We start from the raw sequence: 115,343 nt of genomic DNA, 5'->3' as shown, positions 1-115,343 counted from the left end.
TCGGAAAAGCCCCATGAGCAAGGTCTATACGATTGCCGTACTGGTCGGCAGCTTGAGAAAAGAGTCGATCAACCGCAAGGTCGCCCTGGCATTGGCGCAATTGGCGCCGGCCAACCTCAAGCTCAGCATCGTCGAAATCGGCGAGTTGCCGCTCTACAACGAAGACCTTGATGGTGCCACGCCGCCTGCGGCCTACACCTCGTTCCGCCAGCAGTTGGCGGCGTCCGATGCGGTGCTGTTCGTTACCCCTGAATACAATCGCTCGGTACCTGCGGCCTTGAAGAATGCCATTGACGTAGGCTCACGCCCCTACGGCCAGAGTGCCTGGAGTGGCAAGCCGGGGGCGATCATCAGTGTGTCGCCGGGGGCCATTGGCGGGTTTGGCGCCAACCACCATTTGCGTCAGTCCCTGGTGTTTCTGGATGTGCCCTGCATGCAGCAACCGGAAGCCTACCTGGGTGGCGCAGGCAGTGCGTTCGATGAGTCAGGCAAGCTGTCGGAAAAAACCAAGCCGTTCCTGCAAGCGTTCATCGATGCCTATGGCAAATGGGTGGCGAAGCAGAAGGGCTGACGGATCAACCAGACCCAGTCCTGGTGGCTGGGTCTGTTGCATAGGGTCAGGCTGCTTGATTGGCCATCGCCAGTCGATATTGCCGTGTGCGCCGGGCGGCGAACCATTGGTCTTGAATCAGCGCCAGCAGCGGTGCGACGCGCGGGTTGGGCTGGCGGCCCTGGCTCAACCGGCGTAGTTGATAGCGCACCACCGCCATGGTCGCCAGGGATGCCAGCGCCTTGCGTTTCCAGCCAATCGGGCGCAATTGCGGGTGACTGTCGCGGCCCTCTCGCCACTGCTTGATCAGTTGCGGCTCCAGGCTCAAGGCCGTGGCAATGCCGGCCATGGCGATGCCACTGTTCAGGACCTGTCGCACCACCGGCAAACGGCGAATCCCTCCCGTGACCATCACCGGCATGTTGGCCTGTTTTGCTAGCTCAGTGGCCATCTCCAGGAAATACGCCTCTCGGGCGAGGGTTCGGCCATCGCGTGCCTCACCTTGCATTGCAGGTGCCTCGTAACTGCCACCGGATAGCTCAAGTAAATCGATAGGTAGGGTGTTGAGCATGGTCACAACGCCGTGCGCATCGTCGGCATCAAACCCGCCGCGCTGGAAGTCCGCCGAGTTGAGTTTTACCGCCACGCAAAAACCAGGGCTGACCACTGCCCGGACGGCCTTGATCACTTCGACCAGCAGGCGGGCACGGTTTTCCAGCGAGCCGCCCCAGCGATCATTGCGCCGGTTGCTCAAGGGGGAGAGGAACTGGCTGAGCAGGTAACCGTGGGCCCCATGGATCTGTACGCCGCTGAACCCGGCTTTTTCGGCCAGGCGTGCGCTAGTGGCAAAGCGCGTGATGACGTCCTGGATATCGTCTTCGGTCATCGCCCTGGGTTTGGCGAACATCTTCGAGAAACCGCCCAGGTCCAGGGGCACCGCCGACGGCGCCAAGGCTTGCTGGCCCAGATTGGCCATGGTCTGGCGCCCTGGGTGGTTGAGTTGCACCCAGAAGTGCATGCCCTTGGCCCGGCCAATCGCTGCCCACTCGCGGAAGCTGTCCAGGTGTTGTTCGTCTTCCAGGGCTACGCCGCCGGGGCCGGTCATGGCGTGACGGTCGACCATCACATTGCCGGTCAGCAACAAGCCCGGCTCACCGTCCGCCCAGGCCTTGTACAACTGCTTCAACGCGGGGGAGGGTGCTTGGTTGGCATCGGCCATGTTCTCCTCCATCGCGGCCTTGGCGATACGGTTGGCGATGACTTGGCCGTTGGGCAGTTGCAAGGGTTCGAAGGGTGACATGAGTTGACTCCTGAGCGAGGGAGGCCTCAGGCTAAGATTAAAGTTAACTTTAATGTCAAGCGGGATCGAGTGATGAATATTGGCGAGCTGGCAAAACAAAGTGGCCTGGCGGCATCGCGTATCCGTTTTTATGAGGCGCAAGGGCTGATCAGCCAGGTGGGGCGCCAGGCCAACGGCTATCGGCGCTATGCCCCCGAGGCACTGCAGATGCTGCAATTGATCCAGAGCGCGCAGCAGGCTGGATTTACCCTGCAGGAACTCAAGGCGATGATGCCTGTTGCGGGGGAGCACAAGCGGGAGGAACTGATTGAAGGATTGGAGCGCAAGGTGCAGCAGATCGAGGCGATGCAAGTGCAGTTGGCGCACAGCAAGGCACAGTTGCTAGGCGTGATCGAGACGGTTCGGGCGCAACCCGAAGGCGTGCCTTGTTCCATGGGGCAGGAGCGGGTGCTGGCGTCACTGGAGAGCCCTGTAGGAGCGAGCTTGCTCGCGAAGAACTCAAGAGCAACGCGTTAATCCAGAAAGCATGCGTTATCGTTGACGATCTTCGCGAGCAAGCTCGCTCCTACATCCTACAGAAGGTATCTAGCGCCGCCGAAACAGCGGCAATGGCTCATCTGTAGCGGCCTGGTATGTCACCGAGAAATCCTTGAGGCTTTCCAGCGCTTCGTACGGGTCTTTGTCGGCGCGCAAGGCGTAGGCATCGAAACCGCAGCGGTGCAGGTAGAACAACTGGTCGCGCAGTACATCGCCAATCGCCCGCAACTCGCCCTTGTAACCATAACGGTCACGCAGCAGGCGCGCGTTGGAGTAGTTGCGCCCGTCGGTGAAGGCCGGGAAGTTCAGGGCGATGACCTGGAAGTGTTGCACGTCATCACCGATTTCTTCGGCTTCTTCATCGGCGTCCAGCCACACACCCAGGCCGCCATCGCGGGCCTTGAGGGCGTGGCCATGCTCACGCCACAGGGCCAATGGCACGATCAGGTCGTCGCAGTTGGAGACACCATCGAACGCCGCATCCTTGGGCAGCAGGTGCCAGGTTTCGTCGACGACTTCGTTGTTCTTAATGATTCGCTGCATAGACGCGCTCCTTGAACAGGTCAATGCCGATGCGCTGGTAGGTGTCGATGAAACGCTCATCTTCGGTGCGCTGTTCGACGTAGACGTCAATCAGCTTGCCGATCACGTCAGGCATGGCTTCCTGGGCGAAGGATGGGCCGAGGATCTTGCCCAGGCTCGCATCGCGGCTGGCGCTGCCACCCAGGGACACTTGGTAGAATTCTTCGCCTTTCTTGTCCACCCCGAGGATGCCGATATGGCCGACGTGGTGGTGACCACAGGCGTTCATGCAGCCAGAGATGTTCAAGTCCAGCTCGCCGATGTCGAACAGGTAGTCCAGGTCGTCGAAGCGGCGCTGGATCGATTCGGCAATCGGAATCGACTTGGCGTTGGCCAGGGAGCAGAAGTCGCCGCCCGGGCAGCAGATGATATCGGTCAACAGACCGATGTTCGGCGTAGCGAAACCGCCTTCGCGCAGTTCGCCCCACAGGGTGAACAGTTGGCTCTGCTCAACGTCCGCGAGGATGATGTTCTGCTCGTGGGAGGTGCGCAGTTGGCCAAAGCTGTAGCGCTCGGCCAGGTCGGCGACGGCGTCCAGTTGCTTGTCGGTGATATCGCCCGGTGCAACACCGGTAGGCTTGAGCGACAGGGTCACCGCCACATAGCCCGGCTGCTTGTGCGCCAGGGTGTTGCGGGTGCGCCAGCGGGCAAAGCCTGGGTGCTGCTGGTCGAGTGCGGTCAGTTCGGCGTCCTGGTTGCCCAGGGCCTTGTAGTCCGGGTCGACAAAGTGCTTGGCCACGCGATGCACTTCGGCCTCGGTCAGGGTGGTCTGGCCGCCGCGCAGGTGTTCCATCTCGGCGTCGACCTTTTGGGCAAACACCTCGGGGGTGAGGGCCTTGACCAGGATCTTGATGCGCGCCTTGTACTTGTTGTCACGACGGCCATAGCGGTTGTACACACGCAGGATGGCGTCGAGATAGCTCAACAGGTCTTGCCACGGCAGGAATTCATTGATGAAGGCGCCGACCACCGGCGTACGGCCTAGGCCGCCACCGACCAGCACGCGAAAGCCCAGTTCGCCAGCGGCGTTGTACACCGGTTCCAGGCCGATGTCGTGGACTTCGATCGCGGCGCGGTCGGAAGTCGAGCCATTGATGGCGATCTTGAACTTACGCGGCAGGTAGGCAAATTCTGGGTGGAACGTCGTCCACTGACGAACGATCTCGCACCACGGGCGCGGGTCGATCACTTCATCGGCGGCTACGCCGGCGAACTGGTCGGTGGTCACGTTGCGCAGGCAGTTACCGCTGGTCTGAATGGCGTGCATCTGCACGGTGGCCAATTCAGCCAGGATGTCCGGCACGTCTTCCAGGGCCGGCCAGTTGAACTGCACGTTCTGGCGGGTGCTGATGTGGGCATAGCCCTTGTCGAAGTCTCGGGCGATCTTGGCCATCATGCGTGTCTGGCGCGCAGTCAGTTGGCCGTAAGGCACGGCGACCCGCAGCATCGGCGCAAAGCGCTGAACATAAAGGCCATTTTGCAAGCGCAGAGGGCGGAACTCTTCTTCGCTCAGTTCACCTGCCAGATAGCGTCGGGTCTGATCACGGAACTGCTTGACGCGGTCCTCGATGATGCGCTGATCGTATTCGTCGTATACGTACATATAGGTCCTGTTCTCGGCAAATCTGCGCGCACGGCCGCGCACTCCCAACGGAGCCGGCGCACGATACCAGCTTGCGTTTATGCGCAAAAGTGATGTTTTAGTATATGCAAAGAACCAAATCGACTAATGAGAACAGTTATCGCGATACCCACACTTGTCATGCGGGAAAGCATGATCTTTACTGTGGTCGAGTCTTAGTGCAATCACCTATAAAACCGACAAGAGGCGATGCGATGAGCAATCCAACCAAAGCCCGTAAACCTGACAGTACCGTGGACGCCTGGGCGATTCTGTTTCTGATTATCCTGGTGGTTTCAGCCGCTGTGTTCTGGGTCAGCCACCAATAGAGGGAACTGATCGCACAAAACTGTCCGACCTGCTGATAAATAGCCAAGATCAAAAGGCTTATTGCCACTATTATGATCTGTCAATTCTCAGGGTTCGGGCAGAAATGTCGAAGGTTATCTGCGGGTGCTTGTGGTGGGTGGGGATGATGTTCGGGGCGATGGCCCATGCCACGTCAGTGGTGTTTCTCAACCCAGGTATGTCCACTGAAACCTTCTGGGTCAGTTATGCGCAATTCATGCAGGCCGCGGCCAAGGACCTCGGCCTGGATTTGCGTGTGCGCTATTCCGAGCGTGACCCGCAAAATACCCTGCAGCAGGCTCGTGAAGCGCTGCAAGGCCCACAGTCCCCGGATTACCTGGTGCTGGTCAACGAGCAGTACATCGCCCCGCAGATCCTGCGGATGGCCCAGGGCAGCCAGGTCAAGTTGCTGATTGTCAATAACGCCCTGACACCCGATCAGGTGCAACTGCTGGACGCTGGCAAGTACCCCAATTGGATGGGCAGCATCACCGCCAATGATGAGGAGGGCGGTTACCTGATGCTCAAGGAGTTGTTGCGCCAGCACGGGCCTGTCCCGGCCGGCACGACCCTGGACTTGCTGGCGTTTTCCGGTGCCAAGAACACGCCGACCGCACAGGCGCGCGAGCAGGGACTGCAGCGCGCCTTGCGCGAACACCCTGAAGTTCATTTGCGCCAGTTGGTCTATGGCGAATGGAACCGCCAGCGCGCCTTTGATCAAGCAACCTTGATGTTCAAGCGTTACCCGCAGGCCACGCTGGTCTGGTCGGCCAATGATGAAATGGCCCTGGGGGCCATGCAGGCCTTGAATGGCAGCGGGCGCACGCCCGGCAAGGAGGTTTTGTTCAGCGCGATCAACAGTTCTCCTGACGTCCTGCAAGCGCGCCTGCAGGGACGAATCAGTGCGCTGGTGGCCGGGCATTTCACCGTCGGTGGCTGGGCCATGGTGCTGCTGCACGACGACGCCAGGGGCGTGGGCATCCAAGACCCTGGCGAGCGCGAGCGGCAGGTGAAGTTGTTCCAACTGATTGACGAGCCCCAGGCCCAGCGCTTGCTGGACAAGCGTGGTCATGAGGGCGATGGCGTGAATTTTCGTGAACTCTCGGCCCAGGGCAAGCCTGCGGCCTACCAATATCCCTTCAGCCTGCAGATGCTGTTGAAATAATCGGGCCTATACCCCGGCCATAAGCAGTACGAGCTTGACGATGGCAAAGAGTGTCAGGGCAAATACGGCGGTAAACACAATCCCCAGCACCACAAAATGGCTGGGCTTGCCATGGGTAAAGTCCCTCGTGCGGTTCTTGCCGCTCTGCACACCAAAAGCGGCAGCCATCACGCTATGAAGCATCTGCCAGAAGGTCGGTGGTTTATTGTCCGGTGTGTCCATGAGTCCTCCTGCGAGGGCTGGTAGAAGTTACTGCTCCCCACAGGATAGACGTAGTTACCACGGTTAGCCTTGGCCCTTGTGATGTGCTGGTGCTCCTTTTCCTGGAGCCGCATCATGACCGACTCGCCCGCGTTGCCGGCAACGCCCAGTGTCCATCGACCGTTATTGACCAGCGCCATGCCGAAATGGTTGGTCGATAGCACGGCCGCACGCCGAATGGCGCTCAAACACGCCGATACCCCTTTACCGCCGGCCTATTGGCACGCAACACCTGAGCAACGCCAGCAGTTGCATGCCTGTTTTATCGCAAGTTTCACCGCGCAGACCGCCCTTGACCAGACCCTGTCTGGCTTGCAAAGCATCGACGCGTTTGCCCGGCCGCTACTGGTCAAGGCGCTCAAGGACCAGTATGAGGTAACCCTGGCCCCCCAGGTTGCCACATGGTTAAGCCTGAGAAAGTCCCTGCAGGTGAGTGATCTCAATATCGAGGCGCAAACCTACGATTTTTTGAAGCTGGAGCTATTGCAGGCGGCGCTGCACAACTTCGAGGAGGGCGAATGCGAGGAAGGGGCCTTTCACTCATCGTCGGGCTTGCGCTGGCAAACGTCATCGCCTGGCAGCGCGGCCGACTCCTTACTACCGGTGCGCTTGGGTAGCCTTAAGGTCCATCAGTTTTTAAGGCTGTGCCGCAGCCTGGATCTGGGCGGTCAGTTCCAAACCTACCTCAAGGGGTTTTTTACCACCCACGAAACCACCCTGCGCGAGCAATTCATCGCCAGCCAAAAGGCCGCGATGCGTGCGGCGGCTGAGTTGGCCCTATTGTGCGAGGACATTACCCAGGCTGACTACAACATGGTGCTGTCGGTGATCGCTGGCGAACGCTCGCCGCAGATGGGCGGGCAACCGGTGTGGATCTGCGACCTCGGCCTGATGAAGCTGCGCATGACCGGCTGCGTGCTGTTTCTGGCCTTCGATGATGAGCATATCGATTCGCCGATCCTGTACATCCCCCAGGACCCTTACCAGCCTCTAAAACGCTACACCCATCGCGCCCCACTGCTGACGGCCTTGAAGCAACGCTTGAGCACACCGGGCTTGGCCTCGACCCGGGTGGATCGCCCCACGGACTACCAGGTTTTTTTCAGTCAGTTTGTCGACTATGCCGATCGCTCGCACTACTTCAGCCAATTCACCCTGGATGCGCCGGACGCCACCTTGCGCGAGAAAATCGGCTCGAACTTCCCCGGTATAGGCCAGTTTTATGAGCTGATCAGCAAAGTGACCGTTTTCAAGCTTAAGAACTTCCCGCCCTTGCCCCTGGCCCCTCAAGTGCCGAACCCGGCCCCCTATTTGGCGCCTGTGGCGATGGCGTTCAAAAACCAGGCATATGCTAGCGACAAGGTCGATCTGTGGACCTACCTATATGAGCAGCACCGGGACAAGAGCCTCGCTGATGCTGCTGCCCACGCCGTGCCCACTGCGGATGTCGATGCCAGGGTGCGCACACGAAAGCTGGCCCTACTGCTTAATGTCGGGATGTTCGGCCTGGGTGCTATCGCGGGGTTTGTGCCGGTACTGGGCGAACTCATGATGGCGGTGATGGCCGAGCAACTGTTGACGGAGGTGATCGAGGCCGCGCAGGAGTGGAACGAGGGCGACCGCAGGGCTGCCAGGGCGCACTTGATCGACCTGGCGCAGAACCTTGCGTTGCTTGGCGTGACGGCTGGTGGCGGTAAGGCCCTGAGCAAGTTAAGGCCTGAACCGGTTATCGAAGGCCTAGTCCCGGTGAAGCTGCCGGGTGGGCAGGTTCGCTTATGGAAACCGGACCTGGGCGGGTACCAAAGTGACGTTGCCCTGATGCCCGGCAGCAAGCCCAATGCCTTGGGGCAGTATGAGGTCGATGGCAAGCTCCATGTGCACATCGATAACGTGCTCTATGAAAAGACCTTCGACCCGCAGCTAAACAAATGGCGGATCAAACACCCGCGCAACCCCCGGGCGTACCAGCCAATTCTCGAACACAACCGGGCAGGAGCCTGGCGGCATAGCCATGAGTACCCCTTGGCCTGGAGTCGCCTGACCCTGCTGCGCCGATTGGGACACATTACCGCAGGTTTCTCGGATGAGGCCTTGAGTGTGATCGGCGACGTAAGTGGTGTGCAGGACGACCTGTTGCGCAAAGTGCATCTGGACGGTTTGCCGGTGCCCGCCGTGCTGGCCGATACCCTGGAGCGGTTCAGGGCTGACCGCGACGTTGATGAACTGATCGGGCGGCTGCGCCGTGGTGCAGGCCTGGACAGCCGCCACGAGTACGCCTTGCCCCTCGCCGTGGAAATGCCCGGCTGGCCCCCAGGGCGGGTGCTGGAGGTGTTTGAGCAGCGAGCCGTGGTTGGGCGCAGCGAGCCAGGGCAGGAAGGGCTGGGTGAGGAGCAGGCCCGGCGCCTGCTGGGCACGCCGCGGCGTGGCGACCAGCCTGGCGTGCCCGTGACCGATGAGTGGGTGGGCGGGAGCCTGGAGCCGGAGGGGTGCTCGATTCGCTATGGCAGCCCGTTGTCGGCGGACGATGGCCGCCCAACCCTGAAAATCAGCCGCGCCGATTTGCAGCAAGGCAAGCTCGCCCACGTGGTACTAAATGGCCTGGATGAACAGCAAGTCACCGGCTTGCTGGGCAGCGCCTCCAGCTGGGGGGAGCAGCCCAGGGAGCAGGTGTTCAATGAGCGCCTGGCAGACTACGCGCTACAACGACAGGCGGCGCTGTTCGACGCCCAGCTACACGGTAATGGCGCGCCCGTGACTGACAGCGGGCCACTGCAACGGCGGTTTCCCGGCCTGACCCAGCGCGCTCGTGAGGAACTGCTTGACCGCGCCAGCCCGCAGGAGCTCAGGCGTCTGCAAGACAGCGGGCGTGTCAGCGCGCGCCTGGACCACCAGGCCCGCCTCAGTATGCAACAGGGGCGATTGAGCCGGGCGATCAGCGGCTTGCACCGTGACCGGCTGGCTAACACTGACAGTGACCGGCTTGCCTTGCAGGCCCTGGCGCGCCTGTCCGGATGGCCCCAAGGTGTGCGCCTTGAAATGCGCCAAGGGGGCATTCGCGGCCCCTTGCTGGACAGCATTGGCGATGAGCACGCCGTAGTGCGCCGATACCTGGTCAAGAGCGGCGAGTGCTTCCAGGCCCACGATGCCAGTGGCCGCGCACTCAATAGCGTGCCCGCCGATGGACGCAATCTGTTCCAGTCGATCCTGGACGCCTTGCCCGATGAGGCGCGTCGGGCGCTAGTGCCGACCGGCCAGGGCGGGGACTTGCAGCAGGCGTTGGCGACCTACGCCAGGGAGCACCGCGAGATCATCGCCCACGACATCCTCAAGTTGCGCACGTCACGCGCGCGGCCGGCGTTACGCTTGCCGAGCGGGCGCCTGGGGTATGAGTTGTCGGGGCGGGGAGCGCTTTTCGCCACGGATGACACCTTGATCGCCCATGCGCGCAGCGTGTATCCAAACATGAGCGAAACCGAGGCACAGGCGCTGGTAATGGCCCGCCGGCTGGACGGTGAAAGTGACTCGCAAATCTGGCGGCTATTTGCCAACCGCCAGCACGAATTGACGGCATTGCGCACGACCCTTGAACAATGGGCGGGGGAGGATGAGAGGCGCCTGCGTTCGGTTGAAGATATTATCGACTGTTGGCGCCAAGGCTTTGATCGGGACAGGGCGGCCCATGGCAGCCTGAGTTTGCGGGTAGAGGAGGCATTGCCCGAGTGGCAGGCCGATTTTTCCCATGTGCTAACCCTGAACCTGTCAGGGCGCGCATTGCTGGCCCAGGAAACCACTGCTTTGCTCCAGCCGTTTCCCAACGTGCAGCATCTGCAGTTGTATGTGCGCCCCGAGCACCTGGGTGCAGTAACAGAGCGCTTGGCGAGCGCGCCCGGAGTCACCCAACTATCGTTCACCGGCCCTTCGCTCACGTATTCGGCGCAAGTACTGCGCCCGCTTGAGCGCATGGCCGGGCTCAGGCAGTTATCCCTGGCAGGCAACCTGCAAACCCTGGACGTCAGCGGGTTGACCGCGTTGCGTCGTTTAACGGTATCCGGGACGCTGGAAACCTGGCCGCAAGGAAGCCTGGCACTTGAGCACCTGGAGTTTCTCGATATAGCCCAGACCCCGTTGCGCTCAGTACCCGATGAAATGTTTATCGGGCACCAGCGCTTGTGGCGAGGCCTGCAAATGAATTGGTCAGCCTATGAACCTCAGGAGTTCATGAAGGTTTATGAGCACCTGCATGACAATCCGGCCCATCTGATTGAAGAGCGGCGGCTGGTAAAGAGCTACTGCGAAGGTGTCTTGGGCAGTCTGCAACCCGGAGCGCCGGCCTTTATCGAACGGGTCTTGGCCCATTTCAGCGCGCGGGGGCTGACCTCCCGCCAGCGTCTGGAGAGGGTCAACAGCATACGCGAGGAACACCGCCGGTTGGTCGATGAGCTGGAGCAATGGTCAGATCGTGACTCTGGCGTTGGCCGGGTTGAGGTCGAGCGGCAGATCGCTTCCGAAGCGCTGCTTGATTGCTGGCGCCAAGGCCTGGAGCCGCGCATTGTCGACGACAGTCAGGTGTCAGCTGCGGCAACCGTACTGGACCTGTCAGACGCCGACCTGATTGATTTGCCCAAATTGCCAGCCACCGGGTTTACCCATGTTCGCAGTTTGAACCTCAGTGACATAGGTGTGCCGCTGGAAGGCATCAATACCTGGCTTGGCCACTTCCCCCGGCTGGATACGCTGAGCCTTGCCCGCAATAATCTGACTGAGCTTCCCTCGGTGCTGGTTGACCACCCATCCCTGCGCCACCTGGACCTCTCCCATAACTGGCTGGTTGTCACCCCTGTGATCCAGGCGCAGTTGAGCCGGTTGACCGGGCTTGTATCGTTGCGGTTGCCGTACAACCCCCTCAGTGGCCTGGATATAAGCGGCCTGCGCGGGCTACAGATCCTGGACCTGAGTCACAGTGCGATTAGCGACTGGCCGCAGGGCGTGCTTGAACTGCCGGCCTTGCACAGCCTGGATTTGAGTCACTGCGCCATCACCTCGATCCCCGAAGCAGCGCTGCAAGGGCATGACCTGCTGCTGGCCAATACCCGCTTGCGCGGCTGCCGCTTAAGTGCGCAGGCACGTGCCGATGCTCGGTTATTTGCCCGGCGCTACGCCCGTGACTACCCAGCAAGCCCGCAGGAAAGCCCCTTGGGCATCCCTCGCGAACTGTTGGCCCAAGGCTTGACGGGGGGCGATCCGGAGTACTTTGCCGAGGACGTGCTGCGCCGCCCCGACTTGCTGGTTGCGCTGCCCACGACGGCCGCCGACCTGGCGCCATCAGCGCGCATGCAACGCTTGGATCCGGAGCTGGACGCCACGCTGGCGGCGCTGCGCATCGAAGAACTGCGCGCCATCGGCCTTGATGCCACGCAGATCGACGCGCGGCTGCAAGAATGGGAAACCCAGTATGGGCAATGGGTAGCGCTGCTCAATGAGTGGATGGATGTCCATGGCTACCTGGACGGCAGTTGGGTCAGCGCGCTGGACCGCCGGCGTGCGGCCGATCGCTTATTGGAAAGTTGGCGTTTTACCCTGCGCGCCACGCCGCTCACGGTTGAGGCTAATGGGGCTGAGCGCCTGGACTTTTCCGGCTTGTCCCTGGGAGCCTTGCCGAGGCTGCCCGGGGACTTTGCGCACGTCAGCGAGCTGAACCTGAATCGCGTCAAACTCACGGCCCAGGGCTCCAACGACTTCCTGCGGGCCTTCAGTCATGTGCGCAGCTTGACGCTCAGCAACAACGGCTTGCGCGCCTTGCCTGAGGCTCTTGGTGAGTTTCGCCGATTGCGGCGGCTGGACCTGGGTAGGAATGAATTGCAGAACACCGACCCGCTACAGGATTATCTGGCGCAAATGCATGAACTGGAATGGCTGGATCTGGGCGAGAATCTCATGGGCGAGTTGGAGTTAAGTGGTTTGGCCCGGCTCGACACCCTGTATCTGCAACAGAACATGTTGGACGAATGGCCCATGACGGTGCTCGAATTACCACGCCTTCGGACCCTGGATTTGCGTGACAACTGGATCGAGACCCTGCCGGATGCGGTATTCGAGCCGCAACATCGTCCATTGATGGCGGATACCAACTTATCGGGCAACCGCCTTGATCAGCAAAGCTGTGAGAATTTGCAGGTCTACCTGGGCCAGACCGGCAATGGCCTGGGGTTTTCCGCCGAGCAGCTTGAGTTCATGGTCCTGGAGTACCGGGAACGCGATGAGCTGGGGTTTTCCGACACCTCTGACTACTCGCTGGATCATCCGGAAATCGAAACACCCCATATGCAGAAGGCCCAGTGGTTTGTCGGGGTGGAGCCACACTCGGCAAAACATCGAATCTGGGACGAGCTCAATGCACAGGAGGGCAGCCGCGACTTTTTCTTCAGCCTTTCACAGTTGCGCCATACCGAGGACTTCCTTGAGGCTCCTGCCGAACTGACGCAGCGCGTGTGGGCGGTGCTGGAAGCAATCAGCCAAAACCCGGCCATGCGGCGTGACCTGTTTGCCAGGGCGACGGCGCTGGTGCCCGATATCACCTGTGGTGATGGCAGGATCCTGCTGTTCAATGAGCTTGAAACCCGTGTGCTGGAGTTCGATGCGCTGAGGCTGGCCGAGCAGGGGCAGAACGGGGCTCAACTGTTGAAGTTTGCCCGCAGCATGATCCGGCTGGAGGCGTTAGAGGGCATCGCCCAAACGACTATCGAAAGGCGTCCGGACATCGACCCGGTAGAAATTCGCCTGGCTTTGCGCATTGGCCTGGCGCAGCGCCTGGAGCTGCCCAGGCAGCCCACTGGCATGCTGTTCGGCGAATTGTCGGAGGTTTCCCAGGCCGACCTTGACCATGCGTACGCCACGATTGTGGACAGTGAAAACACGTCGGATTTCGAGGAGAGGCTGGTGGGGCTTGAGTATTGGTGCAATTACCTGAAGAAAAAATACGCCACTGACTTCTCATCCCTGGCCCGCGAGTTGGAACAGAAGACCGCTGCGCTGGATGAGCGCTATCCCGACGGTGGCGCGGACTACCTGCGCGACTACGCCGTGTTGGGGGCCTGGAGCAAGGAGCAGCGTACCGCCCTCGCGATCCGCCTTACCCGGCAGGAACGAACAGCGCTGAACATATAAGGGACAATCCGGCTCCTGGGGGAGCCGGGTTGTCGGCGATAGCAACCCTCAGTTGTCGTAACCCAGGTTCGGCGCCAGCCAGCGTTCGGTCACGGCCAGGTCCTGGCCTTTACGTGCGGTGTAGCTCGTTACCTGGTCCTTGTCGATCTTGCCCACGGCAAAGTACTGCGCCTGCGGGTGGGCGAAGTACCAGCCGCTGACCGCCGCTGCCGGGAACATCGCGTAGTGTTCGGTGAGGAACACACCGCTACGTCCGGCCTGCATTTCGCGGGCCTCAGGGTCCAGCAACTGGAACAACTGGGCTTTTTCGGTATGGTCCGGGCACGCCGGGTAGCCGGGGGCAGGGCGGATACCGCTGTACTGCTCCTTGATCAGCGCCTCGTTGTCCAGTTCTTCGTCCTTGGCATAGCCCCAGTGATCTTTACGCACCTGCTGGTGCAGCCACTCGGCGCAAGCCTCGGCCAGGCGGTCGGCCAGGGCCTTGACCATGATCGAGTTGTAGTCGTCGCCCGCGTCCTGGTAGGCCTTGGCTACTTCCTCGGCGCCGATGCCGGCGGTGGTGATGAACCCACCGATGTAATCGGTCACGCCGCTGTCCTTGGGCGCAACAAAGTCGGCCAGGGAGAAGTTCGGCTTGCCGTCGGTCTTGATGATCTGCTGGCGCAGGTGATGCAGCTTGGCAATCGGCTGGCCGTCGTCGCCGTAGACTTCCAGGTCATCGTCCTGCACCTGGTTGGTCGGCCAGAAGCCAAACACGGCACGGGCGCTGATGAGCTTTTCGTCGATCAGCTTCTTGAGCATTTCCTGTGCATCGGCGTACAGCGCGGTCGCCGCTTCACCGACCACTTCATCGGTGAGGATGCGTGGGAATTTGCCGGCCAGGTCCCAGGAGATGAAAAACGGTGTCCAGTCGATGTATTCGGCCAGTACCTTGAGATCGATATTGTCCAGCACCTTGGCCCCGGTAAACGTTGGCTTGACCGGGGTGTAGGTGCTCCAGTCGAACTGTGGCTTCTTGGCGATGGCCGCCGGGTAGCTCAGGCGTTCGGTGCGTGCGCTGCGGTTCGAGGTGCGCTCACGCACGTCGATGTATTCCAGGCGGGTTTTCTCGACGAAACCGGCCTTGAGCTCCTTGGACAGCAACTGGGTGGCCACGCCCACCGCGCGCGAGGCGTCGGTTACGTAGATCACCGCATCGTTGCTGTACTTGGGTTCGATTTTTACTGCGGTGTGCGCCTTGGAGGTGGTCGCGCCACCGATCATCAGCGGCAGGTGGAAGTCCTGGCGCTGCATCTCGCGGGCCACGTGCACCATTTCATCCAGGGACGGTGTGATCAGGCCGGACAGGCCGATGATGTCGCACTTCTGCTCCTTGGCCACCTGCAAAATCTTCTCGGCCGGCACCATCACACCCAGGTCGACAATGTCGTAGCCGTTGCAACCCAGCACCACGCCGACAATGTTCTTGCCGATGTCGTGTACGTCACCTTTGACGGTGGCCATGAGGATCTTGCCCTTGGCTTCTGGCTTGTCGCCTTTTTCCAGTTCGATGAACGGGATCAGGTGGGCCACGGCCTGCTTCATCACACGGGCAGATTTCACCACCTGGGGCAGGAACATTTTGCCGGCACCAAACAGGTCGCCGACGATGTTCATGCCGGACATCAACGGACCTTCGATCACCTCGATCGGGCGCGCGAACGACTGCCGGGATTCTTCGGTGTCTTCCACGATATGGGTGGTGATGCCCTTGACCAGTGCATGCTCCAGGCGTTTGTTGACTTCCCAGCCACGCCATTCCTCGGTCTCGGCTTCCTTGACGCTGCCATCGCCCTTGTACTTGTCGGCGATGGCGAGCAGGGCGTCGGTGCCTTCCGGGGTACGGTTGAGCACCACGTCTTCCACCGCGTCGCGCAGTTCGGCGGGGATCTGGTCGTAGATCTCCAGTTGGCCGGCGTTGACGATACCCATGGTCAAGCCATTGCGGATCGCATACAGCAGGAACACCGAGTGGATCGCCTCGCGCACCGGGTTGTTGCCGCGGAACGAGAACGACACGTTGGACACGCCGCCCGAGGTCAGCGCATACGGCAGCTCATCGCGGATGTAGGCGCAGGCGTTGATAAAGTCGACGGCGTAGTTGTTGTGTTCTTCAATACCGGTGGCCACGGCAAAGATGTTCGGGTCGAAGATAATGTCTTGGGGCGGGAAGCCCACTTCATTGACCAGGATGTCGTAGGAGCGTTTGCAGATCTCTTTCTTGCGCGCCTCGGTGTCGGCCTGGCCGGCTTCGTCGAACGCCATCACCACCACCGCTGCGCCGTAGCGCTTGCACAGCTTGGCGTGATGGATGAACTGCTCGACGCCTTCCTTCATGCTGATGGAGTTGACGATGCCCTTGCCCTGGATGCATTTGAGGCCAGCCTCGATCACTTCCCACTTGGAAGAGTCGATCATGATCGGCACACGGGAGATATCCGGCTCGCCGGCAATCAGATTGAGGAAGGTCACCATGGCCTTCTTCGAATCGAGCATGCCCTCGTCCATGTTGATATCGATCACCTGGGCGCCGGCTTCCACCTGCTGCAGGGCGACTTCCAGGGCTTCGGTGTAGTTGTCCTCGCGGATCAGGCGGGCGAACTTGGCTGAACCGGTGATATTCGTGCGCTCGCCGACGTTGACGAACAGCGACTGGCGATCGATGGTAAACGGCTCCAGGCCCGACAGGCGGCAGGCCTTGGGAATGTCCGGGATCGGGCGCGGCGCATAGCCAGCCACGGCCTTGGCGATGGCCTCGATATGCCCCGGCGTGGTGCCGCAGCAGCCGCCGACGATATTGAGGAAGCCGCTCTGGGCGAACTCCTCGATGACCTTGGCGGTTTGCGCTGGCAGCTCGTCGTACTCGCCGAACTCGTTGGGCAGGCCGGCGTTGGGGTGTGCCGATACATAGGTGTCAGCCTTGTTCGACAACTCTTCCAGGTATGGACGCAGCTCACTGGCGCCCAGGGCGCAGTTCAAACCGACGGAAATCGGCTTGGCGTGGCTGATGGAGTTCCAGAACGCCTCGGTGGTCTGGCCCGACAGGGTGCGGCCGGAGGCGTCGGTGATGGTCCCGGAAATCATGATCGGCAGTTCGACACCCAGTTCTTCGTACACGCCCTGCACGGCGAAGATCGCGGCCTTGGCGTTGAGGGTGTCGAAGATGGTTTCGATGAGGATCATGTCCGCACCGCCTTCGATCAGGCCTTTGGTGGCCTCGGTGTAGTTCTCCACCAGTTCATCGAAGGTGACGTTGCGGTAGCCGGGGTTGTTCACGTCTGGCGACAGCGAGCAGGTGCGGCTGGTGGGGCCGAGGACGCCGGCGACAAAGCGTGGTTTGTCCGGGGTTTCGAGGGTCTTGGCGTCGGCGACCCGACGGGCCAGGCGCGCGCCTTCCAGGTTCAGCTCATAGGCCAGCGCCTCCATGCCATAGTCGGCCTGGGACACCTGGGTGGCGTTGAATGTGTTGGTTTCGAGGATGTCGGCACCGGCATCCAGGTACGCCTTCTCGATCCCGCCGATCACATCCGGGCGGGTGAGGATCAACAGGTCGTTGTTGCCCTTGACGTCGCTCGGCCAGTCGGCGAAGCGTTTGCCGCGGTAGTCCTCTTCCTCCAGCTTATAGCTCTGGATCATCGTGCCCATGCCACCATCGAGGATCAGGATGCGTTCCTTGAGGGCTTGCTGGAGGGCTTGCAGGCGAGTGCTACGATCGGACATGGGGCTACTCTAATCAGGCATTACGGAGGGCGTGGATCATAGCAAACCTGTGCGCTTTTAGAGCATGTCAGGGTTTTGCATGAATATCGCTCATGTTGATAGCGTGTCGACATCGGTAGAATCGCGGCAATTTTAGCGTACGCATTGAATCGGGACCGGATACATGTCACTTCGCATCATCACCAGTGCCGCCTTGGCGTTGGTCGCCTGCATCGCACAGGCCAACGGACCCGCCCCGGCGATTTCCTATACCCGTGACATTCAGCCGATCTTCACCGAGAAATGCGTGGCTTGCCATGCCTGCTACGACTCCGCCTGCCAGCTCAACCTGGGCAGTGGCGAAGGTGCGGCACGTGGCGCGAGCAAAATCCCCGTGTACAACGGCGAGCGTAGCCAGGCTTCGCAGCCGACCCGACTGTTTTATGACGCCTTTGGCAAGACGGCCTGGCAGCGCCAGGGGTTTGGCTCGGTGCTGGACGCCCAGGGCACCCAGGCCGGGCTGATGGCGCGCATGTTGGAATTGGGCCATAAAACGCCGCTGGCGCCCAATGCCAAGCTGCCTGATGAGATCGTGTTGGGCCTGAACCGCGAGAACATGTGCCCGTTACCCGGTGAGTTCGAGGCCTACGCTGGCGCGCACCCCAAAGAAGGCATGCCGCTGGCCGTCACCGGCCTGACCGACCAGCAGTACCAGACCCTGCAACGCTGGCTGGCGTCCGGCGCGCCAATTGACGAGCAAGGCCTGGCGCCCAGCGCCCAGGAAGCCTTACAGGTACAGCAATGGGAAAACCTGCTGAACCAGCCCGGCGCGCGGGAAAGCCTGGTGGCGCGCTGGCTGTACGAGCATCTGTTCCTGGCCCATATCTATTTTGAAGGCGGCGAGCCGGGGCATTATTTCCAGTGGGTACGCTCGCGTACGCCCAGTGGCCAGCCGATCGACCTGATCAATACCCGGCGTCCCAATGACGATCCGGGCACCCAGGTGTACTACCGCTTGTGGCCGGTACAAGGGGTGATCGTGCACAAGACCCACATCACCTATCCGTTCAGCGCGGCGAAGATGGCGCGGATCAAGTCGCTGTTCTACAGCGGCGACTGGCAAGCCGTGGCATTACCGGGCTATGGGCCTGGCCGCCGGGCCAACCCGTTCGAAACCTTCGAGGCAATCCCGGCCAAGGCGCGCTACCAGTTCATGCTGGATAACGCCGAATACTTCGTGCGCACCTTTATCCGTGGGCCGGTGTGCCGGGGGCAGATTGCCACGGACGTGATCCGCGACAACTTCTGGACCCTGTTCCAGGATCCGGACCACGACTTGTACATCACCGATGCCCGTTATCGCGGCCAGGCCACGCCGTTGCTGGCGATGCCGGGGCAGAACGATGACGTGGGCAGCGTGCTGGGCCTGTGGCTGGCCTACCGCGACAAACGCAATGAGTACGAGGCCCTGCGCCGCGACAACTACGCCGACTTGCCGGCGCCGGGCTGGTCGAGCCTGTGGGAGGGCAATGACAACGCGCTGCTGAGCATTTTCCGCCACTTCGACAGTGCCTCGGTGACCAAGGGCCTGATTGGCGAAGTGCCGCAGACTATGTGGCTATTCGACTACCCACTGCTGGAGCGCACCTATTACCAGTTGGCGGTCAATTTCGATGTGTTTGGCAATGTCTCGCACCAGGCCCAGACGCGCCTGTATTTCGACCTGATCCGCAATGGCGCCGAGCAGAACTTCCTGCGCCTGATGCCTGCGGACTCACGGGATGGTTTCCTTGATGACTGGTACCAGAACAGCGGCAAGGTCAAGCTGTGGCTGGACTATGAAGCCATCGACAACGACAAGCCCACGGGCCTGAAGCTGGATGCACAGGACCCGAAGCGTGACTTTGCCAACCAGTTGCTTGCCCGTTATGGCCATTTGAATGCCAGCCCGGATCCGATCAATCGCTGCATAAGCGCCTATTGCTCACGTCCCGGTATCGACCCGCAACTGCGCGACGCCGAACAGACCCTCAGTCGCCTGACCTCAAGGCCGGCGGCCGGGCTCAAGGTGATCGAGCAATTGCCCGAAGCCACCCTGCTGCGCATCCAGACCCGCAGCGGCAAACGCGAGGTCTACAGCCTGCTGCGCAACCGCGCCCACAGTAACGTGGCATTCATGTTGGGCGAGGCTTATCGCTATCAGCCGGGCCTGGATACCCTGACGATCTACCCAGGCGTGCTCAGCAGCTACCCCAACTTCATCTTCAACGTGCCGGCCGAGGATGTACCGGAGTTCGTCGAAGACATGGAGTTGGCCAGGGACGCCAAGCGTTTTGAGCGGATTGTCGAGCGCTGGGGCATCCGCCGCAGTCACCCGCAGTTCTGGGAGTACTTCCACGATTTGTCGCAGTACCTGCACGAAACCACGCCGGTGGAAGAGGGTGTGCTGGACATGAATCGCTACGAGAACCTGTAGATGCGGATTTGCCTGACAAAAATACTAGGACTTTGTACCGCGCAGGCGATTGGCGTAAACTGCCAGCAAGCCTGTGAGGAGTTCCCATGACTGCCATAACCATTACCGACGCCGCCCACGATTACCTGGCTGATCTGCTGTCCAAGCAGAACACCCCGGGTATCGGCATCCGCGTCTTCATTACCCAGCCTGGCACCCAGTACGCAGAGACGTGCATTGCCTACTGCAAGCCGGGGGAAGAAAAGCCTGAAGACACCGCCCTGGGGCTCAAGAGCTTCACCGCGTACATCGACGCCTTCAGCGAAGCCTTCCTTGACGATGCCGTGGTCGACTACGCCACTGACCGCATGGGTGGCCAATTGACCATCAAGGCCCCTAACGCCAAGGTGCCGAACGTCAATGCCGACAGCCCGGTCAATGAGCGCATCAACTATTACCTGCAAACCGAAATCAACCCGGGCCTGGCCAGCCATGGCGGCCAGGTCAGCCTGATCGACGTGGTGGATGACGGCATCGCCGTGCTCAAGTTCGGTGGTGGCTGCCAGGGCTGCGGCCAGGCTGACGTGACCTTGCGCGAAGGTATCGAGCGCACGTTGCTGGAGCGGATCCCCGAGCTCAAGGGTGTACGTGACGTGACCGACCACACGCAGAAAGAAAACGCCTACTACTAAGGTGTTCGCTGCAAACAAAAAACGGCGCCCGTGAGCGCCGTTTTTTTATGCCAATAAATCATTGCCTTACACAACCTTTCTAACAAAGAAGATCAACTGTGGGAGCGGGCTTGCGTAGTATCAGGGCCGGTAGAGGTGGGCGTGACTTGCGCGATACAGCGAGGATTCGCTGAAGTGATCACTGGCCAACACCCGGCCCACCACGATCAGCGCCGTGCGCCTGAAACCCTTCGCCGCGACCTTTTCGACAATATCCGCCAAGGTGCCAATGGCCCAATCCTGATCCGGCCACGTCGCGCGATGCACCACGGCAATCGGGCAATCCGCGCCATAGTGCGGCAGCAGTTCGGCGACGATTCTCTCCAGATGATTGACCCCCAGGTGCACCGCCATGGTCGTGCCATGGCTGGCCAGGCTGGCGAAGGCTTCACCGGCCGGCATCGTGGTTTTGTCCGCATAACGGGTCAGGATTACGCTTTGGGCGATATCCGGCAGGGTCAGTTCAGTTTCCAGCAGCGCGGCACAGGCTGCCACCGCCGTGACCCCGGGAATGATCTGGAAGGGGATCCCCAGCTCGCGCAAATGGCGGATTTGTTCGCCAATCGCCCCATACAGGCTCGGATCACCGGAATGTACCCGCGCCACGTCCTGGCCTTTCTCATGGGCGACCTTGATCAAGCCAATGATCTGCTCCAGGTTCAGTTCGGCGCTGTTGACCACCTGTTCGGCCCGATGCCCTTCGAGTACGGCAGCCGGCACCAGTGAGCCTGCGTAGAGGATCACCGGGCAACTGCGGATCAGGCGCTGGCCCTTGACGGTGATCAGTTCCGGGTCGCCGGGACCAGCGCCGATGAAGAAAACAGTCATGGAAAAATCCTGTGCAAAAGCGGGCGAGCATGAGTACGGCTCATGATCGAGAGGGGCAATTATCGGACTTTAGCCGGCGCAGGCCAATGCAAACGTGGCCCTGGCGGCTTTTTTGCGGGTGATCAGCAGTCGGGCAGGGGCGTTGGCGAGCTGTTCTGCCAATGCCAAAGCGGCACTTTCGGCGATGCCGTAGCACCCTGTATGGGCGAAAACCACAGCCGACCTGTGGCTCAATCGCCCTTCGTAAGGCAGCAGTTGTTGTGCATCAAAGCACTGCAATGGCAGATTCAAGGCGTTGGCCAGGGCGATCATGCCCGGTTCATCACGCTTGTGGGCAATACTTGCCAATGCGTTTATCTGGCCGGGGTCGATACCGGCCTCGGCCAGAGCGCTGTTGAACAGTTCCAGCAAGGCCTCAACCTCACAGCCACGCTGACAACCCAGGCCGACAGTCAGAATCATGCCGCGTATTGATCGTCACGATTGCGGCGAAACAACCAGGCGCTGATCAGCCCCAAAGCCAGCCAGAACGCGACGTTGGTCAGCTGCGAGGCGATCTTGAATTGGGCTTCCAATGCTTCGGGGGCGAGCATCGAGTGAACTTCCGGCTGTGGCGCACCCATGACATGGGGCACCGCCAGGATCGCCACGCCAAGGATTTTCAGCAGCCAGTTGCGGCCAAACACAATCAACGCAATGCCAGCGGCGGTAGACGCTGCCGTGCCGATCCACCAGATCTGCCGTTGCGCCAGGTCAGCCGCCGCAGTGCCCGGCAGCTCAGGCGGCAAACCGAGGGTGGGAGCCAGAACAAAGGTCGCATAGCCGGCCAGGCCCCAGAGCAAGCCCTGGGCGGTGCGCGTCGGGGCGCGCAGGGTGTACAGGCCGGCCAGCATCAGCGCAAAACCGACGGCGACCACCAGGTTGCCGCCGGTGGTGGACAGCACGCGTTGCCAGCCATTTTCAGGCTCCCACGCTTCGGCGTCGTGGCTATGGGCCGCAGCGCCTGCGGCATGCTCATGCACTTCGGTCGCAGCCGGGGCGTTTTCGAAGGTCTCGGCCTGCAGAATCAGCGGAGCTACCCAGAAACTTTGCAGCAGAGTCAGCAACAGGGCGGCCAGCAGGCCGGTGAACCCTGCGGTTTGCGCAATACGCTTGATCATGGCGGCAGGTCTCAATGGCACGGGAAGGCGGCGCTGTGGCGCGTATCGTGGGCGGCGTTGTGCACGGCCTCGATATGGGAGAACCCGGCGAAATACACCAGGCACGCACCGAGGATCGACGCGCCGATGGCGGCGGTCAGGCGTTGGCTCAAAGTGGCGCTGGTGCTGGCGGTATGTGAGGTGCTGCTGATGATCGACATGGCACGTCCCTTTCGAGTGGCAGGGTGATACGAGCGCATGAAAACCCCGCGAGCCGGGCACGCAGGGTTCTGAACAGCGCCCGCCCACCGCGGGTTTGTTATCTGATTGTTCGGGCCGGTCTCCGGGCTTGCGAGGGGCTCTGGGCCTGAAAGCATCACCTTCCCATGCCGGGGCACAGTGGATCTGACGCTTCGCTCGCTTACCGTTGCGGGGGCAGCACCGGACTGTCATGCAGGCATGAGTCACCGGTTTCCCGTTTCACCCTGTGAAGGGCACCTGAAACAAGATGTGTAGGAGAGCATGGGCGCGGGACGGCCGTCAATCTGTACCTGTGGCGAGAAGGTCAGGCTTGAGCGACCGCTTTTCAATTGACCGGTCCTCATGCACTGCGTAGCCTTGCACGTTCGAGGTTCTTCGGCCCCGGTCGAAGCTAAGAAGGGAACGCGGTCCAAGCCGCGGCTGCCCCCGCAACTGTAAAGGGTTTATCTGACTGCCACGCCACTGCCTGAACCCGGCGGGAAGGCGCAGCCAGCGCCAGCCACCAGGCTGGCAAGCCCCAAGCCAGGAGACCTGCCTCGCAACCGATTTTCCATTTCAACCGGGCGGGGTGATCCGGTGACGAATCCAGCGCCTGCGCGCCGCCGCAGGGCCAGTCGTCCCGTATGCCCGCCCCAAAGGGCATCCGATGAAAACACTGGCCAAACTCCCCGTCACTATCGTCACCGGCTTTCTCGGCTCGGGCAAAACCACCTTGCTGCGCCATATGCTGGATAACGCCCAGGGCCGCCGCATTGCCGTGATCGTCAACGAGTTCGGTGAGCTGGGCATCGACGGCGAGATCCTCAAGCAGTGCTCCATCGGTTGCACGGAAGAAGAAGCCAACGGCCGTGTGTATGAGCTGGCTAACGGCTGCCTATGCTGCACCGTGCAGGAAGAGTTCTTCCCGGTGATGCGTGAACTGGTCGCGCGCCGTGGCGACCTTGACCATATCCTGATCGAAACCTCCGGCCTAGCCCTGCCAAAACCGCTGGTCCAGGCCTTCCAATGGCCGGAAATTCGCAGCGCCTGCACCGTAGACGCCGTGATTACCGTGGTCGACAGCCCGGCCGTGGCCGCCGGCACCTTCGCTGCATTCCCGGATCAGGTCGACGCCCAGCGTAAACTGGATCCCAATCTGGACCACGAATCACCGCTGCACGAACTGTTTGCCGACCAACTGGCCAGCGCCGACTTGGTGATCCTCAACAAAACCGACCTGATCAGCGCCGAAGACCTGGCCCGGGTACGCCTGGAAGTCGCCGAAGAACTGCCGCCAGCGGTGAAGATCGTCGAAGCCAGCAGCGGCCGCCTGCCCCTGGACGTATTGATTGGCCTGGGCGCCGGTTCCGAGGAACATATCGATGGGCGCCACAGTCATCACGATCATCACCACGAAGGTGAAGACGATCACGATCACGATGCTTTTGACTCCATCTCCATCGACCTGCCACAGGCTGACGAAGCGTTGCTGCTCGATGCCTTGACCCAGTTGGTGGTGCAACACGGCATCCTGCGTGTCAAAGGTTTTGCGGCGATCCCGAACAAGCCGATGCGCCTGCTGATCCAGGGCGTGGGCACGCGTTTCGACAAGCACTTCGACCGCGCCTGGAGCGCCGACGAAGCACGCATCACGCGCCTGGTGCTGATCGGCCAGGATCTGGATGCGGCTGGCCTCGAAGCGCAACTGCGCGTTGCGCTCAGCGTTTAACCCATGCATCTGCTCAGGACCCAGCCCGGTGGTTTCATCAGCGATGACAACATCGCCGACCTTGGACAAACCCCCGCCGAGCTGGTGATCCTGTGCAGCGGTGATTCCAGCCTGGCGCTGCTGGCCGAAGCGGCGCAGCAACTGCCCGCCGACTACCCGAGCCTGCGCCTGGCCAACCCGATGCAGGTGCAGAACCACGCCTCGGTGGACCTGTACGTCGACCAAGTGCTGCGCCACGCCAAGGTCATCCTGATTTCCCTGCACGGCGGCATCGGATATTGGCGTTACGGTATCCAGCGCCTGGTGGAGCTGGCCGGGCAAGGCGTGCAGTTGATTCTGGTACCGGGGGACGACCGCCCCGATCCTGAACTCAGCAGCTTGAGTAGCGTCTGCGCCGCAGAACGCGACCGCCTGTGGCACTTTCTGCGCCAGGGCGGGCTGGGTAATGCGCTGGATTTCTATCGCTGCCTGGCCAGTCGCTACTTGGGCCGTGATTACCCGTGGGCCGAGCCGCAAACCCTGCCGCGCACGGCGATTTATCACCCGCACCAGGCCAATGCCCGCCTGAATCACTGGCAGGCAGACTGGAACGCCGAATGGCCGGTGGCGGCGGTGCTGTTCTACCGTTCGCACTTGCAGGCGGCCAATACTGGTTTTATTGATGTTTTCTGCCAGCGCTTGCAGGCGGCGGGTCTTAACCCGCTGCCGATGGCGGTGGCCAGTTTGAAAGAGCCCGGCTGCCTGGCGGTGGTCGAGGATCTGCTGGATGAGGTTCAGGCGGCGGTGATTCTCAACACCACCGGCTTTGCCCAATCCAGCCCCGAAGCCCCCCATTTGCGACCGTTTCGCCGCAATATCCCGGTGATCCAGGCGATCTGCGCCCAGGACAACCAACCCGGCTGGGAAGCCAGCGAACAGGGCCTGGGGCCCCGCGACCTGGCGATGCACATCGCCTTGCCAGAACTGGACGGGCGCATCATCAGCCGTCCGATCAGCTTCAAGGATTTGGCCTGGCGCAGCGAACGCAGTCAGTCGGACGTGGTGTGCTACCGCGCGGCGCCCGAGCGCATGGACTTCGTGGCCGAGCTGGCAGGGCGCTGGGTCGAGCTGGCACGGGTGCCGAATGCAGATAAACGTATCGCACTGATTCTCGCCAATTACCCGACCCGCGACGGGCGCATCGGCAACGGCGTGGGCCTGGACACACCGGCCGCCGCCTTGAATATCCTGCTTGCCCTGCAAGCCGAGGGCTATCCGCTGCCGCAAACGCTACCCGGCAGCGGCACCGCCCTGATCCACGAGCTGCTCGGCGGTGTGACCAACGACCTCGATAGCCTCGACCTGCGCCCTTGCCAGCAAAGCCTGGGCCTGGATGAATACGAGGCGATGTTCATGCGCCTGCCCCAAGCTAATCGCCAGGCCGTGCTGGAACGCTGGGGCACGCCACACAACGACCCGATGTGTCGCGACGGGCGCATGATGATCGCCGGCCTGCGCCTGGGCCTGACCTTTGTCGGCATCCAGCCGGCCCGGGGTTACCAGGTGGATGCCAGCGCGGTCTACCACGACCCGGACCTGGTACCGCCCCACGCTTACCTGGCGTTCTATTTCTGGCTGCGCCACACCTACGGCGCCCATGGCGTGATCCACGTCGGCAAGCATGGCAACCTGGAGTGGTTGCCGGGCAAAGGTGTCGGGCTGTCCGAGAACTGCTGGCCGGATGCGCTACTGGGCCCGTTGCCCAATATCTATCCGTTTATCGTCAACGATCCGGGTGAGGGCGCCCAGGCCAAGCGGCGTACCCAGGCGGTGATCATCGACCACCTGATGCCGCCGCTGACCCGCGCCGAAACCTACGGCCCGCTGCGCAACCTGGAGTTGTTGGCGGACGAGTATTACGAAGCGCAGTTGCTCGACCCACGCCGCGCCCTGGAACTGCAGAAGGACATCCTCAAGCTGGTGCGCGAAACCCGCATCGATCAAGAGCTTGAACTGGATAACGATGCCGATGCTGCCGTCTGGCTGCCGCGCCTGGACACCTACCTGTGCGATCTGAAGGAATCGCAGATCCGCGATGGCCTGCATATCTTTGGCGAGTCGCCAGAGGGCCGCTTGCGTATCGACACCTTGCTGGCCCTGCTGCGTATCCCGCGTGGCGACGGGCGCGGTCCGCAATCGAGCCTGCTGCGGGTGTTGGCCAAGGCCTTCGAGCTGGGTTTTGACCCGCTGGACTGTGCCCTGGCAGAACCCTGGACCGGGCGACGCCCCGAGGTGTTGCAGAAGATCGACGGACAGTTGTGGCGCACCGCTGGCGATACCCGTGAACGCCTGGAGCTGTATGCGGCGCGGTTGATCGAACAAGCACTGGAAGGACCGCTCGAACAGCTTGAGGAGCCCGGTTGGGAGGAAGTGAAATCGGTGATCGAAAGCCTGCGCATCGTCGTCGCGCCGCGCCTGGATGCCTGCGGCCCGGCGGAAATGCGCGGTTTGCTGGATGCCCTGGGCGGTCGTTTCGTGCCGGCCGGGCCCAGCGGTGCGCCGAGCCGTGGGCGCCTCGATGTACTGCCGACCGGGCGTAACTTCTTCACCGTGGATGTGCGCAATCTGCCGACCACCACCGCCTGGCGTATCGGCTTCCAGTCCGCACACCTGATGCTTGAGCGACACCTGCAGGACCACGGCGACCATTTGCGCCAACTCGGGCTTTCTGTGTGGGGTACCGCGACCATGCGCACCGGCGGCGACGATATCGCCCAGGCCATGGCGTTGATGGGCGTGCGTCCGGTGTGGGCCACAGGTAGCCAGCGCGTCGATGACTTTGAAATCCTGCCAATCAGCCTGCTGGACCGCCCAAGGGTTGATGTCACGCTGCGGGTGTCCGGTTTCTTTCGCGATGCCTTCGCCAGCCTGATCCGCCTGTTCGATGCTGCGGTGCAGGCGGTTGCGGCGCTGGATGAGCCGGACGACATGAACCCGCTGGCGGCCAAGGTGCGCAGCGAGCGCAAGGCGTTGATTGCGTCTGGCCTGGACGAAGACGCGGCGACCCGGCAGGCCGGCTGGCGCATTTTTGGCGCCAAGCCCGGCGCGTATGGCGCGGGCGTGCAGGGCGCCATTGACGGTCGTTTATGGCAAAGCCGCGAAGACCTGGCCGAGGTCTACCTCAATTGGGGCGGCTACGCCTATGGTGGTTCTGATGAAGGCACCGCCGCCCGCGAACAATTCGCCCGGCGCTTGAGCCAGGTGCAGGCGGTGCTGCAGAACCAGGACAACCGTGAGCACGATCTGCTCGACTCCAATGACTACTATCAATTCCAGGGTGGCATGCTCGCCGCCGTGGAGACCCTGAGCGGCGAAAAGGCCGCCAGCTACCATGGCGATCATAGCCAGCCGGACCTGCCGAAAATCCGCACACTGAAGGAAGAGCTGAACCGGGTGATCCGTTCCCGCGCCGCCAATCCCAAGTGGATCGAAGGGGTCAAGCGCCACGGCTATAAAGGCGCGTTCGAGATGGCGGCGACGGTGGACAATCTGTTCGCCTTTGACGCTACCACCGCGTTGATCGACGATCATCAATATGCATTGCTGGCCGATGCCTACCTGCTCGACCCCGACACTCGGGCGTTTGTGCAGCAGCACAATCCCGATGCCCTGCGTGACATGACCGAGCGCATGCTGGAAGCCCAGCAGCGCGGGATGTGGCAGGAGCCGGGGGCGTACCGCGAGGCATTGGAAAACCTGTTGCTGGATATAGAAGAAGACACCTGATGCTTACCAGAGCGCACGCCTCACGGTAGGAGCGAGCTTGCTCGCGAAAAACGCAAGGGCAACGCGCTCATCCAGAATGCTCGCGTCAACCTTGACTATTTTCGCGAGCAAGCTCGCTCCTACAGGGGCGCTACAGAATTCATCGAGATATCAGTATGACTGACACCCCGCATTTCCCACTGTCCGCCGTGGTCGGCGCCGACGAGCTGAAGCTGGCGCTGTGCCTGACCGCCATCGACCCGAAGATCGGCGGTGTGCTGATCGAAGGCCCGCGCGGCATGGCCAAGTCCACCCTGGCCCGTGGCCTGGCAGACCTGCTGGCCAGCGGGCAGTTTGTCACCTTGCCTTTGGGCGCCACTGAAGAGCGCCTGGTGGGCACCCTCGACCTGGATGCAGCACTTGGCGAAGGCCGGGCGCAGTTTTCCCCCGGTGTATTGGCCAAGGCCGACGGCGGCGTGCTGTATGTCGATGAAGTCAACTTGCTGCCCGACCACTTGGTGGACCTGTTGCTCGACGTCGCCGCCAGCGGCACCAACCTGATCGAGCGCGACGGTATCTCCCACCGGCATGCGGCGCGCTTCGTGCTGATCGGCACCATGAACCCGGAAGAGGGTGAATTGCGCCCGCAACTGCTGGATCGCTTTGGTTTCAATGTGGCGTTGAGCGGGCAGACGTTGCCGGCCGAGCGTGGGCAGATCATCCGTCGGCGCCTGGATTTCGACAGCGATGCCCAGGGTTTCTGTGCGCAGTGGGCTGGACAACAGGCCGCGTTGCGCGAGCGTTGTACCCAGGCTCGCGCGCGACTGGACAGCATCGCCCTGGATGATCAGGCCCTGGCACAGATTACCGAGCGCTGCTTTGCGGCCGGTGTCGATGGCCTGCGCGCCGACCTGGTGTGGCTGCGCGGGGCGCGGGCGCATGCGGCCTGGCGTGGAGCTGCGGCGATCAGTGAGGAGGATATAGACGCGGTAGCCGAGTTTGCCTTGCGTCATCGACGCCAGGAGCATGCACCCCCTGCGAGCCCGCCCGACAGCGCTCAGGCGCCCAAGCCCTCTGAGCCCTCTGAGTCTTCTACTGGACAAGGTCAGTGGGGCGAAATGCCGGCGCCCGTGCAAGCCATGGGCGCCCGGCGTGAAGTACCGGCCTGGCCAAAAAAGCCCTAGGCATTCGCCCCCGGCCTGACGCGGGGGCGGATGCCCGGCCCAAGGCGGGTCGACTGGACAAGGGCAGGCAGGGGCGGGCACGCAATGGCGCCGAGGGCTCGGTCAACTGGCCGGCGACCTTGCTCGGCGGGCGGCCGCAACGTCGGGCAGACCTGGTGTATCGACTGCGCAGTCGTTCGCCCCATGAACTGTGGTTGGTGATTGTCGATGCGTCGGCGTCTACCCGTCGCCATCAAGCCTTGAGTGACGCCAAAGGCGTGCTTGCCCAGGTGTTTGACGATGCTTATCGCCAGCGCGCGCGATTGGCGTTGTTGACGGTGAGCGGGCAAGTGCCGAGCTGGCAGGTACAAGGCTTGAAGGCCGCCAAAGATTTGGGCCGCTGGTTGCAAGCGTTGGGCGCCGGTGGTGGTACACCGCTGCTGGCGGCATTGACCGAGGCCGGGCACTGGCTCAAGGCCCGCCGTCAGCGCTACCCGGCCGAGCAGCAACGGTTGCTGGTGATGACCGATGGCCGGCTCAAGGATATCGGTCCATTACCGCTGCTGGATTGTCCGGGGTTGTTGGTGGATATCGAACGTGGGCCGATCCGGCTGGGGCGGGCTCGGGAGCTGGCTGCCGGGTTGCAGGTCGATTATCGGCATATAGATAGTCTGTAGCGCTGGGGCTACCGCTATCGCAGGCAAGCCCACCCCACAAATATCAACCCGCCCCCGGCACATTCGGCCAAAGATCCGCCACCAGAAACAGCCGCTCCGCTTCCTCCCAGTCCCCGCCGTTCGGAATCATCCGCACCAACAACTGTGCCGGCGCCATCGGGTCAAGGTCGGCCAGCCAGCGCTGCATCTGTTCTTCACTCCAGATTTCCCCGGCAGGGTAATGCGCCGGTGCAAGCCAGGCATGGCGGGGCAGCGGCTGCCAGCGGCCCGCTGGACTGTTGCGGATAAAGTCCAGCCAGTCACGCTGATGCAACCAGCGCCCCCGCAAGTGCTGGGGGTGGGCGCCAAGGGGCGGCCCAGCCTCGCCGGGCCAGGGGTACAGCAAGTAGCCTCCCAGCCACAGATGGGCATCGAACTGTTGGATATCCAGCGCCGCCAGTACCTCGCGACTTTCCGCCCTGGCCGAGATGGGCAGTTGATGGTCAGCCAGATGCGCCAGTTTGCGATCCAGTCGGTCATGGCAGCCAGGGCCCAGCCACTGTGCCGTGTCCTGGCCGCTGCCGTCCTGGGGGCCGAGGTAGAGTTTGATCGCCAGTTCCAGGTGATGCACGCCGTCGCGGTCGCGCAGCAGCATGTCCAGCTCGCCCAGGGTATGCCCGGCCTGGCGGATCGGCAGGTTGGCCGCCAGCAATTGCACGCCTGGGGCGTGTCGTACGGCAAATTGCCAAAGGCGTTCGTAATACAGGCCCAGGCGCCGGGTACGGGCCAGGCTCAGCCAATGCAGCAGGGCGCTGCTGTCCTGGTCCAGTTGCTTGAGCCATTGCTCCAGTGCCGCGGGTTGCTGTACCCAGTCGCTGCCGGCCAGGGGATGACGCTGGGGCCAGGGTGTCTGTTCCAGCATCGGCGGGGCGAGGATCACCCACGCCAGGTCCCGCACCTCGGGATGACGTAATTGACGGGGCAGGTACTGCAAGTCTGGGAACGGATTCATGGTCCGAGCATAGCTGTTTCCTACTTCCGGCGTGATCGTGCCGGGTGTTGAGAACCGTTGTCGTCTGGGCCCTGGGGCGACAAAGGATTTTGTCTAACGCGGCCTTTCGCCCATAATCGTTCTTTTTGCCAGACCCAAACCCCGCAGGAGCCCCATGGAGCAATTTCGCAATATCGGCATCATCGGTCGCCTGGGCAGTACCCAGGTTCTGGACACCGTCCGCCGGCTGAAAAAGTTTCTGCTTGAGCGCCACCTGCATGTGATCCTCGAAGACACCATCGCCGAGATTCTGCCAGGCCACGGCCTGCAGACCTCGTCGCGCAAAATGCTCGGTGAAGTCTGTGACATGGTGATCGTGGTCGGCGGCGACGGCAGCCTGCTCGGCGCAGCCCGGGCCCTGGCGCGGCATAACGTGCCGGTGCTGGGGATCAACCGGGGCAGCCTGGGGTTCCTCACCGATATCCGCCCCGACGACCTGGAAGTCGAAGTGGCCAAGGTGCTGGACGGTCATTACCTGGTGGAAAACCGCTTCCTGCTGCAAGCCGAAGTGCGTCGCCACGGCGAAGCCATCGGCCAGGGTGATGCCCTCAATGACGTGGTGCTGCACCCTGGCAAATCGACGCGGATGATCGAGTTCGAGTTGTACATCGACGGCCAGTTCGTCTGCAGTCAGAAAGCCGACGGCCTGATCGTCGCCACGCCCACCGGTTCCACGGCCTACGCGCTGTCGGCGGGCGGGCCGATCATGCATCCCAAGCTCGATGCCATTGTGATCGTGCCGATGTACCCCCATATGTTGTCGAGCCGGCCGATTGTGGTCGATGGCAACAGTGAGCTGAAAATCGTGGTTTCCAAAGACATGCAGATCTACCCGCAAGTCTCCTGTGACGGGCAGAACCACTTCACCTGCGCCCCCGGTGACACCATCACCGTGAGCAAAAAGGCGCAGAAGCTGCGATTGATCCACCCGCTGGATCACAACTACTACGAAGTGTGCCGCACCAAGCTGGGCTGGGGCAGCCGCTTGGGGGGTGGAGGCGACTGATGCTCGATCCCGCGCGTAGCTACGACCTGATTGGTGACGTGCACGGTTGCGCTCATACCCTTGAGCACCTGCTCGACCAGATGGGTTACCACAAGCAGGGCGGCACCTGGCGCCATCCTTCACGCATGGCGGTGTTCCTCGGCGATATCATCGACCGTGGCCCGCGCATTCGCGAGGCGCTGCATATCGTCCATGACATGGCCGAAGCCGGCCAGGCGCTGTGCATCATGGGCAACCATGAATTCAACGCCCTGGGCTGGAGCACATTGGCGCCGCCTGGCAGTGGCAAGCAGTACGTACGTGAACATTCGCCACGCCACGCGCGGCTGATCCACGAGACTTTGACCCAGTTCGAACACCATCCGGCTGACTGGCACGACTTCCTCGGCTGGTTCTACGACATGCCGTTGTTTGTCGACGCCGGGCGTTTCCGGGTGGTACACGCCTGCTGGGATTCGGGGCTGATCGAACCGCTGCGCGGGCAATTCCCGGACGGCTGTATCGACGAGCACTTCCTGCAGGCCGCAGCGGTACCTGGCAGTTTTGCCTGCAACGCCTTCGACCGCCTGCTGCGCGGCACCGACATGCGCCTGCCGGACGGCCTGACGCTGACCGGCGGCGACGGGCTGACCCGCTCGTTCTTTCGCACCAAATTCTGGGAAGACGATCCGAAAACCTACGGCGATATCGTGTTCCAGCCCGATGCCTTGCCCGACCCTGTGGCGCGTACGCCTTTGTCGTCGAGTGAGAAAAATTCCTTGCTGCGCTATGGCGTCGATGAACCGCTGTTGTTCGTCGGCCACTACTGGCGCAGTGGCAAACCGGCGCCGATTCGCTCGAACCTGGCCTGCCTGGACTACAGCGCAGTGCTGTACGGCAAGCTGGTAGCGTACCGACTGGACCAGGAAACCCGCCTCGATCCGAACAAGTTTGTCTGGGTCGATGTCGAGCGCCCCGAGGTGATTTCATGAGTAGCGTGGCGGTTTTACGTTTGCCGCTGAATGTGGACCTGGGCGGCTTCGTCAAGCTGTTGCAGCGCATGCAGGTGCCCCATCGCGTCAGCGAAGAGGCCGGCGAGCAAGTGCTGTGGGTGCCGGACGCGATCAGCGAGGACGTGCGCAGCCTGTATCAACGCTTTCCTGCCGGCGACCCGGACCAGCAGCTGGATATTCCCCAGGAACAGATGGCCAAGCGTCCCGGTTTCCTCCAGCAATTGCGCCACAGCCCACTGACGGCCGGTGTATTGCTGCTGAGCCTGATCGTCGCTGTGCTGACCCTGCTTGGCGATAACCTGCAAACCATGAGCTGGCTGACTTTCCTGAATTTCCACGTGGCCGGTGAATACCTGTACTTCACCCCCCTGGCCGACAGCCTGGCGGCGGGGCAGTGGTGGCGGTTGGTGACGCCGATGCTGATCCACTTCGGCATCCTGCACCTGGCCATGAACGGCATGTGGTACTGGGAACTGGGGCGGCGCATCGAGTCGCGCCAGGGCAGTATCAACCTGCTGGGCCTGACCCTGCTGTTCAGCCTGGTGTCCAACTACGCGCAATACACTTTTGGCGGGCCTGGCCTGTTCGGTGGTTTGTCTGGCGTGCTGTACGGCCTGCTGGGCCATTGCTGGATCTACCAGATGCTCGCGCCCAACCCGGCGTATCGCCTGCCGCGTGGCGTGCTGGTGATGATGCTGGTGTGGTTGTTGCTTTGCCTGTCGGGGCTGGTCTCGATGATCGGTTTCGGCGAAATCGCCAATGCGGCCCATGTCGGCGGCTTGCTGGTCGGATGCCTGACGGGCTTGCTGGGCGGCTTGTACAGCCGTCACAGGCAGGCCCAGTAAACCTTCTAATTTGTTAAGGAAGAGTCTTATGTCCTCTTTTGCTGAAATGATCGAAAACATCACCCCGGATATCTACCAGAGCCTCAAGCTCGCCGTGGAAATCGGCAAATGGTCCGATGGCCGTAAGCTCACCGCCGAACAGCGCGAGCTGTCCCTGCAGGCGATGATCGCCTGGGAGCTGCAAAACCTGCCGGAAGACCAGCGCACCGGCTATATGGGCCCGCAGGAATGCCAATCGAAGTCGACCCCGGTGGAAAACATCCTGTTCAAGTCGGATGCCATCCATTGATTGAGATTGGCCGTGGTGCAGTCAGCAAGATGTCGGCGCAACTGGGTTCGCCGACCGTTCAATACGCTTTTCGCCTGGGCGATACCGAGGTGCCGGTCAACCCGTTGATCGGCACGCATGTGCGCCTGGAATACCTCGGTGCGATCCACTGCACCCATTGCGGACGAAAGACCAAGACCAGCTTCAGCCAGGGCTATTGCTACCCGTGCATGACCAAGCTGGCCCAGTGCGACCTGTGCATCATGAGCCCCGAGCGCTGCCATTTCGATGCCGGCACCTGCCGCGACCCGGCCTGGGGCGAAAAATTCTGCATGACCGACCACGTGGTGTACCTGGCGAATTCGTCGGGGATCAAGGTCGGCATCACCCGCGCCACCCAGTTGCCCACGCGCTGGCTGGACCAGGGTGCAAGCCAGGCGCTGCCGATCATGCGCGTGGCCACACGCCAGCAATCGGGCTTCGTCGAGGACGTGTTGCGTAGCCAAGTGGCCGACAAGACCAACTGGCGCGCGTTGCTCAAGGGCGACGCGGCGGCGGTGGACCTCAAGCAGGTACGCGACGAGCTGTTCGTCTCCTGCGCCGATGGCCTGCTGCAATTGCAGGAACGCTTTGGCCTGCAGGCCATCCAACCGGTAACCGATATCGAGCCCCTCGAAATCCGCTACCCGGTGGAGCAATATCCGGCCAAGATCGTCAGCTTCAACCTGGACAAGAACCCGATTGCCGAAGGCACGCTGCTGGGGATCAAGGGCCAATACCTGATCTTCGATACCGGCGTTATCAATATTCGTAAATACACGGCTTACCAGCTCGCCGTGCATCAGTAGAAGGATTTCACGCATGCGCACCGAACAACCGAAGATGATTCACCTGAAGGACTATCAGGCGCCCGAGTACCTGATCGACGAGACCCACCTGACCTTCGAGTTGTTCGAGGACCACAGCCTGGTCCACGCGCAGCTGGTGATGCGCCGCAATCCCGAGCGCGGCGCCGGCTTGCCGCCACTGGTACTGGACGGCCAGCAACTGGAGCTGTTGAGCGTGACCCTGGGCGACCGGGAACTGAGCGTCGACGACTACCAGTTGACTGACAGCCACCTGACCTTGCACCCGGCCAGCGACACCTTTACGGTCGATACCAGCGTACGCATCCACCCGCAAACCAACACCGCCCTGGAAGGCCTGTACAAATCCAGCGGCATGTTCTGCACCCAATGCGAGGCCGAGGGCTTTCGCAAGATCACTTATTACCTGGATCGCCCGGACGTGATGAGCACGTTCACCACCACCGTGATCGCCGAGCAGCACAGCTATCCGGTGCTGCTGTCCAACGGCAACCCGATTGCCAGCGGCCCCGGCGAAGACGGCCGGCACTGGGCGACCTGGGAAGACCCGTTCAAGAAACCGGCCTACCTGTTCGCCCTGGTGGCCGGCGACCTGTGGTGCGTCGAAGACACCTTCACCACCATGAGCCAGCGCACCGTCGCGTTGCGCATCTATGTCGAGCCGGAAAACATCGACAAGTGCCAGCACGCCATGAACAGCCTGAAGAAGTCCATGCGCTGGGATGAAGAGGTCTACGGTCGCGAATACGACCTGGATATCTTCATGATCGTGGCCGTGAACGACTTCAACATGGGCGCCATGGAAAACAAGGGCCTGAATATCTTCAACTCCAGCGCGGTGCTGGCCCGCGCCGAGACGGCGACCGACGCCGCGCATCAGCGGGTCGAAGCGATCGTCGCCCACGAGTATTTCCACAACTGGTCGGGCAACCGCGTGACCTGCCGCGACTGGTTCCAACTGTCGCTCAAGGAAGGCTTCACGGTATTCCGGGATTCGCATTTCTCCGCCGACATGAACTCGGCCACCGTCAAGCGGATCCAGGATGTGGCTTACCTGCGTACCCACCAGTTCGCCGAAGACGCAGGACCGATGGCTCACGCCGTGCGCCCTGACAGCTTTATCGAGATTTCCAACTTCTACACCCTGACCGTGTACGAAAAGGGCTCGGAAGTAGTGGGCATGATCCATACCTTGCTCGGCGCCGAAGGTTTCCGCAAAGGCAGTGACCTGTACTTTGAGCGCCACGACGGCCAGGCCGTGACCTGCGATGACTTCATCAAGGCCATGGAAGACGCCAATGGCAGCGACCTGACCCAGTTCAAGCGCTGGTACAGCCAGGCCGGTACGCCACGTCTGGCGGTGAGCGAGTCCTACGATGCCGCAGCCAAGACCTACAGCCTGACCTTCCGCCAGAGCTGCCCGCAAACCCCGGATAACGTGGAAAAGCTGCCGTTCGTGATTCCCGTGGCCCTGGGCCTGCTGGGCGCCAACGGTGCTGACCTGCCGTTGCGCCTGGCCGGTGAAGCGGCTGCGCAGGGTACGTCGCGGGTGGTGTCGGTGACTGAGGCCGAGCAGACGTTTACCTTCGTTGATATCGCTGAGCAGCCGTTGCCGTCGCTGCTGCGTGGCTTCTCGGCACCGGTGAAGCTGAGCTTCCCCTACAGCCGCGACCAACTGATGTTCCTGATGCAGCACGACAGCGACGGTTTCAATCGCTGGGATGCCGGCCAGCAACTGGCGGTGCAGGTGTTGCAGGAACTGATCGGCCAACACCAGCAGGGCAAGCCCCTGGTCCTGGACCCGCGCCTGATCAGCGCGCTGCGCAGCGTGTTGAGCGACGACAGCCTGGACCAGGCCATGGTCGCGGAAATGCTTTCGTTGCCGGGCGAAGCCTACCTGACCGAAATCAGCGAAGTGGCCGACGTCGAAGCCATCCATACCGCCCGCGAGTTTGCGCGCAAGCAGTTGGCCGACAACCTGTTCGAAGGCCTGTGGCTGCGTTACCAGGCCAATCGCGACCTGTCGCGCAAGACGCCTTACGTGGCAACGGCCGAGCACTTTGCACGCCGCGCCTTGCAGAATATTGCGCTGTCCTACGTGATGCTCAGTGGCAAGCCTGAAGTGCTGGCCGCGACCCTGGAGCAGTTCGACGCCTGTGACAACATGACCGAACGCCTGACGGCCCTGGCGGTGCTGGTCAATTCGCCGTTCGACGCCGAGAAGGCCAAGGCCCTGCAAGTGTTTGCCGAGAACTTCAAGGACAACCCGCTGGTCATGGACCAATGGTTCAGCGTCCAGGCCGGCAGTGCGTTGCCAGGCGGCCTTGCGCGGGTCAAAACGCTGATGCAACACCCGGCGTTCACCCTCAAGAACCCGAACAAGGTACGTGCTCTGGTCGGTGCATTCGCCGGGCAGAACCTGATCAACTTCCACGCCGCCGATGGCTCGGGCTATCGCTTCCTGGCTGATCTGGTGATCGAGCTCAATGCCTTCAACCCGCAGATTGCCTCGCGGCAGTTGGCGCCGCTGACTCGCTGGCGCAAATACGATAGCGCCCGCCAGGCGCTGATGAAGGCCGAGCTTGAGCGCATCCGGGGTTCGGGCGAGTTGTCCAGCGATGTGTTCGAGGTGGTCAGCAAAAGCCTCGCATGACGTTTGACTCACCCCTGGCCGCCTACCAGCAGGCCCTGGCCAATGGTTTTGTGGCTGACGATGCGCAACGCCAGGCGGTCGAGGCGTTGCAGGCATGCCATGCGGCGCTGCACCAAAGCGCCGAAACACCGGTCACCGGGGTTTACCTCTGGGGGCCGGTGGGGCGTGGCAAGACCTGGCTGATGGATCAGTTCTATCAGAGCCTGCGGGTGCCTGCGCGGCGCCAGCACTTTCATCACTTCATGGGCTGGGTGCACCAGCGCTCGTTCCAGTTGACCGGCACCCCCGATCCTTTGCAGGCCCTGGCCCGTGAATTGGCCGGGGACGTGCGGGTGCTGTGTTTTGACGAACTGTTCGTCAATGACATCGGTGACGCGATCATTCTGGGGCGCCTGTTCCAGGTGATGTTCGACGAAGGGGTGGTGATGGTCTGCACCTCCAACCAACCGCCGGAGCAGTTGTACACCGGCGGTTTCAACCGTGAGCGCTTCCTGCCGGCCATTGAGGCGATCAAGGCCCATATGCAGGTGGTGCCGGTCGCCGGGAGTGAAGATCACCGCTTGCATCCGGGAACCGCTGAGCAGCGCTACTGGGTGGATGAGCCTCAGGCATTGGCACAGGTCTTTGCGCGCTTGAGCGAGGGGCAAGCCTGCAGCGCTGCGCCGGTTGTCGTGGGTTCGCGCAGTATTGCCACGGTGCAGTCGTGCGAGACGGTGCTGTGGTGCCGTTACGCTGACTTGTGCGAGCAACCGCTGGCGGCCATGGATTTCATGCAGCTGTGTGATCGCTACAGCGCCATATTACTCGGCGAAGTCCCCAGCTTGAGTGCACAGCAGCGTCCCGGACGTATCGCCCGCGGCACCGAAGACGGTGCCCAGCGTGTGGATGCGGGGGATCGTGAGTTACCGCAACTGTCTGTGCACGACGACAGCGTGCGGCGCTTTATCGCCCTGGTCGATGAGTGTTACGACCGTAAAGTACCGTTGTATATCGAGGCCAAGGTGCCCTTGGTGTCGCTTTATACCGAGGGTTACCTAGAGTTTGCGTTCCGCCGGACCCTCAGTCGCTTGCAAGAAATGCAGCTGCAGCGCTTTGGTAGATAATGGCCTTGAGCCATCTTCTGTCGATTGAAAGCGCGATCGCACTTTCCTGCACCAACCTGTCATTAATCTCCTTCATCTATGGCCTACAGCCCGCTTACAATCGAGGTTTTGCGGGGAGGTGATCCCTGCCTATCTGCTATCGAGGAAGGAAATGGAAGCCGCAGAAATACTGGTGCTGCAAGCCAGCTACAGCAACCCCGTACAGGCCGAGGCCATCGGCCTGTTGCTCAATCACTACGCACAAGACCCCATGGGCGGGGGCAAGGCCTTGTCCGCCGATCTGTTGGCGCAACTGCCGGCTGAGTTGGCCAAGCGTCCCCATGCATTCAGCGTGCTGGCCTTTGTCGGCGGTGAGCCGGCCGGGCTGGTGAATTGCTTCGAAGGTTTCTCGACCTTCGCCTGTCGTCCGCTGGTCAACGTGCATGATGTGGTGGTCATGGAGCAATTTCGTGGCTTGGGCCTGAGCCAGAAAATGCTGCAAAAGGTCGAGGAAATCGCCCGTCAGCGCGGTTGCTGCAAGATCACCCTGGAGGTGCTGGAAGGTAATCCAGTGGCACAGGCGTCATACCGCAAGTTTGGTTTTGATGATTCGGTATTCGACCCAGCCCATGGCCGCATGTTGTTCTGGAGCAAGGCGCTCTAATCAATGCTGATGGTTTTCACGCGAAGCATGGGAATCATCGGGCAAAAAAAAGCGCCCGATACAGGGCGCCAAGTTGACCTTCACCATCGGAGCACAATGGTGCCGGGTAGTACTCAGTGCATCAGCTCTTGGGTTGCTCGGTGTCCCGCGCCTGTTCGGCGGATCCGGATTTAGCACCCTTGGTATCGGCGGCCGCAGTTTGCTCGGTGCTGCTGCGGGTCTGCTCCTGGATAAAGCTGAAGTTGTTGAAATGCTCCTTCACGCGATCCGAGCCGCCTTCGGCGAAGGCGGCAACGGAGGTCAGGCCCAGCAGGCCGGCGAGCATCAAGGCTGAAAGTTTCATCGCATGTATTCCCATTAAAAGTGATCGGTATCTGCACCGTCCCTGATCAGATTTATGGGAATAGTCTGTAGGAAACTTATTAAGTGGGAATTAACGTCAAGAACATCCAAAGTTAACGGGACGGTTAACTTTGGATGGCGTGCGGAGGGGGTTACTTCTGCACCACATTCCTTGGGGCGGTGCTGGCCTTGGGCTTGATCAGGCTGAAGTCGATCAAGGCCTTCTGCGGACGCTGGTAGGGATCGCCAATCAACAACGGCCGTGGCTTGAAGCTATCGCTGACCAGGCTGCGACTGCGGTCCAATTCGTCGAAGCTCAGGCCCGCCAGGTCGGCCCAGGTGTGAATCAGCTGCGAGCTACTGTAGGGCCGTTGCACGTCGCCTTGCATATTCCAGTCGTGGGTGGCGCGCCACTTTGGCGACGCCCAGGTCATGAAGGGAATGGTGTACATCGGCGCCGTCGGCTTGCCTTCGTTGCGGCCCAGGGTGTCGTGGCCTGCCGAGTCGAACACATCCTCGCCGTGGTCGGACAGGTAGAGCAGGAACCCATTGGGGTCGGTCTTGGCGTAGTCCTTGATCAGGCTCGACACCACGAAATCGTTGTAGCGCACCGCGTTGTCATAGCTGTTGTAGGTCGGCAGTTGATCATCGTTCACGCCGTCCGGGACGCCCTGACGGTCGGTAAACGTGTCGAAGCTCGGCGGGTAGCGGTACTGATAACTCATGTGGGTGCCCAACAGGTGCACCACGATCAGCTTGCGCTCGGCCTTGTCGGCGAGGGCCTTGGAGAACGGCTCCAGCACATCGCCATCGTACTGGCGGGCGTTCTGGTTGCGGTTGTTATTGAGGTACACCTGCTCGTCGGCCTGTTCGGAGAACGTGGTGAGCATGGTATTGCGCTTGGTCATCGTCTGTTGGTTGGTGATCCAGAAGGTCTTGTAGCCGGCCTGTTTCATCATGCTGACGATGGACGGGGTCTTGAGGTACAGGTCCGGGTGCTCTTCGTCGGCAAAGGTCAGCACCTGTTGCAGCGCCTCGATGGTGTAGGGGCGCGGGGTGATGACGTTGTCGAAGACGTCCAGTTGGTCGCGCAGCTTGTCCAGCTCCGGGGTGGTCTTGCGTGGGTAGCCGTAGAGGCTCATGCGCTGGCGGTTGGTGGACTCGCCGATCACCAGGACCAGGGTCGACGGCTGGCCGGCCATGCTGTCCTTGAAGTTGCTCAGGGGTGGGATCTTGCTGGCGTTGTCGAGCATGCCCTGCATGTTATTCAGTTGCTGGGTGTAGCGACGATAGGCGACGATCATCTGCCACGGTACAGCCGGTTCGACACGGGTTTCGAAACCATCGATGGCCCGCTCCAGGGTGTCGTTGGTGGCGATCTGCTTGACCAGCGGATAACCAACAATCGCCAGCACAATCGCGGTCGCCGCGACCATTGCCCGGCCCCTGGGCAGATAGACCGGGCGCACGCGGGTCCACAGGAAAACGGCCAGGGCGGTGTGGGCAATGAAGGCCAGCACGATCCACCAGGCAAAATATTGGGTGGCGTACTCGCCGGCTTCAGAGATGTTCGACTCGAACATGATGAAGATGACGCTCTGGGAAAATTCCTGCTGGTAAATAAAGAAATAGCCCAGGCTGGCCATGGAACAGGCCCACAACACCACGCCGATCAACGCGGCCAGCAGCCGGGTGCGATGTGGGAAGAGAAGCATGGGCGCCAACCACAATGCGCTCATGAAGAACGCCTGGCGGAAACCACTGAAACCGGAAGTGCCGGTCAGCTGGATCAGCAGTTGGGTAATGCCTGAGAAATACCAGAAAAACAGGAACATCCAGCCAAGGCCGGCCCAATCAAACCCTTTTGCAGACTTCGTGCTGCGTTTGAACATCGCCATGCAGCGCTCCAACCCAATAATTACCACCGCCCATGCGTGAGGCGGCGTTCTGGCGGGGGATTATCGGGAAGGGCGGGTGAAAACTTTGTGAGTTGGATCCGAGGTGGCAATCCTTGCCGGCTCCTGCAAAGGGTCAGCAGGTGATGGCTTGATTCGTGAGCTGGGCCTGCAACTGCGCACGCAGACGTAGCACTTCCTGCTGCAACTGTTCACGTTCGTCTTTCAACTGGCGCAGTTCGTCGCGGCGCACGGTCACGTAAAGGGTCTGTGGCGGGCGTGTCATCTGTGCAGTGCGCATTGCTTACCTCGCAAATAGCCGGTGTATTGCGGTGCCAGAGCGCGTGATTGAAGGCGCATGGCAGGAGTCAGGGGCGATTCTGATTTCTTTTTTGTCTCAATGGAACTTTTTTATTTTTCACGGTCGATGTGACTTTTCCGGGGGTGATGGTGAAAGGATGGCCACTTTTTCTGATGAAACTAGTGCGATTGGCGCCGGACTAATCCCTCATTGCGCTATAAACTGTGTCACACATTTTTTTGATTTGTAGTTAGGAGCATCAACACATGCAACTGGGGATTATCGGACTAGGCCGCATGGGCGGGAATATTGCGCGCCGCTTGATGCTCAATGGGCATACCACCGTGGTCTACGACCGCAATGAAGCATTCGTCAAAGGCTTGAGCGAAGAGGGTGCGACCGGCGTTGCCGACCTCGCTGCCCTGGTTGCCGGCCTGCAAAAACCGCGGGCGATCTGGGTCATGCTGCCGGCGGGCGAGGCGACCGAAACCACGATCAACGACCTCAGCGAACTGATGGAAGCCGGCGATGTGATCATCGACGGCGGCAACACCTTCTATAAAGACGACGTGCGTCGCGGCAAGGCCCTGGCGGAAAAAGGCCTGCACTACGTGGACGTCGGGACGTCCGGTGGCGTCTGGGGCCTGGAGCGTGGCTACTGCATGATGATTGGCGGCGACGCCGAGACCGTCAAGCACTTGGACCCGATCTTCGCCACCCTCGCGCCAGGCCTGGGCGATATCCCACGCACCAAGGACCGTACCGCCACTGATGATCGCGCCGAGCGTGGCTACATCCATGCAGGCCCCGCCGGCTCCGGGCATTTCGTGAAGATGATCCACAACGGCATCGAATACGGAATGATGCAGGCGTTTGCCGAAGGCTTTGACATCCTCAAGACCAAGAACTCGGAAAACCTGCCGCAAGACCAGCGTTTTGACCTGAACGTGGCCGACATTGCCGAAGTCTGGCGTCGTGGCAGCGTGGTTTCCTCCTGGCTGCTGGACCTGACCGCCGATGCCCTGGCGACCGACCCCAAGCTCGACGGTTATTCAGGTTCCGTGGCCGACAGCGGTGAAGGGCGCTGGACCATTGAAGCGGCCATGGAGCAATCGGTGCCGGTGCCGGTGCTGTCCAACTCGTTGTTCGCCCGTTTCCGCTCGCGTCAGCAAAGCACTTACGGTGACAAGTTGCTGTCGGCCATGCGCTTCGGCTTCGGCGGCCATGTGGAGACTTCCAAAAAATGACGGCCAACGGCAAGAAACCCAAGGCCGAACCCGCTCCACCCACTACCTTGTTCCTGTTCGGCGCCCATGGCGACCTGGTCAAGCGCCTGCTGATGCCGGCGCTGTACAACCTCAGTCGCGATGGCCTGTTGGGCGATGGGCTGCGGATTGTCGGGGTGGATCACAACGCTATCAGCGATGCCGACTTCGCCAAGAAACTCGAAGACTTCATCCGCACCGAAGCGGCGAGCAAGGTCAAGGGCAATGCCGAACATGCACTGGACCCACAGTTGTGGGCCCAGTTGGCCAAGGGCATCAGCTACGTGCAGGGGGATTTTCTCGATGACGGCACCTATGCCGATATCGCACAGAAGATCGCCGACAGTGGCACTGGCAATGCGGTGTTCTACCTGGCCACTGCGCCGCGCTTCTTCAGTGAAGTGGTGCAGCGCCTGGGCCGGGCCAACCTGCTGGAGGAAAGCCCCGAGGCTTTCCGCCGCGTGGTGATCGAAAAACCATTCGGCTCCGACCTGGCCACGGCCGAGGCGCTGAACGCCTGCCTGCTCAAGGTCATGAGCGAAAAACAGATCTATCGCATCGACCATTACCTGGGCAAGGAGACGGTGCAGAACATTCTGATCAGCCGTTTCTCCAATGTGCTGTTCGAAGCGTTCTGGAACAACCACTACATCGACCACGTGCAGATCACCGCTGCCGAAACCGTCGGCGTGGAAACCCGGGGCAGTTTCTTCGAAAACACCGGGACCTTGCGCGATATGGTGCCCAATCACCTGTTCCAACTGCTGGCAATGATTGCCATGGAACCGCCGGCGGCCTTTGGCGCCGACGCGGTGCGCGGCGAGAAGGCCAAGGTGATTGGTGCCGTGCGCCCATGGTCGATTGCGGATGCGCGGGCCAACTCGGTGCGTGGCCAATACAGCGCCGGCGAGATCGGTGGCAAGTCACTGCCGGGCTACCGGGAAGAGGCGAATGTCGCACCCGACAGCAGCACCGAGACCTTCGTGGCGCTGAAGGTGATGATCGATAACTGGCGCTGGGTCGGCGTGCCGTTCTACCTGCGTACCGGCAAGCGCATGAGCGTGCGCGACACCGAAATCGTCATCTGCTTCAAGCCGGCGCCCTATGCGCAGTTCCGCGACACCGAAGTCGACGAACTCAAGCCGACATACCTGAAGATCCAGATCCAGCCCAATGAAGGCATGTGGTTCGACCTGCTGGCGAAAAAGCCCGGGCCGACCCTGGACATGGCCAACATCCAGCTAGGGTTTGCCTACAAGGATTTCTTCGAGATGCAGCCTTCCACTGGCTACGAAACATTGATCTATGACTGCCTGACCGGTGACCAGACGTTGTTCCAGCGCGCCGACAACATCGAAAATGGCTGGCGTGCCGTGCAGCCGTTCCTCGATGCCTGGAAGGAGGACGATGGAATTGAGGCCTACAAGGCAGGCGAAGACGGCCCCGCAGCGGCGGATGCATTGCTGGCCCGTGATGGCCGTGCCTGGCATAGCCTGGGATGAGTGAGGCGACGATTCACCCCATCCGATTTTTGTTGAGTGATATGGACGGCACCCTGTTGCTGCCCGATCACAGCCTGAGCCAGCGCACCATTGACGCGGTGCGTGCGTTGCGCGACGCCGGGGTGTTTTTCAGCCTCGCCACCGGGCGGCCGCCCAAGGCCATGCTGCAGCAGATCGAAGCCCTGGGCGTCGATGTGCCAACAGCAGGCTTTAATGGTGGCACCCTGGTCAATCCGGACGGCAGCATCCTGGTGGCTCACCACTTGCCAGCGGAAGCGGCCCTGGTAGCACTGGCGCTGTTTTCCCCGCATCCGGATGTGGAAGTCTGGGTGTTTGCCGATGGCGACTGGCTGTTACGAGACGCCAGCGGTCCCATGGTGCCGCGTGAGCAACACGGCCTGGGGTACGCGCCCGTGGTGGTGGAGAGTTTCGAGCCGTTCCTGGAACGGATCGATAAGATCGTCGCTGCCAGTAACAACACGCAACTGCTGATTGAACTGGAGGCGCAATTGCAGCCCAAGGTCCAGGGGCTGGCGCAGGTGTCGCGTTCGCAGCCGGTCTATCTCGATGTCACGGCAATGCAGGCCAATAAGGGCGATGCCCTGAAAACCCTGGCAGCCCATCTTGGGGTGGCGCTGGAGCAAACGGCGGCTATCGGCGATGGCGGCAATGACCCGGCGATGTTTCATGTCGCCGGGCTGTCGATTGCCATGGGCCAGGCCGAAGAGGCGGTCAAGCGTCAGGCCAATGTGGTCACTGGCAGCAATGTCGAGGACGGCGCGGCCCAGGCGATTGAGCGGTTTATCCTGGCGAGCGCTTGAGCGCTCGCCATCCCTTCACAGCCAGTAACTGACCCCGTACCAGCCCAGCACACCCATCACCACCGTATACGGTAGCGCCATCCAGACCATGCGCCCGTAGGACAGGCGAATCAGCGGTGCAATCGCCGACGTCAATAAGAACAGGAACGCCGCCTGGCCATTGGGCGTCGCCACGCTGGGCAGGTTGGTCCCGGTATTGATCGCAATGGCCAGGGTCTCGAAGTGCTCGCGGCTCATATGGCCGGACACAAACGCCTGCTTGACCTCGGTGATGTAGATCGTCGCCACAAACACGTTATCGCTGATCGCGGACAACAGGCCATTGGCAATAAACAGCATGCCCGGTTGTTGTTCGGCGGGCAGGGCCAGCACCCATTGGATCAATGGGGTGAACAGTTGTTGATCATGAATCACCGCCACCACGGCAAAAAACACCACCAGCAACGCGGTAAAGGGCAGGGCGTCCTTGAAGGCATTGCCGATGCGGTGCTCTTCGGTAATCCCGGTAAAGGCAGTGATCAGCACAATCACCAGCAAGCCGATCAGGCCTACTTCGGCGATATGAAAGGCCAGGCCGGCGATCAGGATCAGCGCCGCCAAGCCCTGGACAATCAGCGCCGCACGCTGGCGTGGCGTGCGCTCGGCATTGTCTTCACGGGCGTAGTTGGCCAGCACCTGGCGTACGTTATCCGGCAGCAGCGTGCCGTAGCCAAACCAGCGCAACTTTTCCAGCAGGACGCAGGTGGCCAGACCGGCGACCAACACGGGCAGGGATACCGGAGCAATCCGCTGGAAGAACTCGCTGAAGTTCCAACCCATCTCATGGCCGATCAGCAGGTTCTGTGGCTCGCCCACCAAGGTGCACACGCCACCCAGGGCTGTGCCGACGGCGCCATGCATCAATAGGCTGCGCAGAAACGCGCGGAACTGCTCAAGGTCGGCGTGGTGCAAGGTGGGCAACTGTTGGTCGTCGCTAAATTCACTGTCCTGGCGCGGATCGTTGCCACTGGCCACGCGGTGATAGACCGAATAGAACCCCACGGCGGCGCTGATAATCACCGCCGTCACAGTCAAGGCATCGAGAAAAGCGGACAGAAAGGCAGACAAAAAGCAGAACATCAGCCCCAACAGCGCCTTGGAGCGCACACCGAGTAACAGGCGCGAAAACAGAAACAGCAGCAAGTCCTTCATAAAGTAGATGCCGGCCACCATAAACATCAGCAGCAGGATCACCGGAAAGTTGTGCAGCAGTTCGTCGTACAGCGCCTGGGGCGTGGTCATGCGCAGCAACAGCGCCTCGACCATCAACAGCCCACCGGGCATCAACGGGTAGCAGTGCAGCGCCATGGCCAGGGTGAAAATGAACTCTGCCACCAGTAGCCACCCGGCCGCCACCGGGCCGAAAACCCACAGTACCAGGGGGTTGATAATCAGGAATGCGAGGATGCTGGCCTTGTACCAACGGGGCGAGTGCCCAAGAAAATTATGGGCGAAGGCCTGGGCCATTGATCCGGACATGGGGTGCTCCTTGGGGCGAGAAGCGCGCAAGGTGCCCGATGTTCACCCAATGTAGGAGCGAGCTTGCTCGCGAAAAACCTGAGGGTGCCGCATACATCCTGGTGCCCTGCGGCATTGTTAAAGTTTTTCGTCGGAAAGCCGCCCGGAGACAAGCTCGCTCCTACAGTAAATGCGTCAGTCAGCGAATAACCGATCAGCACTTACAAAGTTGCAGTAAGCGCGTGAGCTTACTTAGGCATTGCCCAGGACTGTAGTTGATAACCTTCGCCATTGAGTTCGGCGCGGGCTTGCAGCAGCAGGGTTTCCAATTGCTTGGGATCGGAATAAGTGCTGCAAGGAATCTGCTTGCGCCCGATGCGGTTTTCGGTGCGGTCGATAACGGTCAGGCTCAATTCGCCAGTCCCGTCTTGTGGGGCCCAGGCCACGCAGTGAAAGGGCTGGAAAGCACGGTCTGCGATCAAAAGAGCTTCGTTGATACGGAGCGGGGCGTTCATGGGGTCTTCTCTCTAAGTGCCCAATCAAATGATGTGCCGTCGGTTGGGCTTACCGTTCGGCTAGTACCTGTACTGATGCACGATGACGGGGTACGGGTCACATCTTAAAACAAGAAAATTCAACTTTTCGTGATTAACGTCATGTAAGAGGCCCATTTGAAAGCTGAATGAAAGATTGAAGTAGCGCCGTGCAAAGGTGCCTGATCGCCAAATGCTGTATTCAGGGGGGTGTTATCGCAAAACGATACAAGGGGGTGTCAAGATCTTGCTAGGGTTATCAACAGTCGCCTCAAACTGTTGTTTCTAAATAACTTTAATGATTTTGACGCCAAGGAATAGTCATGATTGTTACACCCCCACTGCGTCGTTTACTTGTGGTCGATCCCTGTGATGACTGCCACCAGTTATTACCTGGTTTGCGGGCGGCCGGGTGGGATGTCGACAGCTGTGCCTTGGACGCCCTCGGGGATCGTACCTGTGATGTGGGATTGTTACGGCTGCAGCCCGCTCACTTGCAGCGGCCCGAAGCGGTTAAAGAGCTGATTAGCCGCAGCGGTACTGAATGGATTGCCGTGCTCAGCCCCGAAGTGCTGCGTCTGCAGAAGGTCGGCGACTTTGTCTGTGAATGGTTTTTCGACTTTCACACCTTGCCATTTGATGTGTCGCGGGTCCAGGTCACCCTCGGTCGTGCGTTTGGCATGGCGCGCTTGCGTGGTAAAGGCATTGCCCACGTGGATGAGCCAGAACATGAGCTGCTGGGCGACAGCCGGCCGATCCGCGAGTTGCGCAAGTTGCTGGCTAAACTGGCGCCCACCGAATCGCCGATTCTGATCCGTGGCGACAGTGGCACCGGCAAGGAGTTGGTGGCAAAGACCCTGCACCGGCAATCCCAGCGCCACGCCAAGCCGTTTGTGGCGATCAATTGCGGGGCGATTCCAGAACATTTGATCCAGTCCGAACTGTTCGGTCATGAAAAGGGCGCGTTCACCGGCGCTCATCAGCGCAAGATCGGGCGTATCGAAGCGGCCAACGGCGGCACCTTGTTCCTCGATGAAATCGGCGATCTGCCGATGGAATTGCAAGCCAACCTGCTGCGTTTTCTCCAGGAAAAACACATAGAACGTGTCGGTGGCAGCCAGCCGATCCCGGTGGATGTGCGGGTACTGGCGGCGACCCATATCGATCTGGAGGCGGCGATCGAGAAGGGCACATTTCGCGAAGACTTGTACTACCGCCTGAATGTCTTGCAAGTGACCACCGCCCCCCTGCGTGAACGGCATGGCGATGTGGGCATGTTGGCCAACCATTTCTCCCGTTTCTACAGCCAGGAAACCGGACGTCGCCCGCGTAGCTTCAGCGAGGATGCCCTGGTCGCCATGGGCAAGCATGGATGGCCGGGTAATGTGCGTGAGTTGGCCAACCGGGTACGGCGCGGGTTGGTACTGGCCGAAGGGCGACAAATCGAAGCGATCGACCTGGGGTTGCAAAGCCACCAGGCAATCATATTGCCGATGGCTACACTGGAAGATTACAAGCACCGCGCCGAACGTCAGGCGTTGTGCGATGTGCTGAACCGGCACAGCGACAACCTGAGTGTCGCTGCCCGAGTGCTGGGAGTTTCCCGGCCCACGTTCTACCGGTTGCTGCACAAACACCAGATCCGCTAGGGCGGGTAAAAAAGCCCCGTCGCGACCCTTATCGCGGCGGGGCTTTTCCTTTCCCTAAACCCACCATCCCCTGTAGGAGGTATGGCGTTTAGAAGTAGTACGGGAATTTCAGGCTGAAGGTGAAATCAGGCGCGTCATCGGTCATGCCGATAGCCAGGTTGGGCACGATGGTCAGGTTCTCACTGGCGGCAATGGTCATGCCGACGTTGAAGTAGCCGGCGTTGGCGTCGCTGGAGACAATCGACTGCCAGTCACCGCCATCAGGCTTGAGCTTGCTCTTGCGCTGAATCAGGTCAGATACCGAGAACGACATACTCATGCGCTCGTTCAAGGCAAACGCCACGCCTACGCCAAATTGGAAACTGTCGCCCAGGCGCACCTTGCCACCGACCTTCTGGTTGACGTCACTGCTGATATCGTCAAACGAATCTTCGAAGTTATGAGTGTAGGAAAGGCTGCCGAACAGCACTGCCGGATCGAAGGTCTTGACCAGGGATATCCCAGGGGTTATCGACCAGACACCGTTACCGGTTGGCAGGTTCTCCGGTACAAACAGGTTGTCGTTGGCCGTTGAGCGCACCAGCTTGATCCCGAAGGGTTCCTTGCCGGTGGGGGCCTTGACGCGCACTGAGACCACGGCATCGGGCATCGTCGGTGATTCGTCGAGGAATTTGTAGGCAATCCCGAAGTTGACGTCGCCGATGGTTGGATCACGGCTCACCGACTCTTCTGAGGTCGCTTGCGGGTCACCACCACTGGCCCCACCAGACTGGTAGGTCGACTCGCGGTAGACCACCGGAACGTTAACGTCGAACTGCCAGCGGTTATCAAGGTTGTAGCGGCCCGTCAGGTCCAAGGTCCAGTTATCTGCCTTGATACGGTCCAGGTTGATATTGCCCAGGAAAATCGAGTCCAGCGCGAGAAAACCATTGAGGGTCAATTGACGGGCGTCATAGCGTGCGTAGGTAATGCCGGTTTCAAAACTGAATTTGCCGTTACCGAAGAAACCGCTGGCTTCGTTATACAAGTTGCTGACACTTTGCGCTGGCGCCGAATCATCCTTGAGCGATTGCCCGTAGGAGCTGCCGCCTGTGGCTCCACCCGTACCGCCGCTGGCGGCCACGGTGCTGCCACTTTGCTTGAAGTCGGCTGGCGATTTGGCCAGGCGTTTGGGCGCCGGGGTTGCTGGCTGGTCTTCCACCTGGCGCACCCGTTGTTCCAGGACTGCCAGGGCTTTTTGCTGGACTTCGTAGCGCTGCTTGAGCTCCAGAAGTTCTTGTTTGAGGGTTTCTATGTCCGCGTCTGGTGCTGCGTACAACATACTCGCTGGCAAGAGCGTACTTAAACAGACAACGGCACGTAGTGATAACGATCGATGCATGAAATAAGCCGTCCTTTTCTAATGCGGAAGTGTCGAGGGTCAGCGTAGTTCAATAACCGAGCGTGCGTAGGCCTTTGAGTTGATCCAGGTTGCAGTTCAATGCGCCCGCGTTCAGACCATTGTTGCCTAGCACCACATTGAGCTGCGTCATGTTGTTGACGAAGTTACTGTTGCCTTGCAAAACCGTGCCTTGCAGTACATTGCCGCCACCGATCTGCTGCAGGGCGCTCCCCTGATTGTTATTGGCTTGGATGGCCATCTGCACGCCGCCATTGTTGGCCGAAACACTGACTCGACCGGCCGCACTGTCGGTCGTGAAGGAGCCGCCCGCCATCAACGCATGCCCCGACTGCGCCACGTTGGCCGGTGACAGGCCGTTTTCACTGACATTGATCCCGACGTTGTTATAGGCCGTATTGCCATCGCCGGCGGCGCGTACGGTTTGGGTCACGCCCTGGCCACTGCCCAGGCCGGCGCCACCCACGACAGTGCCGGTGCCAGGGTCGCGATTGGTACCGCTGCCGACTGAGCCGGTGGACTGCACATAGAATTGCGGGGTGATGGTGGCGGAGTCGATGTGCATATTGGCGTTCACCGTACTGGTGTCGCCAGCGGCGTTGGTCCAGGTGGTGCTCATGACAATGCCGAAGCTGACAATTCGCCCTGGCATCACGAAACGGCCGCGCAGTTCAGCCAGTTCCGAGTCTTTCATTTCGATGGGCTTGAACGCTGAGGAAGCATAGGCAGGCATCGAGGCTGCCAGGCACAGGACCGTAAGCCAACGATAAGTGTTCATGTTTTGCTCCTGGAGCTTCCTGCTCCTTATCGCGCTTCTAGAAGAAATCGCTCTGGATAAAACCGAAGTCCATCAGCTCTGCATCGCCCACGGGCCGGAACTCGTTCATTTTGGTCTTGGCGGTCAATGGTGTGGGAGGATCGAGCAGGGCGTTGGTCTTGTCATAGCCCTCACCCAACACGGCAAACACCACACCGTTCCAGCCTTTGACAAAGTCGTCCCGTGCATAGCGTTTATTGCCCAGGACAGGGTCACCGATATAGACCCAGTCTTTTTCGGCACGCTGCATCACGACGAAGTGCTTATAGCCACGGATCTCCACTAACACCACCACAGGGATTTTCACGGTCAGCAGGGTGTCCGGGCCGATTTTGTAGCCCCTGGCACGCATGCCGATGCTTTCGAGGTAGCGTTTCATGTCGAGCATGGAGAAACCCTGGGTACGTACCAGGTCCTGGTCAGCGTTGACCAGCATGCCCTTGATGACGTGTTCTTCATCAACGTCCATCCAATAGGCTTGGCGCAGGATGGTGGCCAGTGCTGCCGCACCACAGCTGAAATCGGTTTTTTGTTCCACCAGGTTAGCGAACCGGCGTTCGCGGATGCTCTCGACCTTCTTGAAAATCACTGCACCGCCGGGCATGGCGGAAATAGCCATTTGCCCTGCCCAGGAAGGGCCAGCAAGCAGTAATAGAAGGGTGAGGGTCGCGAGGCGCATGATCGGATGACCTGTTGGACACGGAAATAAAAAAGGGCCTTGTTGCCAAGGCCCGATTGCATCAGAAGCGTACGCCGCTACCCGCTGCGCAGACGGTGCAGCCGCTGCCGAGGGAGAGAGTGTTGCTCTGCTGGTTGCCAATGCCTGCAGCCACGTTGACGCCGATGTTGCCAGAGGCGTTGTTGGCCGAGTGGTTCAGGCTGGCGTTGTTGACGACATAAGAGGCTTGGCCATTGCCATTGCCGTTGCCGTTGCCGTTGCCATTGCCGTTGCCGTTGCCGTTGCCATTGCCGTTGCCGTTGCCGTTGCCATTGCCATTGCCGTTGCCATTGCCATTACCGAAGCTGTTGCCGTTGTTGCCATTACCGGTAGAGGCAGTATTGAGGAACTCGTTATCCACCGAGGTTTGCACGGTGTTCGAGGCTGCGGCGACGTTGTTGCCGTCTGCAACCACAATCGCCAGGTTGTTTTTCTGCTGGTTGCCTTGACCGGCGGCGACGTTGACACCCACGTTGCCGGAACTGTTGTTGGCCGAGTTGTTCAGCGAGGCATTGTTTTGCACGCCCTTGCTTTCGAAGTCGTTCTGTTTGCTTTGCTGATCGACATCGACCAGGGCGAAAACCAGGTTTGAATCGTCAGCGCTGCTGGTGATTGCTGCGGCGTTATCTTGCTGGTTGCCGGAGCCAGCGGCGACGTTGCCACCCAGGTTGCCGTTGCTGCGGTTCAACGAGTGGTTGGCCGAGGCATTGTTGGTGGTTTTGGTGTCATCGAACTTGTTGTCTTTGCTGATTTGGGTGTCCGTGACGACGGCGGCTACGGTGCCGGTGGGTGCAGGGGTTGGGTACCACTTGTTAGCGTCAGCTTGTACAGCAACAGCCATGAGCGCAGCCAGAGCAAAAACCAGTGGTTTGAGAGCCATTGTAGGTTTCATGGTGTATCTCCTTGCTTCTAATTAGTTGGTTAAGTGTTGGTACGGTCTAACAAACACCTATCAAGTCGTTACTTGATAGTGATACCGAGGGTGTTAGCCATTCGGTTCCCCACCCCTGCACTCTGATTCACCTGTACCACTCCACGGCTGCCGGTGAAGGCCTGGTCGCTGGTAACGACCTGGCGGCTGCCAGTGGTAGAGGAGGACCTTGAGTCTGGTAACAGCGTCGTGTTCTGTTGCGACAAGACGCTGTCATCGATGCTTTGCGGGCCAGGATTGATACTGATCCGCACCGCATTGATCATCTGGTTATTGGCCCCGGCCGACTGGTTGACGCCCAGTACACCGTTGCCATTGCTGAAAGAGGTTCCCTGGATCGCCGTGTTGGCGTTGAGGGAAGGGTCGGCCTTGCCGTCGAGCTTCTGTATGAGCACAGTGCTGGCTTGACCGCCGACTGTGATGCTCCGGCTGTTGATCTGTTGTTGCTGATTGCCGGCGGCCTGGTTGACCGAAATAACGCCGGTGTATTGTTTGCCGGAGTTGTCGATGAGCGCTTCGTGACCGTCGCCGGCCATTGCGCAAGAGCAACTGAACAGTGCAGGGATCAGCCATGAGCGATTCATTACTGAGCCCCCATCATGCTGCCGATGTTGTTCAGGGGGGCCAGGCCACGTTCAATCGTGCCGCTGATCTGGCCACCCAGGCTGTTCCCGCCGCCATGACTCGCAGCTGCGCCAGTGCCCAAGCCAGCCGAATTGGTGCCCAGAGTGTTGCTCAGGCCGGGGAGTTCGCCGTTTGGCAGGATCGTGCGGGTAATGCCGGAACCGCTACTCAGGCCTGCAAAATCGCTATCGCTGAGTTCGCCGGTAGCACGCTGAATCTGACTGCTTGGGTTGGCATTCACTGTGGTTGGATAAGGGTCGGGACCAAAGGCTGGGCGACCAACGTGGAAACCTTGAACATTGCGCCCGGTCACGATGATGCCGTCTCCCGCAAAAGCGCTCACGCTCACACTGGCGCTGAGTACACAGCTGATCAGCAGTAGGCTCAGTGAGCCTGGATTGAGAGTCGCCACGGCAGCATTCCTTGTTTTTTAACGCTGACCCTAAACAGCGTTGCAAGGAAGAGAGCAGAAGCTGTGCCGCTTTTTATATTGGCTGGTTATTCAACAGCTTGGGATTATGTGCGAGGTGCCTGTGGGCAGGGTGTATCAGGCATGAAACAGGATGGCGGCCAATGAGCTGCGCCAGGCTTGGGCCCGGGGTGTTTCAGGGCTGAAACACTTGTGATGACGAAACGATGAACCCGCAGCCACTGGGCTGCTGCGCGGTGAGGGGTGTTTCAAAAGTGGACAAGGCGTTGCGAACGATAGCCGTGCCACCGCAGTACGCGGTAGTCACGGCTCTTGATCAGGTCTTGGGAGTTTTGCGCGGGATTGAATTGAGTACGGTGTTGCCGTCCTGGTTCTGAGTCAGGTAGACCGGCAGCACGTTGGGCAGGGAGGACACCAGATGGGTGACTTCATGGATATCGTAGATCCCGCCAATGCGAATATTCCCGGTGCCCGTATCGGCCAGCATCACCGGTTTGCTCAAGTAACGGTTGATCAGTGGCAAGGCATCCACCAGTGGCAGATTGTCGAGAATCAACTTGCCGGTGCGCCAGGCCAGCGCCGGGTCATGGGGGGAGAAGGCCTGTAATTGCGGTTGCGCGTCCCCCAGGTTGTAACTGGCCTGCATTCCGGGCGTCAGGCTCAGGCCGCTGTGGCTGGCGTCGCTGGTGATTTTTACCGAGCCTTCCAGCAACATCACCCGTACTTGATCGTCATACTTCCAGACGTTGAACTGGGTGCCCGTCACCCGGATTTGCCCCGTGCCGGCGCGCACCACAAACGGGTGTGCGAGGTCATGGCTGACCTTGAAGAACGCTTCACCTTTTTTCAGCGTGGCCCGGCGCTCATCCTTGTAGTTGCTGTAGACCAGCTCGGTGCCCAGGTTCAGCTCAACTTCACTGCCATCAGTCAGCGTCACGTGGCGCAGGCCACTGGTGGCTTCGTAATGCTCATAAGAGCTGGGCAGCCAACCGGCCTCCCAACTGGTGAAGGCGGCCAGTGGCAACGCCACCAGGGAAATGGCGGCGGCGACTGCATAGGTGCGCCAGCGGCTCGGTGGTGTGACCCGCACAACCGGCGGTGGTGCTTCGCTGGTGCGCGGCAAGTGGTCGGCAACATCCCAGATTTCCAGCATGGCGGCATATTCGAAGGCATGCAGAGGGTGCGCATCGTGCCACTGTTCGAAAGCCTGCCGTTCTGCCACGGTGCAATCAAAAGCGTGCAGACGCATACACCAATGCGCGGCGGCATCGGTGACTGCATCATATTCGGCTTCTGAAAGGGGCTGTTCGGTCATTGGTGCTTCCTGATTTCCTACATTCTAACCTTCCCGGCGTGGTGCCGAGAACAGCCATCATGGCGAATGAGCATCAATGTGGAACTAATTCGGGCTGTAAACACCCTAAAAATCTGGATCTGTAAGTCATTCTCTCTAACGGAGTAAGAAAATGCTGAAGAATACCCTCACTGCCATGCTTGCCACTGCCACCTTGTTCGGCGCTGGCGCCGCCTTGGCCGACAAACCTGGGGCCGGCTGGATCACCATCGAGAAAGCCATCGAAACTGCCAAGACCAAGGCTGGTTACATTGAGGTCTACCAGGCCGAAGCTGACGACAATGGTTATTGGGAAGTCAAAGGTCGCAAGGCTGATGGTAGCGTTTATGAAATCCGCATCGACGGCGCCTCGGGCAATGTGTTGCGCGACCAGAAGGACTGATCCCGATTAGATTCCCTGTGACTGATGGGCATCGGGCTCAACTGACGCCTCAGGTTAGTGATAGGCAACGCCACGGAGTCGGCATTATCCAGGATAGTGCCGACTCGCCTGGCCAGGTTGGTCCTGAACATCCCTCTCGCATTACTCAAATTCATCCCCGCGGCGCAAGTATCTGACCCTTGATGTACTCGGTTTCTGGGGCTGCACCAAAATCACTCCAACTGGAGTCGACGGCATCAGGTGGGCATTAAATAAATAACATCGAAGCCGCGTCGGTGGTTGACAGCTCACTTGTCGCGCGTTGTTAATCAATGGGCCGAATCCAGCAGGCTGTTGCCCCCTCCAATAACAATTCTGGAGCTTCAGATGTCAGCCACGCCCATTACCGCTGCGAACACTTCAATTGTCTTCACGCAACTTGTGACGCTGCTCAAGGCCATTTTCATCCGTCACGGCGCTTCGCCGGATGTTGCCAGCGTACTGGCTGACAACTGCGCCCGCGCTGAACAGGACGGAGCGCACAGCCACGGGGTGTTTCGCATACCCGGCTATGTCTCGACTCTGGACAGCGGCTGGGTCAATGGCCAGGCGGTGCCGGTGGTCGAGGATGTGGCCTCGGGGTTCGTGCGTGTGGATGCCGCCAATGGATTTGCCCAGCCGGCGCTGGCGGCGGCCCGCCCGTTATTGGTGGCAAAAGCCCGCAGTGCTGGGATTGCCGTACTGGCGATTCGTAACTCTCACCACTTTGCTGCCTTGTGGCCGGATGTCGAGCCGTTTGCCGAAGAGGGTTTGGTCGCCCTGAGCGTGGTCAATAGCATGACTTGCGTGGTCCCTCATGGCGCCGATCGGCCCTTGTTCGGCACCAATCCCATCGCGTTCGCGGCGCCACGTGCTGACGGGCCACCGATTGTGTTTGATCTGGCCACCAGCGCAATCGCCCATGGCGATGTCCAGATTGCCGCCCGCAAGGGTGAACGTGTTCCACCGGGCACTGGCGTCGACAGCCTGGGCCAGCCGACCCAGGACCCAAAGGCGATCCTCGAAGGCGGGGCGTTGTTGCCATTTGGCGGGCACAAGGGCTCGGCCTTGTCGATGATGGTGGAGTTGCTGGCAGCCGCGCTGACCGGGGGCAACTTCTCGTTCGAATTCGACTGGTCAAACCATCCCGGCGCCAAGACCCCCTGGACAGGCCAGTTGCTGATCGTGATCGACCCCAGCAAAGCCGCCGGGCAAGACTTTGCCGAGCGCAGCCAGGAACTGGTGCGGCAGATGCATGCGGCAGGGCTGCGACGCTTGCCGGGCGACCGGCGTCATCGCACGCGGGCCAAGGCAGAAGTGGAAGGAATTGTTCTGGACGGTGATGAGCTGGCGCGGTTGCGTAAGTTGGCGCAGGGCTGATGGCCGGGGCGGACTGAGCCGCCCCGGCCGTGGAATCGATCAGTGGCGACGGCCAAGCAGCAGGCCAACCACCAGGCCAAAGCCGGCTGAAATCGCCACGGTCTGCCAAGGGTGGCCACCGATGTAGGTTTCGGTGGCATCCACCACCGGCTTGCTGCGCTCACGCACGCTGGACACCGAGTCCAGGGCCTGCTTGAGCTTGATCGCTACCTGTTCACGCAGGGTTTCACCTTCTTCTCCCACCAGCGATGCGCTGCTTTTGAGCAGTTTGTCCGATTCTTCGATCAGGGCCTGGAGTTCGCTGAACGCCTGGTCCTTGATTTGCTCTTCGACAGCTTGGGCAGCGGTTTTACGGGCCATGGAGTAGCTCCTTGCGGGGTAAGTGGGCAGTGAACAATGGAGTCTTCAAGCACGGCAAAAGTTGCAGTTTTTTTTCGTCAGCTGCCGGGGCAATGAAAAATCCGAATTCGGACCTTTCGACCTACAGTGTAAGATGTCACCTATTTGTGCAGCAGGTAATTCCACATGAGCTTCAATCTGGCCAACAAGCCCCTTGCCGAGCGCGCTGCGCTTGAAGATGAAAAGTCCCGCCTGTATGACTTGTGGCAAAGCAACCTGGGCAAGGCCAAGGGCGAGGGCGCCCGGCTGTTTGGCGAGCGTTCCAAGCGCAAGGGCAAATGGGCCGAATGGGTGCGTTCGGAACTGGACAGCATGTCGCCACCAGAATTTGCCAACATGGTGCGCAGTGAAGTCAACCGCCTGATGGCCGCGAAGTAGGAGCAGCCAGCGCATCCATGTGCCAGTGAACTCCAGGCTGTTTACTTGGGTAAGTCCAACGTGCCGCGATCAACAAAACGCATCGTGCCAAACAACCCACCGGCCAGTTTGCCGCGCAGCACATAGGGCAGGTTGTTCAGACTCTGGGTCTGGCTCAGGCCCAGGGTCTGGCGCAACACCGAAAACGCCGAAACGCTGACTGGCACCATCAGTACGGTCTCGGAAAAACGTGGGATAGATCCCTGTTGATCGCTGACCCCAGAGGCCAGCGGCCGGCCATTGACCTCCAGATCCAGGGCTACACCGTTGTAGTCGATCGCTGTTTCGTTGGGGTTCTGCACCCGCAGCTTGACGGCAAAGCGCACTTCCAGGTCCTGGCTTTGCAGGGGTTCGATCCCGACCACATTGATGTTGACCGGGTCGCGATTGGGAAACAGGGCGCAGGCACTCAGGCTGAGCAATATCAGGGACAGGGTCAGGCCGATCAATCTGCGCATAAGGGTTCCTATTTCGTCGGGTCCGGGTCCTGCATCACTTTGAGGGTCGAGGCTTCCGGATCAAATTCATCTTCTTCCAGTTCCATGAACTCTTCAGGCAGGAAGATGTTCAGCAGGATCGCACAGAATGCACCAACGGTAATCGGCGACTCGAAGATGTTATGCAAGGCCTTGGGCAGTTCGCGCAGCACTTCCGGTACCGCCGCCACGCCCAGGCCCATCCCCAGGGAAATGGCCACGATCAGCACATTGCGCCGATGCAGTCCGGCCTCGGCGAGGATCTTGATCCCGGCCACGGCTACGGTGCCGAACATGATCAGGGTCGCGCCACCCAATACCGGCTTGGGCATCAGTTGCAGCACCGCGCCAATCATCGGGAACAGGCCGAGCAACACCAGTAGGCCGGCGATGAAATACGCCACGTAGCGGCTGGCCACGCCGGTCAACTGGATCACGCCGTTGTTCTGGGCGAAGGTCACCATCGGCAGGCTATTGAAGGTGGCGGCCATGACCGAGTTCAGGCCATCAGCCAGCAGGCCGGACTTGATGCGCTTGATGTACAGCGGGCCTTTGACCGGTTGTTGGGAAATCATCGAGTTGGCTGTCAGATCACCGGCTGCTTCCAGCGGGGAAATCAGGAAGATCACTGCCACCGGGATAAACGCCACCCAGTCAAACGAGAAACCGTACTTGAACGGCACCGGCACGCTGACCAGCGGCACCTGAGGCAATGCCGCCAGGTCGACCCGTCCCAGCCACCAGGCCACGATAAAGCCCAGGGTCAGGCCGATGACAATCGAGCCCAGGCGCAGGAACGGGTTATTGAAGCGGTTGAGCACCACGATGGTCAGCAATACCAGGGCTGCCAGCCCCATATTGCTGGCCGCGCCCAAGTCGGCGGCGCCGTAGCCGCCGGCCATGTCGGTGACGGCGACCTTGATCAGCGACAGGCCCATCAAGGTGATGATGGTGCCGGTGACCACCGGGGTAATCAGCTTGCGCAGCTTGCCGATGAACTGACTGAGCACCACTTCGATAAACGCCGCAAAGAAACAAATGCCGAAGATCGTCGAGAGTATTTCATCAGTGCCGCCGCCTCGCGCCTTGACCATGAATCCGGCACTGAGAATCACGCTGATGAACGAAAAGCTGGTGCCTTGCAGGCACAGCAAGCCAGAGCCCACCGGGCCAAAGCGCCGCGCCTGGACAAAGGTGCCCAGGCCGGAGACGAACAGCGCCATGCTGACCAGGTAGGGCACTTCGCTTTCCAGGCCCAATACACCCCCGACGATCAGGGTCGGGGTAATGATCCCGACAAAGCTGGCGAGCACATGCTGCAGGGCGGCAAACATCGCCGCAGTGAAGTGCGGACGGTCTTCCAGACCATAGATCAGGTCCGATTTGTAACGTGGCTGAGGGGCTTGAGCGTCAGACAAAATACGTGCTCGGGTCAGAAAATGGAGGCGCAGGATGCCAGAAAGCGCCCGCTGTCAAAAGTGTGAAAATATATTTCTCCGATCCATGCAAAAAGCCTCAAGCCGGCCGATACCTCTTATAGGCCCACACAACCTTTATAACAGTGGCGCCGAACAGTCATCTAAGCGCGTTGACGCTAAGTGATCGTGTCGTGGCAAGGACGCTCGCAGTCATCCCTCTTTGAGAGCTTTCCTATGTCCCTTCGTAATCTGAACATCGCACCTCGGGCGTTTCTCGGTTTTGCGTTTATTGCGTTGTTAGTGATTGTTCTGGGGGTGTTTGCCGTCAACCGTATGACGCTGATCCGCCAGGCCTCGCTGGACATGGGCACCAACCAGTTGCCCAGTGTCGGTTACCTGGCCAACATCACCGAGAACGTGTTGCGCCTGCGCATTCTGTCATTCCGTGTCTTGGTCAATCGCGATCCGGTCGCCCTGCAAGAGGCTCAGGTGCGCATCGGGGTCTTGGTCGACAAGGCCCGGCAAGCCCAGGCGGGATATGCCGCGACGCCGGCGGGTGCCGAAGAAGCTGCGTTGTACAAGACCTTTGCGGCCACGCTGGACAACTACCTCAAAGCCCAGGCTGAAATGCTTGCGCTGTCCCAGCAGAACAAGGTCGAGGAGATGCGCGCCTTGATCAACAGTCGCATCAAGGACGGCACGGATCAGATGGGCGAACAGCTCAATAAGTTGATTGCAATCAATGCCGCCGATGCCAAGCAGGCCGGTGAAGACGCCGGTCGCAGCTATAACGATGCGATCAGCGGGATAGTTGTGGTGTCGGTAGTCGCGGCGCTGATGACCGTATTGCTCGCCTGGCTGCTGACGCGCAGCATTGTCACGCCGCTGCGCAAGGCCGTGGCGGCCGCGCAAACCATCTCCAGTGGCGACCTGAGCAAGGTCATCGAGGACGACGGCAAGGACGAGCCCGCCCGCCTGATTGGCGCCCTGGCGACCATGCAGGGTAACTTGCGCCAGACCATCCAGCACATCGCCGGTTCAGCCACGCAACTGGCATCGGCCGCCGAAGAACTCAGTGCGGTAACCGAAGAAGCCTCCAAGGGCTTGCAGCAGCAGAACAATGAAATCGACCAGGCCGCCACGGCTGTCAATGAAATGACCGCCGCCGTAGAAGAGGTGGCGCGCAACGCGGTGTCCACCTCCGAGGCATCGGCCCAGTCGAACCAGGCCGCGCGGGAAGGGCGCGACCGGGTGGTGGAAACCGTGGATGCGATCCAGACCATGACCCAGGACGTGCAGAACACCTCGGTGCTGATCGAAGGCCTGGCCACCCAGGGGCGTGATATCGGCAAGGTGCTGGACGTGATTCGGGCGATTGCCGAGCAAACCAACTTGCTGGCCCTCAACGCGGCGATCGAAGCCGCTCGTGCGGGTGAAGCCGGGCGCGGGTTTGCCGTGGTAGCCGATGAAGTACGGGCCCTGGCTCATCGCACCCAGCAGTCGACCCAGGAGATCGAGAAAATGGTCGCCGGGATCCAGAACGGCACCGGGGACGCGGTGCAGTCCATGCAACAGAGCAACCAGCGCACTCAAAGCACTCTGGAAATGGCCCGCGCCGCTGGTGTGGCGCTGGAGCAGATCACCCAGTCCATCAGCCTGATCAACGAACGCAACCTGGTGATCGCCAGTGCGTCCGAAGAACAGGCCCAGGTATCCCGCGAGGTGGACCGTAACCTGGTGAACATCCGCGACCTGGCCACCCAGTCAGCGGCCGGAGCCAACCAGACCAGCGCCGCCAGTCATGAACTGTCGCGCCTGGCGGTGGACTTGAATGGGATGGTCGCGCGCTTCGTGATCTGATCACATCACGGGTGTGGGAGCGGTATTGGGCAAGCGGCGGCGTCCCTAGGGGTTATCCAGGTCATGCCCCAACGACTGGATAAACAACGAAAACAACTCCGGCTGCGACGAGATATCCAGCTTGGCGTACAGGTGCCGCCGATGCACCTTGACCGTGTCCGGCGAGATACTCAGGCGTTCGGCCATGGCCTTGGACGAAAACCCGCGCAATACCAGGCGGGCGATTTCCAGTTCGCGCTCTGACAGCACGCCACTGCCAAAATGACTCAACGCATCGCGTATCTGGCTGGCCATGGCTTCGCCCGCCGGTGCGCGCTGGGTGCTTTGCTGCCAATGCTGCTGCATCAACGGCAGCACCCACGCCGCCAATAGCGTCAGCAGCCCGGTTTCAGTCGCGGTAAATACCCGCTGCATACCCAGTGACAACGACAAGGTGCCCACCCCGGGCAGTTGCAGGATGAATTGCACTTCATCCTCCAGCACGTTGTCATGGAAGTAATTGAGGAAGTATTCACTCTGGCGGAAATGGTCTGGCGCCACTTCTTCCAGGCGATACACGCCGCTGGCATAACCTTCGCGGCAGGCCTGGAAGAACGGGTCGAGCAAGTACAAACCATTGAGATACACCAGCATCGACGCCGGTTTGCTGGTCGGCTGCGCGTCGTACTCTTCCAGCGCCTGGGGTGGGCCGTCCACCGGGTAGAAGATCGCCAGGGCGTTATCGAAGGCCAGGTTCTGGTGCAGCAACAGCACCAGTTGCTTCCAGAAGCGCTCGGTGCCAATTTGCGACACCGTACGGCCCAGGCCCGCATGCATGCCGATTTCCCGAAACAGGCTCATGTGAAGGGTTCCGATGGCTGAAAGATTGGCCAAGGGTTCGGTTTTTACCCGGCCCCGTCAAGGGGAGTACTCCAATAGGGGAATTGGCCGGCGCAGTGGCAACACCTAAATTCCCTGTAGGAGCGAGCTTGCTCGCGAAAAACCTGAGCGCGCTGCGGTTACCCAGTCAGCACGGGTTTGCGTTGACGTCTTTCGCGAGCAAGCTCGCTCCTACAATAAAAAAATTGATCGCCCCTACTTTTTCGTTTCTGCCTCAAACCAAGAATAAACAAGAGGATAACGATATGAGCACAACCCCCGCGCCCGACGGCGTGCTGAAACCTACCTTGAGTGTGTTCGATGTGGTGGCCATTACCGTTTCGGCGGTGACTCCGGCCAGTTCCGTGTTTGTTATCGCCCCGTTTGCAATCCAGCAAGCCGGGAGCGGTGTGTTCCTGGCGTTTGTAATGGCCGGGCTGCTGGCGCTGATGTTCGCCTTTTGCTACGCCGAACTGGGGCGCGCCCATAACAGTGCAGGTGGCGAGTATGTGTACGCCAAGCGCGTGTTTGGCGGCATGGCCGGCTACGCGACCTTCCTCACGGTGCTGGTGATGCTGCTGTTTATCCCGCCGGTCCTGGCCACCGGCGCGGCGACTTACCTCAATAACGCCTTGGGTACGAAGTTCGACTCACAAACCGTGGCCCTGGTGATTGTGGTGTGCAGCTACGCCCTGGGCATTCTCAACATCAAGCTCAATGCATGGATTACCGGCACCTGCCTGCTGTTGGAGGTGGCGGCTTTGCTGGTGATTGTGTTTATCGGTTTCGGTAACCCGGTGCAGCCCGCCAGCGTGCTGTTCCAGCCGCAGATCGTCGAAAACGGCGTGCTGCACCTCGCGCCCTGGGCCCTGGTGATCGGTGCTGTCGGCATCGGCCTGTTCTCGTTCAATGGTTATGGCCCGGCGGTGTTGTTGGCCGAAGACATGAAATGCGGCGGCAAGGGCGTGCACAAGGCAGTGCTGTGGTCCCTGGGCCTGGTGGTGGTGATCGAGTTGGTGCCAATCACCGCGCTGTTGATCGGCGCTCCCTCGCTCAGTGAGATGATCAGCAGCCCGGACCCCATCGGCTATCTGCTGACCAGCCATGGCAACGAAACCCTGTCGCGGCTGGTCAGTGCCGGGATCTTCCTCTCGGTGTTCAATGCGATTGTCGCCATCGTGATCCAGATCGGCCGGGTAGTGTTCAGCAGCGGTCGCGATGCGCTGTGGACACCGACCATCAACAAACTCTTCACCCGTATCCACCCGCGCTGGGATTCGCCATGGCTGGCCACGCTGTTCCTGGCGGTCCCTTCGGCGCTACTCAGTTTCAGCTCCAACCTGGCCGACCTGACGTCCTTCAGTGTGTTGCTGATCATGCTGGTGTACCTGATCGTCGCCTTGAGCGCGCTGATGAGCCGGGTGCTGTTGCGCGACCGCGAGCATCCGTACCGCATGCCCCTGTGGCCGGTACCGGCATTGCTGGCCGTGGCCGGCGCGGGTTATCTGTTGCTCACCTTGTTTATCGCAGCATCCATGCGCGACATCATGATTATCATCGGCCTGCTGGCGTTGTCGGTGGTCCTGTATTGCATCAGCGGCCGGTCGAGTCCGGCGTTTCAGAAACTGTAAGGAGTGATTATGCGCGCACGTCAATTGGGCATTACGTTGGGGCTGGGGATACCCGGCGAATTGAATGCGATTACCGATGTCCCTGGGGTTCGGGTCGGTCACAGCACGGTCAAGGCGCAGATCGATGGCAAGCAGGTGCGCACCGGGGTCACGCTGATCCAGCCGCGGGCCGGTGCTGCTCGCCTGCAGCCGTGTTTTGCCGGGTATCACGTGCTCAATGGCAACGGCGACGCCACCGGCCTTGAGTGGATCGGCGAAGCCGGGCTGTTGACCACGCCCCTGGCGATCACCAATACCCACAGTATCGGTATTGTGCGCGACACCTTGATCGCCCTGGAGCGCGACAGCCTGGCTGACCCGGCGGTGTACTGGTGCATGCCGGTGGTGATGGAAACCTATGACGGCCTGCTCAACGATATCTGGGGCCAGCACATCGGCCCGGAGCATGTGCTCCAAGCCATGGCCAATGCAGAATCGGGCCCGGTGCAGGAAGGCGCGGTGGGTGGCGGCACCGGGATGATTTGCCATGAGTTCAAGGGCGGCATTGGCAGCGCCTCGCGCAAGTTGCCAGGGGAGCAGGGCGGCTGGACCGTTGGCGTGCTGGTGCAGGCCAACCACGGCAAGCGCCAGGAACTGCGAGTCGATGGCTATCCGGTGGGGCGACACCTGATGGAAATTGCCTCGCCGTTTGCCGCTCGTGGCACCCCGGGCATGGGCTCCATTGTGGTGATTATCGCTACCGACGCACCGTTATTGCCCCACCAGTGTCAGCGCCTGGCGCAACGCGCATCCATCGGTATTGCACGCACCGGCGGCGGTACCGAGGATTCCAGTGGCGATCTGTTCCTGGCGTTTGCCACCGGCAACCAGGACCTGCCGGCGGCAGATTACGGGCGCAAGGATTTACCGCTCAGCACGGCACTGAACATGGTCAATAACGATCATATTTCGCCGTTGTTCAGTGCGGCGGCGGAGGCGGTGGAAGAAGCCATCATCAACGCGATCCTCGCAGGGGAGGACATGACCACTGCCGAAGGTGTGCTGGTGCCGGGTTTGGATGGGCGGACGTTGCTCGAAGCGCTGCACCAGACTGGTTGGCAACGACCTTGAAATCGCCAGCGAATCATCGACGTATTAGCAAGCTGTCAATAATAATAAAACAATGGCTGCTTAATATTTACAATGACACGGTGGCACTTTAAAAGTGCACCCCACTCAATATATTGGATCCATTCAATATTGAAATGTGACCTGTCTGGCATTTAACTGTTTAGCATTATTTAATATTTAAATAGCCGGGCTTGCGTCGCGCTGCTCATTACGCAGGATAGAAGACGTATTTCCCAATGTTTGCAGGCATTATTCGTTCTGCGCACTTTCCTGGCAAAAAAAGTGCTGGACGTCTGATTTAAAATTGTGTCAGTTTTCTTTCGCCTTCATAAGAGGCGAGTGATAGGACGCTCTCGCCGGAGAGCGTCGCTATCGGACAAAAACTGTTCCACTTGCAAACAAGGAAGTACGTTTATGTCGAAAGTAAAAGACAAAGCTATTGTCTCGGCAGCTCAAGCAAGTAGTGCCTATTCACAGATCGATAGCTTTAGCCATTTGTATGACCGTGGCGGCAATCTCACGGTCAATGGCAAACCTTCGTTCTCTGTCGACCAGGCAGCGGACCATTTGCTGCGCGAAAACGCGGCCTACCGGGACGTTGACGGCAACGGCAGGATCGATCTTACCTACACCTTCCTGACTTCGGCCTCCTCGGCGACCATGAACAAGCATGGTATCTCCGGGTTCAGCCAGTTCAGCAACCTGCAAAAAGGCCAGGCCGTACTGGCCATGCAATCCTGGGCCGATGTGGCCAATGTCACCTTCACCGAGAAAGCCTCGGGCGGCGACTTCCACATGACCTTCGGCAACTACAGTGCGGGCCAGGATGGCGCCGCGGCTTTTGCCTATCTGCCGGGCACCAATGAGAAGTACAACACAAGTGGCACGGATGGCACTTCCTGGTACCTGATCAACCGAGGCTACACCGATAACATCAACCCTGGCCTGAACAACTACGGACGCCAGACCCTGACTCACGAAATCGGCCACACCCTGGGCCTGGATCACCCTGGCGACTACAACGCCGGGACCGGCAACCCGTCTTACAAAGACGCGGACTACGGCCAGGACACCCGTGGCTACAGCGTCATGAGCTACTGGAGTGAGTTCAACACCAACCAGAACTTCACCAAGGGCGGGGTAGAGGCCTATGCCTCCGGCCCGCTGATCGACGATATTGCGGCAATCCAGAAGCTCTATGGTGCCAACTACAACACCCGTGCCGGTGATACCACCTACGGGTTCAACTCCAACACCGGGCGCGACCACCTCAGCGCCACGTCCAATGCCGACAAGCTGGTGTTCTCGGTGTGGGACGGCGGTGGCAATGACACCCTGGACTTCTCCGGCTTTACCCAGAACCAGAAAATCAACCTCAACGAGACCTCGTTCTCTGACGTGGGCGGCCTGGTGGGTAACGTGTCGATCGCCCAGGGTGTGACCGTGGAAAACGCCTTCGGTGGCTCGGGCAACGACCTGCTGATCGGTAATGCGGCGGCCAACACCCTCAAGGGTGGTGCCGGCAATGACCTGATCTACGGTGGCGGCGGTGCTGACAAACTGTGGGGCGGTGCGGGTTCGGACACCTTTGTGTTCGGTGCCAGTTCCGATTCCAAGCCAGGTGCAGCGGATCAGATCCTCGACTTCACCTCGGGTTCGGACAAGATCGACCTGACCGGTATCACCCAGGGGAGCGGCCTGAATTTCGTCAACGCCTTCACAGGCAGCGCCGGTGATGCCGTGCTGACCTACGCCTCGGGTACCAACCTGGGCACGTTGGCGGTGGACTTCTCTGGGCACGGCGTGGCGGACTTCCTCGTCACCACCGTAGGCCAGGCGGCCTACAGCGACATCGTGGCTTGATCAAGGCTTAACGAAGGGCGGCGCCCTGGCGCTGCTCTTTGCTTGCAACAACCCCGTGAACGGGTAATGGTGATGACTATTTTTCGCAACGCAATCGCCTGGTTGATCCCGGCATTGCTGGTGTCGGCAGGAGCCCACGCAATGGCAAGCAGTCTTGTTTTACCCAGCACCACGCAACTGGCCGGCCATTGGCAGCTGCGACAGCAGGAGCAGGTCTGCGAGCTGGATCTGATTGCCCAGCCCAACGGCCTCAAAGGGGATGTGCAGTGTGCGCAACAGTGGCTGGGAGAAAAACCCCAGACATGGCTGCCCACGCCAGATGGAATACTGCTGATAAATGCCGAGGGGACGGGGATTGCCCATTTGAGCCGGCAGAAAGACGGTGAATATACGGTGACTTCCAAGTCCGGACTCGCCTTGATATTGCAGCGCACACAATAATTGAACAAATGGTTATATCGTTATAACCACTGACCGTAGAGTCATTTATTGAAAGTGACAGTCGTCTATCTGTCACTTTTGATGAACTAAGCATGATTGAAGTAGTTGCCTGCCCCATTATGGCGCGCCGGGCAAACTGCTGTGTGTATTTCAGCCCCGGGGAAGATCAAGCAACATGGCGAAGACCACTCCTGCCGCACCCTTGTTTAAGGCCCTTGGCGCTTATAAAAGTATCCTGATCAGCGTCGGCTGTTTTACGGCGTTGATTAACCTGCTGATGCTGGTGCCGTCCATTTATATGTTGCAAGTCTATGACCGGGTGCTGTCATCACAGAACGAAACCACCCTGGTCATGCTGACCCTGATGGTGGTGGGCTTCTTTGCCTTTATCGGCACCCTGGAAGTGGTGCGCAGCTTTATCGTGATCCGCATCGGCAGCCAGTTGGAGCGACGGTTCAACCTGCAGGTGTACAAGGCTGCTTTCGAGCGCAACCTGCAACGTGGCGAAGGCCACGCCGGGCAATCCCTGGGGGATTTGACCCATATTCGCCAGTTCCTCACGGGGCCTGCGCTGTTTGCCTTCTTTGATGCGCCGTGGTTCCCCATCTACTTGCTGGTGATCTTCCTGTTCAACGTGTGGCTCGGGGTGTTGGCCACGGCGGGTGCAGTGTTGTTGATCGCTTTGGCTTGCCTCAATGAATACCTGACCAAAAAACCGTTGCGCGAAGCCAGCGGTTATTCCCAGCAGTCCACCCAATTGGCCACCAGTCACTTGCACAATGCCGAGACCATCCAGGCCATGGGCATGCTTGGGGCGTTGCGCAGCCGTTGGTTCCAGGTGCATTCACGGTTCCTCGGCTTGCAGAACCAGGCCAGCGACACCGGTTCGGTGATCAGTTCCCTGAGCAAATCCCTGCGCCTGCTCCTGCAATCTTTGGTGCTGGGGCTCGGTGCCTTGTTGGTGATCAAGGGCCAGATGACCGCCGGGATGATGATCGCCGGGACCATTCTGATGGGCCGAGTGCTCAGCCCGATCGACCAGTTGATCGCGGTGTGGAAGCAATGGAGCTCGGCCAAGCTGGCCTACCAGCGCCTGGATGAGCTGTTGCAGGAGTTTCCGCCCGGGGCGCAGGCCATGGCATTGCCGGCGCCCAAGGGGCAGGTGAGTTTCGAGCAGGTCAGCGCCGGGCCTCCGGGGCGGCGGGTGGCGACCTTGCATCAGGTCAGTTTCAACCTGGCGGCCGGCGAAGTACTGGGTGTGCTGGGGGCCTCCGGCTCCGGCAAGTCGACCCTGGCGCGGGTGCTGGTGGGCGTGTGGCCGACCCTGGCCGGCACGGTGCGCCTGGATGGCGCCGACATTCATCGCTGGGACCGCGACGACCTCGGTCCGCACGTCGGTTACTTGCCCCAGGACATCGAACTGTTCAGCGGCAGCATCGCCGATAACATCGCGCGCTTTCGCCAGGCTGACCCCGAGCAGGTGGTGCAGGCTGCCCAGCAAGCCGGTGTGCATGACTTGATCCTGCGCTTGCCCCAGGGCTACGACACGGTCTTGGGCGACGACGGCAGCGGCCTGTCCGGCGGGCAGAAACAACGGGTGGCCCTGGCCCGCGCGCTGTATGGCGGGCCGCGCCTGATCGTGCTCGACGAACCCAATTCCAACCTCGATACCGTGGGCGAGGCCGCTTTGGCCAGCGCCATCATGCAGATGAAAGCCCAGGGCAGCAGCGTGATCCTGGTGACCCACCGCTCTTCGGCGCTGGCCCAGGCCGACAAACTGCTGGTGCTCAACGAGGGCCGCCTGCAAGCGTTCGGCCCGAGCCAGGAGGTGCTGCGAGCGCTGTCCGGGCAACCGGAACAACCCCGTGAAAAGGCCGGCGTCAGCCTCAACCGTCAATACCCTGCGGCAAGGAATCCAGGCCAATGAGCACCGATAACAGCCTGCCAAACGAACAGACCTTTCCCGAGCGCGATGCGCGTTTTTTCTCCCGCCTGGGCTGGCTGATGACGGTGGTCGGTGCCGGCGGGTTCTTCCTCTGGGCCAGCCTGGCGCCCCTGGACCAGGGCATTCCTGTGCAGGGTACGGTGGTGGTGTCCGGCAAACGCAAGGCCGTGCAAACCCTGAGCCCTGGCGTGGTCAGCCGGATCCTGGTGCGCGAAGGCGAGGTGGTCAAGCAAGGCCAGCCGTTGTTTCGCCTCGACCAGACCCAAAGCCAGGCCGATGTGCATTCCCTGCAAGCCCAGTACCGCATGGCCTGGGCCAGTGTTGCCCGCTGGCAGAGCGAGCGCGACAGCTTACCTTCGGTGATGTTTCCCGCCGAACTGAGCGCTAGCCCCGATCCTGCGCTGGCCTTGGTGCTGGAGGGCCAGCGCCAGTTGTTCAGCAGCCGGCGTGAGGCCTTTGCCCGCGAACAGGCCGGGATCCGCGCCAGTATCGAAGGCGCCAGCGCTCAGCTCAATGGTATGCGCCGTGCGCGCACGGACTTGAACGCCCAGGCGCAATCGCTGCGTGATCAACTGAGCAACCTGCAACCGTTGGCCGACAATGGCTACATCCCGCGCAACCGCTTGCTGGAGTACCAGCGCCAACTGTCACAGGTGCAGCAGGACCTGGCGCAGAACACCGGTGAAAGCGGGCGTATCGAGCAAGGCATTCTCGAATCACGCCTCAAGTTGCAACAGCACAGCGAGGAGTATCAAAAGGAAGTCCGCAGCCAGTTGGCCGACGCGCAACTGCGCAGCCTGACCCTGGAGCAACAACTGACATCGGCCGGTTTCGACCTGCAACACAGTGAAATCAACGCCCCAGCCGATGGCATTGCCGTCAACCTCGGCGTACACACCGAAGGTGCCGTGGTGCGGGCCGGGGAAACCCTGCTGGAAATCGTGCCCCAGGGCACGCGCCTGGAAGTGGAGGGGCGCCTGCCGGTGAACCTGGTGGACAAGGTCGGCACTCATCTGCCGGTGGACATTCTGTTCACCGCTTTCAACCAGAGCCGTACGCCACGGGTGCCGGGGGAAGTGAGCCTGATCTCTGCCGACCAGATGCTCGACGAAAAGACCGGGGCGCCGTATTACGTGCTGCGCACCACGGTCAGCGACGACGCCCTGGAAAAACTCCACGGCCTGGTGATCAAGCCCGGCATGCCCGCCGAGATGTTTGTGCGTACCGGCGAGCGCTCGTTGCTCAACTATCTGTTCAAGCCGCTGCTCGATCGTGCCGGCTCGGCGCTGACCGAGGAATGAGCATGAAACCAGTGTTCATCGCCTTGCTGCTCGCGTGCAGCAGCGCCCAGGCCGCCATGGGACCGTTTGATGTGTATGAGCAGGCCCTGCGTAATGATCCGGTATTCCTTGGCGCGATCAAGGAGCGTGACGCCGGCCTGGAAAACCGCACCATTGGCCGCGCCGGCCTGTTGCCCCGGCTGTCCTACAACTACAACAAGGGCCGCAACAACTCCCAGGCCAACCTGCCCGATGGCCGTGGTGGTCACTATCACGACGATCGCAACTACAACAGCTTCGGCTCGACCTTCACCCTGCAACAGCCGCTGTTCGACTACGAAGCCTATGCCAACTACCGCAAGGGCGTGGCCCAGGCGCTGTTTGCCGACGAGACTTTCCGCGACAAGAGCCAGGCGCTGTTGGTGCGGGTACTGACCTATTACACCCAGGCCCTGTTCGCCCAGGACCAGATCGAGATTGCCCGGGCCAAGAAGAAGGCGTTCGAGCAGCAGTTCCAGCAGAACCAGCACCTGTTCCAGCAAGGCGAGGGCACGCGCACCGACATTCTGGAGGCGGAGTCGCGTTATGAGCTGGCCACCGCCGAAGAGATCCAGGCCCTGGATGAGCAGGATGCGTCGCTGCGTGAATTGGGGGCATTGCTCGGTGTGCACAGCGTCGATATCGCCGACCTGGCACCGTTGAATCAGGACTTTGCCGCCTTCACCCTGACACCGGCCAACTATGACAGTTGGCATGAGCTGGCAATCACCAACAACCCGACACTGGCCTCTCAGCGCCAGGCCGTGGAAGTGGCGCGTTATGAAGTGGAGCGCAACCGTGCCGGGCACCTGCCACGGGTGACTGCCTACGCCAGCTCGCGCCAGCAAGAGTCCGACAGCAGTAACACCTACAACCAGCGCTACGACACCAACACCATCGGCATTGAAGTCAGCGTGCCGCTGTATGCCGGTGGCGGTGTCTCGGCGTCCACTCGCCAGGCCGCCCGCTCGATGGAACAGGCCGAGTACGAATTGGAGGGCAAGACCCGCGAAACGCTGATCGAACTGCGCCGCCAGTTCAGCGCTTGTCTGTCTGGTGTGAGCAAGCTGCGCGCCTATCAAAAGGCCCTGGCCTCCGCCGAAGCGCTGGTGGTGTCGACCAAGCAAAGCATCCTTGGCGGCGAGCGCGTCAACCTCGATGCCCTCAACGCCGAACAGCAGCTGTACAGCACCCGTCGCGACCTGGCCCAGGCCCGTTACGACTACCTGATGGCCTGGACCAAATTGCATTACTACGCGGGCAGCCTGCGCGACACCGACCTGGCCAAGGTCGACGAAGCCTTCGGCCCAGCCCAACGCTGACCCTGTAGGGGCCGGTAAGCCGGTGCCTACAGGGGCGTAACAAACACAATAAAAAGAGGAAGGTCACCGTGAACGTAAAGCAACGAGGCTATCACTGCGTGATGCTGTGTGGGCTGGCCTCCCTGGGGACCGCCCAGGCCGCCCCCTATGTGGAAACCGGTAAGTTGGGCGACCCCGCCAGTTGGCGTTCGGCCGAGTTCCAGCGGGACTGGGGCCTGGGGCGTATGCAGGCCGAGCAAGCCTATGCCGCGGGAATCAGCGGTGCCGGGGTCAAGATCGGTGCGCTGGACTCGGGCTTCGATGCCAGCCATCCGGAGGCCTCCCCGGAGCGCTTTCGCCCAGTGACCGCCAGCGGTACTTATGTAGATGGCAACCCGTTCTCCACCACTGGCGCACTGAACCCCAACAACGACTCCCACGGCACCCACGTCACCGGCACCATGGGCGCGGCCCGTGACGGCAACGGCATGCATGGCGTTGCCTACAACGCGCAGATCTATGTGGGCAATACCAACGCCAACGACAGCTTCCTGTTTGGCCCAACACCCGACCCCAAATATTTCAAGGCGGTGTACAGCGCCATGGTCGACTCTGGAGTGCGGGCGATCAACAACAGTTGGGGCAGCCAACCCAAGGATGTCAGCTATCAGACCCTGGCCGGCCTGCACGCCGCCTACGCGCAACACTTCAACCAGGGCACGTGGCTGGATGCCGCCGCCGATGTGGCCCGGGCCGGGGTGATCAATGTGTTCAGCGCCGGTAACAGCGGCTATGCCAACGCCAGCGTGCGTTCGGCCTTGCCGTACTTTGAACCGGAGTTGGAAGGCCACTGGCTGGCGGTGTCGGGGTTGGACCAGGCGAACAACCAGAAATACAACCAGTGTGGCATTGCCAAGTACTGGTGCATTTCCACCCCCGGCGCAAAGATCGACAGCACCATTCCCGGCGGTGGTTACGCCGTGAAGTCCGGCACCTCGATGTCGGCACCCCATGCCACGGGCGCCTTGGCGCTGGTGATGGAACGCTACCCGTACCTGAACAATGAGCAGGCCCTGCAAGTGCTGCTGACCACCGCCACGCAACTGGATGGTTCCGTGACCGAGGCGCCAACCACCAAGGTCGGCTGGGGCGTGCCGGACCTGGATCGGGCGATGCACGGGCCAGGGCAGTTGCTTGGGACGATGGACGTCAATCTGGCGGCCGGGCAGGGCGATGTATGGAGCAATGGCATCTCGGACAAGGCACTGCTGCAGCGTCAGGCCGAAGACAGCGCCGAGCACCTGGCATGGCAGCAGACCTTGAAGGACAAGGGCTGGGAAAATGGCTTGGGTGCCAATGCCAGCCAGCAGGAGCAGACCGACTATGCCGTGGGCATGGCCCGCGATGCGGCGGCCTCCCAGCGCATCTATCAAGGCAGCCTGATCAAGTCCGGCGCCGGGAGCCTGGTGCTCAGTGGCGACAGCACTTACCGCGGCCCGACCACAGTCAATGCCGGCGTGTTGAAGGTCGATGGTTCTCTGGTATCGCAGGTCACGGTCAACAAGGGTGGCACCCTCGGCGGTGCCGGGCGCGTCGGTGCGCTGCTCGCCAACAGCGGCGCTACGGTGGCGCCGGGCAACTCCATCGGTACCTTGAACGTGGCCGGGGATGTGCGTTTCGAGGCAGGCTCCACCTATGCCGTGGAGCTGTCGGACAGCAGCAGTGACCGGATCGTCGCGGGCGGCCAGGCCACCCTCAATGGCGGCACAGTGACCCTGGCCCTGGAAAACAGCCCGACCCTGCTCAGCCAGCCCCAGGCGCAAAGCCTGATTGGCCGCCAGTACACCATCTTGCAGGCGGCGGGCGGGGTTACCGGCAGTTTTGGTGAGGTCTTGCCCAACTACCTGTTCCTGGGGGGCAACCTCGATTACGCGGCCAACGGTGTGCAACTGGCGATTGCCCGTAATGACGCGAGCTTTGCCAGCGTCGCAGCGACCCGCAACCAGCGCGCCGTGGCCACCGCTGCCGAGCAGTTGGGGGCCGGCAACCCGGTGTATGAAAGCGTGCTGAGTGCCGACTCTACGGTGGTTGCCCGCCAGGCCTTCCAGCAGTTGTCCGGTGAGATCTACCCGGCGGTTGGCGCGATGTTGATCAATGACAGCCGCCATGTGCGCGATGCGGTCGGTGAGCGCCTGCGCCATGTGCCGGCCACGGGCGAAAGCAACCTCTGGATCAAGGCCCTCGGTGCCTGGGGCAAGGCCGACAGCCGTAGCGAATATGCCGGTTACACCCGTTCGATCGGCGGGATGCTGCTCGGGGTTGATGGCCAGTTGGACGAACAGACCCGCGTGGGCGTGATGGCCGGTTACAGCAACAGCTCGCTGAACATGGGCGATGGCACGCACTCGTCGGCCGATGTCGACAGCTATCACCTGGGTACTTATGCCGGGCGCGAGCTGGGTAACTGGCGCCTCAGTGCAGGCGGCGCCTACAGCTGGCATCGCGGTGATGTGCAGCGCGACCTGCAATACGGCGACGTCAGCGGCAAACAGAAGGCCAAGTTGGATGCGCGCAGCCTCCAGGTATTCACCGAAGCGGCCTACCGCTTGAACCTGCAAGCGCTGGCCCTGGAGCCGTTTGCCAACCTGGCCTATGTGCACCTGGACAGCGAACGTTTCCATGAAAAAGGTGATAGCGCAGCCCTGCAGCGCGGCAGTGATCGTCGTGACGCAACCCTCGGCACCCTGGGCCTGCGCGCCCTCAAAACCCTGGCGCTCAATGACCAGCAGCAACTGGAGCTTTCCGCTTCCCTGGGCTGGCAGCACAGCCTGTCGCCGGTGGAATCCGAGGAGCACCTGGCCTTTGTTGCCGGCGGTCCATCGTTCGCCGTGCGCAGTACACCGTTGCAACGCGATGCCGCGCTGGTGGGGTTGAAGGCCAGCCTGGCGTTGAACGCGGCGACGCGGGTCAACCTCGACTACAGCGGCCAATTGGCTTCCAGGGAGAAGAACCAAGGCGTGGGCTTGAGCCTCGATTGGCAGTTCTGAATCGGCTCCAACAAAAAGAACAACAAACGCAACAAAACTAAGGAAGGTCACCGTGAACGTAAAACAACGAGGGTTTCACTCCGCCATCCCAACAGGCCCGGGCTACCCGCTCAAGGTCCTGAGCTGCGTGCCATACGGCGCGTTGCTGTGTTGCCTGGCCAGCCTGGGTACCGCCCAGGCCGCACCCTACGTGGAAACCGGCAAACTGGGGGATGTCGCCAGTTGGCGCAGCAGTGAATTCAAGGCTGATTGGGGCCTGGGCGCGGTCAACGCCGATGTGGCCTATGCCGCCGGCTATAGCGGCAAGGGCGTGAAGCTGGGGATTTTCGACCAGCCGGTGTATGCCCAGCACCCGGAGTTTTCCAGCCCTGGCAAGGTGCAGGTGCTGGTCACCGAAGGCATCCGCCAATACACCGACCCGTATATCCCGGTGAAGGCCGGTGATGCGTTCCGCTACGACGGCACGCCGTCCCTGGGCTCCAACGGCAAACTGGGTGACCACGGCACCCATGTCGGCGGTATTGCTGCCGGCGACCGTAACGGTGGGCCGATGCATGGCGTGGCGTACAACGCGCAGATCCTCAGCGCCGAGAACGGCGACCCGGGGCCCGAAGACGGGATCATCCTGGGCAACGACGGTGCGGTGTACCAGGCCGGCTGGGACAGCCTGGTGGCCCATGGCGCGCGCATCATCAACAACAGCTGGGGCATCGGCATCGGTGACCAGTTTGCCAAGGGCGGCAAGGATCCGGCGTTCCCGCATTTCAGCCTCAGCGATGCGCAGGCCCAGTTCGACCAGATCAAGCCGTTGCTGGGCACGGCACCCGGTGGCGCCTATACGGGGGCGATCAATGCAGCGCGCAGCGGGGTGCTGACGATCTTTGCCGCAGGTAACGACTACAACCTGAACAACCCCGATGCAATCTCTGGCCTGGCCTATTTTGTGCCGGAGATCGTGCCCAACTGGTTGTCGGTGGCGGCGTTGCAGCGCAACCCGGACACCAGCAGCGCCAACCCTTATGTGATCAGCACCTTCTCATCGCGCTGCGGTTATGCCGCCAGCTTCTGTGTGTCGGCACCGGGTACCGCGATTTACAGCTCGGTGATGGTAGGCACTACGGTCGATAACATGACCTTGGGCTGGAACAATAAAAACGGCACCTCGATGGCCGCCCCCCACGTGGCTGGCGCCGCCGCCGTGTTGATGGAGCGGTTCCCGTATATGAGCGGCGAGCAGATTTCCACGCTGCTCAAGACCACGGCCACCGACCTTGGCGCAGCAGGCATCGACTCGTTGTACGGCTGGGGCATGATCAACCTGGGCAAGGCGGTCAGCGGGCCGGGGATGTTCATCACTGCCGAGGACATTCCGACTGAGTTTCGCATCGACGGCGGCTATGGCAGTGGCCAGTTTGTCGCTGACTTGCCGGGGGTTGGGGCGGTGGTCGATGCAGGCAAACCCACCGAACGTGTGTGCAACGATGTGCACTGCGGGCGGGATGTGTGGAGCAACGACATTTCCGGTCACGGCGGCCTGACCAAGCAAGGCATCGGCACGCTGGTCCTGACCGGCAACAACACCTACAGCGGGCCGACCCTGGTCAATCAAGGGCTGTTGGCGGTCAATGGTTCGCTTACATCGCAGGTTACGGTCAGCAACAGCGGGGTGCTGGGCGGTTCCGGCAGCATCGGCGCGCTGACGGCGAAAAGCGGCGGCACCGTGGCCCCGGGCAATTCCATCGGCACCTTGAACGTGGCTGGCGACGTCAACTTCGATGCAGGTTCCACCTATGCGGTAGAGCTGTCGAACACCAGCAGTGACCGCATCGTCGCCGGCGGCAAGGCGACCCTCAACGGCGGCACCGTGACCCTGGCCCTGGAGAACAGCCCGACACTGCTCAGCCAGCCTGAAGCCCAAAGCCTGATCGGCCGCCAGTACAACATCTTGCAGGCGGCCGGGGGAATTACCGGTAGCTTCGCGCAGGTATTGCCCAACTACCTGTTTGTCGGCGGCAACCTGAACTATGGCGCCAATGGTGTGCAATTGGATGTCGCGCGCACGGCCAACAGCTTCGCCAGCGTGGCAGTGACCGATAACCAACGTGCCGTGGCGGCCGCTGCCGAGCAACTGGGCGCTGGTAACGGTGTCTATGAAAGCCTGCTGCTGGCGCCGAGTGCGGCGTCGGCGCAAGGTGCGTTCCAACAACTGTCGGGGGAAATCTACCCGGCCCTGGAAACCGCGCTGGTCAATGACAACCGCTACCTGCGTGAAGCGGTGGGCGAGCGCCTGCAGCAGGGGGAAATGGGCACCTCGCCACAGACCATCGACACGCGTGGCAACGTCTGGGTCAAGGCCCTCGGCGCCTGGGGTAAAACCGACAGCAGCAGCGACACGGCGGGCTACACCACCTCCATCGGCGGCCTGCTGGCTGGTGTGGACGGTGCGCTGGATGAAGACACGCGCCTGGGACTGGTTGCCGGCTACAGCGACACCTCGCTGAACATGGGCGATGGCACCCACTCGCGGGCATCAGTGGACAGCTACCACTTTGGTGCCTATGCCGGTCACGAAATCGGTGCCTGGCGCCTGAGCGGTGGGGCGACCTACAGCTGGCATCGCGCCGATGTGAAGCGTGAATTGCAATACGGCGAGGTTGCCGGCAAGCAAAAAGCCAAGGTCGATGCCCGCAGCACCCAGGTCTTCACCGAAGCGGCTTACCGTTTGAACCTGCAACCGCTGGCACTGGAGCCGTTCGCCAACCTGGCCTATGTGCACCTGGACAGCGATGGGTTCAGCGAGAAAGGCGACGCCGCAGCGCTCAAGGGCGGCGACGACACGCGCGACCTGGTCCTCAGCACCCTCGGTGTACGGGCCTTGAAGACCTTCAACCTCACCGACCATCAGGCGCTGGACGTTTCCGGCACCCTGGGCTGGCAGCACAACCTCAGCTCCACCGACTCCGAACGTCACCTGGCGTTTGCTTCGGGCGGCACCTCGTTTGCCGTAGAAAGTTCGCCAATGGTGCGCGATGCCGCCTTGGTGGGCGCGCGCGCCAGCCTGGCGCTGAGCAAGGAGGCGCGGCTGAACTTTGACTACAACGGCCTGCTGGCCAGCAAGGAGAAAATCCACGGCGTGGGCTTGAGCCTCGACTGGGCCTTTTAAACGCTGAAGATTGAAACTGTAGGAGCGAGCTTGCTCGCGAAGGACGTCAACGATAACGCGTATTGGCTAGGTAAACCGCTATCGCGGGCAAACCCGCTCCCACACTGACCGCATTCCAACTGTTTTGGCTTTCTCGACAATTCCAACAAAAGAGAGGCAATACCATGGGTGTCTATGACTACAAAAACCTCACGACCGAGGATTCCAAAGCACTGTTCGCCGATGCCATGGCGATCACGTTGTATTCCTACCACAACCTGGATAACGGCTTTGCCGCGGGGTACCAGCAATACGGCTTCGGCCTGGGGTTGCCGGCCACCCTGGTGCAGGCATTGATAGGCAGCGGCACCTCCCAAGGCGTGATCCCGGGTATCCCGTGGAACCCCGACTCGGAAAAGGCTGCCCTGGATGCGGTGCAAAAGGCAGGCTGGACACCCATCAGCGCGAGCACCCTCGACTATGGCGGCAAGGTCGATGCCCGGGGCACGTTCTTTGGCGAGAAAGCCGGCTACACCAGCGCCCAGGTCGAGGTGCTGGGCAAATACGATGACGCCGGCAAACTGCTGGAAATCGGCATCGCCTTTCGTGGGACTTCAGGGCCCAGGGAGAACCTGATCCTTGATTCAATCGGCGATGTGATCAATGACTTGCTGGCCGCTTTCGGCCCTGCGGACTATGCGAAAAACTACGCGGGCCAAGCGTTTGGCGATTTGCTGGGCAAGGTCGCCGCGTATGCCAGCGCCCAAGGCCTGAGTGGCCAGGATGTACTGGTCAGTGGCCATAGCCTGGGTGGCCTGGCGGTCAACAGCATGGCGGACTTGAGCAACAATAGCTGGGCGGGTTTCTACAAGGACGCCAACTACGTAGCCTATGCCTCGCCGACCCAGAGCAGTGGCGACAAGGTGCTGAACATCGGCTATGAGAACGACCCGGTGTATCGGGCGCTCGACGGTTCGTCGTTCAACCTGTCGTCCCTTGGGGTGCACGACCAACCGCACGCATCCAGCGCCGATAACATCGTCAGCTTCAACGACCACTACGCCTCGACGCTGTGGAACATCCTGCCGTTCTCCATTCTCAACCTGCCGACCTGGATCTCCCATTTACCCACCGGTTATGGCGATGGCATGGGGCGCATCCTTGAGTCGAAGTTCTATGACCTGACCACGCGGGACTCGACCATCATTGTCGCCAACCTATCCGACCCGGCCCGGGCCAATACCTGGGTGCAGGATCTCAATCGCAATGCCGAGACCCACAAGGGCAGCACGTTCATCATCGGCAGCGATAACGATGACCTGATCCAGGGTGGCCGGGGCAATGACTATCTGGAAGGCCGTGCAGGCAACGACACCTTCCGCGATGGCGGTGGCTACAACATCCTGCTGGGCGGCAAAGGGTTCAATACCCTGGACTTGCAGCAGTCGCTGAAAAACGTCGAAGTGGCCAACGATGGCGCAGGCACTTTGTATATCCGCGACGGACAAGGCGGCATCAGCATGACCCGCGATATGGGCGCGGTGGTAAGCAAGGAAAGCTACCTGTGGATTCTCAGCAAGGACGTGACCCACAGCGTCACCGACCAAGGTCTGCTGGCGGGCCGGGACCTGACGGCCTACGCCGCATCGCTCAAGGGTGATGCCGGTGCCAATCTGCTCAAGGCGGGCGATGGCGGGAAATGGCTGTTTGGCCTGGACGGCAATGACCACCTGATCGGCGGCAAGGGCAATGATGTGCTGGTGGGCGGTGCGGGCAATGACCTGCTGGAAGCGGGGGGAGGGCGCAATACCTTTCTGTTTGACGGGGACTTTGGCCAGGACCGGATCGTGGGCTACCAGTCGAGCGACAAATTGGTGTTCATGGGTGTCGAGGGCGTGAATGGGCAGTACAACTACCTCGATCATGCCAAGGCGGTGGGTAGCGACACGCTGCTGACGTTCGGGGATAACTCGGTGACGTTGGTGGGCGTAGGGCTTGGCAGTCTGTCGGCGGATGGGATCGTCATCACCTGAGGCAAGGCACTGCCCCTGTGGGAGCCGGCTTGCCGGCGATGGTCGTTAACGAAAACGCTGGGCACCTGGATCACTGCAGTGCCTGGGCGTTTTTCGCTGGCAAGCCAGCTCCTACAGGGAATCTCTTATTTTTCCTCGCGTACGGTGGCTACATCAGCGGCCTTGACGCGTACACGCTTGCCCGCGATATCGGTAAATTCGTAGAAACCATCCGGTGTCTTGGCATTCGGCGTGTCCTTGGTCAGGTACTGGGTACCGTTTTGCAAGGTCACGACGGTTTGCGTCGAGCAGCCGGCCAATACCAGAAAAGTCATTGCAACCAGCGCCAGGCCACAGTTTTTCATGTTCATAACCCTTACCTTCATCCTTCGAAAACCCCGTGCTCAACGGCGGCGGGTAACAAATGTTACGCGGATACACCCCCCATCTGATCGTTTTTATACAAAAAGTTGCGTGCGCCACTGATCTATTACCGATTGCAACACTCGCCATGCAACGGCACTCTGTATGCATAACCAGTGGTTGCCCAAGTGCCTGTCATGTCCAATCCCCTCGAAGAGCCGTTCTACTACCTGCATAACTTCCAGCAAGTGCTCGACTGGCTGGAGCAGCGCTATGCCGATCTGCTGGACGCCGAAGAACAGCGCTTCATGACGCAGTTTGCCCAGTTGCCGCAGCCTTCCCAGGCGTTGCTGGTGCGGATGGTGATGCGCAAGGGCGTGCACTTTCGCGCCAGCAAGCTCAACTATGGGGAAATCGGCGCGGCCGAGGTGGCGGTGCAGCCGCTGTTGGCGCAAGGCTGGGTCAGTGAGCAGGGGCTGTTATCGATTGACGAGCTGTGGGGCCAGTTACAGAAAGCAGAGATCCTGCAGGCGTTCAAGCCCTGGATCGAGCAACCCAAAGGCAAGAAAACCGACTGGTTGGCGCCGTTATCCAGCCAATTCACAGAGCAACGCACCTTCGACCAATGGTGCCCGGCGCTGGACGACCGGCTTTACAGCCTCACGGTGATGGACCTGTGTGACCGCCTGCGCCTGATGTTCTTCGGCAATCTGTACCAGGACTGGTCGGAGTTTGTACTGGCGGACCTGGGGATCTACACCTACGAGAAGGTCGAGTTCTGCGCCGAGTCCCGTGGGTTGCGCCATCGTGACGATGTGTCTGGCCTGCTGTTCCTGCACCAGTGCCAGCAAGCCTTCGAGGCAGGCGCACCACTGGAAGAGGTACTGGCCCAGATTGCCACACTGAACACCGATAACCCTTGGCTGGAAAAACGCCGGGCCAAGCTGTTGTTCCAGGTCGGCCAGCATTGCGAACGCCTCGCCGAACTGGCCCTGGCGCAAACGATCTACCGCGATTGTGCCTATCCCGGCGCTCGCGCACGGCTGATCCGGGTGCTGGAGCGCCAGGAGGATTTTGCCCAGGCGCTGGCCCTGGCACTGCAGGCGCACGCCGCCCCCCACAGCGCGGCCGAGCAGCAGCACCTGTTACGTGTGCTGCCGCGGTTGCGGCGTAAACTGGGCGAGCCGGCGCAGCCCAGGCCCAAACCCCAGGTGATCCAGCGCCTGGACCTGGAACTGCCATTCCCGGAACCGGTGGCTGGCGTGGAGTTTTGCGTGCAGGCGCACTTGGGGGATGAGGAGGGGCCGGTGCACTACGTCGAGAACACCCTGATCAACTCGCTGTTCGGCCTATTGTGCTGGCCGGCGATCTTTGCGCCGTTGCCCGGCTCGTTCTTTCACCCGTTCCAGCGCGGGCCGGTGGATTTACACAGTGAGGACTTCCACCAGCGGCGTGCCGAGCTGTTTGCCGCCTGCCTGGACCAACTGCACGACCAGCGCTACAAAACCACGATCCGCCAGCGCTACGCCGAAAAGTGGGGGATCCAGTCGCCCTTTGTATTCTGGAATGTGTTGAGCGAAGAACTGCTCGACCAGGCCCTCGATTGCCTGCCCGCCGACCACCTGCGGCACTGGTTCGAGCGCCTGTTGCTGGATATCCGCGCCAATCGCGCCGGGATGCCGGACCTGATCCAGTTCTGGCCGGCGCAGAAAACCTACCGCATGATCGAAGTCAAAGGCCCGGGCGACCGCCTGCAAGACAACCAACTGCGCTGGCTGGAGTTCTGTGGCGAGCACCAGATGCCGGTCACTGTGTGTTATGTGCGCTGGGCGGAGCAGGGCGCTTGAGCTACACGGTCGCCGTACGGGCCTTGTGCGAGTTCACCGCCAAGGTCGGGGACCTCGATCTGCGGTTCACGCCGTCGCCCAGTGCCCAGGAAGGCATGCTCGGCCATCGCACCGTGGCGTCACGCCGCAGCGCGCACTATCAGAGCGAAGTCGCGCTGGAAGGGCTCTACCAGCAACTGACCGTGCGTGGTCGTGCCGACGGCTTTGACCCGGATCGCCATGTGCTGGAAGAGGTCAAGACCTACCGTGGCGACCTGGATGCCCAGCCGGCCAACCACCGGCAACTGCACTGGGCCCAGGCCAAGGTGTACGGCTGGCTGATGTGCAGCAAGCTGGGGTTGCCCGAGATAGAACTGGCGCTGGTGTACTTCGATATCGTCAGTGAGCGTGAAACAGTGATCAGCCAGGTTTACCCGGTGGATGAGCTGGAACAATTCTTCAATCAGCAATGCGTGTTGTTTCTCGACTGGGCCGAGCAGCAGGCCCGCCAGCGCCAGGCCCGCGATGCTGCGGCCAAGGCGTTGGCCTTTCCCCACGCAGGCTTTCGCCTCGGCCAGCGCACCCTCGCCGAGTCGGTGTACAAGGCGGTCAGTACCGGGCGATGCCTGATGGCGCAGGCGCCCACGGGGATCGGCAAGACCATTGGCACGGTATTCCCGATGCTCAAGGCCCTGGCGCCGCAGCAGTTGGACAAGCTGTTCTTCCTGACGGCCAAGACCCCCGGCCGCAAACTGGCCCTGGACGCGGTGCAGGTACTGCACGCAAGCGCCGACCTGCCATTGCGTGTGCTGGAACTGGTGGCTCGGGACAAGGCCTGCGAACACCTGGACAAAGCCTGCCACGGCGACTCCTGCCCGCTGGCCAAAGGCTTTTACGATCGTTTGCCAGCCGCGCGCGAAGCGGCGTCCAAGGTCCGCCTGCTGGACCAGCGCAACCTGCGGGAAGTGGCATTGGCCCACGATGTCTGCCCTTATTACCTGAGCCAGGAAATGGCGCGCTGGTGCGACATGGTGGTTGCCGACTACAACTATTACTTCGATTTTGGCGCGCTGCTGTTTGGCCTGGCCCAGCTCAATCAATGGCGGGTCGCGGTGCTGGTGGACGAAGCCCATAACCTGGTGGAACGGGGCCGCGCAATGTACAGCGCCGATCTTGATCAGTTCGCCCTGAAGACCCTGCGCGATACGGCCCCCGAACCGTTGAAAAAGCCCTTGCAGCGGCTCAACCGTGAATGGAATGCGCTGCACAAGGAGCAGGTCGCGGTGTATCAGGCCTATACCCACAAACCGGACAAGCTGCTGCACGCCCTGGCCCTGTGTACCAGCGCCATGGGTGAGTATTTCAACGACCACCCGCACGCGCTCAATGGCGAACTGCAAAGTTTCTACTTCGACGCATTGCAGTTCGCCAAGGTGGCGGAGCTGTTCAACGAACAGTTTATTTTTGATATCAGCCAGCGCGACCCGCTGGCCAAGCGCCGCTTCTCGCGCTTGAGCCTGCGCAATGTGGTGCCGGCCGAATTCATCCGCCCGCGCTTGACGGCGGCCCGCAGCAGCGTGCTGTTTTCTGCGACCCTGAGCCCCCGGCATTACTATGCCGACCTGCTGGGGCTACCGGTAGATACGGCGTGGGTTGACGTGGAATCACCCTTCGAGGCCGCGCAGTTGCAGGTGCGCATCATCGACCGCATCTCCACGCGCTTCGTGCATCGCCAGGCATCCCTGGAGCCTATTGTCGCGTTGATCGCCCAACAGTTTGAGCGTACCCCCGGCAACTACCTGGCATTTTTCAGCAGCTTCGATTACCAGCAGCAAGTCGCGCAATTGCTGGCCCAACTTCACCCCTCGATCCCCACCTGGCATCAATCACGGGGGATGGCCGAGGCCGAGCGCCAGGCCTTCCTCGACCAGTTCACCCAACACAGCCAGGGCGTCGGGTTTGCGGTGCTGGGCGGGGCGTTCGGCGAGGGTATCGACCTACCCGGTACACGCTTGATTGGCGCCTTTATCGCTACCCTGGGCCTGGCGCAAGTCAACCCGGTCAACGAGCAGATGAAGCAGCGCATGGGCGCGATGTTCGGTGCCGGCTATGACTACACCTACCTGTATCCCGGGATCCAGAAGGTGGTGCAGGCGGCCGGCCGGGTGATTCGTACCCAGCAGGACCAGGGTGTGGTGATGCTGATCGATGACCGCTTTGCCGAGCCCAAGGTGCGGCCGCTGCTGCCGCGCTGGTGGTCGGTGACCTGAGGTATTTGCCCCATCAATGATGCTGGTACGAGCCGCGCCGGTGGGGCAGTCTGCAGCAATCCCCTCATGGAGCTGCGTGATGAGTGCTATCGAACAACAGACGATCCAGGTCAACGGCATTCAATTGAGCCTGCATATCGCCGGCCCCGAAAGCGGCCCACCGGTGTGGTTGCTCCATGGCTTTCCCGAGTGCTGGCACTCCTGGCGCCAGCAGATACCCGTGCTGGCCGCTGCCGGGTATCGCGTGTTTGTGCCAGAAATGCGTGGCTATGGGCGCAGCAGCGCGCCTGCCGAGATTGCCGACTACGATTTATTGACCCTGTGCGCGGACATCCAGGGGGCCATGGACCTGTTCGGTCATCAGCGGGTGGCGATGGTCGGCCATGACTGGGGCGCGGTGGTTGCCTGGCACCTGGCCTTGTTGGAACCTGCGCGTATCAGCGCCTTGGTCACCTTGTCGGTGCCGTTCGCCAGTCGCTCCCGCAGGCCGGTGATCGAGATCATGCGTGAGCTGTATGCCGAGCGGTTCAACTACATCCTGTACTTCCAGCAGCCCGGCGTGGCGGAGCAGGAGTTGGAAGCGGATATCGAGCGCACCTTGCGCCTGTTCATGCAGGATCAGGATGTATTCCTGCAACAAAAGCCGGCCACGGACAGCTTGCTGGATGGCGTCGCGCTGCCGGGTGCCTTGCCGGCCTGGTGCAACCAGCACGATCTGGAGATCTATGTGCAAACCTTCGCCAATGGCTTTCGCGGACCGTTGAACTGGTACCGCAACTTCGAGCGCAACTGGCAGCGCACTGAGTTCCTGGCGGGCCGACAGGTGCTGCAACCGACGCTGTTCCTGATCGGCGACCGTGATCCGGTGGGGGTGTTTGAGGCTCACACCCTCAAGCGCATGCCCGAGGTGGTGCCGCAGTTGGAACAGCATGTCCTGGCCAACTGCGGGCACTGGATCCAGGTGGAGCAGGGCGCGCAGGTCAACACGCTGCTGCTGGCATTCCTGCAGCGTTAGCCTTTGGCCTTGGCCAGGAACGGTGCCAGGCGCCGGCCCATTTCCTCATCAAAGGCCTGGAGCCCGCTCAAGGGGCGGACCATCAACGCGGGAAGCCTGAAGAAACGCGGCGACCTTGGGTTTTTCGCGAGCAAGCTCGCTCCTACAAAAATGCGCTGAATACACATCCCTTCTGTAGGAGCTGGCTTGCCAGCGAAGGCGTTCAGCGATAACGCGGGAAGCCTGAAGAAACGCGGCGACCTTGCGTTCTTCGCGAGCAAGCTCGCTCCTACAAAAATGCTCTGAATACACATCCCTTCTGTAGGAGCTGGCTTGCCAGCGAAGGCGTTCAGCGATAACGCGGGAAGCCTGAAGAAACGCGGCGACCTTGCGTTTTTCGCGAGCAAGCTCGCTCCTACAAAAATGCGCTGAATACACATCCCTTCTGTAGGAGCTGGCTTGCCAGCGAAGGCGTTCAACGATAACGCGGGAAGCCTGAAGAAACGCGGCGACCTTGGGTTTTTCGCGAGCAAGCTCGCTCCTACAGGGAGAGTGCGGTATTTACACCACTTCCAGGTACGAGCTGTGGATCGCCCGCGCCAGTTCGCGCACGGTGTCGATAAACTCGGTCAGCCGGCTGTGCAGGCCTTCCTCCAGGATTTCGTCGATGCCGGTATAACGCAGCCGCGCCTCGAACTCGGCAGCCAGGCGCTGGGCGGTACGGCCGTAGCTGCCCGGCAGGTCGGCGAGGATATGACTCAACTCCTCGATACACGCATGCAACGAGCGCGGTACGTCGCTGCGTAGCAGCAGCAACTCCGACACCGAACGTGCGTTCAGCGCATTGGGGTACAGCTCGGTGTAGGCCTCGAATGACGACAAGGCACGGAGCAGGGCGCTCCACTGGTAGTAGCCGCGGGCCGAGAGGTCGCTGACTTCTTCGGACTCTTCGCCAAACATTTCGTAACGCGCATCCAACAGGCGCAGGGTGTTGTCGGCGCGCTCGACAAAGGTGCCCAGGCGGATGAAGCGATAGGCATCGTTGCGCATGATGGTGCCGGACGTGGCCCCACGGAACAGGTGTGAACGCTGCTTGACCCAATCACAGAAGTGGCTGATGCCATGACGCGCCAGGCCGCCAGCGGCGATGCTGCGCATTTCCAGCCAGGTAGCGTTGAGGTTTTCCCACATGTCGGCGGTGATCCGCCCACGCACCGCATGGGCATTACCCCGGGCAGCGCGCAGGCAGTTGTAGATACTGGCCGGGTTTTCTTCGTCGAGGGCGAAGAAGTGCAGCATGCGCTCGGCGTCCAGTTGTTGATGTCGCTCCAGGTAGCTGTCCAGGGTGCCACTGCTGAGCAGCGACATCGCCAGTTCGTCCAGGCCATCACTGCGCCCCGCCTGGGGCATCAGTGACAGCGAATAGCTGACTTCCAGCATGCGCGCCAGGTTTTCCGCGCGCTCCAGGTAACGTGACATCCAATACAGATCTGCGGCGGTTCTACTCAGCATACTCAGCCCTCCACCACCCAGGTGTCCTTGGTTCCGCCGCCTTGCGACGAGTTGACGATCAATGAGCCTTCGCGCAGCGCCACACGGGTCAGCCCTCCCGGCACCAGGCGGGTTTCCTTGCCCGACAGCACAAAGGGCCGCAGGTCGATATGCCGTGGCGCGATGCCGTTTTCGACAAAGGTCGGGCAGGTGGACAGGCTTAGCGTCGGCTGGGCGATATAGGCATGGGGCCGGGCCTTGATGCGTTGACGGAAGTCTTCGATCTCAGCCGCCGAGGCGGCCGGCCCCACCAGCATGCCGTAGCCGCCGGAGCCCTGGGTTTCCTTGACCACCAGCTCAGGCAAGTGCGCCAGTACGTGGGACAGTTCCTCGGGTTTGCGGCACTGGAACGTCGGCACGTTTTGCAACACCGGTTCTTCATCCAGGTAGAAGCGGATCATCTGCGGCACATAGGGGTAGATGGATTTGTCGTCGGCCACGCCAGTACCGATGGCATTGGCCAGCACCACGTTGCCGGCGCAGTAGGCGGCCACCAGGCCAGGAACGCCGAGCATGGATTCGGGGTTGAAGGCCAGCGGGTCGAGGAAGGCGTCGTCGATACGCCGGTAGATCACATCCACGGCTTTCGGGCCGTCAGTGGTACGCATGAACACCTTGAGGTCGTGCACGAACAGGTCGGCACCTTCCACTAGCTCCACCCCCATTTCCCGGGCCAGGAACGCGTGCTCGAAGAACGCGCTGTTAAAGCGCCCTGGGGTCAGCACCACCACATTGGGGTTGTCCAGGCGGCTGGCGCTTTTCAGGGTCTTGAGCAGCAGGTTGGGGTAGTGATCCACCGGCGCGATGCGCTGCTTGGCAAACACTTCCGGGAACAGGCGCATCATCATCTTGCGGTCTTCGAGCATGTAGCTGACGCCGCTGGGCGTGCGCAGATTGTCTTCGAGCACGTAGTAGGTGCCATCGCCGTCGCGCACCAGGTCGACACCGGAGATGTGGGAATAGATATCGCGGTGCAGGTCCAGCCCGATCATGGCCTTCTGATAGCCTTCATTGCCGAGAACCTGATCGGCCGGAATGATCCCGGCCTTGATAATGCGCTGGTCGTGGTAAATGTCGGCGAGGAACATGTTCAGCGCAGTGACGCGCTGGATACAGCCGCGCTCGATGACGCTCCACTCACTGGCGGGGATACTGCGCGGGATGATATCGAAGGGGATCAGGCGCTCGGTGTCTTGCTCGTCACCGTACAGGGTGAAGGTGATCCCGGCACGGTGGAACAGCAGGTCGGCCTCACGGCGGCGCTGGGCCAGCAGTTCCGGTGGCGTATTGGCCAGCCAGCGGGAAAAATCCTGGTAGTGCGCACGGCAGACGCCATTTGCGTCATTCATTTCATCAAAGAAAGATCGAGCCATTCCAATTACCTTGTCAGTGCCGGGTGAAAGGTTGCAGGCACTGCCGCTTTAGAAAACGCATTGTTATGAGCCCGTGGCTTTTGGCGCCAACGGACCGGGTCCTTACTTTCTTTTGGAGTCGGCTCTGAGTCGGGGGGTAACATTTACTCCTGTGTTCACCTGGGCAGGCAGGGTGTTTCAGGAGTAAAGCAATGGCTGTGCCGAAACCGTGTTTGTAGGGATTACACGGTGTATCAGCCCGTTACTGGAGCGGCCTGCGCACGTTCAGTGCGTGATGCGCGCGGTACTTGCTCCAGAACGGTGCAGGCGGTGGGATGGTGCCGGATCCAGGTGGATAACCGCGGAGGGTGATTGCGGTTTCAGGGCCTGAACCTCCAGAACGTCTGCCCGTTGAATTGCGCGGGGATGAAGCGTTGCCGTTCAGCAGGCGCGGCGTCATTGCGGATCAGGCTATGGATATCACTGAGCAAGGCATCGGCCTGGGCGAAATAACCATGGCCGAGCATGTCCACATCAAAATCCGGGACGGCCACGGTGTCGATATTTGCCGTGATTGTGTACGGACTGTAGTAGCCGGCGCGCGGTGAGTCGTGGAACTTGGCTGACATATGCACGGCCTTGTCGGCATCCGAGGCATACAGGGTGACCCGTTCGGCATGGGCGCTGTACAGGGCGGACAAATCAAGGAACAGGTCGCGATCAACATCGGGGGCGGCCAGGAAGATCTGCCCGAACTGCACGGCCGCACTGGTCTGTGCATTGCCGGCAATTCGCTGCAACGCCCGTAGCAGGCCGCGATTGCCCATGCTGTGGGCGATGATATGAACCTTGTCGGCGCCGCACTCGCGGGAAAACTTCACCAGGAACTCGGTGATCGCTGCCTCGCTGGCTTCGATGCTGGCTTCGTCGATGGTATAGGCCAGGGCTGAACCCCGGGAGGGCCAGCTGAAAAAGGCCGTCGCACCGCTGACATTGAGGTCAACCCCCAATTGCGCGGCGCGGATTGCGGCCTGCTCGAAGCTGGTGTTATAGCCATGCAAAAACACCAGGGCATGGGGCGTCTCGCCGTTTTCCCGTGCGGCCTCCATTTCATCGCGCAGTTCGCTAAAGAACGTGTCTTGATCCCGAGGGTCTGCGCATTGCAGGCGCAAACGGTCGTCGCGCAAATCAAAGCGGCGCATACGCTGCCAGAGGCTGGAGCCGGTCTCGCCGAAGCGGTGGGCCTCTGGGACATGCACCAGTGCTCTGCCGTAAGTCACCGTTGGGTGACGCTGGCCACTGAAACCATCGCCCAGTGGCTGACGATTGGTGCCGAACCAGACGGGGTAGACCAGGTCTGCGGCGCTGCGCTGCTGTTGCAAATCTTTGAGGGAAAGTGGCCTGTTGGCCTGGATGGGGTGTTCCAACTCACTGAGCAGGGCGCGGACCTGGCGTTCGATATCGGCGCGGTCGCAAGCCTCCTGTAACAGGCGTTGTTCGATTTGACGGGACAGGTCCAAGGCTCGGGCACGGTTGCCAAAATGCACAGCGGTTTGGAGGTCTGCGAGCAGATCTTCCAGGGGCATAGCGGGGGAGGTGTCAGGCATCAGGGGCGGGCTCGGAAGAGGTGAGTTGGCTCAATATCGCGGCGTGACAATGTTCAGTGAAAGAGTCCGCTTGGGCTTGAAGGTCCTCAAGATTGATCTGGCGCGAATCAAGCCAGTGGCTCAGCGCTGAAAAACCGGGAGTATTTATTACTTCAGAGACTGTGGGCGGGGTCGTGTCCCTACCCGCGGCAATGGCGCGCCGCACATCCAAGGAGTACCCACGCATGGCATCAATCAGGTCCTGCCCTAGTCCGGCAGCTACGCAGTACGTAATGCTGGCAATTCGGTGAAGTGGCAATTCCTTCAGGTCCGCGGGTGTCCCTCGCTGGGAAAGATAATTCGCCAGGTTGCTATGGGAGCCCGCTCGGATGTAAGGATTGGGTAGCTGTTCGTGTAGAACCAGAGCCCGTCGTTCCTGGGCGATTGCTGACTTAAAATCACCTTGCTTTTGAGCCAGGTTGGCGAGTGCGGTCAGCGCCCTGGCACGCATATCCGGGACATTATGGAAATGCTTGCTACATTCCTCCAGCTCATCACGTGCCTCATCCAGATGGTTCGGTAGCTCCATCAGAATGTAGGCCCTGTCGAACCGAGTTGTCGTGATGTATTCCGGCGATCGGGATATCGAACGTTCTATTTCCAGAACCTTATCCACTTTTTTCAGGGCGCCAGCCCAATCGCGCTTGTCAGCGTCGATACGAAGGGCGATGTTCAACGCACCGATGATCGCTCGCGCCAGCAACTCAGCGTTGGGTGCCTCAGGCACTGGTTGACCTGCCTCATGGCGGTTCCACCACTGCGTTACGATTTCAAGCCGTTCGGCCACCTGGGGCTCGGCGCGTTCGATGTAACCCTGGCGTACATCCAGATGCAGCATTTGTAACTCATTGATCATCAGGTTGACGATGGGGCGGGCGCCGCGTTTTTCTGCTTCGGTGCTTTCAACATAACATTCACGTGCATCGTCAAATTTGCCCAGCGTGGAGTACACGATTGCTCTGTTGCAACACACCACGGCGAGTCGTCCCCAGGCCTCCTGAGTATCGCCTTCATCGTCCTCAGTGGCAGCTCGGGCAAGGGACACAGCCTGAAGATAGGCCTGTAAGCTGGCATCCAATTGACCGGCAGACACCAGGACATCAGCCAGGCAGTTCAAAAAGAACAAGCGCTGCTGATCTTCAAGTACTGTTTCAGCGGCGGTTTGCAGATGTGGAATCAACGCATTAACCATGACAGGGTCACGGGTACTGGTGACAAGACTGCTGACGAAACCCTCCATCTGGTCCCACGCCTGGGCTTGTACACAATAGATAAGTGCCTGGCTGCCAGCTTGGAGCGCCGACGCCATATCCTTATGACGCATGGCCAGAAAATAGCTTTTGAGCAAGTGCGCGTAAGCCAGCCGGATCACATTTTCGTCCAGCCCACCACGCTCATCGGCAGACAGCTCCATCCACAGCTGAATACGTTCGCGAACCAGCTCATGACAGGTCAGGCGTGGGTTGTCGTCGACGGGATCTCGTCTGCTTTCATTGACTAGGCCTACGCTGACCAGAGTGCGAAGCAATGCTGCTATCTCTTCGCCCGGAGTTGATTCTTTAGCCAGCTTGAATTCGGCAGTGACCATCTTCAACAACACTAGGGTAACGGGGTCGTTTGCCAGGGAAACCACCCATAGCAACTGACGTCGTTCAACGCTCAAGTGCTGGATAAACTGGTCCAGCGATACAGCCAACGCATTATCAAGGTAACTGCGCTCCTGCTGGTTGTTGGGCGTGGTGGCGAAGAGATCTGGCAGGCTGGCGAAATTCCCGGTGTGCTCCAGGGTTTCCAAGGCTTCCAGTAACTGCTCATGCAGCGCCGGATCGGCAGCCAGTCGCGTCAGGCGATCCATCAGTAATGGATGAAAACGGCTGGCGTTGAGCAGACGCATGGCCAATGAACTGACGGTTTCGTCGCTGCTGCTGGCCATCTGGCTAAGGACCGGATGGGCACGCAGATACAGCGCTGCTTCTTTTGCTGGCAATGGCCCCAGCAGTACCGCAAACGCACCGTCGCCGTCCAGCGCGCGAAGGGGCAGGCGCGAGGTGATCAACACCCGTGAGCGCGAGCCCTGCAGTTCGCTGCAAAGGGTGCGCAGGCATGCGTCCCACGCGGGATCCTGAGAGGCCCACAAGGTCTGCCCATTCACAGTCTCGCCGGCTGGCTTGAGGTTGCTCTCGAAGTTGTCGAAGACCAGCAGGATCGCCTCTTGCTGCAGCGCCCGGATCAAATTTCGGATCAGCCGCGTGACCCGTTGGGGCCCGGTGAACTCGGGAGTGGCCTCGCGATAAATGCTGTCGGCCAGATGGGCTCTCACATGCTCGTGGTAGACACCTAGTTCACCGTCCAGCTTGCAGTGGATATCCAGCAGGGTGGCCTCAAATGCCAGGGCGGTGGGTTTGGCCTGGTAGAGCAGGGCCCAGTCGAAACGATCGGTCCACAAGTCCAGCGCTTCGGCCACCAGGGCGGTTTTGCCCATGCCACCCAATCCCGTGATAACGGCGACAGGTTTGACCTCGTTACCCGTACGCGAACCGATAAAATCGGCGCCCAGGCCTGCCAGTTCCCATGTGCGGCCGACAAAGTGTTCATGACTGACACTGGTCAGTTCGCCAATGGCATGCAAGAGTCGATTCTGCGCCTGGATGTCGGGACTGGGGCCCTTTACCAGCGTCAGGCCAGGCTGTTCGACGCCATACAATACCGCTGTGGCGTGGTCACAGGAGGCGAACCGTGGCGCGTTGTTGCTATTACGATTGGCCAGTTCTTTACGGGCCTGATTGAGTGCTGCTGCTGCGTCCTTTGGCGTGGAGTCGGCAAGCAGGGCCCGGTAGAAACGGATTGCCAGCTCCCGTGCATAGTCGTCATTCACGGCAAAGCGCATGGCCACGACCGAAGGAATACCGCCATTAAGCAGCGCATACGCAGTGCCTGCGGCGCCCGATGGCTCGTTATCATGGGGCTTGATCGGCCGGTCATTACCCTGGGCGATACTGAAGAAGTCACGCCAGCCACGGGGTTGCAGGCTGTCCCCGGACTGGCATGCCCCGAGAAACACCAGCCTGGGCAGGAAGCCCCCAGCCTCATTGAACACGCGTACCAATTCGTCACCGCTGATGCTGTCCTTGGTACCACCGGGGCTGGCGAGTTCCAACTGGTTAAGCCGGCCGTGCCCGCTCCAGTGAACTATATGGTAGCCGGCATGTTGCTGGATCTGGTCGAACAGCCGTTGGCGGGTTACGCCATGGGTCAGGAAATGCACGATGACGCGTCGGTTGGGGTAGATCTCTTTCTTGAATAGCCGCAGCAGCTCGCGCCTTTCCAGCCGTGCACTCAATGGGTGTGAACCACGGGATTCGGCGAAGACAAACAGCACGCGCAGTGCTTCATCGGGTCTCAGGGGGACCGGTGAGGAGGGCTTGTGTGCGAGGGTGTGGGTGACCCGCACCAGTAGATTATGCTCACCCAGGGTCTTCGATAGGGCGTCGGGCCGGGCGATTTCCCAGGCGACGCGGGCCATCGTGGCGGCCAGGCTGTCTTGTTCCCCGGTCACCGCCGGCAAGTGCACGCACAGTGTGCGTTGATGATGCCCCTGCTGTAGCTTTTCGAAAATCTGCGGGCCCAACAAATGTTGGGCAATAGCGACACCAATGTCAGCAATCGCCAGGGATTGCTCGCTTGCCGCAACGTACTGATCCAGGTAGTCACGCAGGTCGAACAGGCCACGCTTTAGGCTTGCCCCCAACTGGCGCAGATCCGCCTGGTGGTACGCCACTTGGGCCCCACGCTCGTTCTGGAGATGGAAGTCGATGACGTCTTTTGTAGGCGTCGTGGTGATGAACAAATTAAATTGACTGGACAAACCGATCATCCGTGAAGAGCCTTAAGCGTAATTGCAACATGATGGCACAGCTGACGCAGGCATCGTAGTGCAAATCCCCCATCATCCATCTGACAACGGCGGCAGCCGGCGCTTGACCGGGGTTTTCTTGACAATGGCGGTGTTGGTTTCGGCATAGGCGTTGAGGCGGTCAAGCAAGGTATCCAACTGATCCATGGTGCGCACATGCAGGCGTGCGATAAAGCAGTCGTCGCCGGTCACCTTGTCGCATTCGGTAAATTGCGCGATTGCCTGGATCTGCCGCTCCACCTCCTGCAATTGGCCGGGCAGGGGACGGATACGCACGATGGCTTGCAGCAGGTAGCCAAAGTGTTTCGGGTCGATATCCACGGTGTAGCCCTTGAGGACGCCGCGCTCTTCCAGGCGTCGCAGGCGCTCGCCAACGCTGGGCGAGGACAGGCCGGTAATGCCTGCCAGGGTCTTTAGCGAACAGCGTGAGTCGTCCATCAAGGCTGCAATCAGTTGTTGGTCGATCAGGTCAATCATCGCGGTCTCCAAAAGAAAATTGGCCAACTTGCCTAATAAGAATAGGTGATCACGCGCTTTTGCCTTTTTGAAGGGCTGGAGGCGGATTAACGCAGATTGCCATAATCAAGCCTCATCCGAGGAGCTTGTTCATGGACAAATTGATGCGTCGCGGTTCGTGGGAAATGGTCGGTGCGATGCTGATCTCTGGCACGATCGGCTGGTTTGTATTGGTCTCTGGCGTGCCGGTGATCGAGGTGGTGTTCTGGCGCTGTGTGATGGGTGCCTTGACCCTGCTGCTGGTGTGCTGGCTGCTGGGCTATCTGCGCGTTGAACTGTTGAGTTACTCGACACTCGGCTGGGCCATGCTCAGCGGTGTGGCCATCGTCGGGAACTGGCTGTTGTTGTTTGCTTCCTATGACAAGGCCTCCATCGCCATCAGTACGGCGGTCTACAACGTTCAACCGTTTATGCTGGTGATGCTCGCGGCAGTGTTTCTCGGCGAAAAAATCACCCTGCAAAAGCTGACGTGGCTCAGCCTGGCGTTTGTAGGAATGCTGGCCATTGTCACCGCGCATGGCGAACAACCCGGCAGTGGTGGGGATTACCGGGTGGGTGTGGCGCTGGCATTGGGGGCGGCGTTTTTGTATGCCATCGCGGCGCTGATCATCAAGCGCTTGAAGGCCGTGCCACCGCACCTGATGGCCCTGATTCAAGTGAGTACCGGCGCGGTGCTGCTGGCGCCGCTGGTCTCGTGGCAGAGTCTATCGGCCCCCGTTGAGGCTTGGGCCGCGCTGTTGACGTTGGGTGTGGTGCATACCGGCTTGATGTACGTGTTGCTTTACGGCGCGATCCAAAAGCTGCCGACGGCGATGACCGGGGCGCTGTCGTTCATCTATCCCATTGCCGCGATTCTGGTTGACTGGGTTGCCTACGGGCATCGCCTGGGCTGGGTGCAGTGGCTGGGCGTGGCGGCGATTCTGCTGGCGGCGGCGGGGTTGCAGCGTGGCTGGTGGTGGCGCATGAAGCACAGCAGAGTCCAACGGTTGTGGAACAAACGCTTGCGTTAATGCCGCAACGCTTTTGGCTGAACAAGCAATCCTGTACAGCAGGTCAAACAAACCCTGCTGCGCGGGATCGCCCTATCGCCCATCAAGAAAGATAACTAGTGGGCGCCGCGAGGAATGGTCTTGAGTAGATCGGCAGGGCTGATATGCCCCACGACCTGCTGCACGCCACTGCCCGGTAACGGCAAGTCAAGGATATGCCCCTTGATCTTACCCACCACATGCATTTCACAAGGCTTGCAGTCGAACTTCAACGTCAGCACTTCATCACCGTGGATCAGTTGCATCGGTGCGACCTTGGTCCGCACGCCGGTCACGCCCTTGGCCTGCTTGGGGCACAGGTTGAAGGAGAAGCGCAGGCAGTGCTTGGTGATCATCACCGGCACTTCACCGGTTTCTTCGTGGGCCTCGTAGGCCGCGTCGATCAACTTCACGCCATGACGATGATAGAAGTCGCGTGCCTTCTGGTTATAGACGTTGGCCAGGAACGACAGGTGCGACTCCGGATACACCGGCGGCGGTGTGGTTTCAGCTTTGCGGCCACCACGGGGATGAGCCTCGACACGGGCGATGGTTAACGCCTCGATCACGTCACGGCGCAGGGCCTTGAGTTGCGAGTTAGGGATGAAGTACGCCTGCGGTGCGTCCAGTTCAATCGCCGTGGCGTGATACTGGGTGGTGCCCAGTTGGCCAAGCAGGTCACGCAAGGTGTCCAGCGCCTGCTCCGGCTTGTTGGCCACGCCGAACGGGCCGGGCAGGGTGGTGCTGGCACTCACGCCTTCTTCGCTGGTGGCGGTCAGTTGTAGTTGATCTTCACGCAGGCTGGCCTGCCAGGACACGCCGATCCGCCGCTCGGCCGACGTCTTGAGCAACGCTTGCTGCCAGTTATGGTCCAGGTTGCGATTGAGCGGGTGGTTCGCACGCAGTTGGTGCAGGCCCGCCGGCATCTCGTTGGGCTCGACGCGGTAGCGGTAGCGTTTCTCACCGTCTTCCTCGAACTCACCCTTGGGCTCGGCGATATTGGCCCGGAAACCCACGACTTCACGCTTGATCAGCACGTTGAGACCATCACCGTTGGACAGCGGCTCATGGGTGATCACCTGCAAGTCGCGCTTGCCGGCCTTTTCCACCATGCCTACCGGCAGGCCGGTAAAGGTCGGGGTGTCGAAGGCGCCGATATCGATCTTGCGGTCACTGACAAAGTAGTCGGTGCTGCCACGGTGGAAGGTTTTTTCCGGGTCCGGCAGGAAGAAATGCGCGGTACGGCCGCTGGAAGCGCGAGCGAGGTCCGGGCGGTCTTCGAGGATCTCGTCCAGGCGCTGGCGGTAATAGGCGGTGATGTTTTTCACATAACCCATGTCCTTGTAGCGGCCCTCGATCTTGAACGAGCGCACGCCTGCATCCACCAGGGCGCGCAGGTTGGCGCTCTGGTTGTTGTCTTTCATCGACAGCAGGTGCTTTTCAAAGGCCACGACCCGGCCCTGGTCATCCTTGAGGGTGTAGGGCAGGCGGCAGGCCTGGGAGCAGTCGCCACGGTTGGCGCTACGGCCATTCTGCGCATGGGAAATATTGCACTGGCCGGAAAACGCCACGCATAACGCGCCATGGATGAAGAACTCGATGGCGGCCTCGGTCTCATCGGCAATCGCACGGATTTCCTGCAGGTTCAGCTCGCGGGCCAGTACCAGTTGGGAGAACCCGGCCTGATCGAGGAACTTGGCCCGGGCCAGGGTGCGGATGTCAGTCTGGGTACTGGCATGCAGTTCGATGGGCGGGATATCCAGCTCCATCACCCCCAGGTCCTGGACGATCAGCGCATCGACGCCGGCATCGTATAACTGGTGGATCAGCTTGCGCGCCGGCTCCAGTTCGTCATCGTGCAGGATGGTGTTGATGGTGGTGAACACCCGGGCGTGGTAACGACGGGCGAACTCCACCAGTTGGGCGATCTCGCTCACGTCGTTGCAGGCGTTGTGGCGCGCACCGAAGCTTGGGCCGCCGATATACACGGCGTCGGCGCCGTGCAGGATAGCCTCGCGCGCGATGGCGACATCGCGGGCAGGGCTGAGCAATTCCAGATGATGCTTGGGCAAGGACATAGTTTTTTAGTCAGGCTTGTCACGGTTGAGGGGCGCATTGTAGCCGTGATTCGCCTGAAATAGTGCGCTGGACTTAGCCCATGGCTGCCATTGCCGTGACTTCTACTCGCATCCCCTCAACCGCCAGCGAAGCCACGCCAACGGCTGCACGCACCGGCCAGGGTTTGGCGAAGAAACGTTTGTACACCTCGTTGAAGGCGGTACGGTCGGCCATATCGGTCAGGTAAATGGTCAAGTGCATTACCCGGTCGATGGAACTGCCAGCGCGCTCAAGGGCGACCTTGAGTGCTTGCAGGGTACATTCGCTTTGCGAGGTGATATCGCCCAGCTCCAGGCTGCCGTCGGCGCGGGTGGGGATTTGCGTGGAGACGAGAATCCCGTTGAAACCGATGACATCGGAGGAGATGGAGTCCGGGTCGAGGTCGGGGGTAAAGCGCAGATCGTGATTGGCCATGAGGAACCCTGATTGAATTAAATGCACGCTATTAAGTAAGTTGTTTTCTGTTTTTTCAAGAAAGAGTTTCTGGTAGACGTTCATTGACGGTGGTTGACGTCACGGTAAGACTCGACTGCAACTAACACCGCCGAGAACAATCGGCATCACCATCGAGATGATCGTCGACTGTGTGCCAGGCGTTCGGATGGTTGGCCAGGTGATGCCCAATCTTGCCATCGGGCACTCAGCAGAAGAGCCCCGTCTGTCGCCTCAGATCTATCCGTAGGACTGACTGAGACAAATCTTATTTTATGGTGCCTGCCTCATAAATACTATTGCACTCCCAGCCAGCATGCGCTCAATTTTTACGGTGTGTAAAGTGTCAAAGTTTACTGTTGCTATAGTGTTCAGCTATTTGTTTTCTGATTATTTATTCGCTTCGACAAAACAAAACTTCCCTATTGGATCGGCGGAGGGCAGCCAGCACCAGGGTGTTGAGCGTGACACTTCAGGTTATATGGAAAGTCTGGTAAGGCGTGCTCATGAATTGATTGGTACGCCTTATCAGTGGGGTGGCATCTCAGAGAGTAAGGGGTTCGACTGCAGCGGATTACTTTTTTATCTGTTTCGCAGTGAAGTGGGAATTAAGATCCCCCGAACAACATCCTCGATGCTCAACTCTACGGCCACAACGGTTTTTCGTGATGATTTGAAAACCGGAGATGCCATTTTTTTCCAGCACAATGGTGGTAGCCGAATGAGGCATGTGGGGATTTATATTGGTGATGATCGGTTTATTCATGCCCCTAGAAAAGGCAAAAGTGTCCGTATCGATTCATTGAGTAATCAATACTGGAGTAAGAGTTATTTTTCCGCGAAGCGTTTTTACTGAATCATAATAATCCCCGAATAAATATTCGCATGTGTTCTGATTGTTTTTAATGTTTGGTAACCCCTCCCCAAAGCTCGCTTGCGAGCTTTTTATATTGGCTTGTTCCAATCCTTTCTGTGGCTTCATCCCGCGTCACTCTACTCACGTCCAGTTAATGAGTCAGTGTGTGCTGCGTCTGTCTCTTATCCATTGACTGAGGCATTCAGGGTTACACGCGGCTATCACCTGTTCGGCAAGTGCTATTTTATGTATGGCAAGCTGTGACAGTCGACTGACATCAGGTGAGTCAATATCAGTGTTGGATAACAGGTCTGCTTGGATAAGAACGGCAAAGGCTGCCTTGACCTCGCTGACGGCCACGGTGAACGACTCGGGTTTGTTTTGTAGTTGTGTAAAAAGCTCACGTGCTTCTATGAGGTCGGGATGTATCGTCGATCGGGTACATCCAGCAAGACCCAAGCCCCAGACGATGATAAATGGTAAGCAGGCGTTCTTAATCATGACACGGTCTGCCGACTATCATTTACCGCGCTCTTTGTTCGGACCTTTTATCCACGCCAGATCTTTCAAACACGCCCAAGGGGAGGGCGGATCGATTTCTGCCATAAAGTGTTGTACAAGTTCAATATCAGGTGGGGAATCCAGGCAGTCATACAACAGCGTAGGGTTTGTTTTGTGGGATATGGGCTGGAGCAGTGATGCAGAGGTGGTTTTAATATTCGATGCCAGCGCCTTGTTTGCAATCAGCACATCAAAATAGTCGATAAGGCTATGACTCATCAGCCGAAGGTCTTCGGAGCTTTGCAAGGCGAGGACCCTGTAGTAACCCAGTCTGTTCAAGTATTTTTCAATCTGGACCAGCCTCGGCAAGCTGGAGTCTGCGACGAGTATTTTCAATTGTTTATTGGGCATGGCGATTACCTTGTTCGAAGCTGTCGTCGCTGCCCGTTACGGGCAGCGGAACAGTTGCTCAGTCGGACAATTTCGAGGCCAATGACTGAACGCGAAACAGATCGCCTTTGACGATCTTAGTGACGCCAGTGCCGTACTCCGGATCAGCCTTGTAGAGGAAAGACAGAATTTTGTGCTTACTCTTGTCGTCGGCACTGGCCAGTGAGTTGCCGAAGCTTTCGATCAGATCCTGGCGTTCTTTGTGGCTGAATGAGCGATACAGATCGCCCGCTTGCTTGAAGTTCTGCTCACGCTGGATTTTGACCTGCTGGGTACTGCCCGACAGGGGCAGCATGCTGTAACGAGCCTGGGTAGACTCTTCACGCGGCAACAATCGACTTGGCTGGTAGTTGATGCCTGTCGTGGTGCTGGCTACGTTCATCGCCCCGTCCTGGTTGCCATTGTTGATGACATTTTTCGGCGTGTTGATTGGCAGTAACAGTGCATTGGCACCCAGGCGATACATCTGGGTATCGGCGTAGGAAAACAGCCGGCCCTGTAGAAGGCGATCTTCCGATGGCTCGATGCCCGGAATCAGATTGGAGGGGGCCATCGCGACTTGCTCGGTTTCTTGGAACACGTTGGCAGGATTGCGGTTCAGGACCATCTGCCCAACTTTGCGAAGTGCTACGTCCGGCCAGACCTTCGTGGCGTCAAGGGGATCGAACTCAAAGTTGCCCAGCTCTTGCGGCTTGAGTACCTGAACATACAAGTCCCATTTCGGGAAATCACCCTTGCTGATATGGCTGACCAGATCTTGGGTCATATGGCTGTAATCTGCTCCTTGCGCCCGAGCGACATCTTTGGGTGTGAAATTACGGGTGCCCTGCAGACTCTTCCAGTGGAACTTGACGTAATGCACTTCATCCTTGTCATTGACGAACTTGTAGGCGTGAACGCCATTGCCATTCATTTCCCGATAACTGGCCGGGATGCCTGCGTTGGAATACAACTCTGTCAATGTTCGGGTGGCTTCAGGTACATGGGAGAAGAAGTCGAAACGACGGGAGTCATCGTCAAGATTGGTGCGCGGGTCGGGTTTGAATGCATGGACCATGTCAGGAAACTTGATCGCATCGCGGATGAAAAAAGTCGGGAAATTATTGCCTACCAAATCCCAGTTACCGTCGGCGGTGTAGAACTTGGTGGCAAAACCGCGAGGGTCGCGCAGGGTTTCCGGGGAGTGGTTGCCGTGGACCACGGATGAGAACCGCACGAATACCGGAGTGACCGTGCCTGAGGTAAACAGCTTGGCCTTGGTCAGCAATCCGAGGCTGTCGGTGGCGGTAAACACCCCATGGGCACCGGTGCCACGGGCATGTACTACGCGCTCGGGGATGCGTTCGCGATCGAAGCGTTGCAGTTTCTGGATCAGGTTTACGTCTTGCAGCAACACCGGACCATTGGCCCCGGCGGTTTGTGAATTCTGGTTGTCTGCGACGGCAGCACCATTGTCTCGGGTCAGTTCCGCAGCCTGGACCGAGAATGATAATGCGCTGGTGGCGAAGAGGCTGCACACCAACTGTCGAGGGGTGAGTGCATTAAGGCGAATGAGGGCCTTCATTGGGAGTTCCTGGCTGATTATGTGAAAGCGGCCATCCGAGCGATAGGTCTACCCGGATCAGAGGCTGGGCGCGCTATTTGAGGTGAGCGTTACCTTTTTAGGCTCACTCAGAACCCTGCACTGCCAATGTAGGACTTGTCTCAAATTCGAATAATCTAGGTTTTATTGTTGCGCGATCAATGTAGGTGTAACTGTTAATGCCGAACTAAGGCATCCGCGAATGAAGAACGGCATTTGACTGCAATAATTACAGTAATGCTTGTAGGACTATTCTGGGTTTTGGGACATGTCTCATATCGACAACGGTCAGTGAAGTTCAACATTCAGCCTATCCCCAGGCCTATTTCCTAAATGGACGGGCCTTGGATAATTAGGACGTGCCGGCTCTCCGGCGCGGTGACCAATCTGACGAATGAAGGCATCACAGTGAACACAAACGCAGTGAACGTCGCCGTAGTGGACGGCAAAACGATTACCGAATCGGTGGAGCTTCGCACCACCAAACAAGGCGACCCGGTTCGCATCAAGGCGGTCAAGGATGGTAAGTACATCCTCGCCGAAGGCACTGATAAACCAGTGGCTCCCGAGAACCTGACCATCAAGCGTGTGGGCAATGACCTGCATGTAGCCACTGAAGGGACTGATCCCGACCAGCCACAACTGATCATTGAGGGCTTCTACGAAAGCCACGGTCAATTGGTTGGTGTGGCTGAAGACGGCGCCTACTACGAGTACATTTCCTCCGACGCGGAAGACGATCACGCCGCGGCATTCCTCGCCGATGGCGTTTCTTCGCCCCAGGTACTACTTCAACGCCAACCATAACCAGACGCGTGGCGGCAATTATGATTCTGCCTACCTCGGCTTGAACGCAGGCTTTAACCTGGGTGATTGGCGCTTGCGTCACAACGGTTCTCTGACGTGGCAGGGCCAGACCGGTCAGGACTATCAAAGCCTGAACACCTATGCTCAGCACGATGTCACCGCGCTTAAAAGCCAACTCACGCTGGGCGAGTCCAACACCAGCGGCGAGATTTTCGATACGGTGGGCTTTAGTGGCCTGCAGCTGAATACCGACGACCGCATGTTCCCCGAATCCCAGCGCGGCTATGCGCCGGTGATTCGTGGCATTGCCCGCACGTCTGCGCGCGTGTCCGTCCGCCAGAACGGCAACCTGTTGTACGAAACCATGGTGGCGCCGGGGGCGTTTGCGATCAACGACTTGTATTCGACGGGTTACGGCGGCGACTTGAGTGTCACGGTCACCGAAGCGGATGGCAGTACCCAAAGCTTTACCGTGCCTTACGCCCCGGTCAGCCAATTGCTGCGCCCAGGCACCCTGCGTTACAGCATGACGGCAGGGGAGACCCGAAACACTTTTGCGAGCCGCCAGGTTCGGTTGATGCAAGGCACCGTTCAATATGGCCTGAGCAACCTGTTCACCGGTTATGGCGGCATGCAAGCCAGCACCGACTATGGGGCTGCGCTGGCCGGGCTGGCAGTGGGCACTTCGTTTGGTTCGATGGCGCTTGACGTGACCCAGGCGCAGACGCGGCTGGCAACCGGCTCGGTCAATGGGCAAAGCGTTCGCCTGTCCTACAGCAAAGACATCACCCGCACCGGCACCCACTTCACCGTGGCCACTTACCGTTTTTCAACCAGCGGCTTCATGGACCTCAATACCGCCGTCCAGACGCTGGCTGCCCAGGAGGGCCAATACAGTGCCGTAGGTATCGCACACCCGCGCAGCCGCCTGTCATTGACGGCCAACCAGGACCTTGGCGACTGGGGCCAACTGGCCATCAGTGGCTTTACCCAGGATTACTGGACCCAGAGCGGCAGCGATGTGCAATACCAATTCAGCTACAACAAACAGCTGGGCAAGGTCAGCTATAACCTCAGCGCCAATCGCAGCCGGGTTGACGGAGGCGCCTTGCAGAACAACCTGTTGCTTACCATCAGCATGCCGCTGGATTTCGGCTCACCGGGCAATTCGCCGCAACTGTCCACGATGTTTGGTCGTAACACCGATGGCCGCTACAGCGAACAAGCGAGCCTCAGCGGCAGTGCCGGCGCAGACCGCCAGTACACCTACGGCGTGACTGCCGGCCATGACGGTGCCAGCGCCACCTCGACAGGTTCGGTGAATGGCCAGTACACCGGCAGCGATGCAGTGGTGGGGGCGTCCTACAGCCAGGGCGGTGGCTATAACAGCCTGTCATTAAGTGCCAATGGCTCGGTTGTGGCGCACCCGGGCGGCATCACGTTTACCCCGAATGCCGGTGAGACCATGGCGATTCTCAGCGCGCCTGGCGCGGAAGGCGCCAAGGTGGTCGGCTACCCGGGGATCAAGCTCGATGATCGTGGTAACGCCGTGGTCACCTATTTACGGCCGTATGAGCTCAATGAGCTAGCCATCGACCCACTGGGAATTTCGCAAAACATTGAGCTGAGTGAAACCAGCCAGCAAATCGCTCCACGGGCCGGCGCCGTCGTGATGGTCAAGTACGGCACACAACATGGCCAGGCGTGGTTGCTCACGGTGCGTCTGGAGGACGGCTCGCTGTTGCCCTTTGGCGCCACGGTGAGTGACGCTGCCGGTGGTTCGGTGGGTACGGTCGGGCAAGGTGGCCAGCTGTATGCACGGGTCAAGGAGGGCACATCACAGCTGTTGATCAATTGGGGGGCCGAGGCCGGCCAACAGTGTGTCGTCACGTTGCCAGCAAAGGTGGCTGATGATCCTGAATTGCATCCCACGGCGGTGCTGTGCACGCCGTCCGTCAAAATCGCGAAGGTAGCCCCATGAACACAAACAGAGCCCTGCGTGTTATCGCTGTTGGAATCGCTTTAGGGGGCAGCACAATGACCGTACACGCGGCTGGCACGTGCTATGTCCGAAATGCATTGGTCACGCCGGTCATGGCATTGAGGGTACAGAGCATCACCATCGGCCGTGATGTGCCAGTAGGTGCGGTGGTGTATCGACAGAAAATGGCTATCAACAACTTCATTGTGTGCTACGCGACAGGTGGTTCCAGCTACGCCAAGTACGACCGGAGCATCAGCTATAGCAACACACCTGCATTGAGTTTGTGGGCCACTGGGGAGATGGCAGGTAAGGTCTACGAAACAGGCGTGAGCGGTTTGGGCGTGTTAATCAAAGGCGATCACGGAATCGCGCCTTATAGCAATTCCGCAATCTACGGTGTGCGCCAGGATAGCGGTGGCCTGAACGCGGCAAATACGCTTGAACTGCAGCTCATCAAGACCGCGCCAACCGTTGCTGCAGGCACAGTCCAGGGTGCGTCTTTGCCGATAGCGCAATATGTTGCCAGTGTTGGCGGCGGTATGACTGCCGCCACGTTTCCTATTGCCAATGTGAGCATCACCGGCGCGTTGTCGATCGTTGCCCGAACTTGCCAGACCCCAAACGTCAACGTGCCCATGGGCACACATACGGTGGCTGAGTTCAATGGCGTCGGCACGGGCACGGCCTGGACCAATTTTACCCTGGCACTCAACAACTGCCCGGCGTTCAACGGCGTCTACAGCAGCAGTGACGGCAGCGGGACGGCGAACAGCATCAAGTACCGTCTCGACCCGACTGCGGGGGTTGATGCCACCCAGCCAAATGTCTTGAAACTCAACCGTGGCACGCCTGAGGCCACGGGCGTGGGTATCCAGATTGCAGACAACCTGGGCACGCCGCTGGCTCTGCAAACGCTGTTGCCCAGCGGTATCGTACCCACGGCAGTCGAGGGCGCCAGCTACAGCATTGCGTTGAAGGCGCGCTACCTGCAAACCGCAGCGACCGTCAGGGGTGGGCCGGCCAATGCGGCCATGACCTTTACCATTGACTACCAATAAACCTTGGCGGGAAATCTCTTCTGTGGCAGTAGGGTTGTCGTTTGAGGAGAGAAACCCAGGCAGTCTAATCTTTGATTTAACATAATATACATTATGCGTAGTATCATATATCCCCACACCAGGCGTACCCCTGGAAAATCACGGACCATCCCCCTCGTATTTTTCCCCAGGCCAATGGCAACTCTTCCAATGCTCATCTTTACTCGTCCCAACGGATGTCGGGGCCCGGGAGGTTTTGCATGAAGCTATTTGCCGTCGTGTTGCTCAGCGCCGCGTTGCTCAGCGGTTGCGATGTCAGTTTCAACAAGAGCACGCCCAAGGTCACGGCGTCCGACCCTGGTACGCAGCTACAGCAGCAACAGATATTCGATGCGGCATTGGCGTTTCTGGTTTTGCTTGATGCTGGTAAAGCTGACATGACCTGGTCCGTGGTCAGCCCGACGTTCCAGGCGAAAATCCCCGAGCCTGTCTGGGTCAATGGGCTCAAGGCCTTGCGTATTGGATTTGGCTCATTCAACAAGCGAGAACCCCTGGGCTTTGGTTTTACCGATCAGATGCCTGACGCCCCTGCGGGACACTATGCTGTCATCGAGTTTGCCTCGACGTTTGCCACGACCTCCGTCAAGGAGAAAGTGATTTTGCGTGATGATGACGAACGCTGGGGAGTCGTCGGATATTTCGTGCATAAAAGCGTTACTTTTGGTGGTGATGACAAGAAGGCACCCTAGCCCTTCATTTATTACCATTGAATATAACTAAACTAAATGATTGTTTAGTTTAGTTATATTCAATGTTGCCGAGCCGCCAGTAAATCGCAGCCACCCTGCCCCTATCGATTTAGCTGATTCACGCTATCGTCACGCATGCTTTCAGCCTCAGGCCACAGGCCTCGTAACATAACAACCATAGTCAGTCGCCACTGTCGTGGCGTTGGAGGTTGTCATGCGTTACCTGATTGTTGCCTTATTAAGCGTGTTCAGCACTTTGGCCTTGGCTCAGGGAGAAAGCCCCTCAAGTCCGGCTGTCCAGGCCTACGACTACTCCCAGAACCTGGATATCGCCAAGGTTGTGCAGATCAGCACCGACCCTTCTACCGAGTGTGGCCCGGTCAAAAGCCATATGGTCTACCTCGACAGCCAGGGCGTGAGCCATGGGTTGGACTACGTGCGCCTGAGTGATGCATGCCTGCAAGGCTGATTTGAAAAGTCACAGGTCAAACCGATCAATCGCCCGCCGCCGCTCGTTGTCATCACGCACATCGTAGCTGGCGGTGGTCTGGATATTAGTGTGGTGTGCCAGTTTCTGGGCGATCGACAGATCATGTTCCTCGATTACCCGGGTGATAAACGAGCGCCGGAAATCGTGGGGCATGATCTTCACTCCCACCTGTTCGCCGCGCTGGCGGGCGATGTAGTAAATCGCATGCTTGGTAATACGTTCGCGGGTGATATGGCTGCCCCGGCGGATGCGGTTGAATAGAAAGTTATCGTCCTGCTCTCCTTCCTTTAAGTGCTCACGGCGAAACTCCAGCCACGCCTGCAACTTGGCAAACGCCCAGGCCGGTGCGTACTTGACCAACTCTTTATTGCCCTTGCCGATCACCCGCAGGCTGCGCTCTTGAAAATTCACCTGGGCCAGGTCGAGGTTGACTGACTCCGACTTGCGCATTCCCGAGCCGTAGAGGATCCCGATCACTGCCGCATCCCGCAGGCCCTGCGGTCGGGGATCGGCGGCGCAGACGTCCATCAGTTCGCGGATCAAGGTGCGACGCAGGTTGCGTCCCTGGCTCAAGCGCGTGCCGGCGCTGGCCTTGACCGAACGCATTTTCAGCAAGTGTTCCTGGCTGATCAGGCTGATGCGCCAGGCTTCGTTCATCACCCCGCGCACGGCGTTGACGTACAGCGATGAGGTGTTGGGCGCGTACCCGTCTTCGCGCAATACGGCGACCAGCGCCATCACGTGTTCGGGCTGCAACAGATGCCAGTCGATATCTTCCAGATTGATCTCTTCGAAACCCAGGCGGTCGGCGGCATCCTGCAGCACGTAGCGCATGGTCAATTGGCTGGAAGGCGCCAGGCGTGAGAGATAAAGGGTCAGCGGGTTGCGGGAAATCTCAGTCAAAACAGATCGGCCTTGAGATTAAATAGTGATACTAAGCCTATGTTTAGTATCGATATTTAGTGGTTTGGCGAGCGTCGAGTCTAACGCAGGTCGGCGCTGCATACCAAACCAGGGCTCATCCTGCGCAGGCGCCTGCGGCCCTGCAACATTGCAAAATGCGGATTGAAAACCCGATTAATTCGCGGTGATCGCGCACTAAAACACTTACAGATAAGGATTACAGCGCAAACAGTTATCGTTTGTCTGTCTTCTTAATTGTCTAGCTGAACACTAGCTGTCTGCCCAACAAATAAACGAGTTTTTCATCCGCCTTTCATATTCGCTGGACAAATTTGCGCTTAACCTTGGCCCTAATACTTGAGGGTATGCCGCGTTTTGCTGACTAACCCGTTGATAATGCTTTACCTTTGGCGGTCATGGGCTTTACTGAGGATGGCTTTGTCATCGGCTGTTTTTTATTGCAGTGCCCGCACTTTCATCTGCTGTTTGTTGTCATCTCTACGCGCCAAGTTGCTCTAACCCGAGGTCATGAATCTTTGAAACCCTACCCTATTCATTGCGTGTCGATCGTTATCCCGGTCTACAACGAAGAACAGAGCCTGCCCGAGTTGCTGCGGCGCACCCGTGCTGCGTGCGAGCAGTTGGCCTATGAGTACGAAATCATCCTGGTGGACGACGGCAGCCGCGACAGTTCCGCGCAACTGCTGGAAGACGCGGCAAGCGAGCCCGGCAGCCACGTGGTCGCGGTGATCCTTAACCGCAACTACGGTCAGCACGCGGCAATCATGGCGGGCTTTGAGCAATGCCGGGGCGAGGTGGTGATTACCCTCGACGCCGATCTGCAAAACCCGCCGGAAGAAATTCCGCGCCTGGTCGAGCAAGCAGCCCTGGGCTACGACGTGGTTGCCACGGTGCGTAACAATCGCCAGGACTCGGCCTTTCGCCGCTGGCCTTCGCGCCTGATCAACCTGGCGGTGCAGCGCTCCACCGGCGTGGCCATGACTGACTATGGCTGCATGCTGCGTGCTTACCGGCGCACCATCGTCGACGCCATGCTCGCCTGCCGTGAACGCAGCACCTTTATCCCGATCCTGGCCAACGGCTTTGCGCGTCATACCACGGAGATCCTGGTACACCACGCCGAGCGCGAACATGGCGAATCCAAATACAGCGCCATGCGCCTGATCAGCCTGATGTTCGACCTGCTGACCTGCATGACCACCACGCCCTTGCGCCTGCTGTCCATCGTCGGTTTCAGCCTGGCGGCTTTGGGCATGCTGTTTGCGTTTGCCCTGATCGTCATGCGCCTGGTCTTCGGTGCCGATTGGGCCGGTGACGGCCTGTTCGTACTGTTTGCCGTGTTGTTTGTGTTTACCGGCGGCCAGTTCATCGGCATGGGCCTGTTGGGTGAATACCTGGGACGCATGTACAGCGATGTACGTGCCCGCCCACGTTTCTTTATTGAAAAGGTGCTGCGCAACGAGCCGGCAGCACCTGCACCGGTGGTCATCGTCGATGGCCTGCCCTCCTCCCCGTCTTCCACTTCCTCTTCCAGTCAGGTTTCGTCATGAGTTCAAAAGCTGTTGTCTTCGCTTACCACGACATTGGCTGTGCGGGCATTGAAGCCCTGCTCAATGCGGGTTACGAAATTGCTGCCGTGTTTACCCATGCTGATGATCCGAAGGAGAACACCTTCTACGGCTCGGTCGCTCAACTGTGCGCCCGCCACGGCATCCCGGTACACGCGCCAGAAGACGCCAACCACCCGCTGTGGGTCGAGCGTGTCGCCAAGCTGAACCCGGACTTCATCTTCTCCTTCTACTACCGCAATCTGCTGGGCGAGGCGCTGCTGGCTACCGCGCGCCAGGGCGCCTTCAACCTGCACGGTTCGCTGCTGCCTAAATACCGTGGTCGTGCCCCGGCCAACTGGGTGTTGGTCAACGGTGAAACCGAAACCGGCGTGACCCTGCACCGTATGGTCAAGCGTGCCGATGCCGGCGCGATCCTCGCCCAGCAAACAGTCATGATTGAGCGCAGCGACACCGGCCTGACGCTCCACGCCAAACTGCGTGAAGCGGCGACTCAGCTGTTGCGCGATGCGTTGCCGCAACTGGCCCAGGGCAAATTGAGCGAAACCGCCCAGGACGAAAGCCAGGCCACCTGCTTTGGCCGCCGCACACCGGCTGACGGCAAGCTCGTCTGGCAAAAGCCCGCAGAGCAACTGTTCAACCTGGTACGCGCGGTTACCCAGCCGTACCCCGGCGCTTTCTGTGCGGTGGGCGAGCACAAGCTGATCGTGTGGCAAGCCGAAGTGGTCAAGGGCAACGAAGGCCAGGCGCCAGGCCGAGTGATCAGCGTCAACCCGCTGCGCATTGCCTGTGGTGAAGACTCCCTGGTCATCAACTTCGGCCAGCGCAATGACAATGGCCTGTACCTGACCGGGCCGGCCCTGGCCGACGAGTTGGGCCTGGTGGACGGTTCGATCCTGCGCGGCGCCGAGTCGGGCGGTAAACCGCGCCGCACCCGGGTGCTGATCCTGGGCGTCAACGGCTTTATCGGTAACCACTTGTCCGAGCGCTTGTTGCGTGATGATCGCTACGAAGTCTATGGCCTGGATATTGGCTCCGACGCCATCGACCGCCTGCGCAGCCATCCCAACTTCCATTATGTGGAAGGTGACATCAGCATTCACTCCGAGTGGATCGAGTACCACATCAAGAAATGCGACGTGGTCCTGCCGCTGGTGGCCATCGCCACGCCAATTGAATACACCCGTAACCCGTTGCGCGTGTTCGAGCTGGACTTCGAAGAAAACCTCAAGTTGGTGCGCTACTGCGTCAAGTACAACAAGCGCGTGATTTTCCCTTCGACTTCCGAAGTCTACGGCATGTGCCAGGACCAGAACTTCGACGAAGACACTTCCAACCTGGTGGTCGGCCCGATCAACAAGCAGCGCTGGATCTATTCGGTGTCCAAGCAACTGCTGGACCGGGTGATCTGGGCCTACGGTGCCAAGGGCCTGAATTTCACCCTGTTCCGCCCGTTCAACTGGATGGGCCCGCGCCTGGACCGCCTGGACTCGGCGCGTATCGGCAGCTCCCGTGCGATTACTCAGTTGATCCTCAACCTGGTGGAAGGCACGCCGATCCGCCTGTTTGACGGCGGCGAGCAGAAACGCTGCTTCACCGACATTGCCGACGGTATCGAAGCCCTGGCGCGGATTATCGACAACGATAACGACGCGTGTAACGGCCAGATCATCAACATCGGTAACCCGGACAACGAAGCCAGCATCCGTCAGTTGGGCGAAGAGCTGCTGCGCCAGTTCGAGGCTCACCCGTTGCGCGGTAACTTCCCGCCGTTTGCAGGCTTTCGCGAAGTGGAAAGCAAAGCGTTCTACGGCGCGGGCTACCAGGACGTGGCGCACCGCAAACCGAGCATTGCCAACGCCAAGCGCCTGCTGAACTGGGAGCCGAGCGTGGAAATGAGCGAGACCATCGGCAACACCCTGGACTTCTTCCTGCGTGAAGCGATGCTTGAAATCGCCCCGTCCAGCGAAGCAGGCAAATAATGAAGGCAGGTCTGCGCATTGACGTCGACACCTACCGGGGCACCCGCGATGGAGTGCCACGGTTGCTGGAATTGTTGGATGAAGCGGGGATCAAGGCGACGTTTTTCTTCAGTGTCGGGCCGGACAATATGGGCCGCCACTTATGGCGCCTGATCCGTCCGCAGTTCCTGTGGAAAATGCTGCGCTCCAACGCGGCCGGCCTGTATGGCTGGGACATCCTGCTGGCCGGCACCGCCTGGCCGGGCAAACCCATTGGCCGCGACCTGGGGCACCTGATGCGCCAGGCCAAGGCTGCCGGGCACGAAGTGGGCCTGCACGCCTGGGATCACCATGGCTGGCAGGCCAATGCCGGCCGCTGGAGCGATGCACAACTGGTGGAGCAGGTGCGCCGTGGGCTCGACACCCTGAGCGAAATCCTTGGCGAGCCCGTGGACTGTTCCGCTGCCGCCGGCTGGCGTGCCGACGAGCGTGTGGTGCAGGCCAAGCAAGGCTTTGGCTTGCGCTACAACAGCGATTGTCGCGGCACCGGCTTGTTCCGTCCGATCCTCGCCGATGGCAGTGCCGGTACGCCACAGGTCCCGGTGGACTTGCCGACCTTCGACGAAGTGGTTGGGCCACAGGTGACGGCCAAGGACTTCAATGTATTCATTCTTGATCGGTTCACCGAATCGACACTCAACGTCTATACGATCCACGCAGAAGTAGAAGGGATTCTGATGGCCAATGAATTTCGCCAGTTGCTTGCCCAGGCCAGGCAGCGCGGCATCCAATTCCAGCCCCTGGGCAATTTGTTGCCGGCCGACCCGGCGAGCCTGCCCCAGGCGCATCTGACACGCGGCGTACTCAGTGGCCGCGAAGGCTGGCTGGGAGTACAAAAGGCATGATCCGACGTTGGGCGCTACCCCTGCTCCTGCTGGTTTTCGGCCTGTGTTACCTGCTGCCGATGGCCACCCATGGCCTGTGGATCCCGGATGAAAGCCGCTACGCGCAGATCAGCCAGGAAATGCTGCTGACCGGCAAATGGGCGTCACCGCACTTTATGGGCCTGCGTTATTTCGAAAAACCGGCGGCCGGTTATTGGATGATTGCCCTGGGCCAGGCCGTGTTCGGCCAGAACCTGTTCGGTGTGCGCGTGGCCTCGGCGCTGGCCACGGGCTTGAGCATCCTGTTGGTGTACTTCATGGCCCGGCGCCTGTGGAACGATCCACGCAAGAGCCTGGTGAGCGCTGTGCTGTACATGAGTTTTGTCAGTGTGGCGATGTCGGGTGGCTACGCCAACCTCGACCCGCAGTTCAGCTTCTGGGTCAACCTCAGCGGCGTAGCGTTATGGCTGTGTATCGACAGCCGCAGCCGGCGCGCCCGCCTGGGCGCCTGGGCATTGCTGGGCCTGGCCTGCGCCATGGGCTTCATGACCAAGGGATTCCTGGCGTGGCTGCTGCCGGTGTTGATCGCCCTGCCCTACATGGTCTGGCAAAAACGCTTTCGTGAGTTGCTGACCTATGGCGTGGTCGCGGTGGTGGTGGCGATTGTGGTCAGCCTGCCCTGGGCGCTGATGGTGCATGCCCAGGAGCCCGACTACTGGAACTTCTTTTTCTGGCACGAACACATCCAGCGGTTTGCCGGTGAAGATGCCCAGCACGAAGAAGCCTGGTGGTACTACTTGCCGTTGCTGGCCGCGTTCAGTCTGCCGTGGCTGGCGCTGTTGCCCTCTACCCTGAAACAGGCGTGGCAGGAAAAGCGCACGCACAAGACCGGCTTCCTGTTGTTGTGGCTGCTGATGCCCCTGGCGTTTTTCAGCCTGAGCAAGGGCAAGCTGCCGGCTTATATCCTGCCGTGCCTGTTGCCTTTGGCATTGCTGATGGGCCATACCCTGGCGGACACATTGGCCCAGGCCCGTGGCCGGGTGTTGCAAGTCAATGGCGGGCTCAACCTGATTCTCGGGGCGCTGGGGCTGCTGGCAATCGTGTATTTCCAGTTGAAGAAGCCGATTTTTGCCCACCAGCAGGAACTGTTGAGCCTGGTGCTGGTGTTTATCGTGCTGCTGGGCTGGATCATCGCCAACCTGCTGCAGGTAGCACGCCCGTTGCGTTTGTGGGCGGCGCCTGCCCTGGGCAGTTGGTTGCTGGTGGCCCTGGTGCCGGCGGCGTTGCCGCTCTCGGTGGTTTATAACAAGACCCCGGACCGGTTCATTATCGACCACGCCGAAGAGCTGGCAGGCACCACCCGTTTACTGAGTAATGACCTGGGCGCCGCCTCGGCCCTGGCGTGGCGGCTCAAACGCCCGGACGTGACGCTGTACGACGCCCTGGGCGAAGTCAAATATGGCCTTGCCTACCCCGACAGCGTCAATCGCCGGGTCGACACCACGCAAGTCCAGCAGTGGATGAGCGAGGCCCGCAAGCAGGGCTCGGTGGGCGTGGTGATGCGGGTAAAGGGCGAGAGTGAAGTGCGCGAAGTCGAGTTATTGCCAAAAGATGGCAAGCGCTATGAGCAAGGCAACATGGTGATCCTGGTGTTCCCACAGGTGGCGCCTTGATCACCCTGCTGCTGCTCCTGGCCGCGTGCCTGCTGACCTGCATGGGCCAGATCGCGCAAAAGTATGCCGTGGAAGGCTGGCGTGACCAACCTGCGGGCTGGGCCTTTAAACTGCGCTCGCCCTGGCTGTGGCTGGCCCTGTTGTGCCTGGGGCTTGGCCTGCTGGTGTGGCTGCTGGTGCTGCAGCGCCTGGAGGTGGGGATTGCCTACCCGATGCTCAGTCTTAACTTTGTGCTGATCACCCTGGTAGCGCGCTTCGTATTCCATGAACCGGTGGACCGTCGCCACTGGATCGGTGTGGCCCTGGTGATAGCCGGTGTGCTGCTGCTGGGTGGCCAGATATGAGCCGATTGCGTGGTTTCACCCTGGCGTTATCCAGCGTGGCGCTGGTCAGCACGGCCCAACTGGGTATGCGCTGGAGCATGACGCGCCTGCCATTACCTGCCGACTGGCTCACTGCCCTGGCCAGTGCCGCGGTGGATCCGCTGGCGCTGGGCGTGGTGGCCCTGGCGATTCTCGCCTACGGGCTGTCGATGCTCTGCTGGCTCGGCGCACTGCAGCATTTGCCACTGGGCCGCGCCTATTCGTTGCTGAGTATCAGCTACGTCCTGGTGTACCTGCTGGCGGCCAGCCTGCCTGGTTTCCACGAACCCTTTTCACTGTCACGGACCTTGGGGGTGGCCCTGGTCATCCTCGGCGTCCTGACCATCAACTCCCGTCGTATCGGCAACACAAGCCCCAGGAATACCCCATGAAAATCAGCGTATTTGGTAGTGGTTACGTTGGCCTGGTACAGGCCACCGTATTGGCCGAGATCGGTCACGATGTGATCTGCATGGACGTTGATGAAAGCAAGGTGCAACTGTTGCAACAGGGCCATGTGAGCATTTTCGAACCGGGGCTTACCAGCCTGGTCCGGGAAAACCTGGAAAACGGCCGGCTGACCTTTACCACCCAGGAAAAGCTCGCGGTCGAGCACGGTGAAGTGCTGTTTATCGCGGTCGGTACGCCCTCGGACGAGGACGGCTCGGCAGACTTGAAATACGTGCTGTCGGTGGGCGATGCGGTGGCCCGCCATCGTGTCGAGCCGGTGATCCTGGTGGAAAAGTCCACCGTACCGGTCGGCACCGGCGACACCCTGCGCGCCCATATCGACAAGGCCCTGGCCGGGCGCAAGCTGGTGTTCGATATTGTCTCCAACCCCGAATTCCTCAAGGAAGGCTCTGCCGTGGCCGACTGCCGGCGCCCCGACCGGATCATCATCGGCTGTGAGCGCGAAGAGGTGCGCGAAGTGATGCGTGACCTGTACGCGCCGTTCAATCGCAACCACGACCGCATCATTTTTATGGATGTGCGCAGTGCCGAGCTGACCAAGTACGCGGCCAACTGCATGC

Annotated in this window: 92 protein-coding genes and 2 riboswitches (1 of these 94 cut by a window edge); of the genes, 53 read left to right on the top strand and 39 right to left on the bottom strand. The window is 60.3% G+C overall.

Features of this window, described 5'->3' with window-relative positions; all coding sequences use genetic code 11:
* The first annotated feature begins 13 nt into the window (after positions 1-13).
* Positions 14-571, top strand: coding sequence for an NADPH-dependent FMN reductase (locus BFQ03_RS10890; RefSeq protein WP_032861203.1), 558 nt, complete (start codon positions 14-16; stop codon positions 569-571).
* A gap of 46 nt (positions 572-617) precedes the next feature.
* Here BFQ03_RS10890 and BFQ03_RS10885 read toward each other — a convergent pair whose 3' ends face one another.
* A complete protein-coding gene (locus tag BFQ03_RS10885; protein WP_065943061.1) occupies positions 618-1,850 on the bottom strand; it encodes an NADH:flavin oxidoreductase/NADH oxidase family protein in 1,233 nt (410 codons plus the stop codon).
* 72 nt (positions 1,851-1,922) lie between these two features.
* On the opposite strand from BFQ03_RS10885, the gene BFQ03_RS10880 reads away from it, so the two are divergent.
* Positions 1,923-2,366, top strand: a complete 444-nt coding sequence (locus BFQ03_RS10880) for a MerR family transcriptional regulator (RefSeq protein WP_065943060.1) — start codon at positions 1,923-1,925, stop codon at positions 2,364-2,366.
* Between the two features lie 69 nt (positions 2,367-2,435).
* Here the strand turns inward: BFQ03_RS10880 and BFQ03_RS10875 are convergent, their stop codons facing one another.
* Positions 2,436-2,930, bottom strand: coding sequence for a DUF934 domain-containing protein (locus BFQ03_RS10875; RefSeq protein WP_032861201.1), 495 nt, complete (start codon positions 2,928-2,930; stop codon positions 2,436-2,438).
* On the bottom strand, positions 2,914-4,572 hold the full coding sequence (locus BFQ03_RS10870) for a nitrite/sulfite reductase (RefSeq protein WP_065943059.1): 1,659 nt from the start codon (positions 4,570-4,572) through the stop codon (positions 2,914-2,916). The genes BFQ03_RS10875 and BFQ03_RS10870 overlap by 17 nt, the downstream gene beginning before the upstream one ends.
* Positions 4,573-5,023: 451 nt before the next feature.
* Here BFQ03_RS10870 and BFQ03_RS10865 point away from each other — a divergent pair, with 451 nt between their 5' ends.
* Complete coding sequence (locus BFQ03_RS10865) at positions 5,024-6,103, top strand: ABC transporter substrate-binding protein (RefSeq protein ID WP_032861198.1); 1,080 nt, start codon at positions 5,024-5,026, stop codon at positions 6,101-6,103.
* A gap of 6 nt (positions 6,104-6,109) precedes the next feature.
* Here the strand turns inward: BFQ03_RS10865 and BFQ03_RS10860 are convergent, their stop codons facing one another.
* Positions 6,110-6,325 carry a DUF2970 domain-containing protein gene (locus BFQ03_RS10860; protein ID WP_032861196.1) on the bottom strand — a complete coding sequence of 72 codons (216 nt, stop codon included), beginning with the start codon at positions 6,323-6,325 and terminating at the stop codon, positions 6,110-6,112.
* 114 nt (positions 6,326-6,439) lie between these two features.
* Between BFQ03_RS10860 and BFQ03_RS10855 the strand changes: the two genes are divergently transcribed.
* A complete protein-coding gene (locus BFQ03_RS10855) occupies positions 6,440-13,528 on the top strand; it encodes an NEL-type E3 ubiquitin ligase domain-containing protein (protein ID WP_065943058.1) in 7,089 nt (2,362 codons plus the stop codon).
* Positions 13,529-13,576: 48 nt separating this feature from the next.
* Here BFQ03_RS10855 and metH read toward each other — a convergent pair whose 3' ends face one another.
* Positions 13,577-17,287, bottom strand: a complete 3,711-nt coding sequence (gene metH / locus BFQ03_RS10850; RefSeq protein ID WP_065943057.1) for a methionine synthase — start codon at positions 17,285-17,287, stop codon at positions 13,577-13,579.
* Positions 17,288-17,450: 163 nt separating this feature from the next.
* On the opposite strand from metH, the gene BFQ03_RS10845 reads away from it, so the two are divergent.
* Positions 17,451-19,742: a fatty acid cis/trans isomerase gene (locus BFQ03_RS10845; protein WP_032861194.1), complete on the top strand. Its 2,292-nt coding sequence runs from the start codon at positions 17,451-17,453 to the stop codon at positions 19,740-19,742.
* Positions 19,743-19,828: 86 nt separating this feature from the next.
* Complete coding sequence (gene nfuA, locus BFQ03_RS10840; protein ID WP_003190728.1) at positions 19,829-20,413, top strand: Fe-S biogenesis protein NfuA; 585 nt, start codon at positions 19,829-19,831, stop codon at positions 20,411-20,413.
* 120 nt (positions 20,414-20,533) lie between these two features.
* Here nfuA and cobM read toward each other — a convergent pair whose 3' ends face one another.
* From cobM to BFQ03_RS10820, 4 genes are all read right to left on the bottom strand, one after another.
* Positions 20,534-21,280, bottom strand: a complete 747-nt coding sequence (gene cobM / locus BFQ03_RS10835; RefSeq protein WP_065943056.1) for a precorrin-4 C(11)-methyltransferase — start codon at positions 21,278-21,280, stop codon at positions 20,534-20,536.
* A 69-nt stretch (positions 21,281-21,349) separates the two neighbouring features.
* Positions 21,350-21,742 (bottom strand): cobalamin biosynthesis protein, encoded by a 393-nt coding sequence (locus BFQ03_RS10830; protein ID WP_032861192.1) that lies wholly within the window; start codon positions 21,740-21,742, stop codon positions 21,350-21,352.
* Positions 21,739-22,440, bottom strand: a complete 702-nt coding sequence (locus BFQ03_RS10825; RefSeq protein ID WP_032861190.1) for a CbtA family protein — start codon at positions 22,438-22,440, stop codon at positions 21,739-21,741. Before BFQ03_RS10825 ends, BFQ03_RS10830 begins: the two co-directional genes overlap by 4 nt.
* Before the next feature lie 11 nt (positions 22,441-22,451).
* Complete coding sequence (locus BFQ03_RS10820) at positions 22,452-22,640, bottom strand: CbtB domain-containing protein (RefSeq protein ID WP_032861188.1); 189 nt, start codon at positions 22,638-22,640, stop codon at positions 22,452-22,454.
* A gap of 95 nt (positions 22,641-22,735) precedes the next feature.
* Positions 22,736-22,936: riboswitch (cobalamin riboswitch) on the bottom strand.
* A 95-nt stretch (positions 22,937-23,031) separates the two neighbouring features.
* Positions 23,032-23,234, top strand: a riboswitch (cobalamin riboswitch).
* Positions 23,235-23,326: 92 nt separating this feature from the next.
* On the opposite strand from BFQ03_RS10820, the gene cobW reads away from it, so the two are divergent.
* From cobW to BFQ03_RS10800, 4 genes are all read left to right on the top strand, one after another.
* Positions 23,327-24,388, top strand: a complete 1,062-nt coding sequence (gene cobW / locus BFQ03_RS10815; RefSeq protein WP_065943055.1) for a cobalamin biosynthesis protein CobW — start codon at positions 23,327-23,329, stop codon at positions 24,386-24,388.
* A gap of 3 nt (positions 24,389-24,391) precedes the next feature.
* Positions 24,392-28,153 (top strand): cobaltochelatase subunit CobN, encoded by a 3,762-nt coding sequence (cobN, locus tag BFQ03_RS10810; RefSeq protein WP_065943054.1) that lies wholly within the window; start codon positions 24,392-24,394, stop codon positions 28,151-28,153.
* Positions 28,154-28,308: 155 nt separating this feature from the next.
* Positions 28,309-29,316, top strand: coding sequence for a magnesium chelatase ATPase subunit I (locus tag BFQ03_RS10805; protein WP_065943053.1), 1,008 nt, complete (start codon positions 28,309-28,311; stop codon positions 29,314-29,316).
* A gap of 53 nt (positions 29,317-29,369) precedes the next feature.
* Positions 29,370-29,972, top strand: a complete 603-nt coding sequence (locus BFQ03_RS10800) for a vWA domain-containing protein (protein ID WP_032861440.1) — start codon at positions 29,370-29,372, stop codon at positions 29,970-29,972.
* 43 nt (positions 29,973-30,015) lie between these two features.
* On the opposite strand, the gene BFQ03_RS10795 is transcribed toward BFQ03_RS10800, so the two are convergent.
* Positions 30,016-30,963, bottom strand: a complete 948-nt coding sequence (locus BFQ03_RS10795; RefSeq protein ID WP_065943052.1) for a DUF1853 family protein — start codon at positions 30,961-30,963, stop codon at positions 30,016-30,018.
* A 154-nt stretch (positions 30,964-31,117) separates the two neighbouring features.
* Here BFQ03_RS10795 and BFQ03_RS10790 point away from each other — a divergent pair, with 154 nt between their 5' ends.
* The 8 genes from BFQ03_RS10790 to BFQ03_RS10755 all read left to right on the top strand — a co-directional run bounded on the left by BFQ03_RS10790 (position 31,118) and on the right by BFQ03_RS10755 (position 39,378).
* Positions 31,118-32,008: an NAD(+) kinase gene (locus BFQ03_RS10790; RefSeq protein WP_010210870.1), complete on the top strand. Its 891-nt coding sequence runs from the start codon at positions 31,118-31,120 to the stop codon at positions 32,006-32,008.
* Complete coding sequence (locus tag BFQ03_RS10785; protein WP_162237648.1) at positions 32,005-32,979, top strand: metallophosphoesterase; 975 nt, start codon at positions 32,005-32,007, stop codon at positions 32,977-32,979. The genes BFQ03_RS10790 and BFQ03_RS10785 overlap by 4 nt, the downstream gene beginning before the upstream one ends.
* The gene (locus BFQ03_RS10780; protein ID WP_065943051.1) at positions 32,976-33,845 is read left to right on the top strand and encodes a rhomboid family intramembrane serine protease; all 870 of its coding nucleotides are present in this window, start codon (positions 32,976-32,978) and stop codon (positions 33,843-33,845) included. The genes BFQ03_RS10785 and BFQ03_RS10780 overlap by 4 nt, the downstream gene beginning before the upstream one ends.
* A gap of 28 nt (positions 33,846-33,873) precedes the next feature.
* Positions 33,874-34,134 carry a YeaC family protein gene (locus BFQ03_RS10775; protein ID WP_029291449.1) on the top strand — a complete coding sequence of 87 codons (261 nt, stop codon included), beginning with the start codon at positions 33,874-33,876 and terminating at the stop codon, positions 34,132-34,134.
* Positions 34,131-34,961 carry a DUF2797 domain-containing protein gene (locus BFQ03_RS10770; RefSeq protein WP_032861181.1) on the top strand — a complete coding sequence of 277 codons (831 nt, stop codon included), beginning with the start codon at positions 34,131-34,133 and terminating at the stop codon, positions 34,959-34,961. The genes BFQ03_RS10775 and BFQ03_RS10770 overlap by 4 nt, the downstream gene beginning before the upstream one ends.
* Before the next feature lie 13 nt (positions 34,962-34,974).
* Positions 34,975-37,632 carry an aminopeptidase N gene (pepN, locus tag BFQ03_RS10765; protein ID WP_065943050.1) on the top strand — a complete coding sequence of 886 codons (2,658 nt, stop codon included), beginning with the start codon at positions 34,975-34,977 and terminating at the stop codon, positions 37,630-37,632.
* Entirely contained in the window at positions 37,629-38,735 is a 1,107-nt protein-coding gene (zapE, locus tag BFQ03_RS10760) for a cell division protein ZapE (RefSeq protein ID WP_032861177.1), read from the top strand. The genes pepN and zapE overlap by 4 nt, the downstream gene beginning before the upstream one ends.
* Before the next feature lie 151 nt (positions 38,736-38,886).
* A complete protein-coding gene (locus BFQ03_RS10755; RefSeq protein WP_032861175.1) occupies positions 38,887-39,378 on the top strand; it encodes a GNAT family N-acetyltransferase in 492 nt (163 codons plus the stop codon).
* A gap of 121 nt (positions 39,379-39,499) precedes the next feature.
* Here BFQ03_RS10755 and BFQ03_RS10750 read toward each other — a convergent pair whose 3' ends face one another.
* The 3 genes from BFQ03_RS10750 to BFQ03_RS30225 form a co-directional block, all read right to left on the bottom strand.
* Complete coding sequence (locus BFQ03_RS10750) at positions 39,500-39,721, bottom strand: hypothetical protein (protein ID WP_032861173.1); 222 nt, start codon at positions 39,719-39,721, stop codon at positions 39,500-39,502.
* 151 nt (positions 39,722-39,872) lie between these two features.
* Entirely contained in the window at positions 39,873-41,618 is a 1,746-nt protein-coding gene (locus BFQ03_RS10745) for a phosphoethanolamine transferase CptA (protein ID WP_065943049.1), read from the bottom strand.
* A gap of 133 nt (positions 41,619-41,751) precedes the next feature.
* On the bottom strand, positions 41,752-41,916 hold the full coding sequence (locus BFQ03_RS30225) for a DUF6026 family protein (RefSeq protein WP_156356811.1): 165 nt from the start codon (positions 41,914-41,916) through the stop codon (positions 41,752-41,754).
* A 266-nt stretch (positions 41,917-42,182) separates the two neighbouring features.
* Here BFQ03_RS30225 and gnd point away from each other — a divergent pair, with 266 nt between their 5' ends.
* From gnd to BFQ03_RS10730, 3 genes are read left to right on the top strand one after another with little or no spacing between them, the layout of a single operon-like run.
* Positions 42,183-43,163, top strand: coding sequence for a phosphogluconate dehydrogenase (NAD(+)-dependent, decarboxylating) (gene gnd / locus BFQ03_RS10740; protein WP_032861171.1), 981 nt, complete (start codon positions 42,183-42,185; stop codon positions 43,161-43,163).
* Positions 43,160-44,683: a glucose-6-phosphate dehydrogenase gene (gene zwf, locus BFQ03_RS10735; protein ID WP_032861170.1), complete on the top strand. Its 1,524-nt coding sequence runs from the start codon at positions 43,160-43,162 to the stop codon at positions 44,681-44,683. The genes gnd and zwf overlap by 4 nt, the downstream gene beginning before the upstream one ends.
* Positions 44,680-45,504, top strand: coding sequence for a Cof-type HAD-IIB family hydrolase (locus BFQ03_RS10730; protein ID WP_032861169.1), 825 nt, complete (start codon positions 44,680-44,682; stop codon positions 45,502-45,504). The genes zwf and BFQ03_RS10730 overlap by 4 nt, the downstream gene beginning before the upstream one ends.
* Before the next feature lie 15 nt (positions 45,505-45,519).
* Here the strand turns inward: BFQ03_RS10730 and nhaB are convergent, their stop codons facing one another.
* Entirely contained in the window at positions 45,520-47,022 is a 1,503-nt protein-coding gene (gene nhaB, locus BFQ03_RS10725) for a sodium/proton antiporter NhaB (protein WP_032861168.1), read from the bottom strand.
* A 227-nt stretch (positions 47,023-47,249) separates the two neighbouring features.
* Positions 47,250-47,516 (bottom strand): hypothetical protein, encoded by a 267-nt coding sequence (locus tag BFQ03_RS10720; protein WP_032861167.1) that lies wholly within the window; start codon positions 47,514-47,516, stop codon positions 47,250-47,252.
* Positions 47,517-47,857: 341 nt separating this feature from the next.
* Here BFQ03_RS10720 and BFQ03_RS10715 point away from each other — a divergent pair, with 341 nt between their 5' ends.
* Positions 47,858-49,183, top strand: coding sequence for a sigma-54 dependent transcriptional regulator (locus BFQ03_RS10715; protein ID WP_032861166.1), 1,326 nt, complete (start codon positions 47,858-47,860; stop codon positions 49,181-49,183).
* 88 nt (positions 49,184-49,271) lie between these two features.
* Here BFQ03_RS10715 and BFQ03_RS10710 read toward each other — a convergent pair whose 3' ends face one another.
* The 7 genes from BFQ03_RS10710 to BFQ03_RS10680 form a co-directional block, all read right to left on the bottom strand.
* Entirely contained in the window at positions 49,272-50,564 is a 1,293-nt protein-coding gene (locus BFQ03_RS10710) for a hypothetical protein (RefSeq protein WP_032861165.1), read from the bottom strand.
* A gap of 49 nt (positions 50,565-50,613) precedes the next feature.
* Positions 50,614-51,360: a hypothetical protein gene (locus tag BFQ03_RS10705; RefSeq protein WP_032861164.1), complete on the bottom strand. Its 747-nt coding sequence runs from the start codon at positions 51,358-51,360 to the stop codon at positions 50,614-50,616.
* 37 nt (positions 51,361-51,397) lie between these two features.
* Positions 51,398-52,078, bottom strand: a complete 681-nt coding sequence (locus BFQ03_RS10700; protein WP_032861163.1) for a C39 family peptidase — start codon at positions 52,076-52,078, stop codon at positions 51,398-51,400.
* Positions 52,079-52,139: 61 nt separating this feature from the next.
* On the bottom strand, positions 52,140-53,009 hold the full coding sequence (locus BFQ03_RS30220) for a hypothetical protein (protein ID WP_065943048.1): 870 nt from the start codon (positions 53,007-53,009) through the stop codon (positions 52,140-52,142).
* A 68-nt stretch (positions 53,010-53,077) separates the two neighbouring features.
* Positions 53,078-53,632: a hypothetical protein gene (locus BFQ03_RS10690; RefSeq protein ID WP_032861161.1), complete on the bottom strand. Its 555-nt coding sequence runs from the start codon at positions 53,630-53,632 to the stop codon at positions 53,078-53,080.
* Positions 53,632-54,084 (bottom strand): hypothetical protein, encoded by a 453-nt coding sequence (locus BFQ03_RS10685; protein ID WP_032861160.1) that lies wholly within the window; start codon positions 54,082-54,084, stop codon positions 53,632-53,634. The genes BFQ03_RS10690 and BFQ03_RS10685 overlap by 1 nt, the downstream gene beginning before the upstream one ends.
* Positions 54,085-54,418: 334 nt before the next feature.
* Complete coding sequence (locus BFQ03_RS10680) at positions 54,419-55,417, bottom strand: FecR family protein (protein ID WP_032861158.1); 999 nt, start codon at positions 55,415-55,417, stop codon at positions 54,419-54,421.
* 151 nt (positions 55,418-55,568) lie between these two features.
* On the opposite strand from BFQ03_RS10680, the gene BFQ03_RS10675 reads away from it, so the two are divergent.
* Together BFQ03_RS10675 and BFQ03_RS10670 are read left to right on the top strand one after the other, a co-directional pair.
* Complete coding sequence (locus BFQ03_RS10675) at positions 55,569-55,838, top strand: PepSY domain-containing protein (RefSeq protein ID WP_032861157.1); 270 nt, start codon at positions 55,569-55,571, stop codon at positions 55,836-55,838.
* Between the two features lie 366 nt (positions 55,839-56,204).
* The gene (locus tag BFQ03_RS10670) at positions 56,205-57,236 is read left to right on the top strand and encodes an Ldh family oxidoreductase (protein WP_032861156.1); all 1,032 of its coding nucleotides are present in this window, start codon (positions 56,205-56,207) and stop codon (positions 57,234-57,236) included.
* A 39-nt stretch (positions 57,237-57,275) separates the two neighbouring features.
* Here the strand turns inward: BFQ03_RS10670 and BFQ03_RS10665 are convergent, their stop codons facing one another.
* Positions 57,276-57,596, bottom strand: coding sequence for an ElaB/YgaM/YqjD family protein (locus BFQ03_RS10665; protein WP_032861155.1), 321 nt, complete (start codon positions 57,594-57,596; stop codon positions 57,276-57,278).
* A gap of 165 nt (positions 57,597-57,761) precedes the next feature.
* Here BFQ03_RS10665 and BFQ03_RS10660 point away from each other — a divergent pair, with 165 nt between their 5' ends.
* The gene (locus tag BFQ03_RS10660) at positions 57,762-58,013 is read left to right on the top strand and encodes a hypothetical protein (RefSeq protein ID WP_032861154.1); all 252 of its coding nucleotides are present in this window, start codon (positions 57,762-57,764) and stop codon (positions 58,011-58,013) included.
* 41 nt (positions 58,014-58,054) lie between these two features.
* Here the strand turns inward: BFQ03_RS10660 and BFQ03_RS10655 are convergent, their stop codons facing one another.
* On the bottom strand, positions 58,055-58,510 hold the full coding sequence (locus BFQ03_RS10655) for an LEA/WHy family protein (protein ID WP_032861153.1): 456 nt from the start codon (positions 58,508-58,510) through the stop codon (positions 58,055-58,057).
* An 8-nt stretch (positions 58,511-58,518) separates the two neighbouring features.
* A complete protein-coding gene (locus BFQ03_RS10650) occupies positions 58,519-59,946 on the bottom strand; it encodes a nucleobase:cation symporter-2 family protein (protein WP_032861152.1) in 1,428 nt (475 codons plus the stop codon).
* 234 nt (positions 59,947-60,180) lie between these two features.
* Here BFQ03_RS10650 and BFQ03_RS10645 point away from each other — a divergent pair, with 234 nt between their 5' ends.
* Positions 60,181-61,806, top strand: coding sequence for a methyl-accepting chemotaxis protein (locus BFQ03_RS10645; protein WP_032861151.1), 1,626 nt, complete (start codon positions 60,181-60,183; stop codon positions 61,804-61,806).
* 45 nt (positions 61,807-61,851) lie between these two features.
* On the opposite strand, the gene BFQ03_RS10640 is transcribed toward BFQ03_RS10645, so the two are convergent.
* The gene (locus BFQ03_RS10640) at positions 61,852-62,646 is read right to left on the bottom strand and encodes a helix-turn-helix transcriptional regulator (RefSeq protein WP_032861150.1); all 795 of its coding nucleotides are present in this window, start codon (positions 62,644-62,646) and stop codon (positions 61,852-61,854) included.
* 284 nt (positions 62,647-62,930) lie between these two features.
* Here BFQ03_RS10640 and BFQ03_RS10635 point away from each other — a divergent pair, with 284 nt between their 5' ends.
* From BFQ03_RS10635 to BFQ03_RS10590, 10 genes are all read left to right on the top strand, one after another.
* Complete coding sequence (locus tag BFQ03_RS10635) at positions 62,931-64,295, top strand: APC family permease (RefSeq protein WP_032861149.1); 1,365 nt, start codon at positions 62,931-62,933, stop codon at positions 64,293-64,295.
* 9 nt (positions 64,296-64,304) lie between these two features.
* Positions 64,305-65,405, top strand: coding sequence for a DmpA family aminopeptidase (locus tag BFQ03_RS10630; RefSeq protein WP_032861148.1), 1,101 nt, complete (start codon positions 64,305-64,307; stop codon positions 65,403-65,405).
* Positions 65,406-65,819: 414 nt separating this feature from the next.
* Positions 65,820-67,268 carry a serralysin family metalloprotease gene (locus BFQ03_RS10625; protein WP_032861147.1) on the top strand — a complete coding sequence of 483 codons (1,449 nt, stop codon included), beginning with the start codon at positions 65,820-65,822 and terminating at the stop codon, positions 67,266-67,268.
* 72 nt (positions 67,269-67,340) lie between these two features.
* On the top strand, positions 67,341-67,709 hold the full coding sequence (locus tag BFQ03_RS10620; RefSeq protein ID WP_032861439.1) for an AprI/Inh family metalloprotease inhibitor: 369 nt from the start codon (positions 67,341-67,343) through the stop codon (positions 67,707-67,709).
* Positions 67,710-67,884: 175 nt separating this feature from the next.
* Entirely contained in the window at positions 67,885-69,636 is a 1,752-nt protein-coding gene (locus BFQ03_RS10615; protein WP_032861145.1) for a type I secretion system permease/ATPase, read from the top strand.
* Positions 69,633-70,955, top strand: coding sequence for an HlyD family type I secretion periplasmic adaptor subunit (locus BFQ03_RS10610; protein WP_032861144.1), 1,323 nt, complete (start codon positions 69,633-69,635; stop codon positions 70,953-70,955). Before BFQ03_RS10615 ends, BFQ03_RS10610 begins: the two co-directional genes overlap by 4 nt.
* Positions 70,956-70,957: 2 nt before the next feature.
* Positions 70,958-72,295: a TolC family outer membrane protein gene (locus BFQ03_RS10605; protein ID WP_065943047.1), complete on the top strand. Its 1,338-nt coding sequence runs from the start codon at positions 70,958-70,960 to the stop codon at positions 72,293-72,295.
* Between the two features lie 101 nt (positions 72,296-72,396).
* Positions 72,397-75,321, top strand: a complete 2,925-nt coding sequence (locus tag BFQ03_RS10600; protein WP_065943046.1) for an autotransporter serine peptidase EprS — start codon at positions 72,397-72,399, stop codon at positions 75,319-75,321.
* Between the two features lie 52 nt (positions 75,322-75,373).
* Complete coding sequence (locus BFQ03_RS10595) at positions 75,374-78,484, top strand: autotransporter outer membrane beta-barrel domain-containing protein (protein ID WP_083204830.1); 3,111 nt, start codon at positions 75,374-75,376, stop codon at positions 78,482-78,484.
* Between the two features lie 164 nt (positions 78,485-78,648).
* On the top strand, positions 78,649-80,496 hold the full coding sequence (locus tag BFQ03_RS10590) for a polyurethane esterase (protein WP_065943045.1): 1,848 nt from the start codon (positions 78,649-78,651) through the stop codon (positions 80,494-80,496).
* A gap of 125 nt (positions 80,497-80,621) precedes the next feature.
* Here BFQ03_RS10590 and BFQ03_RS10585 read toward each other — a convergent pair whose 3' ends face one another.
* Positions 80,622-80,846 (bottom strand): YgdI/YgdR family lipoprotein, encoded by a 225-nt coding sequence (locus BFQ03_RS10585; RefSeq protein ID WP_032861135.1) that lies wholly within the window; start codon positions 80,844-80,846, stop codon positions 80,622-80,624.
* A gap of 189 nt (positions 80,847-81,035) precedes the next feature.
* On the opposite strand from BFQ03_RS10585, the gene BFQ03_RS10580 reads away from it, so the two are divergent.
* The 3 genes from BFQ03_RS10580 to BFQ03_RS10570 all read left to right on the top strand — a co-directional run bounded on the left by BFQ03_RS10580 (position 81,036) and on the right by BFQ03_RS10570 (position 85,949).
* Entirely contained in the window at positions 81,036-82,685 is a 1,650-nt protein-coding gene (locus BFQ03_RS10580; protein WP_065943044.1) for a VRR-NUC domain-containing protein, read from the top strand.
* Positions 82,682-84,934, top strand: a complete 2,253-nt coding sequence (locus BFQ03_RS10575; RefSeq protein ID WP_065943043.1) for an ATP-dependent DNA helicase — start codon at positions 82,682-82,684, stop codon at positions 84,932-84,934. Before BFQ03_RS10580 ends, BFQ03_RS10575 begins: the two co-directional genes overlap by 4 nt.
* Before the next feature lie 79 nt (positions 84,935-85,013).
* On the top strand, positions 85,014-85,949 hold the full coding sequence (locus BFQ03_RS10570) for an alpha/beta fold hydrolase (protein ID WP_065943042.1): 936 nt from the start codon (positions 85,014-85,016) through the stop codon (positions 85,947-85,949).
* On the opposite strand, the gene BFQ03_RS30605 is transcribed toward BFQ03_RS10570, so the two are convergent.
* From BFQ03_RS30605 to BFQ03_RS10540, 6 genes are all read right to left on the bottom strand, one after another.
* Positions 85,946-86,335, bottom strand: a complete 390-nt coding sequence (locus BFQ03_RS30605; protein WP_239695236.1) for a hypothetical protein — start codon at positions 86,333-86,335, stop codon at positions 85,946-85,948. The genes BFQ03_RS10570 and BFQ03_RS30605 overlap by 4 nt on opposite strands.
* Positions 86,336-86,489: 154 nt before the next feature.
* Entirely contained in the window at positions 86,490-87,440 is a 951-nt protein-coding gene (locus tag BFQ03_RS10560; RefSeq protein ID WP_029299950.1) for an alpha-E domain-containing protein, read from the bottom strand.
* Between the two features lie 2 nt (positions 87,441-87,442).
* Positions 87,443-88,852 carry a circularly permuted type 2 ATP-grasp protein gene (locus tag BFQ03_RS10555; protein WP_032860316.1) on the bottom strand — a complete coding sequence of 470 codons (1,410 nt, stop codon included), beginning with the start codon at positions 88,850-88,852 and terminating at the stop codon, positions 87,443-87,445.
* Between the two features lie 359 nt (positions 88,853-89,211).
* Positions 89,212-90,438: an alpha/beta hydrolase gene (locus BFQ03_RS10550; protein WP_065943040.1), complete on the bottom strand. Its 1,227-nt coding sequence runs from the start codon at positions 90,436-90,438 to the stop codon at positions 89,212-89,214.
* Positions 90,431-94,033: a CHAT domain-containing protein gene (locus BFQ03_RS10545; RefSeq protein ID WP_239695238.1), complete on the bottom strand. Its 3,603-nt coding sequence runs from the start codon at positions 94,031-94,033 to the stop codon at positions 90,431-90,433. The genes BFQ03_RS10550 and BFQ03_RS10545 overlap by 8 nt, the downstream gene beginning before the upstream one ends.
* A gap of 390 nt (positions 94,034-94,423) precedes the next feature.
* Positions 94,424-94,867, bottom strand: coding sequence for an Lrp/AsnC family transcriptional regulator (locus tag BFQ03_RS10540; RefSeq protein ID WP_032860318.1), 444 nt, complete (start codon positions 94,865-94,867; stop codon positions 94,424-94,426).
* Positions 94,868-94,998: 131 nt separating this feature from the next.
* On the opposite strand from BFQ03_RS10540, the gene BFQ03_RS10535 reads away from it, so the two are divergent.
* Complete coding sequence (locus tag BFQ03_RS10535; RefSeq protein ID WP_065943038.1) at positions 94,999-95,916, top strand: DMT family transporter; 918 nt, start codon at positions 94,999-95,001, stop codon at positions 95,914-95,916.
* A gap of 95 nt (positions 95,917-96,011) precedes the next feature.
* Here the strand turns inward: BFQ03_RS10535 and BFQ03_RS10530 are convergent, their stop codons facing one another.
* Both BFQ03_RS10530 and BFQ03_RS10525 read right to left on the bottom strand, forming a co-directional pair.
* Positions 96,012-98,012, bottom strand: coding sequence for a peptidase U32 family protein (locus BFQ03_RS10530; protein WP_065943037.1), 2,001 nt, complete (start codon positions 98,010-98,012; stop codon positions 96,012-96,014).
* Positions 98,013-98,085: 73 nt separating this feature from the next.
* Complete coding sequence (locus BFQ03_RS10525; RefSeq protein WP_065943036.1) at positions 98,086-98,466, bottom strand: RidA family protein; 381 nt, start codon at positions 98,464-98,466, stop codon at positions 98,086-98,088.
* Positions 98,467-98,827: 361 nt separating this feature from the next.
* On the opposite strand from BFQ03_RS10525, the gene BFQ03_RS28970 reads away from it, so the two are divergent.
* Positions 98,828-99,340 carry a C40 family peptidase gene (locus tag BFQ03_RS28970; protein ID WP_239695235.1) on the top strand — a complete coding sequence of 171 codons (513 nt, stop codon included), beginning with the start codon at positions 98,828-98,830 and terminating at the stop codon, positions 99,338-99,340.
* Between the two features lie 159 nt (positions 99,341-99,499).
* Here the strand turns inward: BFQ03_RS28970 and BFQ03_RS10520 are convergent, their stop codons facing one another.
* From BFQ03_RS10520 to BFQ03_RS10510, 3 genes are read right to left on the bottom strand one after another with little or no spacing between them, the layout of a single operon-like run.
* Positions 99,500-99,841 (bottom strand): hypothetical protein, encoded by a 342-nt coding sequence (locus tag BFQ03_RS10520; protein WP_065943035.1) that lies wholly within the window; start codon positions 99,839-99,841, stop codon positions 99,500-99,502.
* 18 nt (positions 99,842-99,859) lie between these two features.
* Positions 99,860-100,252 carry a hypothetical protein gene (locus tag BFQ03_RS10515; RefSeq protein WP_065943034.1) on the bottom strand — a complete coding sequence of 131 codons (393 nt, stop codon included), beginning with the start codon at positions 100,250-100,252 and terminating at the stop codon, positions 99,860-99,862.
* A 58-nt stretch (positions 100,253-100,310) separates the two neighbouring features.
* Positions 100,311-101,855 (bottom strand): catalase, encoded by a 1,545-nt coding sequence (locus BFQ03_RS10510; protein ID WP_065943033.1) that lies wholly within the window; start codon positions 101,853-101,855, stop codon positions 100,311-100,313.
* Positions 101,856-102,281: 426 nt separating this feature from the next.
* On the opposite strand from BFQ03_RS10510, the gene BFQ03_RS10505 reads away from it, so the two are divergent.
* The 5 genes from BFQ03_RS10505 to BFQ03_RS10485 all read left to right on the top strand — a co-directional run bounded on the left by BFQ03_RS10505 (position 102,282) and on the right by BFQ03_RS10485 (position 106,919).
* Positions 102,282-102,680 carry a hypothetical protein gene (locus BFQ03_RS10505; RefSeq protein WP_139115672.1) on the top strand — a complete coding sequence of 133 codons (399 nt, stop codon included), beginning with the start codon at positions 102,282-102,284 and terminating at the stop codon, positions 102,678-102,680.
* Entirely contained in the window at positions 102,637-104,661 is a 2,025-nt protein-coding gene (locus tag BFQ03_RS10500; protein WP_065943031.1) for a fimbria/pilus outer membrane usher protein, read from the top strand. The genes BFQ03_RS10505 and BFQ03_RS10500 overlap by 44 nt, the downstream gene beginning before the upstream one ends.
* A gap of 56 nt (positions 104,662-104,717) precedes the next feature.
* Positions 104,718-105,722: a fimbrial protein gene (locus BFQ03_RS10495; protein ID WP_175403892.1), complete on the top strand. Its 1,005-nt coding sequence runs from the start codon at positions 104,718-104,720 to the stop codon at positions 105,720-105,722.
* A gap of 239 nt (positions 105,723-105,961) precedes the next feature.
* Positions 105,962-106,450, top strand: a complete 489-nt coding sequence (locus BFQ03_RS10490) for a DUF4019 domain-containing protein (RefSeq protein ID WP_065943029.1) — start codon at positions 105,962-105,964, stop codon at positions 106,448-106,450.
* Between the two features lie 214 nt (positions 106,451-106,664).
* Complete coding sequence (locus BFQ03_RS10485) at positions 106,665-106,919, top strand: DUF2790 domain-containing protein (RefSeq protein WP_065943028.1); 255 nt, start codon at positions 106,665-106,667, stop codon at positions 106,917-106,919.
* A gap of 9 nt (positions 106,920-106,928) precedes the next feature.
* Here the strand turns inward: BFQ03_RS10485 and BFQ03_RS10480 are convergent, their stop codons facing one another.
* On the bottom strand, positions 106,929-107,843 hold the full coding sequence (locus BFQ03_RS10480; protein WP_065943027.1) for a site-specific integrase: 915 nt from the start codon (positions 107,841-107,843) through the stop codon (positions 106,929-106,931).
* Positions 107,844-108,379: 536 nt separating this feature from the next.
* Here BFQ03_RS10480 and arnC point away from each other — a divergent pair.
* The 7 genes in view from arnC to BFQ03_RS10445 are tightly spaced (each overlapping or abutting the next) and all read left to right on the top strand, a layout consistent with a single transcriptional unit that may run on beyond the window.
* Positions 108,380-109,414, top strand: coding sequence for an undecaprenyl-phosphate 4-deoxy-4-formamido-L-arabinose transferase (arnC, locus tag BFQ03_RS10475; protein ID WP_065943026.1), 1,035 nt, complete (start codon positions 108,380-108,382; stop codon positions 109,412-109,414).
* On the top strand, positions 109,411-111,414 hold the full coding sequence (gene arnA, locus BFQ03_RS10470) for a bifunctional UDP-4-amino-4-deoxy-L-arabinose formyltransferase/UDP-glucuronic acid oxidase ArnA (RefSeq protein ID WP_065943025.1): 2,004 nt from the start codon (positions 109,411-109,413) through the stop codon (positions 111,412-111,414). The genes arnC and arnA overlap by 4 nt, the downstream gene beginning before the upstream one ends.
* Positions 111,414-112,298 (top strand): 4-deoxy-4-formamido-L-arabinose-phosphoundecaprenol deformylase, encoded by an 885-nt coding sequence (gene arnD, locus BFQ03_RS10465; RefSeq protein ID WP_065943024.1) that lies wholly within the window; start codon positions 111,414-111,416, stop codon positions 112,296-112,298. Before arnA ends, arnD begins: the two co-directional genes overlap by 1 nt.
* Positions 112,295-113,950 (top strand): lipid IV(A) 4-amino-4-deoxy-L-arabinosyltransferase, encoded by a 1,656-nt coding sequence (gene arnT / locus BFQ03_RS10460; RefSeq protein ID WP_065943023.1) that lies wholly within the window; start codon positions 112,295-112,297, stop codon positions 113,948-113,950. Before arnD ends, arnT begins: the two co-directional genes overlap by 4 nt.
* Complete coding sequence (arnE, locus tag BFQ03_RS10455; protein WP_032860337.1) at positions 113,947-114,294, top strand: 4-amino-4-deoxy-L-arabinose-phosphoundecaprenol flippase subunit ArnE; 348 nt, start codon at positions 113,947-113,949, stop codon at positions 114,292-114,294. The genes arnT and arnE overlap by 4 nt, the downstream gene beginning before the upstream one ends.
* Positions 114,291-114,704, top strand: coding sequence for a 4-amino-4-deoxy-L-arabinose-phosphoundecaprenol flippase subunit ArnF (gene arnF, locus BFQ03_RS10450; protein ID WP_065943022.1), 414 nt, complete (start codon positions 114,291-114,293; stop codon positions 114,702-114,704). Before arnE ends, arnF begins: the two co-directional genes overlap by 4 nt.
* On the top strand, positions 114,701-115,343 hold the 5' portion of the coding sequence (locus tag BFQ03_RS10445; protein WP_032860339.1) for a UDP-glucose dehydrogenase family protein. It continues 731 nt past the right edge of the window; only the first 643 of its 1,374 coding nucleotides appear in the window; the start codon lies at positions 114,701-114,703; its stop codon lies off the right edge, out of view. Before arnF ends, BFQ03_RS10445 begins: the two co-directional genes overlap by 4 nt.

Source organism: Pseudomonas sp. 25 R 14 (genome assembly GCF_900004755.1).
In the GTDB taxonomy this organism is placed as follows: domain Bacteria; phylum Pseudomonadota; class Gammaproteobacteria; order Pseudomonadales; family Pseudomonadaceae; genus Aquipseudomonas; species Aquipseudomonas brenneri.
This window is presented reverse-complemented; position numbering and strand designations above follow the sequence as displayed.

Excerpts from the sequence above, each read along its gene's own strand:
- BFQ03_RS10890 (WP_032861203.1), top strand. The coding sequence starts at position 14 with ATGAGCAAGGTCTATACGATTGCCGTACTGGTCGGCAGCTTGAGAAAA.
- BFQ03_RS10885 (WP_065943061.1), bottom strand. The coding sequence starts at position 1,850 with ATGTCACCCTTCGAACCCTTGCAACTGCCCAACGGCCAAGTCATCGCC.
- BFQ03_RS10880 (WP_065943060.1), top strand. The coding sequence starts at position 1,923 with ATGAATATTGGCGAGCTGGCAAAACAAAGTGGCCTGGCGGCATCGCGT.
- BFQ03_RS10875 (WP_032861201.1), bottom strand. The coding sequence starts at position 2,930 with ATGCAGCGAATCATTAAGAACAACGAAGTCGTCGACGAAACCTGGCAC.
- BFQ03_RS10870 (WP_065943059.1), bottom strand. The coding sequence starts at position 4,572 with ATGTACGTATACGACGAATACGATCAGCGCATCATCGAGGACCGCGTC.
- BFQ03_RS10865 (WP_032861198.1), top strand. The coding sequence starts at position 5,024 with ATGTCGAAGGTTATCTGCGGGTGCTTGTGGTGGGTGGGGATGATGTTC.
- BFQ03_RS10860 (WP_032861196.1), bottom strand. The coding sequence starts at position 6,325 with ATGGACACACCGGACAATAAACCACCGACCTTCTGGCAGATGCTTCAT.
- BFQ03_RS10855 (WP_065943058.1), top strand. The coding sequence starts at position 6,440 with ATGACCGACTCGCCCGCGTTGCCGGCAACGCCCAGTGTCCATCGACCG.
- metH (WP_065943057.1), bottom strand. The coding sequence starts at position 17,287 with ATGTCCGATCGTAGCACTCGCCTGCAAGCCCTCCAGCAAGCCCTCAAG.
- BFQ03_RS10845 (WP_032861194.1), top strand. The coding sequence starts at position 17,451 with ATGTCACTTCGCATCATCACCAGTGCCGCCTTGGCGTTGGTCGCCTGC.
- nfuA (WP_003190728.1), top strand. The coding sequence starts at position 19,829 with ATGACTGCCATAACCATTACCGACGCCGCCCACGATTACCTGGCTGAT.
- cobM (WP_065943056.1), bottom strand. The coding sequence starts at position 21,280 with ATGACTGTTTTCTTCATCGGCGCTGGTCCCGGCGACCCGGAACTGATC.
- BFQ03_RS10830 (WP_032861192.1), bottom strand. The coding sequence starts at position 21,742 with ATGATTCTGACTGTCGGCCTGGGTTGTCAGCGTGGCTGTGAGGTTGAG.
- BFQ03_RS10825 (WP_032861190.1), bottom strand. The coding sequence starts at position 22,440 with ATGATCAAGCGTATTGCGCAAACCGCAGGGTTCACCGGCCTGCTGGCC.
- BFQ03_RS10820 (WP_032861188.1), bottom strand. The coding sequence starts at position 22,640 with ATGTCGATCATCAGCAGCACCTCACATACCGCCAGCACCAGCGCCACT.
- cobW (WP_065943055.1), top strand. The coding sequence starts at position 23,327 with ATGAAAACACTGGCCAAACTCCCCGTCACTATCGTCACCGGCTTTCTC.
- cobN (WP_065943054.1), top strand. The coding sequence starts at position 24,392 with ATGCATCTGCTCAGGACCCAGCCCGGTGGTTTCATCAGCGATGACAAC.
- BFQ03_RS10805 (WP_065943053.1), top strand. The coding sequence starts at position 28,309 with ATGACTGACACCCCGCATTTCCCACTGTCCGCCGTGGTCGGCGCCGAC.
- BFQ03_RS10795 (WP_065943052.1), bottom strand. The coding sequence starts at position 30,963 with ATGAATCCGTTCCCAGACTTGCAGTACCTGCCCCGTCAATTACGTCAT.
- BFQ03_RS10790 (WP_010210870.1), top strand. The coding sequence starts at position 31,118 with ATGGAGCAATTTCGCAATATCGGCATCATCGGTCGCCTGGGCAGTACC.
- BFQ03_RS10780 (WP_065943051.1), top strand. The coding sequence starts at position 32,976 with ATGAGTAGCGTGGCGGTTTTACGTTTGCCGCTGAATGTGGACCTGGGC.
- BFQ03_RS10775 (WP_029291449.1), top strand. The coding sequence starts at position 33,874 with ATGTCCTCTTTTGCTGAAATGATCGAAAACATCACCCCGGATATCTAC.
- pepN (WP_065943050.1), top strand. The coding sequence starts at position 34,975 with ATGCGCACCGAACAACCGAAGATGATTCACCTGAAGGACTATCAGGCG.
- zapE (WP_032861177.1), top strand. The coding sequence starts at position 37,629 with ATGACGTTTGACTCACCCCTGGCCGCCTACCAGCAGGCCCTGGCCAAT.
- BFQ03_RS10755 (WP_032861175.1), top strand. The coding sequence starts at position 38,887 with ATGGAAGCCGCAGAAATACTGGTGCTGCAAGCCAGCTACAGCAACCCC.
- BFQ03_RS10750 (WP_032861173.1), bottom strand. The coding sequence starts at position 39,721 with ATGAAACTTTCAGCCTTGATGCTCGCCGGCCTGCTGGGCCTGACCTCC.
- BFQ03_RS10745 (WP_065943049.1), bottom strand. The coding sequence starts at position 41,618 with ATGGCGATGTTCAAACGCAGCACGAAGTCTGCAAAAGGGTTTGATTGG.
- BFQ03_RS30225 (WP_156356811.1), bottom strand. The coding sequence starts at position 41,916 with ATGCGCACTGCACAGATGACACGCCCGCCACAGACCCTTTACGTGACC.
- gnd (WP_032861171.1), top strand. The coding sequence starts at position 42,183 with ATGCAACTGGGGATTATCGGACTAGGCCGCATGGGCGGGAATATTGCG.
- zwf (WP_032861170.1), top strand. The coding sequence starts at position 43,160 with ATGACGGCCAACGGCAAGAAACCCAAGGCCGAACCCGCTCCACCCACT.
- BFQ03_RS10730 (WP_032861169.1), top strand. The coding sequence starts at position 44,680 with ATGAGTGAGGCGACGATTCACCCCATCCGATTTTTGTTGAGTGATATG.
- nhaB (WP_032861168.1), bottom strand. The coding sequence starts at position 47,022 with ATGTCCGGATCAATGGCCCAGGCCTTCGCCCATAATTTTCTTGGGCAC.
- BFQ03_RS10720 (WP_032861167.1), bottom strand. The coding sequence starts at position 47,516 with ATGAACGCCCCGCTCCGTATCAACGAAGCTCTTTTGATCGCAGACCGT.
- BFQ03_RS10715 (WP_032861166.1), top strand. The coding sequence starts at position 47,858 with ATGATTGTTACACCCCCACTGCGTCGTTTACTTGTGGTCGATCCCTGT.
- BFQ03_RS10710 (WP_032861165.1), bottom strand. The coding sequence starts at position 50,564 with ATGCATCGATCGTTATCACTACGTGCCGTTGTCTGTTTAAGTACGCTC.
- BFQ03_RS10705 (WP_032861164.1), bottom strand. The coding sequence starts at position 51,360 with ATGAACACTTATCGTTGGCTTACGGTCCTGTGCCTGGCAGCCTCGATG.
- BFQ03_RS10700 (WP_032861163.1), bottom strand. The coding sequence starts at position 52,078 with ATGCGCCTCGCGACCCTCACCCTTCTATTACTGCTTGCTGGCCCTTCC.
- BFQ03_RS30220 (WP_065943048.1), bottom strand. The coding sequence starts at position 53,009 with ATGAAACCTACAATGGCTCTCAAACCACTGGTTTTTGCTCTGGCTGCG.
- BFQ03_RS10690 (WP_032861161.1), bottom strand. The coding sequence starts at position 53,632 with ATGAATCGCTCATGGCTGATCCCTGCACTGTTCAGTTGCTCTTGCGCA.
- BFQ03_RS10680 (WP_032861158.1), bottom strand. The coding sequence starts at position 55,417 with ATGACCGAACAGCCCCTTTCAGAAGCCGAATATGATGCAGTCACCGAT.
- BFQ03_RS10675 (WP_032861157.1), top strand. The coding sequence starts at position 55,569 with ATGCTGAAGAATACCCTCACTGCCATGCTTGCCACTGCCACCTTGTTC.
- BFQ03_RS10670 (WP_032861156.1), top strand. The coding sequence starts at position 56,205 with ATGTCAGCCACGCCCATTACCGCTGCGAACACTTCAATTGTCTTCACG.
- BFQ03_RS10665 (WP_032861155.1), bottom strand. The coding sequence starts at position 57,596 with ATGGCCCGTAAAACCGCTGCCCAAGCTGTCGAAGAGCAAATCAAGGAC.
- BFQ03_RS10660 (WP_032861154.1), top strand. The coding sequence starts at position 57,762 with ATGAGCTTCAATCTGGCCAACAAGCCCCTTGCCGAGCGCGCTGCGCTT.
- BFQ03_RS10655 (WP_032861153.1), bottom strand. The coding sequence starts at position 58,510 with ATGCGCAGATTGATCGGCCTGACCCTGTCCCTGATATTGCTCAGCCTG.
- BFQ03_RS10645 (WP_032861151.1), top strand. The coding sequence starts at position 60,181 with ATGTCCCTTCGTAATCTGAACATCGCACCTCGGGCGTTTCTCGGTTTT.
- BFQ03_RS10640 (WP_032861150.1), bottom strand. The coding sequence starts at position 62,646 with ATGAGCCTGTTTCGGGAAATCGGCATGCATGCGGGCCTGGGCCGTACG.
- BFQ03_RS10635 (WP_032861149.1), top strand. The coding sequence starts at position 62,931 with ATGAGCACAACCCCCGCGCCCGACGGCGTGCTGAAACCTACCTTGAGT.
- BFQ03_RS10630 (WP_032861148.1), top strand. The coding sequence starts at position 64,305 with ATGCGCGCACGTCAATTGGGCATTACGTTGGGGCTGGGGATACCCGGC.
- BFQ03_RS10625 (WP_032861147.1), top strand. The coding sequence starts at position 65,820 with ATGTCGAAAGTAAAAGACAAAGCTATTGTCTCGGCAGCTCAAGCAAGT.
- BFQ03_RS10620 (WP_032861439.1), top strand. The coding sequence starts at position 67,341 with ATGACTATTTTTCGCAACGCAATCGCCTGGTTGATCCCGGCATTGCTG.
- BFQ03_RS10615 (WP_032861145.1), top strand. The coding sequence starts at position 67,885 with ATGGCGAAGACCACTCCTGCCGCACCCTTGTTTAAGGCCCTTGGCGCT.
- BFQ03_RS10610 (WP_032861144.1), top strand. The coding sequence starts at position 69,633 with ATGAGCACCGATAACAGCCTGCCAAACGAACAGACCTTTCCCGAGCGC.
- BFQ03_RS10605 (WP_065943047.1), top strand. The coding sequence starts at position 70,958 with ATGAAACCAGTGTTCATCGCCTTGCTGCTCGCGTGCAGCAGCGCCCAG.
- BFQ03_RS10600 (WP_065943046.1), top strand. The coding sequence starts at position 72,397 with ATGCTGTGTGGGCTGGCCTCCCTGGGGACCGCCCAGGCCGCCCCCTAT.
- BFQ03_RS10590 (WP_065943045.1), top strand. The coding sequence starts at position 78,649 with ATGGGTGTCTATGACTACAAAAACCTCACGACCGAGGATTCCAAAGCA.
- BFQ03_RS10585 (WP_032861135.1), bottom strand. The coding sequence starts at position 80,846 with ATGAACATGAAAAACTGTGGCCTGGCGCTGGTTGCAATGACTTTTCTG.
- BFQ03_RS10580 (WP_065943044.1), top strand. The coding sequence starts at position 81,036 with ATGTCCAATCCCCTCGAAGAGCCGTTCTACTACCTGCATAACTTCCAG.
- BFQ03_RS10570 (WP_065943042.1), top strand. The coding sequence starts at position 85,014 with ATGAGTGCTATCGAACAACAGACGATCCAGGTCAACGGCATTCAATTG.
- BFQ03_RS10560 (WP_029299950.1), bottom strand. The coding sequence starts at position 87,440 with ATGCTGAGTAGAACCGCCGCAGATCTGTATTGGATGTCACGTTACCTG.
- BFQ03_RS10555 (WP_032860316.1), bottom strand. The coding sequence starts at position 88,852 with ATGGCTCGATCTTTCTTTGATGAAATGAATGACGCAAATGGCGTCTGC.
- BFQ03_RS10550 (WP_065943040.1), bottom strand. The coding sequence starts at position 90,438 with ATGCCTGACACCTCCCCCGCTATGCCCCTGGAAGATCTGCTCGCAGAC.
- BFQ03_RS10540 (WP_032860318.1), bottom strand. The coding sequence starts at position 94,867 with ATGATTGACCTGATCGACCAACAACTGATTGCAGCCTTGATGGACGAC.
- BFQ03_RS10535 (WP_065943038.1), top strand. The coding sequence starts at position 94,999 with ATGGACAAATTGATGCGTCGCGGTTCGTGGGAAATGGTCGGTGCGATG.
- BFQ03_RS10530 (WP_065943037.1), bottom strand. The coding sequence starts at position 98,012 with ATGTCCTTGCCCAAGCATCATCTGGAATTGCTCAGCCCTGCCCGCGAT.
- BFQ03_RS10525 (WP_065943036.1), bottom strand. The coding sequence starts at position 98,466 with ATGGCCAATCACGATCTGCGCTTTACCCCCGACCTCGACCCGGACTCC.
- BFQ03_RS10520 (WP_065943035.1), bottom strand. The coding sequence starts at position 99,841 with ATGATTAAGAACGCCTGCTTACCATTTATCATCGTCTGGGGCTTGGGT.
- BFQ03_RS10515 (WP_065943034.1), bottom strand. The coding sequence starts at position 100,252 with ATGCCCAATAAACAATTGAAAATACTCGTCGCAGACTCCAGCTTGCCG.
- BFQ03_RS10510 (WP_065943033.1), bottom strand. The coding sequence starts at position 101,855 with ATGAAGGCCCTCATTCGCCTTAATGCACTCACCCCTCGACAGTTGGTG.
- BFQ03_RS10500 (WP_065943031.1), top strand. The coding sequence starts at position 102,637 with ATGGCGTTTCTTCGCCCCAGGTACTACTTCAACGCCAACCATAACCAG.
- BFQ03_RS10495 (WP_175403892.1), top strand. The coding sequence starts at position 104,718 with ATGACCGTACACGCGGCTGGCACGTGCTATGTCCGAAATGCATTGGTC.
- BFQ03_RS10490 (WP_065943029.1), top strand. The coding sequence starts at position 105,962 with ATGAAGCTATTTGCCGTCGTGTTGCTCAGCGCCGCGTTGCTCAGCGGT.
- BFQ03_RS10485 (WP_065943028.1), top strand. The coding sequence starts at position 106,665 with ATGCGTTACCTGATTGTTGCCTTATTAAGCGTGTTCAGCACTTTGGCC.
- arnA (WP_065943025.1), top strand. The coding sequence starts at position 109,411 with ATGAGTTCAAAAGCTGTTGTCTTCGCTTACCACGACATTGGCTGTGCG.
- arnD (WP_065943024.1), top strand. The coding sequence starts at position 111,414 with ATGAAGGCAGGTCTGCGCATTGACGTCGACACCTACCGGGGCACCCGC.
- arnT (WP_065943023.1), top strand. The coding sequence starts at position 112,295 with ATGATCCGACGTTGGGCGCTACCCCTGCTCCTGCTGGTTTTCGGCCTG.
- arnF (WP_065943022.1), top strand. The coding sequence starts at position 114,291 with ATGAGCCGATTGCGTGGTTTCACCCTGGCGTTATCCAGCGTGGCGCTG.